The sequence below is a fragment of the Vibrio sp. B4-6 genome (genome assembly GCF_963888245.1).
GTDB lineage: Bacteria > Pseudomonadota > Gammaproteobacteria > Enterobacterales > Vibrionaceae > Vibrio > Vibrio anguillarum.
The window spans coordinates 1-115,343 of the sequence record NZ_CAWPIM010000011.1 but is presented as its reverse complement, the minus strand read 5'-3'; the positions used below and the strand labels follow the sequence as shown (position 1 = coordinate 115,343).

At 45.4% G+C, this 115,343-nt stretch carries 100 protein-coding genes, 1 tRNA gene, 2 rRNA genes and 2 other RNA genes (1 of these 105 running past the window's edge); 33 read left to right on the top strand and 72 right to left on the bottom strand.

The genetic code is table 11. From position 1 onward, the window contains the following. The 6 genes from AACV20_RS03465 to AACV20_RS03440 form a co-directional block, all read left to right on the top strand. On the top strand, positions 1-131 hold the 3' portion of the coding sequence (locus AACV20_RS03465; RefSeq protein ID WP_081244961.1) for a DUF1499 domain-containing protein. 295 nt of this gene lie to the left of the window's left edge; the window shows 131 of its 426 coding nt (coding positions 296-426); the start codon falls outside the window, past its left edge; the stop codon is at positions 129-131. 241 nt (positions 132-372) lie between these two features. Further along, the gene (gene mtnN, locus AACV20_RS03460; protein ID WP_170906887.1) at positions 373-1,074 is read left to right on the top strand and encodes a 5'-methylthioadenosine/S-adenosylhomocysteine nucleosidase; all 702 of its coding nucleotides are present in this window, start codon (positions 373-375) and stop codon (positions 1,072-1,074) included. A 21-nt stretch (positions 1,075-1,095) separates the two neighbouring features. After that, positions 1,096-2,049, top strand: a complete 954-nt coding sequence (locus tag AACV20_RS03455) for a cobalamin biosynthesis family protein (RefSeq protein ID WP_170898872.1) — start codon at positions 1,096-1,098, stop codon at positions 2,047-2,049. Continuing rightward, entirely contained in the window at positions 2,050-2,874 is an 825-nt protein-coding gene (gene btuF / locus AACV20_RS03450; protein WP_017046527.1) for a vitamin B12 ABC transporter substrate-binding protein BtuF, read from the top strand. 74 nt (positions 2,875-2,948) lie between these two features. After that, positions 2,949-3,569 (top strand): TRIC cation channel family protein, encoded by a 621-nt coding sequence (locus tag AACV20_RS03445; RefSeq protein ID WP_013856095.1) that lies wholly within the window; start codon positions 2,949-2,951, stop codon positions 3,567-3,569. A gap of 102 nt (positions 3,570-3,671) precedes the next feature. Continuing rightward, positions 3,672-4,544, top strand: coding sequence for a LysR family transcriptional regulator (locus AACV20_RS03440; RefSeq protein WP_094125844.1), 873 nt, complete (start codon positions 3,672-3,674; stop codon positions 4,542-4,544). Here AACV20_RS03440 and AACV20_RS03435 read toward each other — a convergent pair. The 6 genes from AACV20_RS03435 to secA all read right to left on the bottom strand — a co-directional run bounded on the left by AACV20_RS03435 (position 4,468) and on the right by secA (position 14,520). Next, entirely contained in the window at positions 4,468-5,265 is a 798-nt protein-coding gene (locus AACV20_RS03435) for a TSUP family transporter (protein ID WP_170906886.1), read from the bottom strand. The two genes, AACV20_RS03440 and AACV20_RS03435, sit on opposite strands and share 77 nt — an antisense overlap. Before the next feature lie 243 nt (positions 5,266-5,508). Beyond that, a complete protein-coding gene (carB, locus tag AACV20_RS03430; protein WP_017046523.1) occupies positions 5,509-8,739 on the bottom strand; it encodes a carbamoyl-phosphate synthase large subunit in 3,231 nt (1,076 codons plus the stop codon). 16 nt (positions 8,740-8,755) lie between these two features. Beyond that, on the bottom strand, positions 8,756-9,895 hold the full coding sequence (carA, locus tag AACV20_RS03425; RefSeq protein WP_017047461.1) for a glutamine-hydrolyzing carbamoyl-phosphate synthase small subunit: 1,140 nt from the start codon (positions 9,893-9,895) through the stop codon (positions 8,756-8,758). Between the two features lie 482 nt (positions 9,896-10,377). After that, positions 10,378-11,202 carry a 4-hydroxy-tetrahydrodipicolinate reductase gene (dapB, locus tag AACV20_RS03420; RefSeq protein WP_170906885.1) on the bottom strand — a complete coding sequence of 275 codons (825 nt, stop codon included), beginning with the start codon at positions 11,200-11,202 and terminating at the stop codon, positions 10,378-10,380. A gap of 89 nt (positions 11,203-11,291) precedes the next feature. Continuing rightward, complete coding sequence (gene mutT / locus AACV20_RS03415; protein ID WP_129532729.1) at positions 11,292-11,690, bottom strand: 8-oxo-dGTP diphosphatase MutT; 399 nt, start codon at positions 11,688-11,690, stop codon at positions 11,292-11,294. Positions 11,691-11,793: 103 nt separating this feature from the next. Continuing rightward, positions 11,794-14,520 (bottom strand): preprotein translocase subunit SecA, encoded by a 2,727-nt coding sequence (secA, locus tag AACV20_RS03410; RefSeq protein ID WP_013856087.1) that lies wholly within the window; start codon positions 14,518-14,520, stop codon positions 11,794-11,796. Between the two features lie 324 nt (positions 14,521-14,844). Here secA and AACV20_RS03405 point away from each other — a divergent pair, with 324 nt between their 5' ends. Next, positions 14,845-15,300, top strand: a complete 456-nt coding sequence (locus AACV20_RS03405; protein WP_017046518.1) for a DUF721 domain-containing protein — start codon at positions 14,845-14,847, stop codon at positions 15,298-15,300. Between the two features lie 70 nt (positions 15,301-15,370). On the opposite strand, the gene lpxC is transcribed toward AACV20_RS03405, so the two are convergent. From lpxC to rsmI, 16 genes are all read right to left on the bottom strand, one after another. Continuing rightward, positions 15,371-16,288 carry a UDP-3-O-acyl-N-acetylglucosamine deacetylase gene (lpxC, locus tag AACV20_RS03400; protein ID WP_010317993.1) on the bottom strand — a complete coding sequence of 306 codons (918 nt, stop codon included), beginning with the start codon at positions 16,286-16,288 and terminating at the stop codon, positions 15,371-15,373. A 97-nt stretch (positions 16,289-16,385) separates the two neighbouring features. Then, positions 16,386-17,603, bottom strand: coding sequence for a cell division protein FtsZ (gene ftsZ / locus AACV20_RS03395; RefSeq protein WP_017042647.1), 1,218 nt, complete (start codon positions 17,601-17,603; stop codon positions 16,386-16,388). Between the two features lie 30 nt (positions 17,604-17,633). Continuing rightward, positions 17,634-18,896, bottom strand: a complete 1,263-nt coding sequence (gene ftsA / locus AACV20_RS03390; protein WP_010317995.1) for a cell division protein FtsA — start codon at positions 18,894-18,896, stop codon at positions 17,634-17,636. After that, positions 18,889-19,662 carry a cell division protein FtsQ/DivIB gene (locus AACV20_RS03385; RefSeq protein ID WP_088718004.1) on the bottom strand — a complete coding sequence of 258 codons (774 nt, stop codon included), beginning with the start codon at positions 19,660-19,662 and terminating at the stop codon, positions 18,889-18,891. Before AACV20_RS03385 ends, ftsA begins: the two co-directional genes overlap by 8 nt. Before the next feature lie 188 nt (positions 19,663-19,850). Then, the gene (murC, locus tag AACV20_RS03380) at positions 19,851-21,311 is read right to left on the bottom strand and encodes a UDP-N-acetylmuramate--L-alanine ligase (protein WP_088721279.1); all 1,461 of its coding nucleotides are present in this window, start codon (positions 21,309-21,311) and stop codon (positions 19,851-19,853) included. 13 nt (positions 21,312-21,324) lie between these two features. Beyond that, on the bottom strand, positions 21,325-22,386 hold the full coding sequence (murG, locus tag AACV20_RS03375; protein WP_170906884.1) for an undecaprenyldiphospho-muramoylpentapeptide beta-N-acetylglucosaminyltransferase: 1,062 nt from the start codon (positions 22,384-22,386) through the stop codon (positions 21,325-21,327). Further along, the gene (gene ftsW / locus AACV20_RS03370) at positions 22,373-23,548 is read right to left on the bottom strand and encodes a cell division protein FtsW (protein ID WP_038148764.1); all 1,176 of its coding nucleotides are present in this window, start codon (positions 23,546-23,548) and stop codon (positions 22,373-22,375) included. Before ftsW ends, murG begins: the two co-directional genes overlap by 14 nt. A 42-nt stretch (positions 23,549-23,590) precedes the next feature. Next, complete coding sequence (gene murD / locus AACV20_RS03365) at positions 23,591-24,928, bottom strand: UDP-N-acetylmuramoyl-L-alanine--D-glutamate ligase (protein ID WP_371319553.1); 1,338 nt, start codon at positions 24,926-24,928, stop codon at positions 23,591-23,593. A gap of 15 nt (positions 24,929-24,943) precedes the next feature. Further along, a complete protein-coding gene (gene mraY / locus AACV20_RS03360; protein ID WP_013856079.1) occupies positions 24,944-26,026 on the bottom strand; it encodes a phospho-N-acetylmuramoyl-pentapeptide-transferase in 1,083 nt (360 codons plus the stop codon). Continuing rightward, positions 26,023-27,381 (bottom strand): UDP-N-acetylmuramoyl-tripeptide--D-alanyl-D-alanine ligase, encoded by a 1,359-nt coding sequence (locus AACV20_RS03355; protein WP_170906882.1) that lies wholly within the window; start codon positions 27,379-27,381, stop codon positions 26,023-26,025. The genes mraY and AACV20_RS03355 overlap by 4 nt, the downstream gene beginning before the upstream one ends. Beyond that, positions 27,378-28,865: a UDP-N-acetylmuramoyl-L-alanyl-D-glutamate--2,6-diaminopimelate ligase gene (gene murE, locus AACV20_RS03350; RefSeq protein ID WP_170906881.1), complete on the bottom strand. Its 1,488-nt coding sequence runs from the start codon at positions 28,863-28,865 to the stop codon at positions 27,378-27,380. Before murE ends, AACV20_RS03355 begins: the two co-directional genes overlap by 4 nt. Before the next feature lie 16 nt (positions 28,866-28,881). Further along, positions 28,882-30,612 carry a peptidoglycan glycosyltransferase FtsI gene (locus AACV20_RS03345; RefSeq protein WP_013856076.1) on the bottom strand — a complete coding sequence of 577 codons (1,731 nt, stop codon included), beginning with the start codon at positions 30,610-30,612 and terminating at the stop codon, positions 28,882-28,884. Next, a complete protein-coding gene (gene ftsL, locus AACV20_RS03340; RefSeq protein ID WP_010318013.1) occupies positions 30,609-30,926 on the bottom strand; it encodes a cell division protein FtsL in 318 nt (105 codons plus the stop codon). The genes AACV20_RS03345 and ftsL overlap by 4 nt, the downstream gene beginning before the upstream one ends. A 3-nt stretch (positions 30,927-30,929) precedes the next feature. Continuing rightward, positions 30,930-31,880, bottom strand: coding sequence for a 16S rRNA (cytosine(1402)-N(4))-methyltransferase RsmH (gene rsmH, locus AACV20_RS03335; protein WP_010318016.1), 951 nt, complete (start codon positions 31,878-31,880; stop codon positions 30,930-30,932). Between the two features lie 200 nt (positions 31,881-32,080). Beyond that, an RNA gene (gene rnpB / locus AACV20_RS03330) (RNase P RNA component class A) lies at positions 32,081-32,484 on the bottom strand. Between the two features lie 119 nt (positions 32,485-32,603). Next, positions 32,604-33,470 carry a 16S rRNA (cytidine(1402)-2'-O)-methyltransferase gene (gene rsmI, locus AACV20_RS03325; protein WP_013856074.1) on the bottom strand — a complete coding sequence of 289 codons (867 nt, stop codon included), beginning with the start codon at positions 33,468-33,470 and terminating at the stop codon, positions 32,604-32,606. A gap of 69 nt (positions 33,471-33,539) precedes the next feature. Between rsmI and AACV20_RS03320 the strand changes: the two genes are divergently transcribed. From AACV20_RS03320 to AACV20_RS03305, 4 genes are read left to right on the top strand one after another with little or no spacing between them, the layout of a single operon-like run. Further along, positions 33,540-35,345: a penicillin-binding protein activator gene (locus AACV20_RS03320; protein ID WP_029388462.1), complete on the top strand. Its 1,806-nt coding sequence runs from the start codon at positions 33,540-33,542 to the stop codon at positions 35,343-35,345. After that, entirely contained in the window at positions 35,332-35,700 is a 369-nt protein-coding gene (locus AACV20_RS03315; RefSeq protein ID WP_017046509.1) for a YraN family protein, read from the top strand. Before AACV20_RS03320 ends, AACV20_RS03315 begins: the two co-directional genes overlap by 14 nt. Positions 35,701-35,703: 3 nt before the next feature. Beyond that, positions 35,704-36,294 (top strand): phosphoheptose isomerase, encoded by a 591-nt coding sequence (locus AACV20_RS03310; RefSeq protein ID WP_010318025.1) that lies wholly within the window; start codon positions 35,704-35,706, stop codon positions 36,292-36,294. 3 nt (positions 36,295-36,297) lie between these two features. Further along, the gene (locus AACV20_RS03305; protein ID WP_017042658.1) at positions 36,298-36,867 is read left to right on the top strand and encodes a BON domain-containing protein; all 570 of its coding nucleotides are present in this window, start codon (positions 36,298-36,300) and stop codon (positions 36,865-36,867) included. A gap of 85 nt (positions 36,868-36,952) precedes the next feature. Here AACV20_RS03305 and sspB read toward each other — a convergent pair whose 3' ends face one another. The 8 genes from sspB to zapE form a co-directional block, all read right to left on the bottom strand. Continuing rightward, on the bottom strand, positions 36,953-37,432 hold the full coding sequence (gene sspB / locus AACV20_RS03300; RefSeq protein ID WP_026027949.1) for a ClpXP protease specificity-enhancing factor: 480 nt from the start codon (positions 37,430-37,432) through the stop codon (positions 36,953-36,955). 9 nt (positions 37,433-37,441) lie between these two features. Then, the gene (sspA, locus tag AACV20_RS03295; protein ID WP_026027272.1) at positions 37,442-38,077 is read right to left on the bottom strand and encodes a stringent starvation protein SspA; all 636 of its coding nucleotides are present in this window, start codon (positions 38,075-38,077) and stop codon (positions 37,442-37,444) included. Positions 38,078-38,174: 97 nt separating this feature from the next. Further along, positions 38,175-38,912 carry a cytochrome c1 gene (locus tag AACV20_RS03290; protein WP_094123837.1) on the bottom strand — a complete coding sequence of 246 codons (738 nt, stop codon included), beginning with the start codon at positions 38,910-38,912 and terminating at the stop codon, positions 38,175-38,177. Continuing rightward, positions 38,909-40,174 carry a cytochrome b gene (locus AACV20_RS03285; RefSeq protein WP_013856067.1) on the bottom strand — a complete coding sequence of 422 codons (1,266 nt, stop codon included), beginning with the start codon at positions 40,172-40,174 and terminating at the stop codon, positions 38,909-38,911. Before AACV20_RS03285 ends, AACV20_RS03290 begins: the two co-directional genes overlap by 4 nt. Further along, positions 40,174-40,770 (bottom strand): ubiquinol-cytochrome c reductase iron-sulfur subunit, encoded by a 597-nt coding sequence (gene petA, locus AACV20_RS03280; RefSeq protein WP_010318038.1) that lies wholly within the window; start codon positions 40,768-40,770, stop codon positions 40,174-40,176. The genes AACV20_RS03285 and petA overlap by 1 nt, the downstream gene beginning before the upstream one ends. 326 nt (positions 40,771-41,096) lie before the next feature. Next, positions 41,097-41,489: a 30S ribosomal protein S9 gene (gene rpsI, locus AACV20_RS03275; RefSeq protein WP_010318040.1), complete on the bottom strand. Its 393-nt coding sequence runs from the start codon at positions 41,487-41,489 to the stop codon at positions 41,097-41,099. Between the two features lie 15 nt (positions 41,490-41,504). Beyond that, positions 41,505-41,933, bottom strand: coding sequence for a 50S ribosomal protein L13 (gene rplM / locus AACV20_RS03270; RefSeq protein WP_013856066.1), 429 nt, complete (start codon positions 41,931-41,933; stop codon positions 41,505-41,507). Positions 41,934-42,171: 238 nt separating this feature from the next. After that, complete coding sequence (zapE, locus tag AACV20_RS03265; protein WP_170906880.1) at positions 42,172-43,278, bottom strand: cell division protein ZapE; 1,107 nt, start codon at positions 43,276-43,278, stop codon at positions 42,172-42,174. A 144-nt stretch (positions 43,279-43,422) separates the two neighbouring features. Here zapE and zapG point away from each other — a divergent pair, with 144 nt between their 5' ends. The 3 genes from zapG to degS all read left to right on the top strand — a co-directional run bounded on the left by zapG (position 43,423) and on the right by degS (position 46,554). Continuing rightward, a complete protein-coding gene (zapG, locus tag AACV20_RS03260; RefSeq protein WP_017046504.1) occupies positions 43,423-43,866 on the top strand; it encodes a Z-ring associated protein ZapG in 444 nt (147 codons plus the stop codon). Between the two features lie 116 nt (positions 43,867-43,982). Next, the gene (locus AACV20_RS03255) at positions 43,983-45,347 is read left to right on the top strand and encodes a Do family serine endopeptidase (protein ID WP_026027948.1); all 1,365 of its coding nucleotides are present in this window, start codon (positions 43,983-43,985) and stop codon (positions 45,345-45,347) included. Between the two features lie 142 nt (positions 45,348-45,489). Beyond that, positions 45,490-46,554, top strand: coding sequence for an outer membrane-stress sensor serine endopeptidase DegS (gene degS, locus AACV20_RS03250; protein ID WP_170906879.1), 1,065 nt, complete (start codon positions 45,490-45,492; stop codon positions 46,552-46,554). A 77-nt stretch (positions 46,555-46,631) separates the two neighbouring features. Here degS and parC read toward each other — a convergent pair whose 3' ends face one another. The 6 genes from parC to nudF all read right to left on the bottom strand — a co-directional run bounded on the left by parC (position 46,632) and on the right by nudF (position 53,511). After that, a complete protein-coding gene (gene parC / locus AACV20_RS03245) occupies positions 46,632-48,908 on the bottom strand; it encodes a DNA topoisomerase IV subunit A (protein ID WP_017042665.1) in 2,277 nt (758 codons plus the stop codon). Next, positions 48,909-50,792, bottom strand: coding sequence for a DNA topoisomerase IV subunit B (gene parE / locus AACV20_RS03240; RefSeq protein ID WP_017042666.1), 1,884 nt, complete (start codon positions 50,790-50,792; stop codon positions 48,909-48,911). Positions 50,793-51,004: 212 nt separating this feature from the next. Further along, entirely contained in the window at positions 51,005-51,601 is a 597-nt protein-coding gene (gene yqiA / locus AACV20_RS03235; RefSeq protein ID WP_013856059.1) for an esterase YqiA, read from the bottom strand. Further along, positions 51,591-52,412, bottom strand: a complete 822-nt coding sequence (gene cpdA, locus AACV20_RS03230; RefSeq protein ID WP_170906878.1) for a 3',5'-cyclic-AMP phosphodiesterase — start codon at positions 52,410-52,412, stop codon at positions 51,591-51,593. Before cpdA ends, yqiA begins: the two co-directional genes overlap by 11 nt. A 47-nt stretch (positions 52,413-52,459) precedes the next feature. After that, positions 52,460-52,894 (bottom strand): DUF1249 family protein, encoded by a 435-nt coding sequence (locus AACV20_RS03225; protein WP_170906877.1) that lies wholly within the window; start codon positions 52,892-52,894, stop codon positions 52,460-52,462. Continuing rightward, positions 52,882-53,511: an ADP-ribose diphosphatase gene (nudF, locus tag AACV20_RS03220; RefSeq protein WP_170906876.1), complete on the bottom strand. Its 630-nt coding sequence runs from the start codon at positions 53,509-53,511 to the stop codon at positions 52,882-52,884. The genes AACV20_RS03225 and nudF overlap by 13 nt, the downstream gene beginning before the upstream one ends. A 234-nt stretch (positions 53,512-53,745) precedes the next feature. Here nudF and tolC point away from each other — a divergent pair, with 234 nt between their 5' ends. After that, positions 53,746-55,053 (top strand): outer membrane channel protein TolC, encoded by a 1,308-nt coding sequence (tolC, locus tag AACV20_RS03215; RefSeq protein WP_170906875.1) that lies wholly within the window; start codon positions 53,746-53,748, stop codon positions 55,051-55,053. Positions 55,054-55,138: 85 nt separating this feature from the next. On the opposite strand, the gene hldE is transcribed toward tolC, so the two are convergent. The 4 genes from hldE to AACV20_RS03195 form a co-directional block, all read right to left on the bottom strand. Further along, on the bottom strand, positions 55,139-56,569 hold the full coding sequence (gene hldE / locus AACV20_RS03210; protein ID WP_017042672.1) for a bifunctional D-glycero-beta-D-manno-heptose-7-phosphate kinase/D-glycero-beta-D-manno-heptose 1-phosphate adenylyltransferase HldE: 1,431 nt from the start codon (positions 56,567-56,569) through the stop codon (positions 55,139-55,141). Positions 56,570-56,632: 63 nt separating this feature from the next. Beyond that, complete coding sequence (glnE, locus tag AACV20_RS03205; protein ID WP_170906874.1) at positions 56,633-59,479, bottom strand: bifunctional [glutamate--ammonia ligase]-adenylyl-L-tyrosine phosphorylase/[glutamate--ammonia-ligase] adenylyltransferase; 2,847 nt, start codon at positions 59,477-59,479, stop codon at positions 56,633-56,635. Between the two features lie 126 nt (positions 59,480-59,605). Beyond that, complete coding sequence (locus AACV20_RS03200) at positions 59,606-60,862, bottom strand: methyl-accepting chemotaxis protein (RefSeq protein ID WP_170906873.1); 1,257 nt, start codon at positions 60,860-60,862, stop codon at positions 59,606-59,608. Positions 60,863-61,243: 381 nt separating this feature from the next. Further along, a complete protein-coding gene (locus tag AACV20_RS03195; protein WP_170906872.1) occupies positions 61,244-62,767 on the bottom strand; it encodes a CYTH and CHAD domain-containing protein in 1,524 nt (507 codons plus the stop codon). Positions 62,768-62,971: 204 nt separating this feature from the next. Between AACV20_RS03195 and AACV20_RS03190 the strand changes: the two genes are divergently transcribed. From AACV20_RS03190 to AACV20_RS03180, 3 genes are all read left to right on the top strand, one after another. Then, entirely contained in the window at positions 62,972-63,652 is a 681-nt protein-coding gene (locus AACV20_RS03190) for a TIGR00153 family protein (protein WP_013856047.1), read from the top strand. A gap of 144 nt (positions 63,653-63,796) precedes the next feature. Further along, complete coding sequence (locus tag AACV20_RS03185; RefSeq protein WP_026027278.1) at positions 63,797-65,056, top strand: inorganic phosphate transporter; 1,260 nt, start codon at positions 63,797-63,799, stop codon at positions 65,054-65,056. A gap of 158 nt (positions 65,057-65,214) precedes the next feature. Continuing rightward, the gene (locus tag AACV20_RS03180; RefSeq protein ID WP_094145830.1) at positions 65,215-65,823 is read left to right on the top strand and encodes a TIGR04211 family SH3 domain-containing protein; all 609 of its coding nucleotides are present in this window, start codon (positions 65,215-65,217) and stop codon (positions 65,821-65,823) included. A 61-nt stretch (positions 65,824-65,884) separates the two neighbouring features. Here AACV20_RS03180 and AACV20_RS03175 read toward each other — a convergent pair whose 3' ends face one another. After that, on the bottom strand, positions 65,885-66,655 hold the full coding sequence (locus tag AACV20_RS03175; protein WP_170906871.1) for a general secretion pathway protein GspB: 771 nt from the start codon (positions 66,653-66,655) through the stop codon (positions 65,885-65,887). Further along, complete coding sequence (locus tag AACV20_RS03170; protein ID WP_170906870.1) at positions 66,655-68,253, bottom strand: ExeA family protein; 1,599 nt, start codon at positions 68,251-68,253, stop codon at positions 66,655-66,657. Before AACV20_RS03170 ends, AACV20_RS03175 begins: the two co-directional genes overlap by 1 nt. 88 nt (positions 68,254-68,341) lie before the next feature. Between AACV20_RS03170 and AACV20_RS03165 the strand changes: the two genes are divergently transcribed. Continuing rightward, a complete protein-coding gene (locus AACV20_RS03165) occupies positions 68,342-69,553 on the top strand; it encodes a multifunctional CCA addition/repair protein (RefSeq protein WP_170906869.1) in 1,212 nt (403 codons plus the stop codon). 116 nt (positions 69,554-69,669) lie between these two features. Here the strand turns inward: AACV20_RS03165 and eno are convergent, their stop codons facing one another. The 5 genes from eno to rlmD all read right to left on the bottom strand — a co-directional run bounded on the left by eno (position 69,670) and on the right by rlmD (position 77,455). Beyond that, positions 69,670-70,971 carry a phosphopyruvate hydratase gene (gene eno, locus AACV20_RS03160; RefSeq protein WP_013856041.1) on the bottom strand — a complete coding sequence of 434 codons (1,302 nt, stop codon included), beginning with the start codon at positions 70,969-70,971 and terminating at the stop codon, positions 69,670-69,672. Positions 70,972-71,050: 79 nt separating this feature from the next. Next, positions 71,051-72,691, bottom strand: coding sequence for a CTP synthase (locus AACV20_RS03155; RefSeq protein WP_013856040.1), 1,641 nt, complete (start codon positions 72,689-72,691; stop codon positions 71,051-71,053). A gap of 223 nt (positions 72,692-72,914) precedes the next feature. Next, on the bottom strand, positions 72,915-73,712 hold the full coding sequence (gene mazG, locus AACV20_RS03150; protein WP_017046491.1) for a nucleoside triphosphate pyrophosphohydrolase: 798 nt from the start codon (positions 73,710-73,712) through the stop codon (positions 72,915-72,917). A gap of 134 nt (positions 73,713-73,846) precedes the next feature. Beyond that, positions 73,847-76,069: a GTP diphosphokinase gene (gene relA, locus AACV20_RS03145; protein WP_170906868.1), complete on the bottom strand. Its 2,223-nt coding sequence runs from the start codon at positions 76,067-76,069 to the stop codon at positions 73,847-73,849. Between the two features lie 63 nt (positions 76,070-76,132). Then, positions 76,133-77,455, bottom strand: a complete 1,323-nt coding sequence (rlmD, locus tag AACV20_RS03140) for a 23S rRNA (uracil(1939)-C(5))-methyltransferase RlmD (RefSeq protein WP_170906867.1) — start codon at positions 77,453-77,455, stop codon at positions 76,133-76,135. Positions 77,456-77,638: 183 nt separating this feature from the next. On the opposite strand from rlmD, the gene barA reads away from it, so the two are divergent. Continuing rightward, positions 77,639-80,419 carry a two-component sensor histidine kinase BarA gene (barA, locus tag AACV20_RS03135; RefSeq protein ID WP_094132270.1) on the top strand — a complete coding sequence of 927 codons (2,781 nt, stop codon included), beginning with the start codon at positions 77,639-77,641 and terminating at the stop codon, positions 80,417-80,419. 93 nt (positions 80,420-80,512) lie between these two features. Here the strand turns inward: barA and acpS are convergent, their stop codons facing one another. From acpS to rpoE, 11 genes are all read right to left on the bottom strand, one after another. Further along, positions 80,513-80,893, bottom strand: coding sequence for a holo-ACP synthase (gene acpS, locus AACV20_RS03130; RefSeq protein WP_017047439.1), 381 nt, complete (start codon positions 80,891-80,893; stop codon positions 80,513-80,515). A gap of 9 nt (positions 80,894-80,902) precedes the next feature. Beyond that, positions 80,903-81,634 (bottom strand): pyridoxine 5'-phosphate synthase, encoded by a 732-nt coding sequence (gene pdxJ / locus AACV20_RS03125; protein WP_013856034.1) that lies wholly within the window; start codon positions 81,632-81,634, stop codon positions 80,903-80,905. Then, positions 81,631-82,359 (bottom strand): DNA repair protein RecO, encoded by a 729-nt coding sequence (recO, locus tag AACV20_RS03120; RefSeq protein ID WP_026027280.1) that lies wholly within the window; start codon positions 82,357-82,359, stop codon positions 81,631-81,633. Before recO ends, pdxJ begins: the two co-directional genes overlap by 4 nt. 47 nt (positions 82,360-82,406) lie before the next feature. Then, positions 82,407-83,381, bottom strand: a complete 975-nt coding sequence (era, locus tag AACV20_RS03115; protein WP_010319802.1) for a GTPase Era — start codon at positions 83,379-83,381, stop codon at positions 82,407-82,409. Next, positions 83,374-84,051 (bottom strand): ribonuclease III, encoded by a 678-nt coding sequence (gene rnc / locus AACV20_RS03110; RefSeq protein WP_010319803.1) that lies wholly within the window; start codon positions 84,049-84,051, stop codon positions 83,374-83,376. The genes era and rnc overlap by 8 nt, the downstream gene beginning before the upstream one ends. A 36-nt stretch (positions 84,052-84,087) precedes the next feature. Continuing rightward, positions 84,088-84,984, bottom strand: coding sequence for a signal peptidase I (gene lepB / locus AACV20_RS03105; RefSeq protein WP_013856032.1), 897 nt, complete (start codon positions 84,982-84,984; stop codon positions 84,088-84,090). Between the two features lie 94 nt (positions 84,985-85,078). Further along, positions 85,079-86,872 carry a translation elongation factor 4 gene (gene lepA / locus AACV20_RS03100; RefSeq protein ID WP_026027281.1) on the bottom strand — a complete coding sequence of 598 codons (1,794 nt, stop codon included), beginning with the start codon at positions 86,870-86,872 and terminating at the stop codon, positions 85,079-85,081. A 112-nt stretch (positions 86,873-86,984) separates the two neighbouring features. Then, positions 86,985-87,455 (bottom strand): SoxR reducing system RseC family protein, encoded by a 471-nt coding sequence (locus tag AACV20_RS03095; RefSeq protein ID WP_170906866.1) that lies wholly within the window; start codon positions 87,453-87,455, stop codon positions 86,985-86,987. Beyond that, the gene (rseB, locus tag AACV20_RS03090; RefSeq protein ID WP_017042688.1) at positions 87,452-88,432 is read right to left on the bottom strand and encodes a sigma-E factor regulatory protein RseB; all 981 of its coding nucleotides are present in this window, start codon (positions 88,430-88,432) and stop codon (positions 87,452-87,454) included. Before rseB ends, AACV20_RS03095 begins: the two co-directional genes overlap by 4 nt. Next, entirely contained in the window at positions 88,429-89,052 is a 624-nt protein-coding gene (locus AACV20_RS03085) for a sigma-E factor negative regulatory protein (protein ID WP_170895608.1), read from the bottom strand. The genes rseB and AACV20_RS03085 overlap by 4 nt, the downstream gene beginning before the upstream one ends. A 34-nt stretch (positions 89,053-89,086) precedes the next feature. Continuing rightward, the gene (gene rpoE, locus AACV20_RS03080) at positions 89,087-89,659 is read right to left on the bottom strand and encodes an RNA polymerase sigma factor RpoE (protein WP_026027282.1); all 573 of its coding nucleotides are present in this window, start codon (positions 89,657-89,659) and stop codon (positions 89,087-89,089) included. 405 nt (positions 89,660-90,064) lie between these two features. On the opposite strand from rpoE, the gene nadB reads away from it, so the two are divergent. After that, positions 90,065-91,672 carry an L-aspartate oxidase gene (nadB, locus tag AACV20_RS03075; RefSeq protein WP_017046483.1) on the top strand — a complete coding sequence of 536 codons (1,608 nt, stop codon included), beginning with the start codon at positions 90,065-90,067 and terminating at the stop codon, positions 91,670-91,672. Between the two features lie 54 nt (positions 91,673-91,726). Here the strand turns inward: nadB and AACV20_RS03070 are convergent, their stop codons facing one another. Next, complete coding sequence (locus AACV20_RS03070) at positions 91,727-92,176, bottom strand: protein YgfX (protein ID WP_306685457.1); 450 nt, start codon at positions 92,174-92,176, stop codon at positions 91,727-91,729. Next, a complete protein-coding gene (locus AACV20_RS03065; protein WP_010319812.1) occupies positions 92,124-92,384 on the bottom strand; it encodes an FAD assembly factor SdhE in 261 nt (86 codons plus the stop codon). Before AACV20_RS03065 ends, AACV20_RS03070 begins: the two co-directional genes overlap by 53 nt. A 147-nt stretch (positions 92,385-92,531) precedes the next feature. Between AACV20_RS03065 and ygfZ the strand changes: the two genes are divergently transcribed. Next, on the top strand, positions 92,532-93,503 hold the full coding sequence (ygfZ, locus tag AACV20_RS03060; protein ID WP_017048690.1) for a tRNA-modifying protein YgfZ: 972 nt from the start codon (positions 92,532-92,534) through the stop codon (positions 93,501-93,503). A gap of 639 nt (positions 93,504-94,142) precedes the next feature. Continuing rightward, positions 94,143-94,349, top strand: coding sequence for a DUF1107 domain-containing protein (locus AACV20_RS03055; protein ID WP_010319814.1), 207 nt, complete (start codon positions 94,143-94,145; stop codon positions 94,347-94,349). Positions 94,350-94,423: 74 nt separating this feature from the next. On the opposite strand, the gene AACV20_RS03050 is transcribed toward AACV20_RS03055, so the two are convergent. From AACV20_RS03050 to AACV20_RS03040, 3 genes are read right to left on the bottom strand one after another with little or no spacing between them, the layout of a single operon-like run. Beyond that, positions 94,424-95,653 (bottom strand): FAD-dependent 2-octaprenylphenol hydroxylase, encoded by a 1,230-nt coding sequence (locus AACV20_RS03050; protein WP_017048689.1) that lies wholly within the window; start codon positions 95,651-95,653, stop codon positions 94,424-94,426. A 12-nt stretch (positions 95,654-95,665) separates the two neighbouring features. Continuing rightward, positions 95,666-96,847 carry a 2-octaprenyl-6-methoxyphenyl hydroxylase gene (ubiH, locus tag AACV20_RS03045; RefSeq protein WP_170895604.1) on the bottom strand — a complete coding sequence of 394 codons (1,182 nt, stop codon included), beginning with the start codon at positions 96,845-96,847 and terminating at the stop codon, positions 95,666-95,668. Between the two features lie 12 nt (positions 96,848-96,859). Beyond that, positions 96,860-97,435 carry a YecA/YgfB family protein gene (locus AACV20_RS03040; protein WP_017046479.1) on the bottom strand — a complete coding sequence of 192 codons (576 nt, stop codon included), beginning with the start codon at positions 97,433-97,435 and terminating at the stop codon, positions 96,860-96,862. Positions 97,436-97,678: 243 nt separating this feature from the next. Between AACV20_RS03040 and AACV20_RS03035 the strand changes: the two genes are divergently transcribed. The 5 genes from AACV20_RS03035 to serA all read left to right on the top strand — a co-directional run bounded on the left by AACV20_RS03035 (position 97,679) and on the right by serA (position 100,999). Further along, a complete protein-coding gene (locus tag AACV20_RS03035) occupies positions 97,679-97,987 on the top strand; it encodes a cell division protein ZapA (protein WP_010319818.1) in 309 nt (102 codons plus the stop codon). A gap of 20 nt (positions 97,988-98,007) precedes the next feature. Continuing rightward, positions 98,008-98,192, top strand: a non-coding RNA gene (gene ssrS, locus AACV20_RS03030) — 6S RNA. 2 nt (positions 98,193-98,194) lie between these two features. Next, positions 98,195-98,785 (top strand): 5-formyltetrahydrofolate cyclo-ligase, encoded by a 591-nt coding sequence (locus tag AACV20_RS03025; protein ID WP_026027284.1) that lies wholly within the window; start codon positions 98,195-98,197, stop codon positions 98,783-98,785. A 64-nt stretch (positions 98,786-98,849) separates the two neighbouring features. After that, a complete protein-coding gene (rpiA, locus tag AACV20_RS03020) occupies positions 98,850-99,506 on the top strand; it encodes a ribose-5-phosphate isomerase RpiA (RefSeq protein WP_170906865.1) in 657 nt (218 codons plus the stop codon). Positions 99,507-99,769: 263 nt separating this feature from the next. After that, a complete protein-coding gene (gene serA, locus AACV20_RS03015) occupies positions 99,770-100,999 on the top strand; it encodes a phosphoglycerate dehydrogenase (protein ID WP_026028313.1) in 1,230 nt (409 codons plus the stop codon). 82 nt (positions 101,000-101,081) lie between these two features. On the opposite strand, the gene ilvN is transcribed toward serA, so the two are convergent. The 6 genes from ilvN to AACV20_RS02985 all read right to left on the bottom strand — a co-directional run bounded on the left by ilvN (position 101,082) and on the right by AACV20_RS02985 (position 108,634). After that, a complete protein-coding gene (ilvN, locus tag AACV20_RS03010) occupies positions 101,082-101,576 on the bottom strand; it encodes an acetolactate synthase small subunit (protein ID WP_010319822.1) in 495 nt (164 codons plus the stop codon). A 1-nt stretch (position 101,577) separates the two neighbouring features. After that, entirely contained in the window at positions 101,578-103,317 is a 1,740-nt protein-coding gene (locus tag AACV20_RS03005) for an acetolactate synthase 3 large subunit (RefSeq protein ID WP_170906864.1), read from the bottom strand. A 431-nt stretch (positions 103,318-103,748) separates the two neighbouring features. Beyond that, complete coding sequence (locus AACV20_RS03000) at positions 103,749-105,557, bottom strand: AMP-dependent synthetase/ligase (RefSeq protein ID WP_026028312.1); 1,809 nt, start codon at positions 105,555-105,557, stop codon at positions 103,749-103,751. Between the two features lie 197 nt (positions 105,558-105,754). Further along, positions 105,755-106,714: a transcriptional regulator LeuO gene (leuO, locus tag AACV20_RS02995; RefSeq protein ID WP_026027287.1), complete on the bottom strand. Its 960-nt coding sequence runs from the start codon at positions 106,712-106,714 to the stop codon at positions 105,755-105,757. Between the two features lie 343 nt (positions 106,715-107,057). Then, entirely contained in the window at positions 107,058-108,104 is a 1,047-nt protein-coding gene (locus AACV20_RS02990; RefSeq protein ID WP_170906863.1) for an MJ1255/VC2487 family glycosyltransferase, read from the bottom strand. After that, positions 108,101-108,634 (bottom strand): phosphatase PAP2 family protein, encoded by a 534-nt coding sequence (locus AACV20_RS02985; protein WP_017046472.1) that lies wholly within the window; start codon positions 108,632-108,634, stop codon positions 108,101-108,103. The genes AACV20_RS02990 and AACV20_RS02985 overlap by 4 nt, the downstream gene beginning before the upstream one ends. 459 nt (positions 108,635-109,093) lie before the next feature. On the opposite strand from AACV20_RS02985, the gene leuA reads away from it, so the two are divergent. The 5 genes from leuA to AACV20_RS02960 all read left to right on the top strand — a co-directional run bounded on the left by leuA (position 109,094) and on the right by AACV20_RS02960 (position 114,802). Continuing rightward, a complete protein-coding gene (gene leuA / locus AACV20_RS02980; RefSeq protein ID WP_013856011.1) occupies positions 109,094-110,641 on the top strand; it encodes a 2-isopropylmalate synthase in 1,548 nt (515 codons plus the stop codon). A 73-nt stretch (positions 110,642-110,714) separates the two neighbouring features. Further along, the gene (gene leuB, locus AACV20_RS02975) at positions 110,715-111,806 is read left to right on the top strand and encodes a 3-isopropylmalate dehydrogenase (protein WP_081245355.1); all 1,092 of its coding nucleotides are present in this window, start codon (positions 110,715-110,717) and stop codon (positions 111,804-111,806) included. A gap of 59 nt (positions 111,807-111,865) precedes the next feature. Continuing rightward, a complete protein-coding gene (gene leuC, locus AACV20_RS02970) occupies positions 111,866-113,287 on the top strand; it encodes a 3-isopropylmalate dehydratase large subunit (protein ID WP_094125434.1) in 1,422 nt (473 codons plus the stop codon). Between the two features lie 14 nt (positions 113,288-113,301). Beyond that, positions 113,302-113,904, top strand: coding sequence for a 3-isopropylmalate dehydratase small subunit (gene leuD / locus AACV20_RS02965; RefSeq protein WP_017042706.1), 603 nt, complete (start codon positions 113,302-113,304; stop codon positions 113,902-113,904). Positions 113,905-114,016: 112 nt separating this feature from the next. Next, complete coding sequence (locus AACV20_RS02960) at positions 114,017-114,802, top strand: DUF547 domain-containing protein (protein ID WP_013856007.1); 786 nt, start codon at positions 114,017-114,019, stop codon at positions 114,800-114,802. Between the two features lie 40 nt (positions 114,803-114,842). Here the strand turns inward: AACV20_RS02960 and rrf (AACV20_RS02955) are convergent. The 3 genes from rrf (AACV20_RS02955) to rrf (AACV20_RS02945) form a co-directional block, all read right to left on the bottom strand. Next, a 5S ribosomal RNA gene (gene rrf / locus AACV20_RS02955) occupies positions 114,843-114,958 on the bottom strand. Positions 114,959-114,989: 31 nt separating this feature from the next. Further along, positions 114,990-115,065, bottom strand: a tRNA-Thr gene (locus tag AACV20_RS02950). Positions 115,066-115,132: 67 nt separating this feature from the next. Next, positions 115,133-115,248 (bottom strand): 5S ribosomal RNA (rrf, locus tag AACV20_RS02945). Between the last annotated feature and the right edge of the window lie 95 nt (positions 115,249-115,343).

Genomic DNA, 115,343 nt, shown 5'->3' with positions numbered 1-115,343 from the left:
AACTTAAGATAGAGAACGGGCGTTTAATCGTACGATCTGAATCGCGCATTGGTTATTCAGATATGGGCGTCAATCGTAAGCGAGCAGAAACACTGCGAGAAAACCTCACCAAAGCAGGCTTGATTGAATAGTTGCTCAGTATCGCACTGGCGGAAAGTTTCGTGCTAAACTTCGGCCAATTTTGCTATACCCAAACAACTTGGAGTTGCAGGTAGGCGGCAAGTGAGTGAGTCCCCATGAGCGTAGGCAAACTATGTGATTGGGGTGAACGAACGTAGCCAAACACCACTGCGGCTTCAAGTAGGAAGGGGATATTCACCAGATATTTACTATTAACCGAATATTTACTACTAACCGAATAAGAGAAACCTCATGAAAATCGGCATTATTGGCGCGATGGAGCAAGAAGTCGCGATATTAAAAAACGCAATCGACAATGTTCAACAAGTCAGCAAAGCGGGCTGCACCTATTTTTCAGGTCAAATCCATGGGGTGGATGTGGTGCTGCTACAATCTGGCATTGGTAAAGTCGCTGCAGCCATTGGCACCACTATTTTACTTAATGAATACCAACCAGATGTAGTGATTAACACCGGTTCTGCAGGTGGTTTTGATTCAAGCTTAACCATGGGTGATGTAGTCATTTCAAGCGAAGTTCGTCACCATGATGCCGATGTAACAGCATTTGGCTATGAAATGGGGCAAATGGCAGGTCAACCAGCCGCTTTCAAAGCGGATGATGCATTGATCCGCGTTGCAGAACAAGCACTCACACACATCAAAGATAAGCACGCGGTACGCGGCCTGATTTGTACCGGGGATGCTTTCGTTTGTACCGCTGAGCGTCAAAGCTTTATTCGCCAACACTTCCCAACCGTGATTGCGGTTGAGATGGAAGCTTCAGCAATTGCACAAACTTGCCACCAATTCAAAGTGCCTTTTGTGGTCGTTCGCGCCATTTCAGATGTAGCCGATAAAGCGTCGCCGATGTCCTTTGATGAATTTTTACCGCTTGCCGCACAAAGCTCATCAGAAATGGTGATTAAGATGGTCGAACTGCTTAAGACTGCTTAAGTAAGCAGTGACAGACTCAACATGGACGAGTTAATCACCTACTTGTATGCCAACGGTACGCTCCTCGTGATGTGGGGAGCGGTTGCCTTTCATCTTATTTTACCCATCCCGCGTAACGCTCATCCCGTCACTTTGTGGCGAAAATTTGCGGAAATATTAGCGGATAAAGTCAATACCAGTAGCAGTTATTCACAAAGCCTACTTTCCGGCACACTGGCTTGGCTATTGATGTGCCTACCCGCATGGGTCACCTTAGTCGCGTTAAAACCTTTGGTATGGCAACCTCAACTATTTGATTTAGCGCTACTATTACTCGCATTTGATTGGCGTAGCCAAGAATTATTAGCCAATCAGCTTATCGGCGCACTCAGCAAAGAAGACAAAAAATACGCTCGCAGCGTGCTTGCCCCTTTTGTGAATCGTGAAACCGATAGCTTGTCAGCGCTGGGGTTAGGTAAGGCGGGGGCTGAAACCGTCATTGTTGGCTATGGGCGCAACGTGATTGCAGTGCTATTTTGGTACGCCTGTCTTGGCGGTATTGGCGCGTTGATGTACCGTCTCATCGCTGAACTCGCCAGAGCTTGGGCGCCTTCGCGAGCGGCGTTTCATCCTTTTGGTATTCCATCGGTACGCTTGCTGGCTGTGCTTGACTTTGTGCCACTGCGCCTATTTAGCCTATTGATTATCATTGGTCGCAACGCATCAAACACCTTCTCAGCCATGTTACAACAAAGCCGCTTATGGCCACTCCCGGGGCCTGCATGGCTGTTAACCGCCGTCGGCAATAAACTATCACTGGCCTTAGGTGGCCCAGCTATCTACGGTGATAAAAAAGCCCTGCGCGTAAAAATAGGCGGACGTATCGCCCCATCAGCCTTCCACCTTGCGCAAATCCAAAAACTGTTAGCTTGGCGTATTTTCGCGTGGATAGCATTAGAGAGCGCGATACTGCTGCTCGTCCATCAAGGATTTTAGATGCGTTTACTGTTTCTCAATATTGTCGTCACGCTGTGCGTAGCTTTTCCAGTTCAAGCGCAAGTTAAACGCATCATTAGCTTAGCCCCTCATGCCACGGAATTGGCCTTTTCGGCTGGCCTTGGTGATAAATTGGTGGCCGTCAGCGAGTACAGTGACTACCCAGCACAAGCACTCAAACTCGAAAAAGTGGCCAATTACCAAGGGTTGAATATAGAGCGCATTCTTACCCTAAAACCGGATTTAGTGATTGCTTGGCCTGCGGGCAATCCGGCGAAGGAGCTCGATAAATTAGAGCAGTTAGGGCTGAGGATTTATACGACAAAAACTCAAAAACTCGATGACATTGCCAATAATATTGAAGCACTTAGCCAATTTGCCGATGATCCGAGTATCGGCCAGCAAGCGGCGCGTGATTTTCGTCAATCACTCATCACTCTGAAACAGAGTTATGGCAGCCAAAGTAAAGTTCGTTATTTCTATCAACTCAGTGAAAAACCGATCATCACACTGGCCAAAGGCAGTTGGCCCAGTGAGGTCTTTGAATTTTGTGGCGGCGAAAATATTTTTGCCAACAGCGCATCCCCCTACCCTCAAGTTGGGATTGAGCAAGTGCTGCTGGCTAAACCTGATGTAATTTTCACCTCTGAACATGCGATAAAAAATGGCACGATGTGGCAAAAGTGGCAACAGCAACTACCCGCTGTACAAAACGGGTTTGTGTGGGCACTGACCTCAGATTGGTTAAATCGACCAACGCCCAGAACACTGCAAGCGATAGAAGAAGTGTGTGAGTACTTTTCCGTCGTTCGCCAAAAACGCTAACGCTTGCGTAATAAAATCTCGTACAATTCCTGCCCGAATTTTGTTCCATTAACGACTAAAGAGAACCCAGTAACATGGACTCCATGCTGCTCTATCTTATTGACTTATTTGGTACGGCTATCTTTGCCATTTCTGGCGTATTATTAGCTGGTCGATTAAAAATGGACCCGTTTGGCGTGGTCGTGCTTGCGAGCGTTACTGCAATTGGCGGTGGAACAATTCGTGATATGGCATTGGGTGCGACGCCAGTTTTCTGGATAAAAGACACCACTTATCTTTGGGTCATTTTCATCACTTGTTTACTCACCATGCTGCTGGTTCGCAGGCCTAAACGCGTTGCTTGGTGGATCTTACCCGTTTGTGATGCAATCGGTTTAGCCGTGTTTGTTGGCATTGGTGTTGAAAAGGCGATGAACTATCAAGACTCGGCCATGGTTGCGGTAATCATGGGCGTTATCACGGGCTGTGGCGGCGGTATTATTCGTGATGTACTGGCCCGTGAGATTCCAATGGTGCTACGCAGCGAAGTCTATGCTACAGCTTGTATCATCGGCGGTCTGTTTCATACCACAGCACTAGCGATGGGCTACGATAGCTCAAGCGCCTTTCTGGCCGGAGTCGCCTCAACCTTAATCATTCGACTTGGAGCGATCCGCTGGCACTTATCACTGCCCACTTTTGCACTGAATAAATAAAGCCGATTTCATCAAAACCACAAACAGTAACATGTACAGACGCTATGGGTTATGGTCGCTTTGCGATAAGATGAGCTAATCTATTCCTCATCGTCATTAATTATGTTGCTAGAAGGTATCGAAACTTTGCTGGTGCTGAGCAAAGAAAAAACCATGGGGCGTACGGGCAGCCTACTCTACATTAGCCAGTCCGCCGTTAGTAAGCGGATTGCTAATTTAGAAAAAAGGGTCGGTAAAAAGCTGATTGAGCCTGATGGCCGACAGATTAAATTAACCACAGATGCACAGGCCTTGGTTGAAACTATTGGCCCAAGCTTTAGTGAGTTATGCGGTTTAATTTTCGATCAGCAATCTTTTACGGATGCCACACTGATCAGGATAGACTGCTCAGAAACGTTAGTCGCTGGCTATATTAATACCACCATGGGGCAGTACCTCAAGCACGATAAGTTCATCACCATCACCACGAACCATACGCCGAGGATTGTTCAGCACGTTCAATCAGGCAAAGCGACATTAGGATTTTGCGCAGGCTACTTACCCGTTAATCATGGGCTAATGACGTTTCATCTGGTAGATGAACCCTTTTACATTGTCAGCCAAACACCCTTATCTTCGTTACCTAAACAGCTCGTTACCAATGATTTATCCAACCCAGCGAACGCCTATCAAGTCGATATATTGGCGAAACTCGCCATCACGCCGCAGATGGAAATGGATTCGTATACGGCCGCAGCGCAATTGGCATTAGGAGGCATGACGCCTGCTTTAGTACCACTTTCAGTGATTAAAGCGCTGAACATTGAACCTCGCTATTACTTTGATTTTGATGAACTGCAACCTTTGGTTCGGCCTGTTCATCTCTGTCTGCGCAGCAATAGTTATCGCTCGCCAAGGGTCAAAAGATTGATAACAACCATTGCTGATGCTGTTGCCAAAGAAGTTTTATTGCCATCAACATCGACATCACAATAACTAATGGGCGGATCCATTTCTGCCCTTTAGTCACCACTATCTTTGCGCCCATTCTCGCACCTAAAAAACCACCAACGGCCATCACCAGCCCTATCTTCCAAATCGGCAAGCCAGCAATAACAAAAAAAAGCAGCGCAGCAATGTTTGAAGTGAAGTTGAGAACCTTGGTTCTTGCAGTCGCTTCAATCAACGAAAAATGACCAAATACGACAAAACAGACCGTAAAAATAGACCCGGTGCCCGGACCGAAAAAACCATCATAAAAACCGATACCAAAACCGACCGTAAAAGCAAAAGCCGTTTCAGACAATGGAGCAGGCCCATTGTGGGTTTTGGTCGCGGGTGCAAGTAGAAAATAGAGCGAAATACCGATCAGCAACAGCGGGATTAAGCTGGTCAACAAACTGGCATCCATATGCTGCACAAGTTCAGCCCCACACGCAGCGCCGATAAAAGTACAAGCTATCGCCAACTTCATCTCTTTTAGGTTTACAATGCCATTGCGTACAAAATACCAAGTGGCGGAGAAACTGCCAAATGAGCTTTGCAGCTTATTGGTAGCCAGCGCTTGAGTCGGTGGCACGCCTACTGCCAGCAAAGCCGGCAAAGTAAGCAAACCGCCACCGCCAGCCATCGCATCAATGAACCCTGCAATCCCTGCAATCCCTGCAATCCCTGCAACCAAAAACAACAGGCCTAATACTTCCAGTGAAAGTTCCATTTCTTATCAACGCATTGAACAATAAAAACCAACAATAGCACCACTTAAAAGGTGAAAACAGCGAAAACCAAGACAACAACCCATTCCCATTTTTCATTAATTAAAAAGCTATCCTCTAAGCCAAATCTCTTCTTCATTGGTAAAACGATTCAATTCGGCCGAATAAAAAAAGCCCGCTTAATTCAGCGGGCAATGAGGTTGTCATGTAGGTCTTAGACCTACTGATTTATTATTTTTTAACGCTTATGCTAAGTGTGCTTTCACTTGCGCGTGTAACTCTTGCACTGACGTAACTGATGACTTCGCATCGGCCGTATGAGACATACAGGTTGCAAAGGCAGCATTCAGTGTTGTGGTGTAGTTGACTTTTTGTGCTAATGCTCCACGACGAAGAACTTTAGAATCTTCAATCGCTTGACGCCCCTCGGCTGTATTAATGATGTAGGTGTATTCATTATTCTTAATACGGTCAAGAATATGAGGGCGACCTTCATGCACTTTATTCACCAAACGTGGGTTAATACCGGCTTCACCTAAAATTACAGCTGTACCGTGGGTAGCATCAAGCTGATAACCTAATTTCACCAGTTTCGACGCTAAATCAACCACACGCTGTTTATCACCTTCACGTACAGAGAGCAGAGCTCGGCCGCCTTCAGGATAAACATTACCGCAACCTAATTCCGCTTTTGCATAAGCTTCAGCAAACGTTGCACCCACACCCATCACTTCACCCGTTGAACGCATTTCAGGGCCAAGCAGTGGGTCAACACCAGGGAATTTATTAAATGGCAGAACCACTTCTTTCACTGAGTAATAAGGAGGAATGATCTCTTTAGTAAAGCCTTGTGACTCTAGAGACTGCCCTGCCATCACGCGCGCGGCAATTTTGGCAAGCGGTGCGCCCGTTGCTTTTGACACAAACGGTACAGTACGAGCGGCACGAGGGTTAACTTCAATCAGGTAAACTTGATTATCTTTAACCGCAAACTGTGTGTTCATCAAACCACGAACGCCTAATTCAAACGCCAGCTTCTCAACTTGTTCACGCATCACATCTTGGATTTCTTGGCTTAACGTGTAAGCCGGTAGAGAGCAAGCTGAGTCACCAGAGTGAACACCCGCTTGTTCGATGTGCTCCATGATGCCGCCAATGACGACACGCTCACCATCACAAATCGCATCGATATCGACTTCAATTGCATCATCGAGGAAGCGATCAAGCAGTACTGGTGATTCGTTCGACACACTGACGGCTTCGTTAAAGTAACGACGCAGATCTTGTTCGTCATAGACGATTTCCATCGCGCGGCCACCAAGAACGTAAGACGGGCGTACCACCAGCGGGAAGCCGATGTCTTTCGATTTTTCAATCGCCTGTTCCATTGTGGTCACTGTTGCGTTTTCTGGCTGCAGCAGACCTAAACGATCAACCGCTTGTTGGAAACGCTCACGATCTTCGGCGCGGTCAATCGCATCTGGGCTAGTACCAATGATAGGCACTCCAGCGGCTTCAAGTGCACGAGCCAATTTCAGTGGTGTTTGACCACCGTATTGCACGATGACGCCTTTAGGTTTTTCAACACGAACAATCGCCAATACATCTTCGAGTGTCACTGGTTCAAAATAGAGGCGATCGGAGGTGTCATAATCTGTTGAAACAGTTTCAGGGTTACAGTTAACCATGATGGTTTCATAACCATCTTCGCGTAGCGCGAGTGAGGCGTGAACACAACAGTAATCAAATTCGATACCTTGACCAATACGGTTTGGACCACCGCCGAGCACCATGATTTTGTCTCTATCGGTCGGTTGTGCTTCACATTCGTCATCATAAGAGGAGTACATGTAAGCCGTATCAGACGAAAACTCCGCCGCACAAGTATCGACACGCTTGTAAACCGGATGAATATTATATTGGTCACGCATACGACGAATTTCACTTTCAGCCACGCCAAGCAGTGAAGAGAGACGCGCATCCGCAAAACCTTTGCGCTTCATCTTGCGTAGAACATCCGCATTTAAGCCAGCAAAACCGCCCGCTTTGACTTCTTGTTCCATTTTGACCAGTTCTTCGATTTGTACCAAGAACCAGCGATCAACGTTAGTCAGGTTAAAGACCCCATCCACAGACAAACCAGCGCGGAAAGCATCTGCGATATACCAAATACGCTCAGCACCCGCTTCTTTCAGCTCATGGCGAATTTTAGTCAGTGCATCTGGCGCGTCTAAATCAACCATTTCGTCTAGGCCGTTTACGCCAATTTCCAGCCCACGCAGTGCTTTTTGCAGCGATTCTTGTTGATTACGACCAATCGCCATCACTTCGCCCACCGACTTCATTTGCGTGGTTAAGCGATCGTTAGCACCGGCAAATTTTTCGAAGTTAAAGCGAGGGATTTTCGTCACAACATAATCAATAGTTGGCTCAAACGACGCTGGGGTTGCACCACCAGTAATGTCGTTCATTAACTCATCAAGTGTGAAACCTACCGCCAATTTGGCTGCAACTTTGGCAATAGGGAAGCCCGTCGCTTTCGATGCAAGAGCCGAAGAGCGAGAAACACGTGGGTTCATCTCGATGATCACCATGCGGCCATCTTTCGGGTTGATACCAAACTGTACGTTCGAACCACCCGTTTCCACACCGATTTCACGCAGTACGGCTAGCGATGCGTTACGCATGATCTGATATTCTTTGTCAGTTAGCGTTTGCGCAGGAGCTACCGTGATCGAGTCACCCGTGTGAATACCCATTGGGTCAAAGTTTTCAATCGCACAGACTATGATGCAGTTGTCCGCTTTATCGCGAACCACTTCCATTTCGTACTCTTTCCAACCGATGAGTGATTCATCAATCAACAACTCGTTGGTTGGCGAAAGATCAAGGCCACGGCGGCAAATCTCTTCAAACTCTTCTTTGTTGTAAGCGATACCGCCGCCGGTTCCACCCATGGTAAATGAAGGGCGAATAATGCAAGGGAAGCCCACCATCTCTTGAACGCGGTAAGCTTCTTCCATCGTTTTTGCCGTATCAGCGCGAGGACAAGCTAAGCCGATTGACTTCATCGCTTTATCAAAGCGAGAACGATCTTCCGCTTTATCAATCGCATCAGCCGTTGCGCCAATCATCTCAACGCCAAACTCAGCCAGAACACCATGCTTTTCCAGTTCAAGTGCACAGTTCAATGCAGTTTGGCCACCCATGGTCGGTAATACCGCGTCTGGGCGCTCTTTTTCGATGATTTTACGCACTACTTCCCAATGGATAGGCTCAATATAAGTCGCATCGGCCATCTCTGGGTCAGTCATGATAGTGGCAGGGTTCGAGTTGACCAAAATCACTCGGTAACCCTCTTCACGCAGGGCTTTACATGCTTGAGCGCCAGAGTAGTCAAACTCACAAGCCTGACCGATTACAATCGGGCCAGCACCTAGAATTAGAATACTTTTAATGTCAGTACGTTTTGGCATTGTCTACTACTCCGAATTACGCTGTGTGCTTTTTAATTAGTTCAATAAAATGGTCAAACAAAGGGGCGGCATCGTGCGGGCCAGGACTCGCTTCAGGGTGTCCCTGAAAGCTAAAGGCTGGCTTATCGGTGCGGTGAATTCCTTGTAGTGAACCATCAAATAGCGATTTGTGCGTTGCACGAAGTGTGATAGGCAGCGTTGCCTCATCAGCAGCAAAACCGTGGTTTTGTGCCGTAATCATCACCACATTACGATCCAAATCTTTCACTGGATGGTTCGCGCCATGGTGGCCAAATTTCATTTTTACTGTTTTTGCACCAGACGCCAATGCCAAAATTTGATGTCCTAAACAGATACCAAAAATAGGCAGTCCTTTCTCTAAGAACACTTTGGTTGCTTCAATCGCATAAGTACATGGTTCTGGGTCGCCAGGGCCATTTGATAAAAAGACACCATCAGGTTTCAGCGCTAGAACTTCTTCTGCCGAGGTTTGTGCTGGTACCACAGTTAGGCGGCATCCTCGGTCAACCAACATACGGAGGATATTGCGCTTTGCACCGAAATCGTAGGCAACAACGTGATAGGGCAACTCGCTGTCATCTTTCGCTTCAGGAAGTCCACCTTCGAGCGTCCACGAACCTTGTTTCCATTGGTACGCTTCTTTTGTTGTAACTTCTTTCGCAAGATCCATTCCTTTTAAACCGGGGAACTCTTTGGCTTTTACCAGCGCCAATGCTTCATCTAAATGGTCACCTGCCATAATGCAGCCATTCTGAGCTCCTTTTTCACGCAAAATGCGCGTTAGCTTGCGCGTGTCGATATCGGCAATGCCCACAATATTTTGTGATTTAAGGTAGTCAGAAAGGGAAAGTTCATTACGGAAGTTAGAAGCGATAAGAGGGAGATCGCGAATCACAAGGCCTTGTGCATGGATAGAAGAGGATTCTTCGTCTTCGGAATTGGTTCCGGTATTGCCTATGTGGGGGTAAGTAAGAGTAACGATTTGTTGAGAATAGGAAGGATCAGTGAGGATTTCTTGGTACCCCGTCATCGAGGTATTAAAGACGACTTCACCAACGGATATTCCATCAGCGCCAATGGATACACCGTGGAACACCGTCCCATCTTCTAGGACTAACAGTGCTGACTTACTCAAGACAACCTCCAGAATAAAAATGCAAAAAATATAAATTAAACTGCAAATCCGTCTTCCTTAAGGCCATAGAGTCGCGCCATAGGGTGATTTAGACAAATTGGCGGTATTCTAATGACCACTATGATTACTGTCAACATTTCATAATAAATTAAGGCAACATTTAAAGCGTTAGAGATAAAAAGCGAACCTAAGACAGTAAAAAAATAGGTTTGATGAGTAAAAAAATGAGAATGGAGGAATTAGAATCAGCAAACTGAAACTCTTTGATGCATTTTAAACAATCAACGATAAACAAAATCACGCAAACGTTAATCAAGCAGAGAATAAGTGCAATTTCAGAGATCTAAAACAAAAAGAAAGCAATACCAACTAAAAATACAACAAAAGTAAGTCAGTAAAGTGAAAATAAAGAGAGATAATTAAATCGGTAAAAAGAGGTGTAACAAAGATGCGCCAGCAAACACTGACGCATAATTATGTAATCAAAGATCGTTCAAACCTAACACATCAGCCATGCTATAAAAACCGGCAGGTTTATCAGCAAGCCAAACCGCCGCTCTCACTGCACCGTTGGCAAAAGTCATGCGATCCGTCGCTTTATGGGTAATTTCTACACGTTCGCCAATATCCGCGAACATCGCGGTATGCTCACCCACGATATCGCCGGCACGAATCGTAGCAAAACCAATCTCATTTTTAGTACGCTCACCGGTAATACCTTCTCGCGCATAGACAGCAACGTCACTCAGTTGGTTACCCATGGCATGAGCAATCGCCTCTCCCATACCAATTGCGGTTCCTGACGGAGCATCCACTTTATGACGATGGTGGGCTTCAATGATCTCGATATCACAGTAATCGCCCATCACTCTAGCCGCTTTTTCAAGCAGCTTGAAAACAAGGTTAACCCCAACGCTGTAGTTAGGAGCCATGACAATCGCAACCTGCTGTGCGGCAGCATTGATTTGTGCTTTTTCAGCATCAGAAAAGCCCGTTGTGCCAATCACTAGCTTCTTACCGTGTTTTTTGCATAACTCAATATTGGCTAAGGTGCTCACAGGAGCTGTAAAATCAATGATGACATCGAAGTTCTCTACGGCATTTTCTAGGTTATCCACCAAGGCGATATCAAATCGCCCTTCACCGCATAACTCACCGATATCAACACCAACCAACGAGGACTCAGGACGCTCTGAGCCCGCACCCACTCGAGCATGGTTATTTTGATAAGTGGCTTTCACCAAATTGCGGCCCATTCGACCCGCCGCTCCTGCAATCGCAATTCTCACCATTGCGTTATTCTCCATTGTGACGACATCAGCTTAAGCTTGCATCGTTTCTCTTCGTTCAAGGTGTTTCTGTAAACTATCAACATTTGCTTGTGGTGGCTAGCGACTTAGGCAAACTCTTTCATGACGCGCTCGACGATGGGCGCATTGGCTTCAGGAAATGAATAGTTTGCCAACTCAGAAACCGCTACCCATTCTCCTTGCTGCCCTTCTTTACCATACGGCTGATGATCAAATTGTGTCACGCAAATAAAATCAAAAGTTAAGGACTTGTCTGAATAGTCAAACTCAAGGTATTGGTAAGGAGATTGCTCAGTAACATGAATACCAATCTCTTCATCTAGCTCGCGGCAAATGGCTTGTTCAATCGTTTCTCCCGCTTCAACTTTGCCGCCAGGGAACTCCCAAAAACCGCCTTTGTGAAGATGATCTGGTCGTTTGGTAATGTAAATTTCTGATTTATCGCTATTGAAGATAATAGCCGCAACAATATGAACACGTTTCATAAAGACTCCGATTCGCCGACTTCCCAACCTAGAAAATAAAGATGAGAAATATTGAGTTAAAAAAAGAGTCGCCTAAGCGACTCTTGGGTGATCATCCAAGGGATCAGTTGATCTGTCCGTGGCACTGTTTGTACTTTTTACCGCTACCACAAGGGCAAGGCTCATTACGACCAACTTTACGCTCTTCACGAACCATAGGCTGGTGCCCTTGATCTTCAGAAGCTTCATCTGCAACCGAACTGTCGGCACTTTGGTGCTGGAACTGTTGGCGACGCGCGGCTTCTTCCGCTTGCGCTTGACGCTGTGCTTCCATACGTTCAACTTCTTCTTGCTGTTGTACGCGCACCTTCGACAAGATAGTAATCACATCGGTTTTTAAAGAATTCAATAGTTCTTCAAACAGCTCAAATGACTCACGCTTGTACTCTTGTTTTGGGTTTTTCTGCGCGTAGCCACGTAGGTGGATGCCTTGGCGCAAATGATCCATCGCCGCTAGATGCTCTTTCCACAAGGTATCCAGAGTTTGTAGCATGACCGATTTTTCAAAATTACGCAGAACAGAAGCCCCAACTGCTTTCTCTTTTTCACGATACACACTAACCGCTTGTTCAAGAATACGTTCGCGCAGCGCTTCTTCGTACAATTTATCATCAGCATCTAGCCATTGCTGTAATGGCAGCTCTAAATCAAAATCGTTTTTCAAACGATCTTCCAATCCTTTAACATCCCACATATCCTCAAGTGATTGTGGCGGAATGTATTCGTCAATAACGGAAGTCAGAACATCTTGACGATTCTGCTCAATCATTTCGCTGATATCGTCTGCTTCCATGAGCTCATCACGCAGCTCATAAACTACTTTACGTTGATCGTTAGCAACATCATCGTATTCAAGAAGCTGTTTACGAATATCAAAGTTACGTCCTTCGACTTTACGTTGCGCTTTTTCAATCGAGCGAGAAAGCATCTTACTTTCGATCGCTTCACCTTCATCCATACCACTTTGGATAAGGCTTGCCATACGATCTGAGGTGAAGATACGCAGCAGTGAATCTTCCATCGATAGATAAAAACGTGAAGAACCCGCATCCCCTTGACGACCAGAACGACCACGTAACTGGTTATCGATACGACGAGATTCGTGGCGTTCAGTACCAATAATGTGCAGACCACCAGCGGCTAACACTTGGTTATGAACCTCTTTCCACTTCGCTTTGATCTCATCGATCTGTTCTTGTGTTGGATTCTCTAGCTGCTCAATTTGTGCCTGCCAGCTGCCGCCCAATACAATATCAGTACCACGACCAGCCATGTTAGTCGCAATCGTCACCGCGCCCGGAATACCCGCTTGCGCTACAATTTCTGCTTCTTTTTCATGGAATTTCGCGTTAAGCACGTTATGTTTCACTTTAGCTTGCTTCAACGCATTAGAAAGTAGTTCAGATTTCTCAATCGAAACCGTACCGACTAGCGTTGGCTGACCTTTCGCAACACGCGCTTTGATGTCTTCAATGATCGCCGCAAATTTTTCAGCTTCAGTGCGATACACCACATCAGGCATATCATCACGAACCATAGGTTTATTGGTTGGTATCACCACGGTTTCCAAACCGTAAATCGATTGGAATTCGAACGCTTCGGTATCGGCAGTGCCCGTCATACCAGAAAGTTTTTCGTATAAACGGAAATAGTTTTGGAAGGTGATCGACGCAAGAGTCTGGTTCTCGTTTTGGATTTTAACACCTTCTTTCGCCTCGACAGCTTGGTGTAAACCTTCAGACCAACGACGACCTGGCATAGTGCGGCCAGTGTGCTCATCAACGATGACCACTTCGCCCTCTTCTGTCACGATGTAATCAACGTTTTTCTCAAATAACACATGCGCACGCAATGCGGCATTGACGTGGTGAAGTAAGCTAATGTTCGTGGGTGAATAAAGAGTATCGCCCTCTTCCATCAAACCATTTTTCACCATCAACTCTTCAACAAATTCTTGACCCGTTTCAGTCAAATGAACTTGTTTTGATTTTTCGTCAACCGTGTAGTGACCATCACCACGATACTCTTCAGAATCTTCTTTATCTTGCTTTTGCAGAAGTGGAATGAGGGTATTAATGCGGATGTACAACTCAGAACTATCTTCTGCAGGACCCGAGATGATCAACGGCGTTCGCGCTTCATCAATAAGAATCGAGTCTACTTCATCGACTACGGCAAAGAAACGTTCACGCTGTACACGATCTTCTTTACGGAAAGCCATGTTGTCGCGTAAGTAATCGAAACCAAACTCGTTATTGGTCCCGTAAAGAATATCGGCTTGATAAGAAAGTTTTTTCTCTTGTGGTGGCATATTGGGTACGTTAATACCGACCGTCATGCCTAAAAACTCAAACAGTGGGCGGTTTGTTTCTGCGTCACGTTTAGCAAGATAATCGTTGACAGTAACAATGTGCACGCCTTTGCCAGGCAAGGCATTGAGATACGCAGGTAAAGTCGCGGTTAACGTTTTACCTTCACCAGTGCGCATTTCTGCGATTTGACCCGCGTTGAGAACCATACCGCCGATCAACTGTACGTCGAAGTGACGCATACCATATACGCGCTTGGACGCTTCACGCACGGTGGCAAATGCTTCAGGAAGTAATTGGTCTAAGGTTTCACCTTGCTCTAAACGTTGACGAAACTCAACCGTTTTGGCTTTTAATTCTTCATCAGTTAGTGCTTCAAAAGTAGGCTCGTAGCTGTTGATCTCTTTGACAATTTTTTTAAGGCGGCGCAGCGTTCTGTCATTGCGACTGCCAATAACCTTTGTCAGTAGCTTAGTTATCATGTGTCAGGAATCTCTCTTTATTAGATCGTTTTCGATCTACTCTTAATGCCGTCAGTCTCTACCAGTTTTGAACTAAGGATACTGAGATAAATCATGTATCACAGATATTGTGACGGTGAGGTTTATTTTCAAGGTATTAAATAATTATGTAACGCATAGTGTAAGGAATTTTTGCGGCAACAACCAATAGCAAAACTATTTGTTTGAAGCACACTTAATATTTTTACGCTTTTTGAGCACTGTTTAAGCAATAAAATGGATTTATTACTATACGCATCATAGGCACCACAATAGAATTGAATTGCAACTTAAGAGGGAGACACTATGCGCGATCACCGTCCCACGTTAACGAAAGAGCTGATCAGCGATTCATCTCTAAAGAAAATACAGCAACATGCCACCGAGATCCTCGCTTTAAATAAAGTGCTCAATAAGTTGCTTCCTAAAGGAACGGCCGATCATGTCCGAGCCGCTAATGTGCGCGGTGGTCACTTAATCGTTGAAGTGGCCAGTGCATCAATAAAAATGAAGCTTGATTATGACCGATTACACATTTTGAATCAGTTACGCAACCAAGGATTTGCCAAATTGATCAGCATTGAGCTCAAGATAAACCCAGCGCTCTATCGTAATCGTGGTATGAAAGAAGAAAAAGAAACGGTCGCTCGCCCACCACTATCTGAAAATACGGCCCAGGCATTACTGATGGTGGCGAGTAGCGCTTCCCCTAAAGTCAAAAAACGTTTGGAAAATTTGGCGAAATTGGCTAGGCCCAAATAAGCGTCATCAATGAATTAGTACAAATAAAAAAGCCAGACAACTGTCTGGCCTTTTTATTTAAAAATTGCGATTAAGCGAGAACCATATTTGGTTCAGCAAACGCCACTGGAGAGCCAACTTCTTCTTCAAAAGTAGCCCATTCCCACGCCTCTTGGTCGGCTAAGACCGCACGCAGTAGCTGGTTATTTAAACCATGGCCTGATTTATAAGCACGGAACTCACCCACAATGGAGTGACCACACATGTACAAGTCACCAATGGCATCCAATACTTTATGAGTGACAAACTCATTGGCAAAACGCAAACCTTCTTCATTAAGAATACGGTATTCATCTAATACGATGGCGCAATCAAAGCTACCACCTAAACAGAGGTTTTGCGATTGTAGGTACTCAATGTCACGCATGAAACCAAAAGTACGAGCTCTTGAAATTTCTTTGACGAAACCTTGCGAGGAAAAATCAAACACCATGCGTTGTTCATCAGAATCGATAGCAGGATGTTGAAAGTCAATCTCAAAATCCATACGAAAACCGTTATGGGGTACAAGTTCCGCCCACTTATCACCATCTTCAAATCGAACTGGTTTCTTAATTCTAATAAAACGTTTTGGTGTATTCAGCGTTTGAATGCCCGCTTGTTGTAGCAAGTAAACAAATGGGCTAGCACTACCATCCATAATAGGAATTTCAGGTGCGTCAACTTCGATGATAACGTTGTCGATTCCCATGCCCGCTAATGCTGCATTTAAGTGCTCAACAGTAGAGATACGAATACCTTCATCGTTGACCAAAGCAGTACATAGCATGGTATCGCGAACAGATTCAGGATCCGCAGGGAAGTCTACTGGAGGATTGACATCAGTACGGCGGTAAATGATCCCAGTGTTTGCAGCAGCAGGGCGAAGCGTTAATGTGACTTTACGACCAGAGTGTAAGCCCACCCCAGTTGTTTTCACTATTTCTTTCAGAGTTCGTTGTCTGATCATCTACTTGCCTCTATGTCAGTGCGACAAAACACGGTCGGTAAAGCACCGACCGCGAATGCTACCATAATTTTGAACAGTGTCAAATTATGTCTAATTGTTAATCAGCCTGACGACGTAAAAATGCTGGGATATCAAGATATCCATTTTCCTTATCTGCTTTCGGTGCCGTATTTTGGCTTGCACCGGAAGAAGATGAAACAGTTGACGACGATGCTGATTGCGGTTTCACTTCTGCTCTTTCTTGCAAAGGCTGTGCCGTTTTTTCTTCGATTTTCGCTGCTTGCTGAACCATTTGTGGTTGAACTGCTGGTGCGACTTTGGCTTTACCGCCTGCAACTAAAGTAATGTCTGGCTTTTTCTCATTGCCAATACCCGTTGCAACGACAGTCACGCGAATTTCGTCTGCCATATCAGGATCTAACGAAGTACCGATGACAACTGTCGCATTGTCAGACGCAAACGCCTTAACAGTATTACCGACGGTTTCGAATTCGTCTAGTCGCATATCCAAACCAGCAGTAATATTGACCAACACGCCACGAGCGCCTGCAAGATCAATATCTTCCAAAAGAGGGCTAGAAATTGCCATCTCTGCCGCTTCTTCAGCACGATCTTCGCCGCGAGCTACTCCACTACCCATCATCGCGTGGCCCATTTCTGACATCACAGTACGTACGTCAGCAAAGTCCACGTTAATCATGCCTGGGCGTGTAATTAGCTCTGCAATACCTTGCACTGCATTTTTAAGTACATCATTCGCACTCGCAAATGCTTCAAGTAAGGTAATACCACGACCTAACACTTTCAGTAGTTTTTCATTAGGAATGGTAATCAAAGAGTCAACGTGTTTTGACAACTCTTCAATACCTTGCTCAGCAAATGCCAAACGTTTTTTTCCTTCAAAACTGAAAGGTTTCGTGACAACCGCTACGGTTAAGATACCCAGTTCTTTGGCAACTTCTGCAATAACAGGAGCAGCACCTGTACCTGTACCACCGCCCATACCAGCTGCGATAAACACCATATCGGCACCCATCAGAACTTCTTTAATTCTTTCTCTGTCTTCTAGAGCTGCATCACGTCCAACTTGCGGGTTTGCACCAGCACCCAAACCTTTAGTGATATCACCACCAATTTGAATGACGCTACTTACGCTTGTTTTACGAAGTGCTTGCGCATCGGTATTGACACTGATGAATTCCACGCCTTCGATGGACTCACGCACCATGTGTTCAACAGCGTTACCACCACCACCACCAACTCCAACGACTTTAATTACAGCATCGTCAGACATTTCCATCATCGGTTCAAACATGTGTTATCTCCGTTTTCCCTGCAACTCAGGTTAAAACTCTTTTTGTATCCAGTTACGCAAACGACCAATTAAGCTCGACATGGATTGGCGTTTCGGTTCGCTGTATTCCGTGTCGTCATTAATTTGGCTCTCTTTCGCATAATGAAGTAAACCAACCGCCGTAGAATGATACGGCTCTTTTACGTAATCTGTAAGGCCACTCACCTCTAAAGGCTTGCCTACGCGAACTTGATTGCGGAAAACGCGTTCCGCACACTCAACCAAACCTTCAATTTGCGCAGCGCCGCCAGTTAAAACAACACCAGCCGCTAAATGGTGTTTAATACCATTTTTGCGCAATTTGTCTTGGACAGTATCTATAGTTTGGTTAACTAATCCCATTAATTCAGTGTAGCGAGGTTCAATCACTTCCGACAAGGTTTGTCTTTGCAAACTTCGCGAAGGTCTTCCTCCTACACTTGGGACGTTAACGGTATCATCTTTGCTCACCAATTCACTCAGCGCACAGCCATATTTTACTTTAATCTCTTCAGCATCACTGACTGGTGTGCCAAATGCAAAAGCAATATCACTGGTTACTGCGTTTCCTGCATAAGAAAACACTTCAGTATGTCGTAACGCACCACCGGTCCAGATAGCAACATCCATAGTGCCTGCGCCTATATCAATCACGCACACGCCTAACTCTCGCTCATCTTCCGTAATAACTGCATTACTTGCCGCTAAACCAGAGTAAACCAGTTGTTCAACTTTTAAACCACAGCGTTCTACCGCTTTGATAATATTTCTCGCCATATCATTATGACAAGAAATAAGATGCACGCTCACTTCCATGCGCACACCTGATAAACCAAGCGGGTTTTTAATTCCCTCTTGGTAATCAATCGTAAATTCTTGAGGAATGACATGCAATATTCTTTGCTCTTCCCCAATTTTTATTGATTTGGCGGTATGAATCGCTCGATCCATATCTTCTTGAGAAACTTCTTCATCCGAAATAGTTCCCATGCCTTTTTCAATACGGCTCGCAATATGTCGCCCAGATAGAGAGAGAAACACATTACTAATTTGGCATTCCGCCATTAATTCTGCTTGGTCAACCGCTCTTTGGACAGACTTAACGACCGATTCAAGATCGTTAACTCCCCCTTTATCCATCCCACGGGATGGGCTCGTACCAGCGCCAATAATATTAATTTGACCGTCAGGCAGTATTTCACCGACTAAAGCTGACACGGTGGCAGTGCCTATATCAAGACCAACAATAATGTTGTCATCAGCGGTCTTAGTCATTTTTACTCTCTTGTGCTTCTTGTTCAGGAAACCAACCTACTGCGGCTCCTGTATCATATCTAAGATCGATATAGCTAACTTGTTCAGCTTTATTACCTAAATTCTTATACAGCGAAATAAAACGTGCAACTCGCTCATCTAGTGATTCTTTACCTAACTCTAAGCGAATGCCATTATCTAAAATTATTTGCCACGCTCGACGATCGTTGAGTAACAGTGACGATATATTTAAGTTTAATGATTGAAACTTAGGGTTCGTTTTATTCCAAACATCCAGTACTTCGTGACTGGTTCCTTGCGGGCCATAAAGTTTCACTCTATCGCCGTTCAATTGACCAATATCACCATTAAATACCGTGCCATATCCGTCTAACAAAGCGTTGCCATTCCAAATCGCTACCGCTCTATACTCTGTCAGAAACACTTTTATTGTGTCAGGCCATTGTTTACGAATCGATGCATGGGCCACCCACGGGATGACCTGTACACTCGATTGAAGTACGTTAATATCTTGCGACATGAAAGTACCGATATGATCCAACTGAGCAAAAGCGCGCTGCACATCTAGCGAAGATACGTATTGCAAGTCACCTTGTAGAACAATTTTTGAAAGCGGTAGCCTCTGTTCGTCCCACATCCAACTGAGTGTTGAATAAATGAGTGAACTTATCAGCAACAACACCACAAATAAAAAAATAGCGCCAGCGGCGTGATCTTTTATGAGTGGCGAACGGGACACAGCTCGGCTTTCATCGAACACATTCATTAACAAAGCCTGATGTTCCTGTTTCTAAATCGCAATCGCATGCCCTATTTGGTTCACAATAGAGGTAAAAGCACTGACTTTAACCTCCGGATTATACTGAGGTCGCTGAAAGTATCAAACATTGAAAGTAATAAATCTGGACTGGATACCATGTTATTCAATATTGATACACAAATAAGCCATTTAAATTAAACCTGTTGCATTTTACTGATATTCAGTTCGAGTCCCGCTAAATGTTTCGCTACCTTGCCGATATCCCCAGCACCTTGCGTCAGCACGAGGTCACCATCTTGTAATACATTAGCCAGAATCGAAGGCAGTATGGTACTGTCGGGAACAAAAATAGGATCGATTTTACCGCGACTGCGTATCGTTCGGCACAACGCTCGACCATCGGCTCCCGCAATCGGCTTTTCTCCTGCTGCATAGACATCGAGCATGATCAGCACATCGACTTGCTCCAGTACATTAGCAAAATCATCATACAGATCGCGAGTTCGACTGTAGCGATGGGGTTGGAAAATCATCACTAGCCGTTTTTCTTGCCAACCACTACGCGCCGCCTTAATAGTCACGCCCACCTCGGTCGGATGATGACCATAATCATCAACGAGCATCGCAACCCCATTGCCCGTATCAAACTCGCCCAGATGATCAAAACGACGTCCCGTACCTTGGGTGCTAGCCATCGCTTTTAAAATCGCTTCATCGCTGATGTCGTCTTCCGTTGCCACTGCAATAGCCGCGGAGGCATTAAGCGCATTATGACGACCTGGAATATTAAGCGTGATATCCAAATTGGCTCGTCCCTGTCTGACGACCGTAAACTGGCCTTGTTGCCCCTGCTGATGGTAATTCTCAATCCTGACATCTGCATCATCGGCAAAACCGTAGGTGATCACTTGACGGCTGATACGTGGGATGATTTCACGCACAACAGGATCATCAATACATAATATCGCCTGACCATAAAATGGCAGGTTGTGTAAGAAATCGATGAAGGTCTGTTTGAGCGTTTCAAAATCACCGCCATACGTATCCATGTGATCAGCTTCGATGTTAGTCACGATACTAACCATAGGCTGAAGATGAAGGAATGAAGCATCACTTTCGTCAGCTTCAGCAATCAAAATCCGACTTGAACCCAAACGCGCATTGGTGCCAGCGCTTTTGACTAACCCGCCATTAACAAACGTGGGATCTAAACCAGCCTCAGAATAAATTTGCGTAACCAATGCCGTAGTCGTTGTTTTACCATGCGTACCAGCCACCGCAATGCCATGACGAAAACGCATTAATTCCGCCAACATTTCTGCACGACGAACAATAGGAATGCGTTGCTCACGCGCCGCTTTCAGTTCAGGATTTAGCTCATCGATTGCAGTAGAGACTACCACCACGCTGGCGAGTTCAATATTAGTGGCTTGATGACCGATATAAATGATAGCCCCTTTACTTGCCAATCTTTCAGTCACAGGGTTGGAAGCGAGATCAGAGCCGGTAATTTGGTAGCCTTCATTGAGCAATACTTCTGCAATTCCGCTCATTCCCGCCCCACCAATACCGACAAAGTGAATACACTTGACGCGGCGCATCTCTGGCACCATGGCACGGATTTGAGCTAAATCTTGAGTATGTTTAATGGTCATGAAAAATTTCTCGTTATTGGGTAAGTGCGATGATAGCGTCAGCAACGACTTTATCAGCATCCAGTTGTGCGGCTGCACGCGCTTGTTGCGCCATCAACAGCAGATCATGACGCTCAAGAGAAGCAATCTCTTGCGCTAGTTTTTCTACTGTGAGCTGCGGCTGTTCAATCATTTTGGCCGCACCACAAGCGACTAAGTGATCCGCGTTAAGCGCTTGCTGTCGGTCTTTATGCATAAAAGGGATAAATATAGCGCCAACACCGGCCGCTGCCACTTCAGAAACCGTTAATGCTCCCGAGCGGCACACCAGTAAATCAGCCCACGCATAAGCGCCAGCCACATCCTCAATGAACTCGGTAACGTGTGCATTTTTGATCTGAAGCGCGCGATAAGCTTGCTCAACCGACTGTTGATTATTCTTGCCTGCTTGATGGCAAACTTGGTAATCATCGCCAAGCACAGCTAGTACGTCAGGCAAAGTTCGGTTCAGAATCTGCGCACCTTGGCTGCCGCCCATCACGAGAATGCGGATCGGTTCATTTCGCTCAGCAAAGCGCACTTGCGGTGCGGGTAATGTAGCGACATCTTGACGTACAGGGTTACCTACGACTTGCGCCTCAGTAAAGGCACCGGGGAAGGCTTGAAATACGCGTTTGGCAATTTTCGAAAGCCAACGGTTGGTTAACCCTGCTACGGCATTTTGCTCGTGAAGCACAACGGGAATTCCCATAGACCACGCTGCCACGCCACCAGGGCCACTGACGTATCCGCCCATGCCGAGCACCGCATCAGGTTGCCACTGCTTCAAATAACGACGCGCTTGAAAAATCGCGTTCACAATTTGAAAAGGCGCTTTCAGCAAACACCCTATGCCTTGACCACGTAAACCTTTGACCTGAATAAAGTCGATCTCAATACCATGTTTAGGCACTAATTCTGCTTCCATCCGATCCGCAGTCCCTAGCCAGCGGATCTCCCAACCTTGCTGTTGGAGCTGTTTAGCCACAGCTAGGCCGGGAAAAACATGTCCCCCCGTGCCACCAGCCATAACCATTAAACGTTTATTGTTTATCATTGGATTCTTTTTCTATAGACACTCGATTGCGATCTTTGAGTCGACATTCATGATCAATTCTCAATAAGATCGACACCGCAACCGACATAATAATTAAGCTTGAACCGCCGTAACTGATCAAGGGCAGCGTTAGGCCCTTAGTCGGCACCATACCCGCTGCAGCACCCACATTGACGAGTGTTTGAAATGCAAACCAAATTCCAATACCAAAGGCCAAATAACCACCAAATTGCTGATCATGCTCAAAGGCTTTTTTACCGATAAACACCGCTTTAAGCACCAGACTAAAAATCAGCAGTAGAACCAGTACAACGCCAACAAAACCGAGCTCTTCAGCCAGCACTGCAAATACGAAATCAGTGTGCGCTTCAGGTAAGTACTCTAGCTTTTGAATCGAGTTACCAAGCCCTTGACCAAACCACTCTCCACGACCAAAGGCCATCAAAGATTGAGTCAATTGATAACCGCTGCCAAACGGGTCTTCCCACGGGTCAAGAAATGAAGTCACACGGCGAATACGGTAAGGCTCTGCCGCAATCAGTGCGATTACCGCAACAATTCCAGCCACCATGAGCGCAATAAATTGTGACAGTTTGGCCCCAGCAATAAACAGCATACCAAACAGAGTCACAAGCATCACAACCACGGTTCCCAAATCTGGCTGACCAAGTAGCAAGATAGCCAAGGTTCCAAACACCATAATCGGTTTCATAAAACCACCAAAAAAGGTTTGCCTCACTTCATCTTGTTTACGAACTAAGTAACCAGCCATGAAAATAAACAGTGACAGTTTCGCGACCTCTGCTGGTTGCAGGTTAAATAACCCCAAAGGGATCCAACGCGATGCACCATTGACCGATTTGCCCGCGAGCAAAACCACAATCAGCAGCATAAAAGAGACGCCAAGTAGCACCGAGCTGTATTGCATCCAACGTTTCATTGGCACTTGCAACACCACACTTGATGTTACGATGGCCAGCATCAAGAAAATGGCGTGACGAAACATAAAGTGAAACGGTTGATCCGTTAAACGCGAACTGATAGGAAACGAAGCCGATGTCACCATCACAAGCCCAGTCAGCATCAAACCTAAAGCAATCCATACCAATTGACGATCAAACAAGGCTTCAGGCGCTTGGCTCTGAAACCATTGACGAGTCATTTTGATGAGGCTTGAAAAGGACAAAATGCAATTTCCTGTTGATTAAGCGTAACGCTGTGCAAGCTCGGCAAAGGCGTCACCTCTGGACATAAAGTTTTTAAACTGATCAAAACTGGCACAAGCAGGCGAAAGCATCACCATATCACCACGACGCAGCTGCGGTTTGATCGATACGATAATCTCTTCCATCGATGAATAGAACTGAGCCGATGGATGCAGTGGCATGAATTGCCCACCGTCAACGCCAAAACAGCACAGTTTTACGTTCAATGTTTTTAGTATCGGTGCTAATGGCGAGAAATCAGCGCCCTTGCCAACGCCCCCCACAAGCAGATACAAAGTCCCTTGGCAATTTAACCCCGACAACGCCGCTTGAGTGCTTGCGACATTGGTCGCTTTCGAGTCATTGACCCATTTTACGCCGTGATTATCAGCAACAACCTGACAACGATGTGTCAGCCCGCGGTAAGATTTCAATGCATCAAGCGCAGATGAGTAATCAACACCCGCCAAATCGAGCAGTGCGAGCACAGTGAGCACGTTAGCACTATTGTGTCGTCCCACTAAGCTGAGTTCTTCGCTTGCTAACAATGGCGTGCCTTTCGCCACTAAGAACGATTTGCCATCAATCATTTGCGTGCAATAGTCCGCGTCATGTTCAACGGAAAAACGTGCGATGTGACCTGAAAATGAGGGAGGTTCCGTCTGGCTATCATCGGCGTTCACGACCGCCGCTTGCGCATACTTAAAAATGCGCAATTTAGCTTGGCGATACGATTCCATACCATCGTAGCGATCCATATGATCTTCTGTCAGATTGAGAAAGGCAGCAGAGACGAGTTTTAAACTTGAGGTCGTTTCTAGCTGGAAGCTTGAGAGCTCCAGCACATAAAGATCGGCCTCTTGCTGAAGTAGATCTAAAGCAGGCACACCAATATTGCCGCCAACGGCAACCTTAACCCCAGCAGCTTTAGCAAGTACTCCGGTTAAATCCGTCACTGTGCTCTTGCCGTTGGCTCCTGTGATAGCGATAACAGGCTTATCCACCTGCCAAGCAAAGAGCTCAATATCGCCCACCACGGGAATATGTCGTGCTAACGCCTGTTGAATCTCTGGCGTAGCTAAAGCAATACCCGGATTAGTAACAATCAGGTCAGCGTCAAATAGCCAAGCTTGGTTCCAGCCACCACAATGTAGCTCAACTTGCGAGCTTAAATGCTCTCGACCTGGCGGGTTTTCCCGCGTGTCGATCACCTTAATCATGAGCGAGCGATCTAAGCTCAAAAGGTAGTTAACCACCGAGAGGCCCGTCATACCTAGCCCCACGACCACCACATTATTAACAGTTTGCCAACGATCCATCTTCATTCCATTCAACACCGTTTTGCTCTATCACTAGCGCACTTTTAGTGTAGCCAAACCCACTAACACCAACACAATTGAGATAATCCAAAAACGGACGATCACGCGTGGTTCTGGCCAACCTTTCAATTCATAGTGGTGATGGATAGGGGCCATCCGGAAAATACGTTGACCACGCAATTTGTAGGAACCGACTTGTAAAATCACCGACAAGGTTTCCATCACAAACACGCCGCCCATGATCACTAACACAAACTCTTGACGAACCAACACCGCAATTGTACCGAGTGCACCGCCTAAAGCGAGTGAACCCACATCGCCCATAAAGACTTGCGCAGGATAAGTGTTGAACCACAGAAAACCTAAACCGGCCCCCACAATTGCAGTACACACCACCACCAACTCTGAGGCATAAGGAACATAAGGAATATGCAGATAACTGGCGAAATTGACGTTCCCAGTTGCCCATGCAATCACAGCAAAACCGGCAGCAACCAAAACAGTCGGCATGATGGCTAAACCGTCCAGACCATCGGTTAAGTTCACCGCGTTACTGGTTCCGACGATGACAAAATAGGTCAGCACAATGTAGAGCAAGCCCAGTTGCGGCATCACATCTTTAAAGAAAGGCACCACAAGCTGAGTAGCTGCGGTATCGTTGCCATGTGCATAGAGAGCAAACGCCACTATCAACGCAATGGCCGACTGCCAAAAGTATTTCCAGCGCGCGATCAATCCATCACTGTTTTTACGCACCACTTTGCGATAATCATCCACAAAACCGACGACGCCATAACCAAGCAGCACCGCGAGTACAGCCCACACGTAAGGGTTTGAGAGATCTGTCCACAGCAGTACGGTAGTAATGATAGAGGCGAGGATCATAACACCGCCCATGGTTGGCGTACCGCGCTTACTAAAATGTGATTCTGGACCATCGTTACGCACCACTTGACCAATTTGCAGTAGTTGCAAACGTTTAATCAAACGCGGCCCCATCCATAACGACAGAGCAAGTGCGGTTAAAATACTGACGATGGCCCGAAATGAGAGATATTCGAACAGACGAAAAAAAGAGAAGTATGGCTGGAGTAGATCCGCGAGCCAAATAATCATGAGTATTTCTCCTTGAGAGCAGCCACAATTTTACTCATACCCGCACTGTTTGCACCTTTGACAAGTAAGGTATGAGACTCTTGATCGAATTGTGATAATTGCTGCTCGATATAAGCAATCATGTCCGCATGGCTTTCAAAATGAAGGCCATGGCATAGGTCACTGATCACTTTTGCATCGCGACCGTAAGTAAGGACATAGTCAAACTGGAATGGTGCAGCATGTTCACCGACTTGACGATGAAGTGCAAGGCTTTCATCGCCCAACTCAGCCATATTACCTAAAATTAACCAACGCCTTGCAGAGAAAGTGTTAAGTAGATCAACCGCCGCTTTCATTGCTGGAACACTGGCATTGTAACTGTCATCAATCAGTTTCACAGTCGTGCTCAATTGGGTGACATCAACACGCCCTTTCACCTGAGCTAGATTCGCAAGTCCGTACTGCACCTCTTCAAGATTCGCACCCAACTCAATGGCTAATGCCGCCGCCGCCAAGGCATTGGAAACGTTATGTTCACCCACAATATTGAGCCCAATATCAATATGACCGACGGGTGTGATCATTTCAAACTGGGCTTCACCTTGTTCATTAAGCCTAATACTACGGGCGTAAAAATCTGCCATTTGACGGCTGGAAAAGGTTTTAACGGTTTTGTCCGCTAAAATAGCGCTCCACCGCTCACCACCGTGGCTTTCTAAATTAATAATGGCTGTCGCACCTGAAGCAAGGCCTTGATAAATTTCACCTTTCGCCTGTTTTACGCCCTCAATTGAGCCAAAACCTTCCAGATGCGCCGCGGCAACATTGTTCACCAATGCGACATCCGGCTTCACTAAAGAGGTGGTATAAGCAATTTCACCAATATGGTTCGCCCCTAACTCAATCACCGCATACGCATCATTAAGACCAGAGCGAAGCAGAGTGAGCGGCACGCCGATATCATTATTAAAATTGCCGGCAGTAAAGAGCACGCGGCCTTTGGCTGATAAAATATTTGCCACCATCTCTTTGACTGTGGTTTTACCGCAACTGCCTGTAATCGCAGCGGTCGGTGTTTGACACTGTTGATGAACCCAAGCACCAAGCTGGCCTAACGCCAGTTTGGTGTCGGTGACCACCAGTTGAGGAACCGAAACCGCCAAAGGGCGCTGAACCAATAACGCCTTTGCACCAGACGCAACCGCTTGTGCAGCAAACTCATGAGCATCAAATTTATCACCGACCAAGGCAACAAAGAGCGCACCGGGTTTGATTTGACGCGTGTCGGTCGAGACCTCAGACACGGTGACATCACAACCAACCAATTGTGCATGCAAAACGTGCGTCAATTGCTGTAAAGAGACTTCTATCATGCACTTATCTCCAGTAAGGTTTGCGCCGTTTCGCGATCCGAATAGTGAATAGTTTGATGGGCCATCACTTGATAATCTTCATGCCCTTTACCTGCCAATAAAATGATGTCTTGCTGATCAGCATGTTGCAGGGCGTATTGCACGGCAGCGTAACGATTGTGTTCAACGTGTGCGCGACTTGCAAACTCAAGCCCTGCCACCATATCTTGTACAATGTCTGCCGGTTTTTCGCTACGAGGGTTATCGTCGGCCAAAATGATCTTATCGGCGCAGCGCTCTGCAATTTCGGCCATCATCGGACGTTTGCCTTTATCACGGTCGCCACCACAACCAAAAATCGCCCATAGCTGACCTTGGCAATGAACGCGAAGTGCCAACAGTGCTTTTTCCAAAGCATCAGGCGTGTGTGCATAATCGACGACGATCTTCGCACGATTTGGCGCTTGAAAGAGCTCCATTCGCCCTAAGACTGGCTGCAGTTGAGAGGCCGTTGTCATCAAGGCTTGTTTATCAAAACCTAAAGTCAGCATAGTGGCAAACGCGAGTAGAAGATTGCTGGCGTTAAATTCGCCAATCAACGGCACGCTCAATTCACCTTGACCATAGTAGCCGTCGAAGGTTAATGAAATACCATTATCACTGTAAGAGACCGAGCTCGCCCACAGCGCTTTAGCGCATTGCGGTTGCTGCTTTAAAGAGACGGCAATCGGTGCTTTCAGCTGTGCTAACCAACTCGCACCCACCGCATCGTCGGCATTAATGACAGCGTGTTGGCAGTGATGAGCGGTAAATAAGGAGAGCTTTGCTTTGGCGTACTCTTCCATGGTGCCATGATAATCGAGATGATCGCGACTTAAGTTAGAAAACACGCCCACAGCAAACTTCAATGCTTGAACTCGCCCTTGAACTAATCCGTGCGAAGAGACTTCCAGAGCGGTATAGCGAGCGCCCTGCTGCGCTAATTGATAGAGTGTTTCTTGGACCTCAATGGCATTACCTGTGGTATTGGCGGCAGGCTGTAAATGGTTAAGAAAACCATTCCCCGTCGTACCCAGCACCGCCGCTTTCTCGCCCAACAAGTCAATCCACTGCGCAATTAATTGAGTAATGGTGGTTTTACCGTTGGTTCCCGTAACCCCAATCAACGTGTTAGTCTTCGAACGATAAAGCCGCGATGCCAGTTGAGATAGATGTTGGTTTAGATCAGCAAGGTAAATCACTAACACGCCATTGACGGTAGTCATACTGCCATGCGGATGCTGCCCACACGCTTGAGCCAATACCAGATTCGCCCCAGCTTGAGTGGCGTTATCAATAAACTGCCTTCCGTCGATGGCATGGCCGACCACTGCAATAAAGGTATCATTGGGTGATATTTTACGGCTATCGAGCACTAAACGAGTCACCGACAACGTTGAAATAGAATGGCCATCGAGGTCAAGCCAAGGGGCGATGAGATCTTGTAAACACATACTCGGCGTCATTGTGCTTCTCTCTTAATTATTTTTGGAATCGATTTTCATCAGGAGCGACATTGAGGATCTGCAACGCTCCTTTCATTATTTCGGCAAAGACAGGGCCGGCAACGGAGCCGCCATAATATAAGTCACCTTGAGGTTCATTCACCATCACCACTAACGAGACTCGAGGGTCGCTCACTGGAGCCACTCCTGCCGTGTAAGCAAAATATTCATCACCGTAACCGCCGGCAATCGCTTTGCGCGAAGTGCCTGACTTGGCCGCAATACGATAGCCCGGAACCGCGGCTTGAGTTGCTGTGCCACCGGGTTGGGTAACGGTTTCTAACATTTCCAACACTTTCTTAGCATTAGTTTTATCAACCACTTGGCGTGATAAATCTTGCTGGTTGCTGTCAATAATATGGATTGGTTGGTACTGACCTAAATTGCCTAAAGTGGCATAAGCATGAGCCAACTGAATGGGAGTAATTGACAAACCATAGCCAAATGCCAAGGTGGCAATTTCAAACGGTGACCAACGGCGGCGATTCGGGAAAATACCCAAAGTCTCACCGACGAGGTTTAAACCGGACATTTCACCAAGCCCTACAGAGGTATACATACCTAATAGGGCTTCGAGAGGCATTTCAAGCGCCAGCTTAGCCACTCCGATGTTACTCGATTTTTTCAGAATTAAGGTTAAATCGGCTTTGCCGACTTTTGAGGTATCACGCACTCGACTGCCGCCGATTTGCATGATGCCATTCCCTGTATCAATCACCGTTTTGTCATTCGCAACACCATTTTCAAGCGCGGCCAATACCACAAAAGGTTTGACAGTTGATCCCGGCTCAAAGGCGTCGGTAATCACGCGGTTACGCATTTTAAAACTTTGCCAATCGGAACGGTTATTGGGGTTGTATGAAGGGGCGTTAACCATCGCTAATACTGCACCCGTTTTCACGTCGAGCAAAATGGCCGATGCCGAAGTAGCACGATAGTCCGCCACAGCTTGCTTGACCGCACGAAAGGCGATCGCTTGCAAACGTTGGTCAATGGTCAACGCCAGTGGCTTGCCCTCTTCACGCTCTTCAAGCGAGATATTTTCCACCACTCGGCCATACCGATCTTTGCGGATCACCTGTTTGCCAGCTTCCCCCGTCAGCCATTTATCATAGCTGCGCTCAACCCCTTCTAAACCGTGGCCATCGATGCCCGTCACACCAATTAAGTGCGCACTCGCCTCACCAGCTGGATAGTAACGGCGAGATTCGGCCTTGAGCCCCACACCCGCTAATTTAAGTTCGCGAATATAATTGGCCATTGCAGGGCTCACTTGACGCTGCAAATAGATAAAACGGCGGGTTTGGTTCTCTTCAATTTTTTTCAGCAGCTCACTGCGCTTAATGCCTAACACATCAGCCAGTGCGTACCAACGTTCACGTTCAACTAAGCCGCCGGCTTTAAAAATAGCCACAGGATCAGCCCATACTGCATCGACAGGAACACTGACTGCGAGAGGTTCACCATTACGATCTGAAATGATTCCGCGTGCCGATGGCAAGGTTTTGGCTCGGACAGAGCGCATATCCCCTTCGCGGATCAAATTATCCGGTTCGATAATTTGGATGAAGGCAACGCGCCCAACCAATAAAGCGAAAGCAACGAATACAAAAAATAGGATGAGATAGAATCGCCAACGGATCAAAATAGGAGATGTCGCTTTTTCTTGACGAGGTGCCGCTTGGGCTTTGTCTTTGTTTTTTTTCATTTGAGCGTAATCACCACTTCTTTATCAGAATCAGGTCGCTTCATTTCCAGCTCTTGTTTGGCAAGATTCTGCACGCGGCTATGTTCTGCGAGGGCCGTTTCCTCAAGAATGAGGTTACGCCATTCATTATCGAGCCGCTCGCGCTCAACTAAGGTTTGATCTTTTTCTGAAATCGCCTGCCTAGAATGATGGGTAATAAACACCACTCCCATCGCACTGGCAAAAATTAACATTAACAAAATAAGCGGCACTCGACCCACCGTAAACAGGTCAAGTGCAATCAGTTTGGTTAAGTTAGGCGGCGACTTAGACATGGACTACAGTTTTTCAGCAACTCGTAATACTGAGCTGCGTGAACGGGGATTGAGTTCCACCTCTTCTTTAGTTGGCATAATCGCTTTCCCAACTGGTTTTAAGTTGGCTGAGCCCAATGCCTGAATTTGTATTTCTGTTAACGGCAAACCATGTGGAACCTCTGGGCCTTTACTCTCTTTACGAATAAAGCGTTTGACCATGCGATCTTCAAGCGAATGGAAACTGATCACCGATAAGCGCCCTTGTGGGGCTAAGATCTTAGCTGCGCCTTTTAATGCAGTGTCGATCTCTTCTAATTCACTATTGATATAGATACGAAATGCTTGAAATGAGCGCGTAGCCGGGTGTTTTTTCTCTTTAAAGCTTTTCGGCGCGGCTTCTGAAATCAGTTTGGCCAATTGACTGGTGCGCGTCAGAGGCTCTTTTTCATCGTCTTCACGGTAAGCGACAATCGCTTTGGCAATACGGCGCGCGTGCTTGTCTTCACCAAATTCACGAATCACCCAAGTAATGTCGTCCAAATCGGCTTGCGCAAGCCACTGCGAGACAGGGATCCCTGACGTCGGGTCCATACGCATATCAAGCGGGCCATCTTTCATGAAACTAAAACCGCGCTCGGCATCGTCCAACTGCGGCGAGGAAACGCCTAAATCAAGTAGTACTCCATCCACTTTCCCGACCAGATCGTAGCGCTCAGCGTATTGTGCCATGCCAGAAAATGGGCCATGAATGATAGTAAAACGCGGGTCGTTAATTTTTCCAGCTTCAGCAATCGCTTGTGGATCGCGATCTATGCTGTACAGACGACCATTGTCACCCAACTTAGAGAGAATTGTACGACTATGACCACCACGGCCAAACGTGCCGTCGATATAAATACCATCTGGTTTGATAGCAAGGCCATCAATGGATTCATTCAGTAGTACAGAAATGTGTTGAAAAGGTTCAGTCATCGTTTTCTCATCGGGCTAAAGCTGAAATATAGCAATCGGCTACGGCGCAAGTATTCAGTTTACTGATTTAACGCCGCATCGCTACCACTTGACGTTGGCATCACGTGATATTGCGCTAAGTTTAGTGCTTACGAAATAATTTTCGTCAATAAAAAGCAAAAAACCCATCATAACCGCAAGAGTTATGATGGGTCTGCAATAGGTGGAGTTGACGTATAAGCCGGGTTCTGTTCCGCTTGCGCGGCAGTAGCCATTCGTCTAGGCCAGCAATCACTCACTGGCTCAAGCAACCTACCCGCTTCCTTACGCGAGCAACGCAATGTGGAAGCCTATTTGGTCTTGCTCCGGGTGGAGTTTACCTTGCTACGAACTGTTGCCAGACGCACGGTGCGCTCTTACCGCACCCTTTCACCCTTACCTGTGCCCATTCCGAAGAAATTGGGCCATCGGCGGTCTTCTCTCTGCTGCACTTGTCGTAGGCTTTCGCCCCCCAGGCGTTACCTGGCACCCTGCTCTATGGAGCCCGGACTTTCCTCCCCTCCATCAGTCTCCCCAGCACAAGGCTAAAGGACATCAATGAAGCAGCGACTACCCAGTCAACTCCGAGGGCGGATTGTATAGAGAAAGATAGGTACTGTCTAGGCTCAAACAACTTCTGTGTTTAATTCACGCTTAAGCGTTTAATTATCCATCGATTTAAAACATCAAGATGCCGCTGGCTAATTAAGCAGATAGGTTTTCAAGCCCCCACTTATAAAGGGCATTTTTCTTAAGGTTATAAATTTCAGCCGCCAATGCGGCCGCTTTTTTCAGAGGCAGCTCTTTTGTCAAAATCGCTAAACTGCGCAATGCTTCGTCCGGCAAGCTATCGTCCACGCTTTCTCTGTAACCATGGATCAGTAACACCATTTCACCACGCTTGCGGTTCTCATCTTCATTAATCCAATTAATCAGTTCGCCTAACGGCAAACCTTGAATCGTCTCGAAGGTTTTGGTGAGCTCGCGGGCTAGCACCACGTTACGATCTGGCCCTAAGATAGCTAACATATCTTGCAGTGATTCGCTAATTCGGTGTGGTGACTCATAAAAAATACAGGTGCGTTCAGCCTTAGCGATCTCTAGGAATTTATCTTTACGCCCTTTGCTTTTCGGCGGCAAAAAACCTTCAAAACTGAAACGATCAGAAGGCAAGCCTGATGCACTGAGCGCAGTAATCACAGCACAGGCGCCCGGAAGTGGCACAACTCTCACACCAGCTTGACGACACTGATTGACAAGATGGTACCCTGGATCACTGATCAGTGGCGTTCCTGCATCAGAAACCAACGCAATAGATTGCCCTGATAATAATTTATCGACTAACACTTGTGCTTTTTGCTGTTCGTTGTGATCATGCAAGGCAAAGGTTTTAGTCTGGATATTGAAGTGAGCGAGAAGTCTGCCAGTATGGCGTGTATCTTCCGCAGCGATAACATCAACACTTGAGAGTACTTCAATGGCTCGCTGGGTAATATCACCCAAATTGCCAATTGGCGTAGGAACAATGTAGAGAGTTGGGATCTCTGCTGGCAAGGTTTTGCTATCTGTCATTTGTTTACCATCACTTCAACGATTAATATAGAGACAATTTTACACGGAATAACGAAAGAACTCATGGCTATGAAGAACCATCCGAGACTCAGTGTACCACGCTTATTCACGCCCGTTGCATTAGCAATGGCTTTGGCGGCGTGTTCGTCTTCACCATCGACGCCCACCTCAGTCGATATTACGCAAGATCCCACCAAGTCAGCGCAAACTTACTTGATGCAAGCAGATAGTAGCCAAGGTTCACTGCAAAATGATTGGTTGATCATGGCTCTTAAAGCCGCAATTAACGAAAACAACAGCGAACAAGCGCAACTGTTGATTATGCGCTTAGCCAAACAGTCGCTCTCTGAAGCGCAACAAGCTGAATGGCAAATGGCTAAGGCGCAGTTGTTGAGTAATGCGGAACAGTTTTCACAAGCGCTCTCTCAGCTTAATTTTCAGGCTTGGTGGAAGCTAAGCCCTGAAACATGGGCTCAATACCATCAAATGCGCGCCGATATTTTTACCGCGCTCAGCCGCCCTTTTGATTCAAGTAGGGAGCTTATTGCATTAAGCACTTACGTTGATGATGCAGAGCAAGAAGCGATTGCCGATCAAATTTGGCTCAATTTCAATCACTATAGCGAACGTGAAATTACCCAATTAAATCCAGAGCCTAACGAAAACGTGCTCGATGGCTGGCTACAACTGGCTGTATATATGAAAACGCTCAATAGCAATATTCCGCAGTTGAAGAATACGCTCGAAAAATGGCTTGCGGAAAACAGCAATCACCCAGCGGCTCGTTATACACCTAAAGCGATACAAGATATTTTAGCGCTGGAAATCATCAAACCCACTAACACCGCGTTGTTACTTCCTCTTTCAGGAAAGTTTGCCACGCAAGCTCAACTGATCCGTGATGGCTTTATCATGGCGATGATGAATGACCGTAACCGTGACCTCAATGCTACCTTGACTGTGATTGATACCAATGCCGAAGACGCCGCGCTCATAGACAAGCAATTGATTGAAAAAAACATTGATTTCATTGTTGGGCCACTCATCAAAGAGAACATCGAGAATCTACATAAGCTTCAACAAGCACGCTTAGCTTCTATCCCTACGCTGGCGTTGAATATTCCAGACCAAATTGAAGATCATCCTAACACTTGCTATCTTGCACTTTCGCCAGAGCAAGAGGTTGAACAAGCCGCTAAGTATCTGTTTAGCCAAGGCTATCAATACCCTTTAATACTCGCTCCTCAAGGTAATTACGGCCAGCGTGTAGTAGAAGCGTTTAACGCAGAATGGCAAAAATACAGCAAGAATAAAGTATCGGTGAACCTATTTGGTGATAAGCGTCAATTGCAACGCAACATTAACTCAGTATTTGGTCTACAAGATAGCCAACAAAATATCGCGCAAATGGATGCGTTGATGGGTATTGATTTGCAAAGCCTGCCCCGCAGTCGTCGTGATATCGATTCGGTTTATATCGTGGCTAACAGCGCAGAATTGACTTTAATTAAACCCTTTATCGAGGTCGCAATTAACCCTGACACTAAGCCACCTAAACTGTTCTCAAACTCTCGTAGTAACAGTGGTAACACACAGTATGAAGACCTCTCTGGTGTAACTTATAGCGATATTCCATTACTCATTCATCCCAATTCAATGCTGGATAATGAAATGAACCAATTGTGGCCAAAGAACTCCAATAGCGAGCGACGCTTACAAGCATTAGGTATGGATGCTTATCAGTTAATGATTGAGTTGCCACAAATGAAAGTCGTCGAGGGGTATAGTATCGATGGCAAAACAGGCACATTAAGTATTGATGAGCAATGCGTGGTACAGAGAGAGATCAGTTGGGCGGTGCATGGCGCTCTTTAGTCGCCGAGCAGTTGGTCAACAGTATGAAACCGCAGCCAAACACTATTTATTAGGTTGTGGTTTGGCTTTTATTGAACAAAACTTCAATACCAAAGTCGGTGAAATCGACCTCATTATGCGAGATAAAAACACCTTAGTGTTCGTAGAGGTTAAATACAGAAAAAACCAATGTCATGGGCATGCCGCAGAAATGGTTACTACCGCAAAAATGGCAAAGTTGATGAAAACCGCGAATTTATGGCTACTGAAACATGGCCTATCGCCCTATGACACCGATTTTCGTTTCGATGTGATCGCCATCCACCAAGATGTGCACCACATTGAGTGGATTAAAAACGCAATAACTCAAGGATAAACGATGCTCGACAGCATTAAAGACAGTTTTACCGAAAGCATCCAAATTCAAATTGCGGCTGCTGAAGCACTACCCCATGCGATCACGCATGCTGCACAAGCCATGGTGGCAACGCTACTTAACGGTCATAAAATTCTCTGTTGCGGTAATGGTGGCTCTTCGGCCAATGCCCAGCTTTTTTCTTCTTGCTTACTGAACCGTTTTGAAACTGAACGCCCGAGTTTACCCGCCATTGCATTAACCGCAGACAATACCACGTTAACCGCAGTTGCTAACGACTATCACTACCAAGAAATATTCTCGAAACAGGTACGTGCATTTGGTCAACCTGGTGATGTTTTGTTGGCTATTTCAACCAGTGGTAACAGCAAAAACATCATTAAAGCGATGGAAGCGGCTGTGACTCGCGATATGACGATTATCGCTCTAACAGGCAAAGACGGTGGAGAAATGGCTGGTCTTCTAGGTGAAAATGATGTGGAGATCCGCATCCCCTCGCAGCGGACGGCTCGAATCCATGAAGTTCATATGGTCACCCTACACTGCTTATGTGACTTGATTGATCAAGTCCTTTTCCCTTCTCATGAAGAATAGACAATGAATAGATTAAAACTTTCACTCATTCTACTGTTGAGCTTTGCTGTATCAGGTTGTGCAGGAGTTATCCTTGCTGGCGCGGCAACAACAGCGAGCCTAGTAACAGACCCTCGAACCACTCAAGAAATTTGGAATGATAATAACATCGAATTTGAAGTAGCAGGTATCGCCAATAAAGCCCCCTTTAACGGAAAAACTCGCATTACGGCCAGTTCTTATCAAGGGATTGTCGTGTTGATGGGACAAGCTGAAAACTCCGGATTACTCAATGAGTTTGAAAATAAAGCACGTGAGACAAAAGGGGTCAAAACCATTCATAATCAAGTCAGAATAAAAGCGCCTTTATCAATTGGCGAAATCAGTAACGACAGTTGGATTACGACTAAAGTAAAATCAGCGCTGTTGGCCAATTCTGAACTGAACACAATCAAAATCAAAGTAATCACAGAAAATAGAGAAGTATTTTTACTTGGCTATGTCTCGGCAGAACAGGCTAATCTAGCCAGTGATATTGCCCGAAACATATCAGGCGTAAAACAGGTGATTAAGGCATTTCAATACAGCGAATAACCTCGGTTATCCTTTGTTTTTTTAGAAAAAAAGCAGCGAATATCGCTGCTTTTTCGATCATGACTGCTTAATGTGTGAAAATGAGTTACTTAATAACTCTTAAGCTTGGTTTTCCCTTCGGCCGAGAGGTTTCTTGTGCTCGAGTCTCTAATAATTCCTCATCTTCTTGAGAAGCAACGCTTAACATCGGCTCTTGTTCAGATTCCTCTGTTATGCCCGCTTCTAGATAAGGGATATAGGCCTCTTCAGGTTCAAACATAGTACCTGCACCGTTTTCACGTGCATAGATAGCTTGCACTGCGTACAAAGGCACTATGACCGAATGAGGACGTCCGCCAAAGCGAGCATTGAACGTAATCGCTTCATTGCCAAGCTCAAGATTACCTATCGCTCTTGGGGCAAGATTAAGGATAATTTGTCCATCTTGCACAAACTCCATCGGCACTCGTACACCCGTAAGAGTAGCATCCACAACAACATGAGGAGTCAATTCATTTTCTAATAGCCAATCATAAAATGCTCTAAGCATATAAGGTCGGCGAGGAGTCATTTGAGAGATATCCATCAAACTGCCTTAACGAACTAAACGCATCTCACGTTCAGCTTCTGTTAAAGAAGCCAAGAATGAATCACGCTCAAAAACACGATTCATATATACTTTAAGCTCTTTAGAGCCAGGGCCAATCAGATCAATACCCAAAATAGGTAAGCGCCATAGTAATGGAGCTAAATAACAGTCAATGAGGCTAAACTCTTCACTCATGAAATATTCGTATTCCGCGAACACAGGACCAAGAGTAAGCAGATCATTGCGTAATTTATTACGAGCTGCTTCTGACTCTTCCGCATTACCCTTCACGACTTTCTCAGCCAATGAGTACCAGTTTTTCTCAATACGGTAAATCATCAAACGGCTATTACCACGAGCCACAGGATAAACAGGCATCAGCGGTGGATGAGGGAAACGCTCATCTAGGTATTCCATGATGATCTTTGAGTCATAAAGAGCAAGCTCACGATCAACTAACGTTGGTACTGTCTTATATGGGTTTAGCTCAATAAGGTCAGCTGGCAGATTGGTTTCATCAACTAATTCTACTTCAACACTGACACCTTTTTCCGCTAGAACAATACGTACCTGATGACTATACATATCAGATGCACTCGAAAATAGCGTCATCACAGAACGTTTATTGGCAGCTACAGCCATGGAGCCCTCCAGCACACTTACAGATATAAAAACAATGGAGGCCAAGCCTCCATTGAAGATTCTAAAAATTAGAAATTAACGCCGCATGGTAGCACAATTAATGCACATCACGCCAATATTCTTTCTTCAATAGAACAACCACGATAGTAAATAGCACAAGGAATGCCATTACCCACCAACCTAAAGTTTGACGTTCAAGCTTGACTGGTTCTGCTGAATATTCAAGGAAGTTAACAATGTCACGGACCGCTTGATCATACTCACTTTGGCTCAGCTCACCCGTTCCATCAGACTCGGCACCAATAACAGCCTTGACTTCCTCGCCATTGACAATATGAGTACCATAAACTGGTTGTGGGATCCCTTGTAGCTCTTCAAGCACATGAGGCATACCGACACTTGGGAATACGATGTTGTTTACGCCAAAAGGCCGGCTAGGATCGGCATAAAATGAGCGAAGGTAAGTATACAACCAATCTGTTCCTCGAACACGAGCCACAAGCGTTAAATCTGGTGGTGGTGCACCAAACCATTTCGCTGCCGACTTATCTGGAATCGCATTCTCCATCAGTTGACCAATTTTGGCATTCGGATCAAAAATCAAATTTTCTTTCATCAAATCCGAGGGAATATTCAAATCATTCGCTACACGCTCATAACGCTGGTACTGAGTTGAGTGGCAACCAAAACAGTAGTTCATGAATAGCTTTGCACCATGCTGCAGTGATGCTTGATCTGTTAAATCATTATTTGCTTTATCTAAATGTACATTTGCGCCAGCTGCCAAAGCAAGAGATGGCAGCATTGCAAACAAAATTACAATCCACTTTTTCATTTAAATGTCACCCTCTCTGGTAATGGTTTCGTTGCTTCATTTTTGCTGTAGAAGAACAACAAAACAAAGAACATGAAGTAACCAACGCTAAATATACGTGCAAGCATTGTGTAAGTGGCTGTCGCAGGTAACGCACCTAAAACACCTAACGCAATAAAGCAGATAGTGAACTGAATAATATTGATTAAGTGGAACTTACTACGATAACGGTAAGAACGAACCTTACAACGATCCAGCCATGGCAATAAGAACAACACCACAATCGATGCACCCATCGCAGCCACACCAATTAACTTATCAGGAACGGCACGTAAAATTGCATAGAAAGGCGTGAAATACCAAACAGGTGCGATGTGTGCTGGTGTTTTTAGTGGGTTTGCCGCTTCAAAGTTAGGCGGCTCAAGGAAGTAACCACCCATCTCTGGGTTAAAGAACAACACATAACAGAACAGGATTAAGAAACCAGCTACACCAATAAGATCTTTCACTGTCCCGTAAGGATGGAATGGAATCGAATCAATGATGTCGTATTTCTTGGTGTAGTAGTCATGAAATTTAAACTGCGTTTTATAATCATCGCCCATCGCCCCTTTTGGTACTTTGGTTTCGATACCGTCAGGGTTATTAGAACCGACTTCATGCAGTGCTAATATATGGAGAACAATTAGCAACAATAAAACAATAGGTAAAGCAATTACATGCAGTGCAAAGAAACGGTTCAGAGTGGCACCTGAAATAACGTAGTCACCACGTATCCATAGAGTTAAATCATCACCGATAACGGGGATTGCACCGAACAAAGAGATAATAACTTGCGCTCCCCAATAGGACATTTGTCCCCATGGTAGCAAATATCCCATAAAGGCTTCGGCCATCAACACTAAGAAGATCAGCATGCCAAATAGCCATAGCAGCTCACGAGGCTTCTGATAGGAACCGTAAATTAAGCCACGGAACATATGTAGATAAATCACCACAAAGAAAGCTGAAGCGCCAGTGGAGTGCATATAGCGCAGTAACCAACCATACTCAACATCACGCATTATGTATTCAACAGATGCAAAAGCCCCTTCACCTGATGGCACATAGTTCATGGTTAGCCACACACCAGTGAGCAGTTGGTTAACAAGAACCAACATGGCTAACGATCCAAACAAATACCAAAAGTTAAAGTTTTTCGGCATTGGATATTCAGATAGGTGTTTTTTGTAAGCGTTCATTGCAGGTAAACGCTTTTCTACCCAATCAAGTAAAACTTGCATTATGCAGCCTCCCCGGTCTCATCTAATCCTATGACAATACGAGTATCGCTAAGATACATATATTGAGGGATAACCAAGTTTAGTGGTGCCGGAACACCTTGAAAAACTCGACCCGCCATATCAAATTTCGAACCATGGCAAGGACAGAAAAAACCAGATTTAACCCCTTGAACTTGTTCACTAAAAGAATCAGGCAAATAAGTAGGTGAACAGCCAAGGTGAGTACAAATACCCACAGCAACGAAATATTCAGGTTTAATCGATCGATAAGCATTTTGCGCATAATTAGGCTGCTGCTGCTCATCCGATTGAGGATCTCGAAGTTGGTTTTCGATATCTTTTAGCCCATCGACCACTGATTGAGAACGACGAACAACCCAAACAGGTTTTCCTCGCCACTCAACACGAACCATTTGCCCCTCTTCAAGTTTACCGATTTCAACTTCAACGGGGGCTCCAGCCGCTTTGGCTTTGGCACTTGGGTTCCAAGATTTAATAAAAGGAACGGCGACAGCAGCGGCTCCTAACCCTCCGACAACGGCTGTTGTCGCGGTTAAGAAACGTCTGCGACCGTTATTTAAAGGCGCATTGCTCATCCAAACATTCTCCCATTTGCTCCCTGTGGATTATTATTATTCCGCTTATCAAGAGCATGGCTAACAAAATACGAATCTAGTTGTATTTATTTGATGGCAAATCATAAATAAAACCCTACTTTTTGACAAGATAAAGCTACCTTTTCGTAACATTCGTGAAGTAAATCGCACGTGAGGTCACAAAAGGAAGATTAAAGAGCAACAACCAAATGATGTGATTAAAAAAATGAGTGTTTGCTAACACCAAAAAACAAAAAGCCCGGTATAAATACCGGGCTTTTGAACCACAATCCAGTAACACTGGAAGCGAATCTTTTGAAAAAAGATTAACGCTTAGAGAATTGTGGTTTACGACGTGCTTTACGCAGACCAACTTTCTTACGTTCAACGCAACGAGCGTCGCGAGTAACGTAGCCAGCTGCACGTAGAACAGGACGTAGTGATTCGTCGTATTCCATTAGAGCGCGAGTGATACCGTGACGGATAGCACCAGCTTGACCAGAAATACCACCACCTTTAACAGTGATGTATAGATCTAGTTTCTCAGTTAGTTCAACTAGCTCAAGAGGTTGTTTAACAACCATGCGAGAAGTTGGACGACCAAAGTAAACATCAAGGCTACGCTTGTTGATTACAATGTTGCCGCTGCCTGGTTTAATAAAAACGCGTGCAGCTGAGCTTTTGCGACGGCCAGTGCCGTAGTATTGATTCTCTGCCATTTTCGAAATCCCCAATTAGATGTCTAGTACTTTTGGTTGTTGAGCAGCATGGTTGTGCTCAGCGCCAGCGTAAACTTTCAGCTTACGGTACATAGCACGGCCTAGAGGACCACGTGGTAGCATACCTTTAACCGCTAGCTCAATAACCATCTCTGGCTTACGAATAATCAGCTTGTCGAAAGTGATTGATTTTAAGCCGCCTGGAAATTCAGTGTGACGGTAGTAAGTTTTAGCTGCTGCTTTGTTACCTGTTACAGTAACTTTCTCAGCGTTTACAACGATGATGTAATCACCAGTGTCTACGTGAGGAGTGTATTCAGCTTTATGTTTGCCACGTAGGCGAGATGCAATTTCACTTGCTAGACGACCTAGAGTTTTACCCTCAGCGTCTACGATATACCAGTCGCGTTTTACAGTTTCTGGTTTAGCAACGAAAGTTTTCATGCTAATAATAACCCGTTAAATAAAATTTACACTAAAAGGAGCATTAAAATGCCCCCACTGTCTAAGAGTCCAAAGTTGCCCCTTCGAGCGTTTGGTTTCTCTCGGCCTCTCGTTTCACAGAAACAGGCCTGCAGTAACGGTGGGTCGCAGGATTATAGGGAAGTCAGTAGAAAAAATCACCTCTTTTTGAACAAAATCACGAATTTTTTATTTTGCTTTAAAAAGTGTTCGGATTGAGCTAGGCCAGATGTTCCCTTGATAAATACTCATGACTTTGCATTTCAATTAACCGCGACTGACAACGTTTGAATTCAAACTCCAGTTGCCCATGCAGATACAGATCGTCCAGCGCCACTTCGGCGGAGATAATTACTTTTACATGTCGTTCGTAAAATTCATCAATCAACGCAATAAAACGCCGCGCTGCATCATCGATGGCGCGATCCATTTGCTTCACATCGGCCAGCAGTACTGTGTGGTAAATTTTGGACAACTCAATGTAATCGTTTTGGCTTCTCGCCGTTTGGCATAACTGTTCAAATGTCGCATGTAAAATACCATCACTAGCCTTTACAACAGCGAGGGTGCGATGATTGATTTCAATCTCACTGCGTGCTTCTTTTTTCTCGTCACCAACCAATTGCCGATAGTAATGTTGTAAATTGTGGCTTGCTGCTTCATCCAATGGATAGTGGTAAATTTCCGCTTGCTCTAATGTTCTTAAGCGATAATCAATGCCACTATCGACGTTCAACACATGACAGTGTGCTTCAATCAAAGCAATTGCAGGGAGAAAGTGTGCTCGCTGCAAGCCGTTGCGGTATAAGTCGTGCGGTGGAATGTTCGATGTCGCAACTAAGATAATACCGCGCTTAAACAGTGCTTGAAACAAGGTACCCAAAATCATCGCATCGGTAATATCTGATACAAAAAATTCATCAAAACAGATAATTTCCGTTTCAGACTTAAAAATATCGGCAACCTTTTCTAAGGGCTCTTCAACTCCAGCCAGCGCCTTCAGCTCATCATGAACTCGATACATAAAACGGTGGAAATGCACTCGCATTTTGCGAGTGGTTGGCAGAGCTTCAAAAAACGTATCCATTAGATAGGTTTTTCCTCGCCCGACACCGCCCCAAAAATAGAGCCCTTTAGGTAAGTTAGGCTGTTTAGGTTGGCGGCCAAGCCATTTGGTCCAAAGCGCGGAGGGCTTAACTGGTTGGTTAAGATAATCCTGAAACTGATGGTAGAGTAAATCCAGCGCATCGACGGCGCTTTCTTGAGCAGAGTCTCGTTGAAAACCGAGTTTTTTTACATCGTGTTCATATCGCTGTTTTGGTGTCATGACCGCCTACTGCACTAAAGAAAATGGAAACTGCTATTTCGTGTATTTCGCTTTATTGGCTAGAGCAGTCATAGTAACATGTCCAAGCGACATGTGTAACCAACAGGTAAAAAACATGTTAAATAACAACAATAAGGAGCTGTTATGCCTTGGATATATGCCATTGTAGGCTTGCTAGTAGGGGCCGTGTTGGGAATGGTCATTTCACGATTGACTACGCCTCAATATAAAAACCAAAAGTCTCTACAAAAAGAATTAGATAACGCGAAATTTAGTTTGGAACAACAACGCCAAGAATTGTCGGATCATTTTGCTCAAGCGGCAGAAATACTCGATACACTAGGTAAAGATTATACAAAACTGTATCAACACATGGCCAAAACATCGTCTGAAATTCTGCCGAATATGCCAGAGCAAGATAACCCATTTATCAAAAAAATCGCTCTGCATAATGATACAGAGAAAAGCAACGATGACATTTTGGAACAGCCACCGAAAGATTATGCCAATGGCGCAACAGGGCTTTTTAATACCCCTAAAAAAGAGATCATTCATTCTGCAGACGTGGTTAAGGTGAAAGCCGTTTAATCTGAATTCATGAACTTTATAAAGGTTTTTGAGTCATAAACCTCACGAGAGTGTTGAAGTTTTGTCTTTCGTACAAATATTAAACTTCGAACACAGTTATTCCAAAGGAGCTTATGATGAAAAAACCTTTACTTCTTTTAACCGCTCTATCGTTAAGTTTAAGTTCAATCATCACCCCACTACCCGCAATGGCAGCGCTACCCTTTTCTGTCAGTGGTGAGCCACTGCCGAGCTTAGCACCGATGCTAGAGCAAGTGACACCAGCGGTTGTGAGTATCTCAGTTGAGGGAACTCAAGTCTCCCATCAACGTTTACCCGAGCAGTTTCGATTTTTCTTTGGTCCTGACTTCCCAATCGACCAATCGCAAGAGCGGCCATTTAGAGCATTAGGCTCTGGTGTCATTACTGACGCAGACAAAGGTTATGTTGTGACTAATTATCACGTCATCGATGGCGCTGATAAGATTCGCGTCAAACTATACGACGGCCGAGAATACGATGCGGAGCTCGTCGGTGGCGATAAAATGTCCGATGTCGCGCTGATCAAACTAAAAAAAGCAAAAAATTTAACCCAAATTCGTATCGCGGATTCAGACAAACTGCGTGTAGGTGATTTCACGGTCGCGATCGGGAACCCGTTTGGTCTTGGTCAAACGGTGACTTCCGGCATTGTTTCTGCGCTAGGACGAAGTGGACTTAATCTTGAAAACTTTGAGAACTTTATTCAGACCGATGCCGCGATTAACAGTGGCAACTCTGGTGGTGCCTTAGTCAATCTCAATGGTGAATTGATTGGGATTAATACCGCGATTCTTGGGCCGAATGGTGGCAACGTTGGGATAGGTTTTGCAATACCATCAAATATGATGAAAAACTTGACCGAACAGATCTTAGAATTTGGTGAGGTAAAACGTGGCGTGCTCGGCGTTCAAGGGGGTGAAATAACCTCTGAACTGGCTGAAGCGCTAGGCTATGAGTCAAGTAAGGGGGCGTTTGTTAGCCAAGTTATCAAAGATAGCGCCGCCGATAAAGCAGGGATCAAAGCGGGTGATGTCATCACAGCTATTAATGGAAAAAACGTTTCTACCTTCAACGAATTAAGAGCCAAAGTGGCAACATTAGGTGCAGGTAAAAAAATCACAATCGATGTTATCCGCGATGGTAAAAGCAAGACCTTCGACGTAACCTTGAGTGAAAACAACACCACAACCAAAGCAGAGCAACTGCACTCGGGGTTGACTGGTGCGGCACTGACCAATACGACGGATCAAGACCCAATCGCTGGCGTTAAAGTGACTGCTATAGAGAAAGGGTCAGCGGCAGAAGCGTATCAACTACAAAAAGAGGACATCATCATTGGTGTTAACCGCCAACGAGTGAAAAACCTCGCACAATTACGCGAAATTTTGGAGAAAAAGCCGAGCATACTTGCGCTGAATATCCAACGAGGTGATAGAACCATTTACTTGGTTATTCGCTAATTAGTGAGAATCGCTTGTGGAGCGATCAGGGCAGCATTTGAATGCTGCCCTTTTCTTATTCAATCATGTAGTGCTATTCTTCCTCTCTCAAGCTCAGGTGTAAAATAAGCTGAGTATATAGCGGGTTTTGTTTGGGGAAGATATGCTTAACTTTTTACTTCGTTCAGTGGGGCTTGGGCTTCTCGCTGCTGTTGTTATTTTACTAGCGGTTCCCTCGCTACGTTCAAATGTTCTCCCGCAAATCGCGGCCGAAGAGTCTCCCAATGCGCTCTCTTTGCAAATTTCGTTTAACCAAGCCGTTCGCCGCGCCGCACCTGCTGTAGTCAATATTTACAACCAAAAATACACCGAAAGCGATCGAAGTAAACTGTCGATTCAAGGGTTAGGCTCTGGTGTGATTGTGAGCGAGAAAGGGTACATCATTACTAACTATCACGTAGTAGCCCAAGCCGACCAAATCGTAGCGGCCTTACAAGATGGCCGTCTCGCAGCCGCGCAATTAGTAGGCAAAGATCGACGCACGGATATCGCAATTTTGCGAATCGAAGGAACGAACCTTCCCGTTATTCCACAAAATCCCAATTACTCGGTGAAAGTTGGCGATGTGGTACTGGCCATTGGCAATCCATACAACCTTGGACAAACCACTACTTTTGGTATCATTTCTGCCACTGAACGTTCATCAGTCAGTACCGATGGACGTCAAGCTTTCATCCAAACTGATGCGGCCATTAATGAAGGCAATTCAGGTGGAGCTTTGGTCAACACTCAAGGAGAGCTCGTCGGTATTAACACGGCTTCGTTTCAACAAGCAACTGAAATGAAAACCGATGGTATATCATTCGCGATTCCTTACAAATTAGCCAATACCATTATGGAAAAAATCATTGCTGATGGACGCGTGATTCGCGGCTATATCGGTATTGATGGGCAAGATATTACTCCAGTAACATCTCGCCTACTTGGCAGTGAACATATTGGCGGCATAGTTGTGTTGGGCATTGACCCCAATGGCCCTGCGGAAACGGCTGGTTTTAAAGAGCGGGACATTATTCTAAAAATTGGCGGTAAAAAAATTAATGGTCGCAAGAGTGTGATGGAAATTGTCACTGACTTGCGCCCAGGTACCGTTGTCGATATGCTCATCTTACGTAAGGGTGAAGAGATGACACTTCCCGTGACAATTGTTGAAGACCTACGCGAATAAAACTAAGCCACCAAAAACAAAACAAAGAGACATAAAAAAGCCCCCAACTCACGAAGGGGGCTTTTATTTATAGACTTTTACTCTTGCTCAAGATCTGAATCACTAAGTTCTGATTCAATCTCAATCGCAGTAACACGTTGTAACCCTCTCGGCAGTAAGCTACCTCGACGTCCACGCTCACCACGGAAGTTTTCTAGATCGCTGGCTTTTAAACCAAGTTTGCGTTTGCCGGCATAGAGCGTAATAGCCGCTCCTTGAGGCAAGGAGATTAAGTGTGACACAAACTCTTCACGCTCTTTGGACTTAGCCGCAGGAATATTGATTATTTTGTTGCCTTTGCCTTTGGTTAGCTGTGGTAAATCTTTGATTGGGAATAGCAACATTCGGCCCTGATTCGTGATCGCTAAAATGTCATCAGACTCCAAATTACCGATGGCCTGCGGCGTCATTACCTCTGAGTTCTCAGGCAAATTAACTAAGGCTTTACCACTACGGTTTTTCGACAGCAGTTCACCACCTTTACACACAAAACCATAACCGGCATCCGAGCCCACTAACCAGAGTTGATCCTCTTCTCCCATCACTACTTGGCGAATAGACGAGCCCTCTGTGATGTTGAGACGACCCGTAATCGGTTCACCTTGGCTGCGCGCCGAAGGTAGCGAGTGAGCTTCAAGCGAATAACTTCGACCATCGCTACCCAAGAATACGACCTGTTGATTGCTCTTACCACAAGCATGAGCCAAATACTGGTCGCCGGATTTGTAGCTCAAACTTTGGCAATCCACATCATGCCCTTTGGCATGACGTACCCAGCCTTTTTCCGAAAGCACAACGGTGATCGCTTCACTTGGCACAAGGTCACGCTCAGTCAACGCTTTAGATTCAGCTCGCTCAATCAGTGGTGAACGGCGGTCATCACCGTACTTCTCAGCATCCGCTTTGATCTCTTTCTTCAACAATGTGTTCAAGCGACGCTCAGAACCAAGCAACTGCTCTAATTTTTCCCGCTCTTTGGCAAGCTCATCTTGCTCACCACGAATCTTCATCTCTTCAAGTTTGGCTAAGTGGCGAAGTTTGGTATCTAAAATCGCATCGGCTTGAATAGCACTAATACCAAAACGGGCCATCAGTACCGCTTTAGGTTCATCTTCAGTACGAATGATTTCAATCACTTCATCAATATTCAGATAAGCAATGAGCAAACCTTCCAAGATGTGCAAACGCGCCATGACTTTATCAAGACGGTACTGTAAGCGGCGGCGAACCGTGGTGCGACGAAACTCAATCCACTCAGAAAGAATGGTCACTAAACCTTTCACTTCAGGACGATTGTTTAAGCCAATCATGTTCAAGTTAACACGGAAGCTTTTCTCTAGATCGGTTGATGCGAACAAGTGGCTCATCAACAAATCACAATCTACGCGGTTAGAACGCGGCACAATAACAATACGCGTAGGGTTCTCGTGATCCGATTCATCGCGTAAATCTTCAACCATTGGCAATTTCTTCGCGCGCATTTGGTTAGCGATTTGTTCGAGCAATTTAGCGCCTGAGACTTGATGAGGTAATGCTGTGATCACAACATCACTACCCTCTTTATGCCAAACCGCGCGCATTTTGATACTGCCGCGACCTGAGCGATATATTTTCTCAATTTCAATTCTGGGTGAAATAATTTCCGCTTCGGTCGGATAATCTGGCCCTTGCACGTACTGCATCACATCATGCAGTTGCGCTTCCGGGTTATCGATCAGGTGAATCGTCGCATCGGCAATTTCACGCACATTGTGTGGCGGGATATCGGTCGCCATGCCCACTGCAATTCCCGTGACGCCATTGAGCAAAATATGAGGTAAACGCGCCGGCAGCATTTGTGGTTCTTGCATTGTCCCATCAAAGTTAGGCTGCCAATCAACGTTGCCTTGTCCAAGCTCACCCAGTAAAACTTCAGCGAATTTAGACAGTTTCGCTTCGGTATAACGCATCGCCGCGAAGGATTTTGGATCGTCCGGAGCACCCCAGTTACCTTGACCATCCACCAGTGGATAGCGGTAAGAAAAGGGTTGTGCCATTAATACCATCGCTTCGTAACAGGCCGAATCACCGTGCGGGTGGTATTTACCGAGCACGTCACCAACGGTACGCGCTGATTTTTTGTACTTGGCTGACGCCGAGAGTCCAAGCTCCGACATCGCATAAATAATACGTCGCTGTACCGGTTTTAAACCATCGCCAATATAAGGCAGTGCGCGGTCCATGATGACGTACATCGAATAATTGAGATAGGCGTCTTCAGTGAACTTACGCAGCGGCAGTTTCTCAACACCATCAAAGGTTATTTCAGTTGACATTTATTGCACCTCTGCCATATCGCCATAACGTTGCAACCATGCGCGGCGGTCATCTGCACGCTTTTTACCTAGCAACATGTCCATCATCTCATCCGTTGCTTCAGCATCATCAATGGTCAGTTGAACCAAGCGGCGCGTGTTTGGATCCATCGTTGTTTCACGCAATTGAAGCGGATTCATTTCACCCAAACCTTTAAATCGCTGTACGTTGATTTTGGCTTTTTTCTGGCTAAGTCGCTCTAAAATGCCCTCTTTTTCAGCATCATCGAGTGCATAAAAGACCTCTTTGCCGCAGTCGATCCGATACAAAGGAGGCATCGCAACAAAAATATGACCCGCTTTGACTAATGCTCGGAAATGTTTGGTAAATAAGGCACAAAGCAAGGTGGCAATATGTAAACCATCAGAGTCAGCATCCGCGAGAATGCAGATTTTACCGTAACGCAATCCATCGAGATCGTCGTTATCAGGATCAATCCCAAGCGCAACAGAGATATCATGCACTTCTTGTGAAGCCAGCACTTGGTCTGCCGACACTTCCCACGTATTTAAAATTTTCCCACGCAGTGGCATAACCGCTTGAAATTCACGATCGCGCGCTTGCTTAGCACTGCCGCCTGCTGAATCCCCTTCGACAAAGAAGATTTCCGTGCGGCTCAGGTCTTGCACTGAACAGTCGGTCAATTTACCGGGGAGCGCGGGGCCCGATGCGATTTTTTTCCGTACCACTTTTTTGCTAGCTCGCATGCGGCGATGCGCATTGGCAATGCACACTTCGGCAAGTAATTCAGCGAGTTGTGGTTTTTCATTCAGCCATAAACTGAAGGAGTCTTTTATCACACCTGAAACAAAAGCTGCGGTTTGACGTGAAGAGAGGCGCTCTTTGGTTTGCCCTGCAAACTGTGGGTCTTGCATCTTAACCGACAATACATAAGAACAGCGGTCAAAGACATCTTCACCAGTTAACTTAACGCCACGCGGCAACAGGTTGCGGAATTCACAGAATTCACGCATCGCATCGAGCAACCCTTGGCGTAAGCCGTTAACGTGCGTACCACCTTGTGCGGTAGGGATTAAGTTAACATAGCTTTCAGTGATCATCTCACCACCTTCAGGTAGCCAAATCACTGCCCAGTTGGCCGCTTCAGTTTCAGCGACAAACTCACCCGTAAATGGCTCTTCGGGCAATAAGGTGTAACCCTTTACGCCTTCTGCGAGATAATCTTTTAGGCCGTCTTCGTAGTACCAACGGTGCTCAAGATTGTTAACCTTATCACTAAAGGTGATCTCGAGCCCCGGGCAAAGTACCGCTTTAGCGCGCAAATTATTGATTAGGCGAGTCACTGAAAAGTTAGGCGAATCAAAGTAGCTGGTATCGGGCCAAAAGTGGACACTTGTCCCTTTATTACGACGACCACAGGTGCCAGTTACCGTCAATTCCTCGACTTTATTACCGTGCTCAAACGCCATTTCATATATTTGCCCATCACGGCGAACGGTCACTTCCACACGCTTGGATAGGGCATTCACTACGGAAATACCTACCCCATGTAAACCACCGGAGAACTGGTAGCTTTTGTTTGAAAACTTACCACCCGCATGCAATTTACAGAAGATAAGCTCAACGCCTGATATTTTCTCTTCAGGGTGAATATCAACAGGCATACCACGCCCATCATCGATCACTTCAAGTGATTGATCTGCGTGGAGAATAACTTGTACCTTGGAGGCATATCCGGCTAGCGCTTCATCGACACTGTTATCGATAACTTCTTGGCCTAAATGGTTAGGTCGCGCGGTGTCCGTATACATCCCAGGTCGGCGACGTACTGGTTCTAAGCCATTAAGAACTTCAATGGCCCCAGCATTATATTGTTCAGTCATAATACGGAATGCTTTTATAGATAAATGATTCGTTACTTTTTCGGCAGTTTATCAATGATGTACTTGTGATTAATTAACGACAACAACGCTGATTTTTTCAGCATTACAAACTGCAAAAGTATAGATAGAACATAGTCTGGAAGAGCCTTGCTTATGTCAAGCGAGATAAGTAAGTTACAGGTAAAATTATGACTCCCCCCTCAATGAATCGGTCAGAGATCTAGGAATTCGATGATTTGTCGCGGATATCGCTCAAAGTTCACAAAACTATGATCGCCGCCAAATTCAACCGTCTGTTTTGCTCCCGCCAATTTAGCGACGGCTTGACGGTAATCTAAGACTTCATCACCCATTTGTTGCAACAACCAAAATGACGTGACGTCATTAATTTTAACCTCTAATGCTTTGAGCTCTTCAATATGTTTCGCCTCTAGCCGATAGTGCTCTTGCGTGTAGGGGTTGACTTGTTCGCCTAAAAAATTGACCAATAATTCATACGGTTTGATTGCTGGGTTTATCACCACGGCACGAAAACCAAACAAATGGTTTAACCAAATAGACAAATACCCGCCTAATGAACTCCCCACCAGCGCAATACGATATTGATCTTGATGTTGATGAATAAGATCAAGTAGATATTCCGCAGCTTGCGCGGGAAAACTGGGTAACTTAGGCACCATCACTTTGATATCAGGACGCTGCATTTGGCAATACTTCACCATCACTTGTGCTTTGTGCGACAGCGGCGAGCTATTAAAGCCGTGAATATAAAGCAGCATAGGTTGACGAGTAGGCATCTCAGTATCCATTAGCGTTAAAATCCGGTTGGAATGCGCCGTTAGCTAAACGTTTGACTTGAGTTTCTATTTGACCATCAGCAGATAGCGTCAATTCACGCCATCCTGGGGAAGTGCGATCCAAAGCAAAATCATCTGAATTGGGCTTAAATTGTACACAGGTCGAGGGAGTGGCCATCACTCGGACACCGTGATGGAGTTTATCCATATTTTGATGAACATGACCACATAGGACGGCTTTCACATTGCGATGTTGCGTGACGATATTCCAAAAAGCATCGCTGTCTTTAAGGCTATGTTGATCGAGCCAGGCGCTCCCCACCAATAGAGGATGATGATGCAGCACAATCAAGGTGTGTCGCTGATGGTGCGTCGATAATTTTTCGTCAAGTAAAGCCAATTGTTGATCGCTCAGCCGTCCATGCGGTACGCCCACAACTTGAGAATCGAGCATCACCATCTGCCAGTGTTCACCGAGTAATACATGCTCCGACTGTTGAATCTGCTCTGACGGGAATACGGCGCCCATATTGGGTTTAAAGTCGTGATTACCGGGAAGCCAAAAACAAGTTTTTTCTAATGAAGAAATACCACGAGAGAAACGAAGATAAGACTCAGCACTATGATCTTGCGAGATGTCGCCCGTGGCTAGAATTGCATCAAATTCAACACGTTGCGTGCAGATCTCTGCCACAACAGCATGAAAGCTATCTACCGTATTAACACTCAACAGGCTGCCATCATCCGGCGCAAACAGATGCGTATCGGTAATTTGTAGCAGCTTGATGCTGTCTGAATTGTCTAGAGTTGGCGACACGTTCAAAATTTATTAATCCAAATTGAATGACTAATTTTCATCTATGACGAAGACTAAATTGGAGCTCGGCTAATCCCGTGCTTTAAACAGAAAGTAAGCCAATCGCCTAAAAAGCGATTGATTTGCGCTTTCTCATCTTTTTGCATCATTTGTTCATTCGGGTAATCATAGCGAGCTTTGATCTGATTTATCCGCGCACTTGCACACACTTCGGAAACACGTGCATCGTGGTAAAGCCTGACAGACATCGACGGTAATGGAAATACTGAAACGTCATCACTCTGACAAATCTCCACTAAAGTTGTGTACTTTGTGACCTCTAGCACTTGTAATTGATAGGTCATTTGAGCAGCCTGATAACAGCGTAAGTCACCCACGCTCGGCTGACTTGGTAACAAAGCGTTCAATTTCGCGTAGTTAGTTTCGTACACACGCATTAGTTCCGATAAATCAACGTGATACGTTTTTTTCAATGCTAATTCTGCCATTGCAATTGTAACTGTTGATAGTTTAGCTCTAACCATTGTAAAGCGATAATTGAGGCACCATTCTCAATTTGGCCGTTTTTCACTAAGCGGTAAGCCTCTTCACGGCTCATGACATGAACTTTGATGTCTTCACCTTCATAGTCAAGCCCATGTACGCCTTTAGCTTGCGTTGCATCGATTTCACCAACAAAGACGTCGAGTAATTCAGAGCATCCACCAGATGATGGATAATAAGAGCTAATTTTTTCGATTCGGTTCACTTCAATTCCCGCCTCTTCCATCGCCTCTCGACGGATAACCTGCTCGGACGTTTCATTAGGGTCGATGACTCCAGCAATAATCTCCAGTTGCCAAGGATGGGCGTGCTCTAGTGCTCCAACTCGAATTTGCTCTATAATCACGACTTCATCACGCACAGGATCATAAGGAAGCATAGCCGCAGCATGACCTCTTTCAAACATTTCTCTTTCAATCTCCTCACTCCATCCACCTTCAAACAACTTGTGTTTAAAGCGGTATTTCACCATGCGGAAAAAACCTTGGAACAGTGTTTCTTTTGAAATGACGTCCACATCTTGGGGCGTAAAAATGTTGTACCGTTTGTCAGACTGCTGCATTTGAAACCTCGCTCAGTGAATCTCATAGTTTAATCATGGAATTCATCCATCACCAAGGATATTGCTCAACTTTTTATATAAATTTTATATTTATTTTTAAACGAGCATCGAATTTTATTGCACAGATGGACAGTTATGTGTAAAAAAGTGCAAAGTTTCGAGTGAATTACCACCAATTTAAGTTAAACTCCTTAAAAGTAACCTTCTTACATATTAAGGCAGGGAATAGGACCAATGAAAAAACTGCTTCCACTATTCATCAGCGCAGCATTAGGCAGCCTGAGTTCTTCAGTATGGGCGGATACTCTTACTGAAATCTATAATCAAGCCAAAGAAAATGATCCTCAGTTACTGAGCTCTGCAGCTCAACGTGATGCTGCATTTGAAGCGGTCACATCTAGCCGTGGCGATCTGTTACCACAAATCAACCTGACCGCTGGTTACAATATCAACCGCAGTGATATTGATGCACGCGAAAGTGATAAGCTCACAGCAGGCATCAGTTTCTCTCAGCAGCTTTATCAACGTTCAAGTTGGGTTTCTTTAGACACGGCAGAAAAGAATGCACGCAAAGCGGATTCTGCCTATGCGGCCACCCAGCAAGGTCTGATTTTACGCGTTGCACAAGCCTATTTTGAAGTGCTTCGCGCCAAAGATAACTTGGCATTTGTCCGTGCAGAAAAAGCGGCAGTGGCTCGTCAATTAGAGCAAACGAAACAACGTTTTGAAGTCGGTCTTTCTGCAATTACTGACGTGCATGACGCACAAGCGCAATACGATGGTGTACTTGCTGATGAAGTTTTGGCAAAAAATAGCCTCACTAATAGTTATGAAACCTTGCGTGAAATTACCGGCCAAGAACATTCTGATTTAAGTGTGTTGGATACTAATCGTTTTTCAGCCAGCAAAACAACACAGCCGATTGATGCTCTGCTTGAAGAGGCCCAACAGAAAAATCTCTCTTTGCTGACCGCTCGTATTTCTCAAGATGTCGCGAAAGATAATATTTCATTAGCAAGTTCAGGGCACTTACCCTCACTGACTCTTGATGGCGGCTACAAGTACGGCGATGAAAGTAATAATAACAGCGGCTCTAAAGGGGATTATAACGATTTTAATGTCGGTATAAACCTTGCGGTGCCATTGTACACTGGTGGAAAAACCACTTCGCAAACCAAACAAGCTGAATTTGCGTACGTTGCTGCAAGCCAAGATTTAGAAAAAACGTATCGCAGCGTTGTGAAAGATGTACGCGCATTTAACAACAACATCAATGCCTCTATTGGCGCTTTACGTGCTTATGAACAGTCAGTTATTTCAGCGAAATCAGCACTGGAAGCGACCGAAGCAGGGTTTGATGTAGGTACGCGAACTATTGTTGATGTACTTGATTCAACGCGCCGTCTATACGATGCGAATAAAAATCTCTCTAACGCACGTTATGACTATGTGCTGAGCGTACTGCAATTACGTCAAGCAGTAGGCACATTGAGCGAGCAAGATATTTTAGATATCAACGCTGGCTTAAAAGCAGACAGCTAAAAAAGTAAAAGCCGCTGAATTTTCAGCGGCTTTTTTGTAGCGATTGGCTCATTTTATACAAAATGCCAAAGGATACGGCGCGATGTTAGCCTCTGCCGCCTTTAATCGCTTCAATAATTTCTGTGGTTGAGCAACCATCTTCAAAGTTCAACACTTTGACTTCTCCACCCGCCGCAATCACTTCTTCACCACCGGCGATATCTTCAGGTTTATAGTCACCACCTTTCACCAATAAGTTAGGTAGTACAGCTGCAATCAAACGCTGTGGCGTATCTTCAGAAAAAGGAACCACCCAATCGACAGCGCCCAATGCAGCCAGTACCGCCATGCGGCGATCCGTTGTATTGACTGGGCGACCTGGGCCTTTCAAACGCTTAACCGACTCATCCGTGTTAACGGCAACAATCAGGCGATCGCCCAATTTGGCTGCGTGGTTAAGATAAGAAACATGTCCTGCATGCAAAATATCAAAGCAACCATTGGTCATCACCACCTTTTCGCCCTGAGCTTGAGCCACTTTTACCGCATCAATTAAGGCTTGTTCACTGATGACACCATAATCAGTATCTTTGCTACCGTGAACCGCTTCCGCTAGTTCAATGGTTGAAACGGTTGACGTGCCCAGTTTACCAACCACAACACCCGCCGCCGCATTGGCCAATGCGCACGCTTCATCAAGTGGTTTACCTGCCGCAACTGATGCTGCAAGCACTGAAATCACCGTATCTCCCGCGCCCGTTACGTCATACACTTCTTTGGCTAATGTTGGTAAATGGAATGGCTTCTGATTGCGTTGTAACAGTGTCATGCCATGTTCGCTGCGAGTCACCAACAGTGCGCCAAGATCAAACTGTTCAATCAAGGCAAAGCCTTTTTCTACTAGCTCTTGCTCTGTTTTTACTTTGCCTACGACCTGTTCAAATTCAGACATGTTAGGTGTGAGCAATGTTGCGCCACGATAACGTTCGAAATCGGCTCCTTTAGGATCGATAAAAACGGGAACGTTGGCTGCACGTGCTTTTTGGATCAATTGCTGCACATGCTCTAATGCGCCTTTGGCGTAATCGGACAAGATCACCGCTTTTACTTTCGGTAACGCCAGCTCCATGCGAGATAAAATCAGTTCTGGATCGGTGTTCTCAAACTTATCTTCGAAATCCAAACGGATCAGTTGCTGGCCTCGGCTTAGCACGCGTAATTTTGTAATGGTTGGATAATTTGGCAGAGCAACAAAATCACAACTCACTTTCAACGCTGTTAACGTTTCAGTCAGAACGTTAGCTGGCTCATCCACGCCAGTTAAACCAACAATATGCGCATGACCGCCCAGCGAAGCAATGTTCATTGCAACGTTTGCCGCGCCGCCTGGACGTTCTTCGCTATTCTCTACTTTTACTACAGGAACGGGGGCTTCTGGTGAGATGCGACCGGTTGGACCATACCAGTAGCGATCAAGCATCACATCGCCAATAATCAATACACCTGCATCATTGTAGTCAGGTAGGATTGGTTTCATTGTGGATCTCCAATTTTTGTTATTGCGCTGAGTGTAACACAGCTCATTGAGTCTCTAAAACACTCAACCTAGCCACTGCTGCCAAGCGTTTGTGACTCGTCTTCTCAGGTCAACAAACTTACTTTCGTCAACATCCGCATCCAAGTTAAGCAAGTTTCGATGATGGATCTGATTGCGCATCGAAGTATAGGCATCGGTGAGAGCCAGCGCTTGTTCTTCCTCCATAACACCTTGGTTCAGCAGTGACTCAAAAATGCGTACGTTGTCTGACCAAAACGTCAATTTTGGCTTTTCATGGCTAAAACGCAGCACTAGATATTGAGCTAAAAACTCAATATCAGTGATGCCACCAGCATCTTGTTTAAGCATAAAACGGCCACTTTTCTTTCCCCCCAAATGATCGCGCATTTTTATCCGCATCGCGACTACATCCTGCTTGAGCTTGGTTTCATCTCTTGCCAATGACAAAATCTCATGGCGGGTGCGATGGAAAGCCTGTTGCAGTGGCTCATCACCATAAATCATTCGGGCACGAACTAAGGCTTGGTGTTCCCACGTCCACGCTTCATTGCGCTGGTATTCATCAAACGCTTCAGCGGGGCTAACTAACAAACCGGACGCTCCAGACGGGCGCAAACGAGTATCAACTTCATACAAAATACCAGAAGCGGTACGAGTGGCAAAAATGTGGATCACGCGCTGGGCTAAGCGCAAATAAAACTGACGGCCATCAATCTCTTTTGCGCCATCGGTGTAACAATCCACTGGGCAGTCATGGAGAAACACGATATCAAGATCAGAATTGTAGCCCAACTCCCAGCCCCCCACTTTGCCATAGCCAACGACTGCAAACCCTTTACCATCCCTCTCTTTTAAATGAGTGGGTTGGCCGTATTTTGCACTGACTTGCTGCCAAGCTTGGTTGATCACAGCTTCAACGATGGCTTCAGCAAGGTAGGTTAAGTGATCGCTCACTTTCATCACAGGCAAAGCACCGGCAATATCAGCAGCAGCAATACGCAAAATGCAGATCTGCTTAAATTGGCGTAATCCTTCCATTTGCTGCTCCATATCCTCTTCGGGAATACGAGCAAGAAAATCACGCAGTTCAGTTTTATAAGCAGACAACGCCATTGGATTATAGAGATGCTGCGGGTCGATAAGTTCATCGAGTAAAATGGGGTAACGACTAAGCTGTTCCGAAATCATCGGGCTTGCGGTACATAAACGCACCAGCTGCGTCAATGCCGCAGGGTGTTCATCTAGCAGCTCAAGGTAAGTGGTTCGAGTCACAATTTTGTACATCAAATGCAGCACACGAGGTAAGCCAAACTGCGCATCTGGGGGCATGAAAATCGCTTGGAACAGTTTTGGCATCAACCGGTTTAATACATCCCGTCCGCGTGGGCCCAGCGTTTTTTTCGCCAAATCCTCTTTAAATTGGATCAATACATGCGCCATGCCAGCAGGATCATCACAGGTAAGCTCTTGTTGAAAAATCGTTTCAAGCACATCTGGCTTGTGCGCCATATCCCACAGCTCGTGAAAATGTTTAGCAACGCACTGGTCATCTTCTTCTTCATCATCGCCAATCAGAGTTGCAAATACTTGATGTACTTTGGTCATGTGTTGATGCGTTTCGTGAAGCAGCGTTACCCAGTCAGTGCATTGCATTGCAACGGCTAAGCGAAGTTGATCCAGTTCATTGTCTGGCAAGGTTTGCGTCTGCTTGTCGGCCATCGCTTGCAATAGGTTTTCAAGGCGACGTAAAAACAGATAAGCTTGTCGTAAATCGGCCACTTCTTGCGGTTTGAGCAGGGCAAGTTCTGCTATTGCAACCAGTGTTTCTAATAGTCCACGCTGACGTAAACTGGGTTCTCGTCCACCACGAATTAACTGAAATACTTGTGCGATGAATTCAATTTCGCGGATCCCGCCCGCGCCTAATTTGATGTTGTTATGCAGCCCTCGACGTCTCACTTCGCTGCTGATCATCGATTTCATACGGCGCAGAGATTGAATGGCGCTAAAATCGATGTAGCGGCGGAACACAAATGGTCGCAGCATTTGGCGCAGCTCTTGGTACTGCGGATACATTTCCCGCCCCATTACTCGAGCTTTGATCATCGCATAACGCTCCCAATCACGCCCTTGCTCTTGGTAATAATCTTCGAGCGCCGCATAGCTCATCACCAGTGGGCCACTCTCACCAAAAGGACGCAAACGCATATCAACTCGGTAGCAAAAACCGTCAAAGGTATGTTGATCCAACGCTTTAATGATTCGCTGGCCTAAACGGGTAAAAAATTGCGCATTCGCGATACTGCGGCGAGCGCCTTGTGTTTCACCGTTTTCAGGATAAGTAAAAATGAGGTCGATATCCGACGAGAAGTTCAACTCACCGCCACCTAATTTGCCCATACCGATGATCAGCATAGGTTGTGCTTCACCTTGGTCGTTAGTTGGCGTTCCCCACTCGAAGCAGCAAACAGCGTACTGCCACTGGTAAGTCTCAAAAATGAGTGCTTCCGCCAGTGCTGAAAGATGTGCAAGGCTCTCTTCTAACGTCCAACTGGCGGTAAAATCTCGCCAAGCGATGTACACCATTTCCCGGTTACGAAACTGACGCAAAATACGATGCCCTGACATTTCATCTTTGCACTCTTCTAGCTGTATAGCGAGATCGTCTCGGTAATGCTCTAGCCTTGACTCTCCCGCCAACATTTCCGGTAATTGCATACACAACCATTCATCTCGCAATAATGCTTCATTGATAAACTGGCTCATCCCGACCACATACAACAGCTGTTTTTTCAATGGCTCGGACCACTGTGCAATGCTCGGTTGTTGCTCTAGCAAATGTTGATAGGTTGTGTGCGCAAAAGCGTGAAGTGATGAAGGCAGTAACATGAGACATCCTTGTGAATTGAGACCAATGCAGTCGCTAGAAGGCTATTTATAGCAAACTTATATCAATAAAAAACGCCCAACAACAAGAATTGTGGGCGTTGATTGAAGGATCGAATTTCTACAGAGTTAGACTTTGAACATCGTAATTTTCCGATCTAACTCTTCGGCGTTGCTTTGCATGATCTCTGATGTTTCAAGCAACTCACCAACCACTGTTACTGAGGCTTCAACGAGCTCCCTCACATTGGTTAGATTTTGGTCCATTTCCTGAGCCACGCTAGTTTGCTGCCCAGCGGCTGTTGCGATTTGGATATTCATGTCATTGATCCGTTGCACTTGATTCACAATACCATCTAATTCAGTGCCCGCATTCGTAACCAGCTCAACTCCTTCAGCCGCTTCAACTACACTTTTTTCCATTAAATCAACAGCTGAATTGGCACTATTTTGTAATTGAGAAATCATCTCCTGGATCTCAATCGTCGCTTTTTGGGTGCGCTGCGCTAAGTTACGCACTTCATCGGCTACCACCGCAAAACCACGCCCAGCGTCACCAGCCCGAGCCGCTTCAATAGCTGCATTGAGCGCGAGTAGGTTGGTTTGTTCGGAAATACTTTGGATGGTTCCAACAACACTGCCAATCGCAACCACTCGTTCTTCAACTTGGTTGACGGCTTGCGCTGATGCCGCGATATCCTTCGATAGCTCACTCATCTTAGTGATGGTGCCTTTAACAAAACGCTGACCAGTTTCTGCTTGACCTGACGCTTGCTCGGTTAGTGCTGATGCATTTTGTGCATGCTCTGCGACCGTTTGCACCGTGGATGTCATTTCACTCATGGCGGTGGCCAATTGGTCAATTTCGTTAAACTCTTCTTGAGCCGAATCTTTGGTTTCTGACATGCTGATGGTCATGACTTCAGTAAGTGACGAAAGCTCTTGTGAGGCATCCACTTGCATCTTAATGACGTCTTGCAACTGGCGGCGGGTTTTCTCAAGCTCTCGCGCAACGTCGCCGTACTCATCTTTACATTCCATATTAATCGGTGTGGAAAGATCACGACTTGCCATCAACTTAATTGAATCACTTAAATATTGTGTTTGGCGCAGCATGACTTTGGCTGCGGCGAGTAAAAGCACAACAAAAACGATGATCATGAATGCCGTTTGCCATACTACTTGAGTCAAATAAGCATCATAGTGTTGCTGAGCGATTTCGGTATTCTGAGTTGCTGCAAGCAGTGATTCGTAAAAAGTACGAGCATCCCAAAGCTGCTTTGCGATGATCAATACTGTACTAAACACCATCAGCATAACCATTTTAGGAACGAGACGAATATCAGTAATCAAACGTTCCCATGGCTTAAATGCCATTGTTGCCATTGTCAGTTCTCCACTATGTCTTATATGTTGAAATTTCGGTAAGTAAGCAAACTCAAAAACTAAAAAGCTATTTATTTTGAGCTTCGTATGAAAAAAGATGATATCAAAGATGAGACAAATCCAATGTGTTTATTGTTGCTGATCCACTCACTCATGGCATTATTTGTGATCTCAGGCTTGTTGTTCATCCCTGTCAATCATGATACCTGTTAGGTTTCTATCGACCCTGATTTTTTGAACTGTAGTCGTTTCGTTGTGCAACCTGTTGGAGATTTGATCTCATCCACAAATCAATTGCAATTAATGAAACTAAATGAGCAGAGATATAAAAAAAGAGACACCGCAGTATCTCTTTTTCATTTTGGCTGTGAGCCATGTTGATTAGCGACTTTTACGCCAATAAGGCTCGGCTTCAATGCCAATTTGTCGCGTCTGCTCCATCGCATGAACAATGGAGTTTTGTTGGCGAATCAACCATCGCTTGAGTTGTTCTTGTTCGTCTTCTTGCAACTTGTCGATCAAATTCTCTAGCGGCTTGAGCATTAATAAATCATCTATTCCTTGCAGTAAATCAGCCCAAGGGAGACGGAAGTTTTTGCGTTCTTCAATATCATAAAGGCTCGCAAAACCAATGCCAGTGTAGAGATTACGCATTAAATGATACTGCTGATCAATATACTCTTGAGGGCTTAGCTCAACTTTAGGAGGAAAAGCTTCCATTAACTCGGCCCATGTGCGATCCAACTGCTTCACCGAAAACGAACCGACGTTACGCGCCATTTTTTCTCTGGCTTTATCGTCCAAGAAGGGTTGCCATCCACGGCTCAAAATCCAACGACTGAGATCAAGCAGTAACCCAGTATAACGCGCCGAACTGAGCAGCTTTAAGTTTTCTTCCCGAGTGGGTAGTGCCTCTTGCTGCTCTTTTAACTCGGCGATGATAAATTTACGAGCGTCCAGTTTACGCAGTGCGTGGCCTTTATCTTCAAGCAGGTTTGTTAGGTAGTCATGAGTTTTTAACCACGATAACTCTTGCTCCAACCATTTCAATTCCTGACGTAAAATAGCGCTGGCGCGACGTGGCACAATGCCGCCATAAATGCTCAAGATCTGACGTAAAAAACTAGTGGCGTGGCTTATCTCATGTAACGCCGGAATTGAATCGCGCTCGGTGTAGATCTGTTCATGGTGATGCCAATGGGATAATGCATGCTCTAGCGAGTGAATAAAACACTCTTCCACGCTGTCAGTACTGACTGTATTGACCAAGGTTAAGGCGTGAACTTCATCACCTTGATAACCAGACGCAAGACGATAGCCTCGCGCCGCTTTACTCAAGTTACCCAGACGCATACCACCGTGCTCACAAAACTGGCGAGCTAACGTAAACAAGGCATCCGTTTGCCCCGATTTCAACTCCAGCTCCACTTCGCAGATAGGTTCTTGTTTTTCACCTGCAACAACAAAACCTTGATCGAAAGCCACTTCAACTTGGCTGCCATCGGCCATGCCAATCAGCCACTGCTCGCGTGTGAAGTTGGTCGAAAATAGAGGCATCAGTTCAGATTGTAAGGTCGTAATATCTTTACCTTGTGGCCAGATATCTTCCGGATGAAGCGTCAAGTTCGGTTCATTGCTGTTGTGCTCAGCATTGTATTCTGGTCTTTGGTGCAACCCTGCAACGACTCGACCCGCCGTTTTAACAGTTTGAACATACACATCATCAAAGCGACGAATACGAAGCCCTGTGTCGTGTTGACGCAACCAGTTGTCAGGTGTATCGAAGTAAGTGTTCCCTAACGCTCGACAACTGTGCTGAAGTACTTTGATTTCAGAGATCTTGTAACGCAAAATTTCCGAAAATTCTGGTGAAACAAAAAACTTCAGTTCTATCTCGGTTTCCATAACTAACCCTTTCAAAGCAGATAGCGAAAGAATATGGCCTAATGCACAGTGGGGCAAGTAACAAATATCACTGGAATGATGATCTAAAACAGTTTTAATGAGAGATTTAATGGGTTAACATGCGCGCCTTTATAGCCATCGCTCAACATTTCGCCATGAATGGTGTATGTTATTTTAAGGTTATATTTTTTAGGTTGAACGACCATGCCAGTAAATACAATTATGGGGTTATTTGCAAAGTCCCCTATAAAGCCTTTGCAGCGCCACGTTGTGTGTGTGAATGAATGTTGCTCTCACTTAGTCAATTTCTTTGAAGTTTGTTCAAAGGGTGACTGGGAGAAAGCAGGTGAAATTCGAGCCCAAATTTCTCATTTAGAGAAAGAAGCGGACGTACTCAAGCGTGAAATTCGTCTTAAACTACCACGCGGTTTATTTATGCCTGTCGATCGTACTGACATGCTAGAGCTGTTAACTCAGCAAGATAAACTAGCCAACCTTGCAAAAGATATTGCAGGCCGTGTCTACGGTCGTCAATTGATCATCCCAGAGCCTCTTCAAGAAAACTTCATTGCCTACGTAAAACGCTGCCTTGATGCAGCAAATCAAGCGCAAAAAGTGATCAATGAGCTCGATGAGTTATTGGAAACAGGATTTAAAGGTCGTGAAGTCACACTGGTGGCGGAAATGATCAATCAACTGGATGTGATTGAAGATGACACCGATGCGATGCAGGTTCGACTCCGCCAACAATTAATGGCTATTGAGTCGAAAATGAATCCGATCGATGTAATGTTCTTGTACAAAATTCTAGAATGGGTGGGCGGCATTGCCGATCAAGCTCAGCGCGTTGGCGCTCGTCTTGAACTAATGCTTTCTCGCTCTTAAATCAGTAAGTTAACCAAATAACGAAGAGCAAAACTTGATCCATCAGCTTAGGCGTTGATTATTTTCTCCGCTGATGGTTTTGACTCGCTTCGAGAAAATGAGTCCAGTTATGCTCCGCTTGTTATCAAAAGACTAGGTATTACGATGGATATCCTTGCGAACTACGGCACTGTCCTGATTCTTGTTGCAGCCGCTTTTGGCTTCATGATGGCGATTGGTATTGGTGCAAATGATGTTGCTAATGCAATGGGAACTTCAGTAGGCTCAAAAGCGCTAACCGTAAAACAAGCTATTATCATTGCGATGATTTTTGAATTCGCTGGTGCATATTTAGCGGGTGGTGAAGTAACCGAAACCATTCGTAACAGCGTCATCGAACCCGCACTTTTCGCTCACCAACCCGACGTTCTTGTTTATGGCATGATGTCTGCGCTTCTCGCCGCCGGAACATGGTTATTGCTGGCTTCATACATGGGTTGGCCTGTATCAACGACTCACTCTATCATCGGCGCCATTATCGGATTTGCCTGCATATCTGTCGGCCCAGAAGCGGTTGATTGGGCCTCAGTAAAAGGCATAGTAGGCAGTTGGATTGTCACCCCAGTCATTTCTGGTTTGTTCGCCTACTTAATCTTCGTCAGTGCTCAACGATTGATTTTCGATACTGAAAATCCACTGATGAATGCCAAACGCTTTGTTCCTATTTATATGTTCATCACCACTATGGTGATCGCACTGGTTACCATCAAAAAAGGCCTTAAACATATAGGCTTACACCTGAGCACCGGTGAAGCATGGTTATGTTCTGCGGCGTTATCAGGCCTTGTTATGGTCGGTGGTTACTACTACATCAAGAGAAAATTTGCCAACCGCGAAGAAGACCATGGGTTTTCCGGTGTTGAGAGCATCTTTAGCGTATTGATGGTGATCACTGCGTGTGCAATGGCTTTTGCGCATGGTTCAAATGATGTAGCTAACGCGATTGGTCCTCTGTCTGCGGTGGTTTCAACTGTTGAAAGCTTGGGGGCTGTTAGTGCTAAAAGCTCAATTGCTTGGTGGATTTTGCCACTGGGTGGTTTTGGTATTGTGGTTGGCCTAGCTACCCTTGGTCACAAAGTGATGGCGACGGTCGGTACGGGTATCACTGAACTGACGCCAAGCCGTGGCTTTGCCGCTCAGTTGGCAACAGCGTCAACGGTCGTATTGGCATCAGGTACTGGCCTTCCAATCTCAACCACACAAACACTTGTTGGTGCGGTATTAGGGGTTGGTTTTGCTCGTGGAATTGCGGCATTGAATCTAGGTGTGGTGCGTAATATCGTTGCTTCATGGATTGTCACCTTGCCAGCAGGCGCTTTACTTGCGGTCATTTTCTTCTATGCCCTGCAAGCAATATTTGGCTAATACAATAAGTCAATAGATTGTAAGTGCAATGTCATTAATTGACTCAAACGCACAGAAAGGGAGGCTTAGCCTCCCTTCTTTGTTGCACCAATCAACGAAACTTCTTAATATTTGTCGAAAGCATTTTAATACCTCATTTGATAGCTAAAGGACTTATCGTGAAAAAACTGATCTGCATGGTTTTACTGACCATGTTGGCTGCGCCAACGTTTGCGCAAGACCGCTATATTGCGGACAAACTCTTTACTTATATGCATTCAGGTCCAAGTAACCAATTTCGCATTCTCGGCAGCATCGATGCAGGAGACAAAGTAAAGCTGCTTGATGTTAATAACGATACTGGTTATAGCCAAATTGCCGATGAGAAAGGCCGCACGGGTTGGGTTGAAAGCCGTTTTGTCACTCGCCAAGAAAGCATGGCGATGCGTTTGCCGAAATTGGAGAGTGAGCTGGCCGAAGTGAAAAGTAAATTGGCCAATGCAAAGCAAAATGCAGACAGTGAAAAAGCCGGATTGGCCAATTCATTAGAGGCTCGCAATCAACAAATTTCAGAGTTAGAACAAAACTACAGTGATATCAGCAAGCAGCTCACTGATTCACAAACTGAAATTCGCGAACTGCGCGCTAAGCTGGATACTCAGAAAGAGGATCTACTGCTTAAATACTTTACTTACGGGGGCGGCGTAGCGGGTATTGGTCTGTTACTTGGACTAATTTTGCCACACATTATCCCACGCCGTAAGAAACACCCTTCTGGTTGGGCATAGTCTCCCTAACTGACTGGATCTATCACTTGAAAAACGGTCACCAGAGAAAGGTGACCGTTTTTTATCCTTTCCAATCATAAAGAGCTGGGATTTCAATCAATTCACCATCGAAACGTATCAAGGTTGATTGCGGATTGATCTCGACTAATTGCACACCATTCACCACATCATCACCTACCTTTCGCTCTACGCCATTAATTTTTACCCATCGTTTATCTGTACGACTTGAATAAACGTGAGTCTGGAAATTCAGCGCTGGGATACGACCTGAAAAGGTATCAAGATGTTCTGTGAGCAGAAGATGATCTTTTGATGTGTCTCCTACAAGTACGACTTGATCTTTGCCTTGAATCGCCAACTCAACTCGTTGTACCAATTCCGGGGATAATTGACTTAAGTCGAGATCATTAAGGCCAAACTCCTGATCTGCGTTTTTATCTCGCCGCGGCTCACTAGTCGTCAACTGGGTACCATGTAAAGGAGTAAATGGCGGCGTAGAGCTTGTCTCGGTAAGTGTTTTTACTCGTGGTGTATTGGTTTGTAACTCACCAAAGTCAGGGTATTCCAGAACTTGGTAAGCCCCCTCTTGTTGCACAACTTGTGGCGCATTGCGCTTCAATTGTTCTAGCTCATCGATTCGAGCTTGGTATGAATGATAAATAAGATAACCGCAGCAGAGTAACGATGGAGCAAACAACACGGTAAGCGATGATTTCGAGCACCATGAAGATGGCAAGGATTGATTAAACACTGCCACATGAGAAGAGTACGGCAAGCTTTTGCTCTGGTGGCTCAGCTCTGATTGCTCTAATGCTTTAAGCACTTGCGACATTATCCTTGCTCCTTAGTAATGAGAAGACGAGGTGCGTTGTGTTGAGTCAATAGCTCAAGCCGACTTATAGTGCGAGCCCCAGCAATACCATCGCTGTCCATTTTTTGCCAGCGTTGGAAAAAAGCTACTTTGCGCTTTACCTCACCATCAAATTGTTGATGCCCTGTGGCTTGCTCTCCAAGTAACTGAGACAATTTTTGGTCAAGCAGTTCAACATCATCTCCTTGCATGCCCTGTTTCAACGTTCGGAGTAAATCGTGCTGCCAAATGTAGTGATATTCTCCTGTCCATACGTCACTGAGCTGACTTTGGTTAATTTGCACATGCTTTCCTGCCATTAACAATTGCACCTGTTCAGCATTGATCTGGTACAGCACCGCATAAGCTTGTGTTTGCTCCGCAGCTAAAGTAAGCACCACTGGCAAATTTAACTGCTTTAATTGGTTGAAATCACCCTGCATACGCTGACATTGAAAGCGTCCTTGTGCTTGAGCATCACAAAAACTATCGGCCAAAGATGCGCTGTAACCCCACACTTTATAAAGATCGCTAATAGCCGCTTCCAATGCCTTCGAGCGTTCTAGATCTTGTTCCAATTGAGCACTGATCACCACTTGAGTGATCGGTTTAGGTAATTCAGGGGAAGGCAACGCAAAGCGCATCATGCGATCAATCCATGGCGGGCTAAACCACGCAATGAACACAGCTAACACTAAGCCCGCAATGAGAGGAGAGCGATACGATATTGAAGACGGTACGAGGCGAGCATGAGGCGACTGATAGACCGAAGACTGAAAATTCATGACCTCTTGACCCGCGGTACGCACTAATTCAAATGAGAGCGCTTTCACGCCCTGCTGATAGGCTAACTTGAAACTCGCATCGCACACTAAGTTAATTAAACGCGGAATACCGTGGGTCTGTTCCGCTATCCATTTGATACTTTTCTGATCAAACCAATCCTTGTGACCGCCGGCTAACGCTAAACGAAAGTGGATGTACTGCTCTGTCTCTTGAACATTGAGAGGCAGCAAGTGATAACGACCGGTAATACGTTGCGCAAGTTGGCGTAACTGAGGTAATTGCAATTTTTGTTGTAACTCAGGCTGACCAATCAGTAAAACCTTAAGCAACTTACGGCTCTCCGTTTCAAGGTTAGTCAGTAGTCGCAACTGTTCCAGTACATCGGCGGCCAGATGCTGCGCTTCATCTATCACTAATAGCGTCTGTTTCCCTTGCGCGTGGTTATGCAGTAAATGATGATAAATTACTTGGCTAAGCGCTTTTAAACTCCCTGAAGGTGGGTAAGACAGCGCAAACTCATCACAAATCGCTTCAAGCAACTCGATGTTCGAAAAAGTTGGATTTAAAATAAACCCCGCCAGAGTACTATCATCGAGTGCCGCAAGCATCGCTCTTGCGATGGTTGTTTTGCCAGTCCCCACTTCGCCAGTTAATAGCGCAAAACCACCACCATCACCCAGCCCTGCTTGTAAATGTTGCATCGCTTCACGATGACGATGGCTCAAAAATAGGTAACGAGAGCTCGGTACAATTGAAAATGGCGGCTCGGTAAATCCAAAAAATTCCTTATACATTCTCTCGTCTCTATCATTTCACTGTGATGAAAAGTACCATTACTAACATCAATCGCCAATGGCGTTTCAGCATATTTAAGGTAATCCGGTGCAAGTATACTTAGTTGGGGGCGCGGTACGCGATCAGTTGCTCCATATTGATATCTATGACAAAGATTGGGTTGTAGTAGGCAGCAGCCCAGAGCAAATGCTGGCCACTGGTTTTACTCCTGTAGGAAAAGATTTTCCCGTATTTCTTCACCCGAAAACGAAACAAGAGTATGCCCTTGCTCGCACTGAGCGCAAAACTGGCGCTGGCTACACAGGCTTTGCCTGCTACTACGCACCCGATGTGACTTTGGAAGAGGATCTCGCCCGCCGCGATCTGACCATTAACGCCATCGCACAAGATAACGCTGGTAAGCTTATTGACCCCTATGGCGGCCAGCGCGATCTGCACAATCGCCTACTGCGCCATGTTTCTGATGCCTTTATCGAAGATCCACTACGCGTCCTTCGCGTGGCTCGTTTTGCGGCCAAATTCGCACATTTAGATTTTACCATTGCCGATGAAACCATGGCACTGATGAAACAAATAACGCAATCAGGTGAGTTGCAACACTTAACCGCCGAGCGCGTATGGCAAGAGTGGCAGAAATCACTGGCCACTCAGCATCCAGAAATATTTCTTTCTGTTTTATATGAATGCGGTGCACTTAAAGTGGTATTACCCGAACTGAATCGCCTGTTTGGTGTTCCTCAACCGGAAAAATGGCATCCTGAAATTGATACCGGAGTACACACCTTGATGGTTGCAGCGCAAGCGGCGAAGCTCTCTTCATCGATAGCGGTTCGTTTTGCAGCGCAAGTGCATGACTTAGGCAAAGGAGTCACACCTAAAAGCGAATGGCCCAGCCATAAAATGCACTGTCACACAGGAATTAACATCATTAAAGCCTTGTGCGAGCGGGTGCGTATTCCAAATGAGTGTAAAGAGTTGGCACTACTCGTCTGCGAGCAGCATTCCAATATTCATCGAGCGGCAGAATTAAAACCCAGCACCAAACTCAAAATACTCGATAAACTCGATGCATGGCGCAAGCCTGAGCGCTTGCTGGACGTTTTACTTTGTTGTCAGGCCGATCATGCGGGTCGATTAGGTTGCGAAGAGACCCCTTATCCGCAACGCGATATTTTTCTCAAAGCTTATCAAGCGGCACTGAGTATCGATGTACAACAGGTGATCCGTGATGGTTTTCAAGGGAAAGCGATCAAAGAAGAACTGGATAAACGACGGATCGCAGCGATTAGCGCGGTGTAAATCTTTCCCTTCTTAACTCGCAATTCAAAATGCGAGTTGCGATAGCAGAAAAAACAAAACGCCCTGCATTGCAGGGCGTTCTTTAAAGTAATGATGCTAAGCTGTATCCAGTGGGATTAAGCTTGGCCTTTCACTTCTTTAAGACCGTTGAAAGGAGCACGACCAGCTAGCGCTTCTTCAATACGGATTAGTTGGTTGTACTTAGCAACACGGTCAGAACGGCTCATAGAACCCGTTTTGATTTGACCTGCAGCTGTACCTACCGCTAGATCAGCGATAGTTGCATCTTCAGTTTCGCCAGAACGGTGAGAGATTACCGCTGTGTAACCTGCGTCTTTAGCCATCTTAATTGCAGCTAGAGTCTCAGTTAGAGAACCGATTTGGTTGAACTTGATAAGGATTGAGTTAACGATACCTTTCTCAATACCTTCTTTAAGGATCTTAGTGTTAGTAACGAATAGATCGTCACCCACTAGCTGAATTTTGTCGCCTAGAAGTTCAGTTTGGTGTTTGAAACCAGTCCAATCAGACTCGTCCAAACCGTCTTCGATAGAAACGATTGGGAATTGCTCAACAAGGCCCGCTAGGTAGTGGTTGAACTCTTCTGAAGTGAACGTTTTGCCTTCACCTTTCATGTTGTAGATGCCAGCGTCTTTGTCGAAGAACTCAGATGCTGCACAGTCCATCGCTAGAGTGATGTCTTTGCCTAGCACGTAGCCAGCCGCTGCAACTGCTTCTGCAATAACTTCTAGCGCTTCAGCGTTAGATTTTAGGTTAGGAGCGAAACCACCTTCGTCACCAACGGCAGTGTTGTAGCCTTTAGACTTCAGAACTTTAGCTAGGTTATGGAATACTTCTGCACCCATACGTACTGCTTCTTTAAGAGTTTTTGCGCCAACAGGTTGGATCATAAACTCTTGGATGTCTACGTTGTTATCTGCGTGCTCGCCACCGTTGATGATGTTCATCATTGGTAGAGGCATAGAGAATTGGCCAGCAGTACCATTTAGCTCAGCAATGTGCTCGTACAGAGGCATGCCTTTCGCAGCCGCAGCCGCTTTTGCGTTCGCTAGAGAAACCGCTAGGATTGCGTTCGCACCGAAGTTAGATTTGTTTTCAGTACCATCAAGGTCGATCATCACTTGGTCGATAGCTGCTTGATCTTTAGCATCTTTACCAACTAGAGCATCAGCAATTGGGCCGTTTACAGCTGCAATCGCTTTAAGAACACCTTTACCTAGGAAACGTGATTTGTCACCGTCACGTAGCTCAAGAGCTTCGCGAGAACCAGTAGATGCACCAGATGGCGCAGCTGCCATACCTACGAAACCGCCTTCTAGGTGAACTTCAGCTTCTACTGTTGGGTTACCACGTGAGTCGATGATTTCGCGACCTAGAACTTTAACGATCTTAGACATTAATGTTTCCTCTCGTTGAATTTAAATGTCAAAACTATAAAGGGCAGCAGCACAACAATTGCAACTGCCCGTATCCTTGTTACTTCTCTGATTCACCGCGTTGGAACTCACCTGCCGCTTTAATAAAGCCTGCAAATAGTGGGTGACCATCACGAGGGGTTGACGTGAATTCTGGGTGGAACTGAGCTGCTACAAACCATGGGTGAGCAGGGTTCTCAATCACTTCAACTAGCTTCTTATCAGCAGACAGACCTGATACTTTCAAGCCAGCTTTTTCGATCTGCGGACGAAGTTTATTATTAACTTCATAACGGTGACGATGACGTTCATGAATGGTTGCACTACCGTAAAGCTCATACGCTTTGGTGCCTTTCTCTAAGTGGCATAGCTGCGAACCAAGGCGCATAGTACCACCAAGATCAGACTTTTCAGTACGCTCTTCTACGTTACCTTCGTCATCTACCCATTCGGTGATCAAGCCTACCACAGGGTATTGAGTCTCTTTGTTAAATTCTGTTGAATGCGCACCTTTCATACCCGCAACGTTACGTGCGTATTCGATCAGCGCCACTTGCATACCTAAACAAATCCCTAAGTAAGGAACTTTGTTTTCGCGGGCATATTGCGCAGCAAGAATTTTGCCTTCGATACCGCGATCACCAAAACCGCCAGGTACGAGGATTGCGTCCAAACCAGTCAGCACTTCCGCACCTTTGGTTTCAACGTCTTGAGAATCGATGTATTTGATTTTCACGCTCAAACGGTTTTTCAAACCTGCGTGTTTCAGTGCTTCGTTAACCGATTTGTAAGCATCAGGCAATTCAATGTATTTACCGACCATCCCGATCACCACTTCAGCGGTTGGGTTAGCCTCTTCGTAAATCACTTGTTCCCATTCAGAAAGATCCGCTTCCGGTGCTTTAATACCAAAACGGTTACAAACGATGTCATCCAAACCTTGAGCTTTGATCAGTTGAGGGATCTTGTAGATAGAATCAACATCTTTCATCGAGATAACGGCTTTTTCAGGCACGTTACAGAACAAAGCAATTTTCTTACGTTCGTTCGCTGGGATAACGCGATCGCTACGACAAACCAAAATATCAGGCTGAATGCCGATAGAAAGCAGCTCTTTAACTGAATGTTGAGTCGGTTTGGTTTTCACTTCACCAGCAGCGGCAAGGTAAGGAACTAAAGTCAGGTGCATAAACATCGCGTGTTCACGGCCCACTTCAATCGCAAGCTGACGAATCGCTTCCATAAATGGCAATGACTCGATATCACCAACGGTTCCGCCCACTTCAACGATAGCGACATCGTGACCTTCAGAGCCTGCGATAACGCGATCTTTAATCGCATTAGTGATGTGTGGAATAACCTGAATCGTTGCACCTAGGTAGTCACCGCGGCGCTCTTTACGCAATACATCGGCATAAACACGACCAGCAGTAAAGTTATTGCGCTTGGTCATTTTGGTACGAATAAAACGTTCGTAGTGACCAAGGTCAAGGTCAGTTTCAGCGCCATCTTCCGTGACAAACACTTCACCATGTTGAGTTGGGCTCATTGTGCCTGGGTCAACGTTGATGTAAGGGTCAAGCTTCATCATAGTCACTTTAAGACCACGAGCTTCTAAAATCGCCGCAAGAGATGCTGCCGCAATACCTTTACCTAGAGAGGATACAACCCCGCCAGTAACAAAAATGTAATTTGTCGTCATGTTTAACCTGAAATTGGTTGAATGAGGGAAATGGATTTCTTCTGGACGGGATAAAAATATACCAGAAGCCCTTATTCGCTACAACGTGAAATCTATCACACTGTCATTTTTTATTTTTTGCTTCAAATCAAAGAGCACCGCTTGATATGGCTTATCACACCACTCAAATGAGTCAAATTTGTCTCAATGGGTGGGTTTTATTGTGGATTGCCAACACAGGGTATTACTTCGACTCCAAGCGCTTCACTTCATTCCACATCGCATCCAATTCTTCGAGAGAAAAATCGGTCAAGGTTTTGTGCTGACGTGCCACCAGCATTTCAATACCTTTAAATCGACGTGAAAACTTTCGATTTGCTTTATTTAACGCCACTTCTGGATCAATTTTTAAGTGCCGAGCAAAGTTAACGGTGGCAAATAATAGATCGCCCATTTCATCCTCTACTCGAACCGGATCAGGGTTAATTTGCAACGCCTCTTCCATGACTTCTTCGATCTCTTCTTGGACTTTATCAACCACTGGGCCGATAGAATCCCAATCAAAGCCATATTGGGCACACTTTTTTTGAATCTTTGTAGCACGTAAAAGAGACGGAAAAGCGTGTGGTATTGAGTCTAGAATACTTTGATCTTTTTTTCCTGCTTGTACCTTTTCTTTGGCTTTTTCAGCTTCCCAATTGGCGTTGATTTGCGCTTCATCCTCAAACTTGGCACCCGCAAAAACATGAGGATGGCGGCGCGTAAGTTTTTCATTCACCGTTTCAACAACTTGCGAGAAATCAAACAACCCTTGCTCTTTCGCCATTTGACTATAAAAAATAACTTGAAACAGCAAGTCACCTAATTCTTCTTTGAGATTAGGCCAATCTTGGTTGTGGATCGCTTCCACCACTTCATAGGTCTCTTCGATTGTGTAAGGAACAACCGTGTCAAAAGTTTGCTTGATATCCCAAGGACAACCTGTTTTTGGGTCACGCAACTGTGCCATGATCTGTTCCAGTTGTTCGATTGGGTGGCTCATTTATCCGCTCCTTACATCAATATTTAAAATAAAAAAGCGAGCAGTCATTGCCACTCGCCTTTGAAAACCCAAGGCGCTTGCGTCGCGATTTAATTGCGATTCACGCCAATAAGAGTGTTACTGTGATATGAAATTTAGCCTAGGCGTTTCACCAACATGACATCTTTGATCTGCTCTACTCGCATTGATACTCGTGACAGCGCTTCGATGTTGCTCACTTCAAGATCAAAATCCATGATGATCAACTGTCTTTTGTAGTCGCTACGACTTTTCATGCTGATGACTTTCACTTTCTCATTCGCAAGCAGGGTGGTGATGTCTTTGAGTAACCCACCTCGCTCCATCGCTTCAACGCGCAAAGTCAAAATATAGGTTCCAACAAACCCGCGCCCCCAAACGGTATCAATGATGCGTTCAGGTGCGTGATGGCTCAGCTCTTCTAGCTGTTCACAGTCACTGCGATGGACTGAAATACCACGCCCTTGAGTAATGTAACCTTTGATCTCATCACCTGGGATAGGTTGGCAACAGCGCGCTAGGTGTGTCATGAGGTTATCTACCCCTTCCACTACAACGGCATCTTTGTGCGCTCGATGTGGCTGAGCTGGACGAGTTTGCGCATCTTGCAATTTTTGCAGTGCTTGTTGATCTTCTTGCTCAGCGGTCGGCTTATTCACCAACGCATTGATGTGATTAACAATTTGGTTGATTCGCAGATCACCACTGCCAATGCCGACGTACAGCTCGTCAGGCGTATTGACGTTAAAACGTTTGAGCGCATATTTATCGGCATCTTTTAACGTGGCACCGATTTTGGCTAATTCTGATTCGAGGATCTCTCGTCCGGCTTCAAGGTTTTTCTCGCGGCCTTGTTTACGGAACCAGGCGTTAATCTTGGCGCGCGCACGGCCTGAATGAACAAACCCCGTTGCTGGATTTAGCCAATCACGCGACGGATTCGGCTCTTTCTGAGTGATGATTTCGACTTGATCACCCATAGATAATTTATGAGTAAATGGAACAATACGACCCGCGACTTTGGCACCGATGCAGCGATGCCCCACTTCAGAGTGAATATGGTAGGCAAAATCGAGCGGCGTGGCTCCCATGGGTAAATCAACCACATCACCACGAGGTGTAAAGGCGTAAACGCGATCATCAAACACCTGGCTACGCAGCTCGTCGATCATCTCACCCGAATCAGACATCTCTTCTTGCCAATCAAGAAGCTTACGCAACCAACTAATTTTCTCATCGTAACCGCTACGGGCAACCGTTGCGCCCTCTTTATATTTCCAGTGTGCAGCAACCCCAAGTTCAGACTCTTCATGCATCTGCTTAGTACGAATTTGAATTTCGATGGTTTTGCCTTCTGGCCCTAAAATCACCGTATGAATGGATTGATAGCCATTCGGTTTCGGATTAGCAACGTAATCATCAAATTCGCTAGGCAGGTGTTTGTATTTGGTATGAACGACGCCCAAGGCGGCGTAACAGTCTTGCAGTTGATCAGCAATAATGCGAACTGCACGCACATCAAACAGTTCATCGAAAGCCAACCCTTTCTTCTGCATTTTGCGCCAGATGCTATAGATGTGTTTCGGACGGCCACTCACTTCGGCATTGATATGAGAAAGCTTCATCTCGGCGCGCAAATCTTCGACAAAATCGTGAATATATTGTTCACGCACGATGCGGCGCTCGGAAAGCTGCTTAGCAATTTGTTTGTAGGTATCGGACTGCTGGTAGCGAAATGCGTAATCTTCAATTTCCCATTTGAGCTGACCAATGCCCAAGCGGTTTGCTAAAGGGGCATAGATATTGGCGCACTCTTTAGCCGCTACACGGCGAATTTCGTCAGGTTCATCTTTTACTTCACGTAAATTACAAATGCGCTCCGCTAATTTGATCACCACGCAACGAAAATCATCTACCATCGCAAGCAGCATGCGGCGAACGTTATCCACCTGCTCTGAAGCTTCACTGCCTTGCAAGGTAACGTTTAACTGACCAAGTGCCGCCATCTCTTCGACACCATCAATCAGCTTCACTATGCCTTTACCATAGGTCTCTTCTAATACTTCACGGTCAAAAAGCCCACTACTGACGATAGGAAAGAGCTGAGCCGCGACTAAAGTGGCGCGATCCATCGATAAGGTAATCAGGATTTCGATCATTTCACGGCCGCGCCACAGTAGTAGCGGTCCTTTGGCATGACCTTCTAATAACGTTTCACACTGACGATATACGTCCGTCAGTTTAGAAGCTGTGCTTTTATCTTGATGTAAACTCGCAATCCATTTATCTAGCTCAAACTGTTCGTCTGGATTCAAGTGTGCGCTTCGTACCGCAACCATCTGATTCGTCCTAGTTTTATAGTTTGTGGTATTCGACTAACTTCGACTGAGTTAGTTCTCTGTCTACCGACTTTTTACAAATAGCGCCATCGATTCTAAATGACTGGTGTGTGGAAACATATCCAACATGCCAAGTTTTACCAACTTATAACCTTGGCTGAGTAAACTTTGACTGTCTCTTGCCAGTGTTGCCGGGTTACAAGAAACGTACACCACTCGCTGAGCGCCGAGCTTAGCCAATTGGTCGACAATGCCTGCCGCCCCGTCTCGCGCTGGGTCGAGTAGTACTTTAGCAAATTTTTGCTTTGCCCACGCTTGCGTTGACATATCTTGTTCCAAATTTGCTTGGTAGAACGTGATATTGTCGATTTGATTGCGCTGCGCGTTTTGTGTCGCTTGCTCAACCATCTCATCCACACCTTCAATGCCCACCACCGATTGAGCGTATTGGGCCATCGGCAAACTAAAGTTCCCTACACCACAAAATAGGTCCAACACTCGGTCATCATCAGTCAAAGCTAACCATTCCAATGCTTGAGCCACCATTTTTTGGTTTATTTGGCGATTGACTTGAATAAAGTTGGAGGGCAAAAATTCGATAACTGATCCGGTTTCACGGTAGCTTGCCATCTCTCCGTGAAGACGTTCGAGCTGATCGCTTTCTGGCATCACATACAAAGTGAGATGATGCTGCTGAGCAAATGCCAGCAACGCCGCGTGATCTTCACTTGGCAGCGGCTGAAGATGGCGCAACACCATCACCGCGCCTTGATCACCCAGCACCAATTCAACATGGCCAATCGCTTGCTGAGATTTAAATTGCGTTAACAGCGCTTGGATAGGTGTAAGTAGCGTGTTGAGTTGTGGTTCTAGCACTGGGCAGTCCGTCACGTTAACGATTTGCTTGCTCTGCTTTTTGCGAAAGCCAAATTGCAGCTGTTGCTGCTTTTTGTCCCACAACACGCTGATGCGGGCGCGGCGGCGATAGCCTTTATCGGCGCAACTTATTGCGGGGCTCAATGCCAACGTTTGTCCGGCGAATTTACTCATCAATTGCGAGAGTGTTTGCTCTTTGTGCGCCACTTGCGCACTGTGCTCTAAATGCTGCAGATCGCAACCACCACATTGACCGTAATGGCGACAAAATGGCGTCACGCGTTGTTCACTGGCCGTTAAGACTTTAATCAACTGACCGCGAGAGTATTTACTTTTGCTTTCAGTTAGCTGCATCAGCACTTGCTCACCGGGCAGCGCGCCATCAACAAAAAGCAGTTTATTGTGTTGATAAGCGATACCAGAACCTTGATGATCAAGACGTTCAATCAATACCGTTTGATGTTTTGTTTCTAATTGCGCTTTCTTTTTCGGTTGGAAAAAACGTGCCATGCTCTGTGCCTAAGTAAAATTAAATCGATGTTTTTTGCCCTAGCGTCACTATTTAGTGCGGGGATGATTGTCGAACTTACTCGACTTGATTAAGCTAGCCGTCAATTAAACGATTTTCGTACAGGCTTGCTCATCAAATTGCGGGCTATTTTCCCATATCCACACCACGATGTTTAGACAATAATGACCAGATATGGCTTACGCGCGCGCGTTATTACTTTAACCTTAGCTCCAACCTTAATTATCGGCTTGTTGCTCAGTGCTTTTTTCTCATTCAATCGCTACCATGATCTGGAAAAACAGGTGATCAATGCGGGGGCAAGCATCATCGAGCCCTTGGCCATTGCTAGTGAAGACGCCTTAAAAAACCAAAGCCGTGAGTCGGTACGCCGCATTATCAGCTACGCGCATCGGAAGAACTCTAAATTTGTCCGCAGTATTGCGGTGTTTGACGCCAACCACGAACTGTTTGTCACCTCGAATTTTCACCCTAACTTTGAAAGCTTAACTTATCCAAAAGATAAGCCCATTCCGATTTTAAGCAGCTCAAATCTCACCGAGAACACTTTAATACTGCGCACGCCAATTTTGGCTGAAAACCGTCTAACCGAAGGCATAAATGCCAATACATCAACGCCTGCGCTCGGCTATATCGCGATAGAGTTGGATCTCTCTTCATTGCGTTTACAACAGTATCAAGAGGTCTTTTCCGCCTTTTTAGTGCTTGCGCTTGGGCTCGGTTTATCAGGGATGTTCGCATTCCGACTCCTGCACGATGTGACTCGCCCTATCTCACACATGAAAAACATGGTGGATAGAATTCGTCGCGGCCACCTTGATGTGCGGATCGAAGGCAAAATGCACGGTGAGTTAGATTCGCTCAAAAAAGGGATCAACGCGATGGCGGTATCGCTATCGGAATATCACGTCGAAATGCAGCACAGTATCGACCAAGCCACCTCGGATTTGCGAGAAACCTTAGAGCAGTTGGAAATCCAAAACGTTGAATTGGACATTGCCAAAAAACGCGCCCAAGAAGCCGCGCGCATAAAATCAGAATTTCTTGCTAACATGTCCCATGAGTTGCGCACGCCACTTAACGGTGTCATTGGCTTCACCCGCCAAATGCTCAAAACCCAGTTGACGAATAGCCAAGCAGATTACTTACAAACCATTGAAAAATCGGCTAATAACTTATTGAACATCATCAATGACATTTTGGATTTCTCCAAGCTAGAAGCCGGTAAGTTAGCACTGGAAAATATTCCGTTCGAGTTTCAAGAGAGTTTGGAAGAGGTGGTTAACCTCCAAGCGACCAGTGCTCATGAAAAAGGATTGGAAATCACTCTTAAAGTGGATCAAAAAATCCCAGCAGGCTTGGTAGGTGACCCACTTCGTATCCAACAAGTGTTGACCAACCTTGTCGGTAACTCGATTAAGTTCACCGAACGTGGCAACATCGACATCAGTGTTGAATTGCGCTCACAACGCGACAATGTGGTTGAGCTGCAATTTATGGTGCGCGACACCGGCATTGGTATTTCAGAGCGCCAACAAGCACAGCTGTTCCAAGCCTTTAGCCAAGCCGATGCCAGTATTTCTCGTCGCTACGGCGGCACTGGACTTGGTTTGGTTATTACTCAGAAATTGGTCAGCCACATGGGCGGCGAAATTAGCCTCACCAGCCGCCTTCACCAAGGTTCCACCTTCTGGTTTACGCTGCGTCTTAATACCACTGAAATGCCGATGAGCGACTGGCTTGATCCACATATTTTGAGCAATAAACAGTTGTTGCTCGTTGAACCCAATATGCAAGCCGCCTCCATCATTCAGCAAATGTTGGTGCAGGCAGGGTTAACCGTCACATATCGAGCGGTGATGCCAGAAGAGACGGATCGCTTCGATTATGTATTACTCAATTTAGCCCCAAGTAGAGAGACTGATTTAGATTTGGTTGAGCAGTGGGTCACAAAGGCTATTCAGCTTGCCGACAACGTGATTATCGGTACACCAAGTACCGAGCTCGCCCTATCCGATTATTTAATGCAGCATCATCCAGTGCAGTGCATTACCAAGCCACTGTCGCGTAAAAAATTGCTGCAACTGTTAATCGCGCACCAACCGGTACAGCCTGCCATTCAAGATCTACCGATCACACTCGATACACTGCCCCTGAAAGTAATGGCGGTGGATGATAACCCTGCCAACCTCAAACTGATCATGGCCCTGCTGCAAGAACGTGTTGAAACCGTCATCGCTTGTACGAATGGCCAAGAAGCGGTCGAACAAGCAAGCCGCCAGAAATTTGATATGATTTTGATGGACATCCAAATGCCACAGATGGATGGGGTCACCGCTTGCCAGGAAATTAAGAAAACGGTACTCAATCACCAAACGCCCGTGATTGCGGTAACGGCTCATGCAATGATCGGAGAGCGCGATCGTCTGCTGAAAGAAGGAATGGATGATTACCTCACTAAGCCGATTGAAGAGCACATCTTGCAGCAAGTGTTAGCACACTGGAACCCCTACGCCAACCGTAAACAGTTGGAGAAATTACAACTCACAGAACAAGTTATACCGTCGCCGTCACAGGAAGCTGAGCAGCCTAATCACACCATTATCATTGACTGGCAAAATGCACTCAAACAATCAGCCAACAAGGAAGATTTGGCCAAAGAGCTGCTACAGATGCTAGTTGATTCGATTCCACAGGTGAGCCAAGTCGTCAGTATGGCGTTGGAAGATGATGAATACTCTACTCAAGATCTACTGCACCATATTCATAAACTGCACGGCAGTTGCTCATACAGTGGCGTCCCCCGCTTGAAAAAAGTGTGCGCGGCGCTCGAACAGGCATTGCGCTCAGGCAAATCCATCAGCGATGTCGAACCAGAGTTATTTGAATTACAAGATGAGATGGACAAAGTAATCGCCACCGCTAAACCGTATTTAAGCGAATGAGCAATTTAACCCAAGAGACAATTTAACCGAATGAAAAAAGGGGCTTGCCGCTCAGCAGTATTTGCTTGTCAGCAAGCAGAGAAGATTGACAGATTAAGACTCTAAAATCACCGTCGCCACCGCATAATGACGCTCATCAGAAATGGTTAGGTGAATGTGATTCACACTGGCTGTGGCAGCCAACTGCTTAGCCTTACCTGATAGTATTAGCACGGGTTTTCCGTTGGCGTCGTTGGTGACGGTAAAATCCTGAAAGCTAACGCCATGCGCAATACCCGTACCAAGCGCTTTAGATGCCGCTTCTTTAGCGGCAAAACGTTTCGCTAAATAGCGCCCTTTTTTCTTGAGCGAATGGAACACCGCCAATTCATCTTGGGTTAGCACCCGCTCGGCAAAAGCATCGCCACTGCGTGACAATGCTTTTTCTATGCGTTCAATTTCCGCAATATCAGTCCCTAAGCCGATAATCGCCATCGGTAGACCTTATTTGCGAGCCGCTTGCATGATGGCTTTCATATCGGCGACCGATTTTTCCAAACCATCAAATACAGCACGCCCGATAATCGAGTGACCAATGTTGAGTTCGTAAATCTCAGGCAATGCAGCAATGGCAGCTACGTTGTGGTAAGTCAAGCCGTGACCAGCGTTCACCGTAATACCCAAATCACTCGCATAGCTCGCAGCCGCCGCAATTTTCTTTAACTCATCTTGCTGATCCGCTTCGGTTGTTGCATCGGCGTAATGACCAGTATGCAATTCAATAAACGGTGCACCGCAAGTTTTAGCCGCGTTAATCTGCTCACGATCAGCATCAATAAACAGAGAGACTTTGATGCCTGCAGCGGTCAGTTTTTCGGTTGCCGCTTTCACTTTGTCAAGCTGTCCTAATACGTCCAGCCCACCTTCCGTCGTTAGTTCTTCACGCTTTTCAGGCACTAAACACACAAATTCAGGTTGGGTTTGCAGAGCAATATCAATCATTTCGTCGGTAACGGCCATCTCGAGGTTCATTCGAGTTTGCAACGTCTCGCGTAAAATACGCACATCGCGATCCTTGATATGGCGTCGGTCTTCACGTAGGTGAATGGTAATGCCATCAGCTCCGGCACGCTCTGCCATTTCAGCAGCATGCACGGGATCTGGGTATTTAGTACCGCGGGCATTTCGTAACGTGGCGATGTGATCGATATTAACGCCTAAGTAAATTGCGCTCATTTTCCTATACTCCGTACTCTGGAAAAACTAGACATGGGCAGGAAAAGCTCCCTGCTTTTTAAAGGTTTGCCGCCAAGATACGGCTTTAACGCTATGCGTGTAAAGCGTTTTGCCGCTTGAAGCTGCTCTTTACTGACAAAGCGCCGCTCACTAATGGCAATCAACTCATCGCCCATAAACGTGAGGTTATCGCGCCTGACAGAAGCGATAAAACCTTTTTGCTCACGATAGCGATAAGTCATGCGAGGATCGATGGCTTCTCCCGTTCCGGCGCAATGCAAGAAATCAACGCCATAACCCATTGAAGCTAGCAACGCGAGTTCAAAACGGCGCAGTGCTGGTTCTGGATTTTCACACTGAGCTAACTCGGTGAGTGCATGCAGATAATCATGGAACAGACCTGGGCAAGGCACTTCTTGCGCAAGCACGCGGCCAATCAGCTCATTGACGTACATGGCAGAATAGAGATGAATACCACTGAGTGGTAAGCCAAGGCTAATCGGTTCAGCTTGGCGTAAGGTTTTCATTGAACCGTTGCCTGACCATTTGAGCAATAAGGGGGTAAAAGGTTGCAGTGCACCTTTTAAGTTCGATCGTTTACTGCGTGCGCCTTTGGACATTAAGGTGACGCGGCCATACTCCTCGCTAAACACATCAAGGATTAGGCTCGACTCGCTATAAGGACGTCGATGAAGGACAAAACAGCGCTGTAAACCGTCTGACATATCAGCACTCAAAGGTGAGCGATGTTCTCACCCACCTCGAATAGAGGTTATAGATCGTCAATATAACCAAGGCTACGAAGGGCACGTTCATCATCTGCCCACCCGGATTTCACTTTCACCCAAGTTTCTAGGTAAACCTTGCGACCAAACAGCTCTTCCATATCTAAACGCGCTTCACGGCCGATGGTTTTGATTTTTTCACCACCTTTGCCGATCACCATTTTTTTCTGACCGCTGCGTTCAACGAGGATCAACGCGTTAATATGAAAACCATCGGTTTCAGGGTTATAGTCAAAACGTTCAATTTCAACGGTTACTGAATACGGCAGCTCTTCACCAGTAAAGCGCATCAGTTTTTCACGCACAATCTCGGAAGCCATGAAGCGCTGTGAACGATCAGTCACATACTCTTCAGGGAAGTGATGCGTGGCTTGAGGTAAATGCTCACGCACATGTTTGCGCAATACATCGACGTTTTTGCCATGTTTTGCCGCAATCGGCACGACATCAACAAATTCCATCTTCTTCGATAGCTCTAGCATATGCATCATTACATCGTTACGATCTTTCACGTTATCGACTTTATTGACACACAACACTACAGGGAAATTAGCATTGCGTAACTTGTTGAGCACCATTTCATCATCGGCGGTCCACTGAGTGCCATCGACTAAAAACAGCACTAAGTTAACATCACTGAGTGAACTACTTGCCGCACGGTTCATCAAGCGGTTAATCGCACGTTTTTCTTCAATGTGTAACCCCGGAGTATCAACGTAAATCGCTTGGTACGGCCCCTCTGTATCGACACCCATAATGCGGTGACGAGTGGTTTGAGGCTTGCGCGATGTGATGGATATCTTTTGTCCCAGTAAGTTATTCAGCAGGGTTGATTTCCCGACATTGGGGCGACCCACAATGGCGATAAAACCACAGTGCTGCTCACCACTTTCCGGAGTTGCTTCATTGCTGTTGGTGTTTGATGCGAAGTACGCATCCAAATCAAATTCGTTATCAGCCATTTGTCAGTTGCTCTAGTGCAATTTCAGCCGCCGATTGTTCAGCTTTACGACGACTGGTGCCTTTACCAATTACAGGCGTTCCCATTCCTGCTACATCACACGATACCGTAAATTCTTGGTTGTGTGCTTCACCTTTAATATTAGTCACTGTGTAGATAGGCAGTTGCTTTCTTCTACCTTGCAGAAACTCTTGTAGGCGAGTTTTTGGGTCTTTTTGCGATACGCCCGGCTCAATGGCGTCAAGGCGCTCTTGATACCAGCTCAAAATAATACGTCGTACTACTTCGGTATCGCTGTCTAAATAAATCGCACCAATGATGGCTTCTACGGCATCAGCAAGGATTGAATCACGGCGGAAACCACCACTTTTCAACTCACCTGGACCTAATTTTAAGTAATCTCCTAGGCAAAATTCTCTGCCCAGTTCAGCCAATGTGTGACCACGCACAAGCGTAGCGCGCATACGACTCATATCCCCTTCGTTAATTTTAGGGAAACGGTGGTACAGCTCATCAGCGATGACAAAACTTAAAATTGAATCGCCCAGAAACTCAAGACGTTCATTGTGCTTACCATTTGCACTGCGATGTGTCAGTGCTAAGGAAATAAACTCGGGATCATTAAATGAATAACCGAGTTTAGTTTCTAATTTACTAATTGGAGAATTCATGCTCTCTCGATGTAGTGATGGCTAGCCAAAGCTAGCCTAGTTAATGCCACCAATGCGGTTAAAACGCACACCAGTTGGGATCCACGAAGGTAAAACGCTATCGGCACCACGTTCAAATTCAAAACTTATCCAAATACCGACCGCTTTACCGACTAAGTTTGCTTCTGGAACAAAGCCCCAGTAACGGCTATCAGCACTGTTGTCACGGTTATCACCCATCACAAAATACTGACCTTGAGGAACAACCCATTCATTAACGCCATGGCGTGGCTGATAAGCATCAACACGATCACGACGCAATGGATTGATCAAAATCTGGTGTTCAACCTGACCTAACTTTTCATTCACTTGAATTAAAGGGATGCCATTTTGGTTGAACTCACTCTCTTCAACATTGGACAGTTTGACCTGTTTACACTCTGTTGAACCTTGAGCTTGAATACAAATCTCTTTGTTGCTGCTATAACGAACTGTGTCGCCCGGCATGCCGACCACGCGCTTGATGTAGTCAATGCTTGGTTGCGGCGGGTATTTAAAGACCACGACATCACCACGCTCTGGTTTACCAGTTTCGACCAGTTGAGTACGCCATACGGGGTCTTTCAAACCGTAAGCGTATTTCTCAACTAAGATGAAGTCGCCCACCAGCAACGTTGGCATCATTGAGCCAGATGGAATCTGAAAAGGTTCGTACACAAAAGAGCGTAGCACCAGCACAAAAGCAATCACAGGGAAGATGGAAACACTGTTTTCAATCCACCAAGGTTGCGCGGAAATTTTGGCGCTGAGTTTGTCATCCAAGCCGTTGGTTTGCGCTTCAATAGCGGCCATCTTCTGTTGACGTTTTTTCGCCCACACCAACTTCTCCAGCACCCAAACTATGCCAGTCACTAATGTGACGATCACCAAGATGAGTGAAAATGTATTCGCCATGGAGTTCCCTTATCTAAAAATACGAAAGTGAAAGAGCCGAAACTCTTTCACTTAAATGGTGACTGCTGCATGCATAAGAAAGCCAAAGCAATGCTTAATCTTTACCTACGTGCAAAATGGCAAGGAAAGCTTCTTGTGGCAACTCAACATTACCAATTTGCTTCATGCGCTTCTTACCTTCTTTCTGCTTCTTAAGCAGTTTTTTCTTACGGCTAATATCACCACCGTAACATTTCGCCAGTACGTTTTTACGCAGCTGCTTCACGGTTGAACGAGCAATAATGTGGTTACCGATCGCCGCTTGAATCGCGATATCAAACATTTGGCGAGGGATAAACTCTTTCATTTTCTCAACCACTTGACGACCACGCGTTTGCGAATTGTCTTTGTGAGTGATGATGGCTAACGCATCCACTTTGTCACCATTCAACAAGATATCCACACGGACCATGCTTGAAGCTTCAAAGCGTTGGAAACCATAATCAAGTGATGCATAACCACGAGAAGTTGACTTCAAGCGGTCAAAGAAATCAAGTACCACTTCGGCCATCGGCACATCATAAGTCAAGGCTACTTGGTTACCGTGATAGACCATATCAACCTGCACGCCACGTTTTTCAACGCACAACATAATGACGTTACCCAAATATTCAGAAGGGGTCAAAATGTTACAACGCGCAATCGGTTCACGAATCTCTTCAATGTCGTTCACCGCAGGCAATTTAGCAGGGCTATCAACATAAAGCATCGTGCCATCGGTCTTCTTAACTTCATAGACTACCGTTGGCGCAGTGGTGATAAGGTCAAGATCGTATTCGCGCTCTAAACGCTCTTGAATAATCTCCATGTGGAGCATACCCAAGAAACCACAACGGAAACCAAAACCAAGGGCGGCCGAACTTTCTGGCTCATAGAATAACGAGGCATCGTTTAGGCTCAGTTTACCTAACGCATCACGAAAGTTTTCGTAATCATCAGAAGAGACAGGGAAAAGCCCCGCATACACCTGCGGTTTCACTTTTTTAAAGCCTGGCAATGCTTTTTCACACGGATCTTTCGCGCTGGTCAGTGTATCACCCACAGGAGCGCCGAGAATGTCTTTAATACCACAAACCACCCAGCCCACTTCACCAGTGTTCAACATGGTTTTGTCGACTTGTTTTGGCGTAAAAATACCTAAACGGTCAATACCCCAAGTTTGGCCTGTGCTCATCACTTTAATCTTGTCATTTTTCTTCAGCGCACCATTTTTCACTCGCACTAAAGAGACAACACCTAAGTAGTTATCAAACCAAGAATCGATGATTAACGCTTGCAGCGGCGCAGCAGGATCGCCCTCAGGAGCCGGAATACCAGAAACGATTTTTTCTAGCACTTCATCCACGCCAAGGCCTGTTTTCGCAGAGCAGCGCACTGCGTCAATAGCATCAATGCCGACGATATCTTCAATTTCTTCCGCTACGCGTTCAGGCTCTGCGGCTGGCAAATCAATCTTATTTAGGATTGGGACAACTTCAAGGTCCATTTCAATGGCGGTATAACAGTTAGCCAATGTTTGCGCTTCAACGCCTTGACCAGCATCCACTACCAATAGAGCACCTTCACAGGCGGCTAAAGAACGGGAAACTTCATAAGAAAAGTCAACGTGTCCAGGAGTATCGATAAAGTTGAGCTGGTATGTCTCGCCATCGTTTGCTTTGTAATCGAGCGTCACACTCTGTGCTTTGATGGTGATGCCACGCTCACGCTCAAGGTCCATAGAGTCTAGAACTTGAGATTCCATTTCACGATCACTTAATCCACCACAAACTTGGATCAAACGGTCAGATAGGGTCGACTTACCATGGTCGATGTGGGCGATAATCGAAAAGTTACGAATGTGCTTCATAGATTTGGGATGACTAAACTCTTGAAAAAAGGGACATAAGAAAGCCACATCAAGCGGCGTTTCCATAAAGTTGGCCGATTCTACCCAATTTCGGTAGGGTTCGCATCATAAATTAGGCGATAGGTTCACCAAGGACTCGGACCAAAACCACCTCTTGCTGCGATCGTTTTTCAAGAACCACAGAACAACGTTTGGCAATTCCGATCCCCAGCGCGATAAAAACAGCGGCCGTGATGATCACGATGCCCTCACCTAAACCGAGCCAAGGGGCCAAGAGGCTCTCACCCAGCCAAGCGCCAAACATCATCATAAAAAGCGGCACCAAATACACTAAGGCTGCCGATTGAAGCAAGCTTTTTTCGGGGAAACCGATTTCAACCGTCTGGCCTTGCTTCACTGGTTTTTTCGTATCGAGTTGCCATAACAGCGCTTTGTTACCAATCGCTTTCGATAAGATCCCAGTACCACAACTTTTGGAGGACGAACAACTGCTGCAACTGGTCTGCTGCTGACAACTGAGTTCAACGTGAAACCCTTTAGCATCAGGTTGAACAGCGGTGACTGTTGCTAACGCCGTCATCATGGTTTGGTTGCCTCTGTTGAGGGCGCCGCAGGCTGGACAAACGTCACCGATTGAGCAATGCGCTGCGCCGTTGCCGGTGGAATATCACCGACCACTGAGATTTCATTGTTTCCTTTCACCACACTATGCAGGGTACGGCGACCTTGACGAACCAGTTGGCCTTTCAGCGAATGGTTGTCGCTATCGGAAATATAGACAGAAAAACTAAATAGCCCATCACTGAACATCTGGCTCTCTACCAAACGCTCAGTAATCGCCATACGATAACGGTTAAGCTCTTTGGGTTCAAAGCCTTCAGGTTTCCAACTCACTTGCCAAAAACTTTCCGTAAGGTTGCCTTTCGGTAACGTTAATACCTCGGGTAACTCAACGTCATTTAGCCCTTGCATCGCCTGCGCTAGTTTGTCGCTAATGGCATAAGAGATAGTGCGATATTGCTCAAGCACCTCGCCGTCGCGATCGACTAAATCAGCTCGCAATGGCAAGTTACTGGTTTCATCTACCCACAAAATATAGGAATAGCGTAAGCCATCTTTCGGCACCACTCGCACCACTTGGCAAGCCGTACCCGCTTCACGTGCACGGCCAACTTTGACGAAATCGTAGTAACGGCCTAATTCAGTGACATTGCTGGTTAGCATCGGAATCGTCGGCGCAACCATAGTGCTTGACTCAATGGTGAACGGTTCTACCCCAGGTTCAATGTAACTCACTTCATTACCACGGCGAATTACTTCACGGATCGGGCCGCTGAGATAAACGAGATGCGCAAATTGCTGATCGCCTTGACTTGCATGACGATACAGCAGTGGATCGATGCTGTTTTTCTTAATCAGAATGTAAGACAGCTCATAATTTAAATGCTGACTGGCCTCGTTCATTTGAAGCAACAAAGCCTCTGCAGGTTGGTCTTCTGCAAAGGCTAATGTAGAGTTCAAACTGAACAGCGCCAGTGCACTGATCAGGAATTTATTCATTCAACTACCGATTCAAGTACATCGTTATTTGGGCTTGCACTTTCACTGTTCAGGCGAAGTTGCAGCTCGTAGTCTTGCAATAATGCGTTTACGCGGCGACGTTGTTCTTGCACGCGGCTTTCGCTGGTTTGGCGCTCTACTGAATCACGCGTTAAGCTCACTGGCTCTGCGCTGCCAGCCAACGGAATGGTTTGCAGTACGGGTAATTGGTCGTTTTGATTCACTCCTGAATCACGGCCACCGTATTGTTGAACACCTAAAATCACCACAAACGACACACACGCAGCAACCGCAACCTGGCCAAATTGGGAAAGCCAAGCCGGTAACTGCCGACGAGCTTGAGCTGGCGTCGGCTGAGACTCACGGCTTGTATCACGAAAATCAATAACCGAAGCAGATTGTAAACGACTGTGTGCGGGTTCGTCATCCAATGCTAACGCGACGCTCTGTGCAATATCCCACTCAGCTCGGACTGGGGCATCTCCACGCATCACATCACCAACCAAATGGTAATTTTTCCACGTTTGCAAACTTTCTTGGTCGAGCTCTAATTCTTGAATGAGCGCTTTATCGACCATTTCCCCATCCATGAGTGCTGAAAGTCTTTCTTTGTCAGCCATTATTTATTCACCATTTTCGTTACCGGTTTGAGCGCTATAAAAGAGGTTTAATCTTCTTTTCTACCGCTTCACGAGCACGGAAGATGCGAGAACGCACCGTTCCTACAGGACAATCCATGACTTCTGCTATTTCCTCGTAACTTAAACCATCCAGTTCACGCAAGGTCATCGCAGTTTTCAAATCTTCAGGCAACGCTTCTATCGCACCAAAAACGACCCGCTGCAATTCTTTCGACAACGTAATGTTCTCAGGGTTCGATATTTCTTTTAATGCGTTGCCACTTTCGTAATATTCAGCATCTTCAGCATCAACATCGCTAGCGGGCGGTCTACGACTTTGGGCTACAATGTGATTCTTAGCGGTATTAACAGCAATACGGTATAGCCAAGTGTAAAAGGCACTCTCTCCGCGAAAACTTGGGATAGCCCGATACGCTTTGATGAACGCTTCTTGTGCGACATCGGCTACATCTCCGGAATTGCTCACATACCGAGAAATAAGGTTGCAGACTTTATTTTGGTACCTTAAAACCAAAAGGTTAAACGCTTGCTTATCTCCACTCTGAACTCGCTCAATCAATACTTGATCGGTCAGTTGCTCGTTCATTCGAGCCTGTACTCCTATTGTTATTCCCCTTACCTTCTCAGATATGGGCATTCATTATGCAAAATGTAGTATTGACACCACCGCTTACATGAGCACTATTGTGACTCAAGGGAGAATAGAAAGTTCCATTCTGTCTAAAAATATTTGCCAAGCATTATTCAATAAATGTGATCTAATTTCACTATAGGGGATCCCCAATATAGTGAGGGTCGATAAGACGAAAGACAATGGCATTTACAAAGTATTGCATCAAATCTTTCTCTACTGCTATTGGCTTGAAGCCATAGCGATACCGTTAGTGGATAAACCTTGCGGCTGAATCACTTCAAGAGTATAGATACATGCAATGCATATTTAAAATGAGAGTTGGACAACTCTACTCTAGTTCGGGAATTTAAAAGTTTTATGAACGCAAACCGTGAACATCTATGCGATGTATTAGTCGTAGGCAGTGGCGCAGCGGGTTTATCGCTCGCACTACGCGTAGCAAAACACAGTAAAGTCATTGTACTGAGTAAGGGACCACGCAGTGAAGGTGCCACTTATTACGCTCAGGGAGGTATTGCCGCTGTTTTTGACGAATCAGACAGTATTGAGTCACACGTCGAAGACACTCAAATTGCGGGCGCAGGGATCTGTGAAGAGGATACTGTCCGTTTCATCGCCGAGCATGCTAAAGAGTGTGTTCAGTGGCTTATCGATGGCGGCGTTCCTTTTGACAGAGAAGAGAATGACAGTGATGAAGCACCTCGCTATCACTTAACTCGTGAAGGCGGCCATAGTCATCGCCGCATCTTGCACGCGGCTGACGCCACTGGCATGGCAATGCAAACCTCCTTGCAAGACAATGTTCATAATCACCCAAACATTACTATCCTTGAACGTCACAATGCGCTGGATTTAATCACCGAAGATAAAATCGGTGGTGATAAAAAAAGAGTGGTTGGCGCTTATATTTGGAACCGCAATGAGGAACACGTTGAAACGATCCGCGCTAAGTTTGTCGTTTTAGCCACGGGCGGCGCCTCAAAAGTGTATCAATATACCTCTAACCCTGATGTTTCCTCAGGTGATGGTATCGCAATGGCGTGGCGTGCAGGATGCCGAGTGGCGAACCTTGAGTTCAATCAATTCCATCCAACTTGTCTTTTCCACCCTGAAGCACGTAATTTCCTACTGACAGAAGCACTACGTGGCGAAGGCGCTTTTTTAAGACGCCCAGACGGTTCACGATTCATGCTCGATTTTGATGAACGTGCCGAACTGGCTCCTCGTGATATCGTGGCTCGCGCCATCGACTATGAGATGAAGCGTTTAGGTGCTGATTGTATGTATCTGGACATCAGCCACAAACCGGCCGATTTTATTGAAAAACATTTCCCAACCATTTATACACGCTTGATGGATTTGGGCATTGATATGACCAAAGAGCCGATTCCGATTGTTCCTGCGGCGCACTACACTTGTGGTGGCGTTATTGTCAATAAACAAGGTAAAACGGATCTGCATAACCTGTATGCGATCGGCGAAGTTAGCTACACCGGTTTGCACGGTGCTAACCGAATGGCGTCGAACTCTCTATTAGAATGCGTCGTTTATGCTTGGTCAGCGGCAAAGGATATTTTAAAAGGATTACCAACAGCTCAGCTCCCACCAAGCTTACCCGGTTGGGATGAAAGTAAGGTCAATAACTCTGATGAAGAGGTCGTAATCCAACATAACTGGCATGAACTGCGCCTATTTATGTGGGATTACATGGGGATTGTCCGCACAGATAAGCGCTTAGAGCGAGCACTACGCCGCATTCAATTACTGCAACAAGAAACCCACGAATACTATAGTCATTTCCGCGTTTCAAATAACCTGCTTGAGCTGCGTAACTTACTGCAAGTGGCAGAGTTGATGGTGCGTTGTGCTATGCAACGTAAAGAGAGCCGCGGTTTGCACTACACGCTCGATTATCCAGAGTTAGCCGAAAATAGTGGCCCAACGATCCTAACGCCAGACGAGTAACCTCGCCAACGATCATCTGTTAGCGTCAAGTTGACCGAATGAATAAAGGAGCGTTTATCGCTCCTTTATTGTTGGTGATTGGTTATGGGTAACCTGCCGAAGCTGCACCAATAAACGGCGATAATCCGCTTCCACACAACTGTCGCGCCACACTAGATAGCGCTTACCTTGTTGTGCATAAATGATCAACACCATAAACGCAAACTGTGTAGAAACCTTTTCAATGGACAAGTTCTGGTCGGCACATTGCCACTCACCGTGACTCGTGAGCTTGAATTGGCCGATTAAGCTAGGGACTAACAGTGAGGTACTCTTTTGCGCCGTGATAAGAGGTGCGTAAAAGAAGGGGAGCGTTACGAGTGGAATCGGCGATATCAATAATGCCCACACGGCTATCATCAAAAAAATGAAGTTAGTAATGCGGGCAAAATGGGAAGGAAATAATACGAAATTAACGCACTTTGCTGAGGTTGTGGGCAACAATTTTATCCACCATTGCCGCATGCCCAAGATTTTCGCTACGACCATGCCCCATAATCCAAGTAAATAGATCAGGGTCGTCAGACTCAAGTAGGGAAACGAAATCTCGTTGCTCATTTTCATTCAGAGAATCAAAGCACTCTTCAAAGAACGGCATCACAACCACATCGAGCTCTAACATTCCACGACGGCATGCCCACTTGATTCTTGCTTTTTCTTCAGTGGTGTACATCGGTTTTCCTCACCTTATGTTTATTTGCGTTGAGTGTATCAACTGGATGAAGATACAACTAGTAGATGAGTCACAGTCCCTGTTCAAGCTGACAAAAAAAAATTTCCGGATTAACATGGGGCTCAAGATTCTCTTTAGGTAACGACTATGGACTGGCAAAACACATTGACACCTCTCGCAGTAACCGCCAATGGCTCACTTCCACCACTGATGCTGACTCATCTTGCATCCTGGGGCGCTATCATCATTTCAGGCAATGATAAAAAAGCCTATTTGCAAGGCCAAGTGACCTGTAATGTCGTCACTCTTGAACCAACACAGTCAACCTTAGGTGCCCATTGTGATGCGAAAGGCAAAGTGTGGTCGGTCTTTCGCCTGTTCCACCATCACGATGGTTATGCGATGTTCCAGCCTTTATCAGCAATAGAAGCTGAATTAAGAGAGCTGAAAAAATACGCTATTTTTTCTAAGGTCAATATCAGCCAGAGCCAAGACGTCGCACTGGGTGTTATGGGCGAACAAGCTGAGCAATATATCAACACATTAACGGCAGATGAAGGTGAGGTGCGTTTGATTGACGGTGGTAGCGCCATCAAAATTTCATCCCAACGTTGGCTATTACTTGTTTCAGAGCAAACCGCGCAACAGCTCATGACGCAAAGTGAAGCACTGAAAGTCACCGAGGAAACGTGGACTCGCTTTGATATCGAAGAAGCAGTCCCCGTCCTTGGTCAAGCGGATCAAAATGAGCACATACCGCAAGCCGTTAATCTTCAGGCCTTTAATGGTATCAGCTTTAATAAAGGGTGTTATACAGGTCAAGAAACCGTCGCTCGTGCTAAATATCGAGGTATTAATAAACGTGCAATGTACATCCTTCAAGGCAATATTGAGCAACCGCTAAGTAATGATCAACCAATCATGATCGAACGCTCAGTTGGAGAAAACTGGCGTAGTGCTGGGCAATTAATGGTTCACTACACGTTTGCTGATAATACCGCTATCGGTTTAGTAGTCTTACCAAACAATCTCGAGCCAGAAACTGAGTTTCGTCTTGCAAGCCAACCAAACACTCGTTGGTTTATGCAAGCTCTCCCCTACTCTCTTACTGACGAATAAGCTTCTTCCTCATATTGACCATGCGCCTCTTTACGAGGCGTATGCTTTCTAACACTCGCCTATCTCGAATAAATTTCAGGAAAAAGAATGCAATAATGTAATCCATTACATTGGCACGTGATCGCTCTCTAAATCACACAACATCAGAGATGAATTTTTAGTCACTCTTGAAACATAAATAGTCACAAGGTTTATTTTGACGTACTCTTAACAATGCTGGTCAGGACAAACGAAAAGTTGTCCTGACCAACAAAAAAGTGAATCCACTGATTGTTTCAGGACATCCACTTTTTGTGTAATGCATCTGTGACTATTCGCCCGCCTATTATTTAAGCGGGCTTTTTTTTAGGCTATTCTTAACCAAAATTTAACACTTTCCATAAACAGCAGCTATTCTTTAAAGTGTAATATTTGTCGTGCTTAATATGCACCAAGTGAATGGTGCACTGAGCATTTTTTGTTAGCACTATTTTGAGGAGATAATCACGCAAACATGGGTATTTATCCAACATTTTGCCTACGGCAGCACAAATATCCAAAAGAGTCACCAATAACTGCATATTCCTCTATGGCAATCACACTATTAGAGGCGCAATTTATTTATAATTTGCAGTGTTAGAATAACAGAAGGATCGAAGTATGAGACTGTTTAAGCGCTATACGCCAGGTATGATAGCTAAACACGTAAGTCGGCTTTTTAAAGGAAGAATCTATATTTACGGGGTTGGAAAATTTGAATTCGATAATGGCAAACTGATCTTGCCAGAGCGCGCAGACAAGCGCCACTTTCAGACGGTGAAGGAAGTGAATCAGGAAATCATGAGACTACGCTGCGCCTACGCATAATACGAGTTTCATTAAAGAATTTTAAAAGGGTTGGCCATAAGCCAGCCCTTTTGCCATCATTAGGTTAATCACTGTTAGGGCTCAAGCAGCACCATTTTACTCTTGGCAAGATCAGGTAAATCACCTTTTAAACCCAGTGCTCTTTTCATAATCTCATCTTTGGCTCCAGGAAGTTGTCCAGCCAACTGCATGCCAATGCCACGGATCAGTTTCTTCGCCGGGTTATCACCTTCAAAAAGGTCTTTGAAACCTTGCATCGCGGCAATCATTTTGGCGGCTTCTGTTTTTCGCCAACGTTCATAACCTCGCAAATTTTTGAGCAAACCAATATCTTCACCTTGATGCCACAACGCGAGTAGTTCTTGAGCTAAGCTTGCAGCATCAAGTAAACCTAAATTAACACCTTGCCCGGCTAGCGGGTGGATGGTGTGCGCCGCATCACCAACGAGTGCGATTCGTTGTAAAGCAAAATCTCGGGCATAACGCATTTTAAGTGGGAAAGCAGCACGTTCACCGACCACCTCACACAAACCTAAACGATGATCAAACTCAGCGGTCAGTATCTTATTGAATTCGAGCTCAGACAAGCTGAGCAAGCGCTGCGCTCGGTTGGGCTCTGTAGACCAAACGATTGAGCTCATATGAGGATCAGACATAGGTAAAAAGGCCAGCGGACCTTGTGGTGTAAACACTTGCCTTGCCGTCGATTGATGTGGTTCCACCGTGCGGACATTTGCCACCAGCGCACTGTGTCCATAATCCCAATGGGTTAATGGAATGTCTTGCTGCTGACGAACCCAAGAGTTTGCGCCATCGGCTCCTACTATCAATTTTGCGGTGAGTGATTGACCGTTATCGAGCGTTAGCCACGCTTCACTTTCACCGACAGCCAGCGATTGGCATTGAGCGGGCATAAAGAGTGTCACATTCGCTTGCTTTTGTACTTGTTCGAGTAAGGCTAATTGAATGACGCGGTTCTCAACAATGTGTCCCAGATCCGGCTGAGTCATCTGATTGGCACTAAATTCGATCCGCGCAAAACTATCGCGTTCCCACACTTCCATCGCCGAATAAGGCGCAGCGCGACGAGAAGTAATACCTTGCCATGCACCAAGGTTTCGCAACATGATTTCACTGGAACGACTTAAGGCGGAGACTCGCACATCCGGCAGCTCTGCAAGTTCAAGGCTGGGTACTCGGCCCTCAATCACGGCGATGCGCAGTTCGCTATGCTTTAATGCTGCGGCCAGTGCAAGGCCAACCATTCCGCCACCCACAATGACAATATCGACACTTTGCATCATATACAGACCCTTTTATCTATTCACTACGCCAAGCGTTCGGCGCAGTAGCGGCATTTTCAGCCACGGTAAATTATCCATCACCATGAGGCCTACATTGCGACCAATACGAGTGGTTAACCAATCATTGGAAAAGAGATGCACCAGGGATGATGTCAGCTTAATGGTGGCATCACGATCCGCTTCTCGGCGTTGGGAAAAAGCTTGTAAACCGCGATAGCAGCCAACATCGGCTTGCTGCTTGATAAGCTCATCCGCCAAGCTTGCCACATCTCGAATACCTAAGTTAAAACCTTGTCCCGCAATCGGATGTAATGTCTGAGCGGCATTGCCCACAATGGCAAAACGATGTGAAATGTTCTGCTCTCGATAACGCAGTTGTAATGGATAGCAGGCACGAGTGCCCACTTTATTCATTCGCCCTAAACGCCAACCAAACGCATCTTGAAGCTGTGCTAAAAAACCCTCATCACTGAGTGAAAAAACTCGCTCGGCTTTCGCGGGAGGTAAACACCAAACTAAAGAGAGTCGATTATCACTCATTGGTAATAACGCGACAGGACCATCGGCGGTAAATCGTTCAAACGCTCGTCCTTGGTGAGCTTTTGAGCTCACAACATTAGCAATAACCGCGACCTGTTCAAAATCATGCTCTTGTTGGATGAGGCCGATTTGCTCGCAGCAGGTCGATATCGCCCCATCAGCTGCGACCAATAACTTAGCTTGGATCGTTCGTTGATCGTTAAGGGTGACAGTGACCTTATCCATACTGCGTTCCACTTGCTGAACCGCGCTTGGGCAAAATAACTCAATATGCGGGCTCTGCTGCATTTTTTGCGCGTAAATCTGCCCAACATCGGCTAATTCAACCACGTAACCTAATGCTTCTAAATCGAGTTGCTGACAAGTGATATCGGTCATCCCAATATGAGACCGATCCGACACATGAATATGTGTAATTGGGGTGGCGACCTCTTGCAGCGACTGCCACAAGGAGAGATTTTGCAAAATTTGTACGCTACCGTAGGATAAAGCAATTGAACGCGAATCAAAGCCGGGATGGGCGAGCTTATCATCCAGCGGATGCGCTTCGACCACAGCAATCGCAAGCTTTCCTTGAGAAAGCGTATCTAAGGCCAACGCCAGTGTTGCACCGGCCATCGCCCCACCAGCGATAATCACATCAAATTGCTTCACAGTCATCTCTCTTTAATGCACGGTCGGCTGAGTTTCTTGTAGAGGTTTGATACCAAATTCAGCATGAATTGTTAACACACAAGCTTTTATATGCTCGATGACGTGTTCCAAAAGTTGAGCTTGCTCATCCAAGTCATCCTCTTCATCGATACCGAGCTTGGCAATTTCTTCTAGATCAGCCAAGGCCTCTTTAGTCTCTGCGGACGCTTTTTTCAAAACAACCCCAATCAAGCCAAGCCCAGAAATAAAGTGATTTACCCAGTCGGCTACGCCATCAGCCAAATCAAATACACTGGCACTCGCCTCTTCATCTGGCAACAGTAGTGACAACTCCATCCCGCTACCAGTGAGCTCTTCGATTGTAAAGGTGAGTACTTGTTCAGCCAATGTCAACGGACGATCTGGCCAACCCATACCTTCGTTAGTGTAATCAAAAATAAGTGGCTGCCAGCTCTTATCATTTAAGCCCAGACCACCGGCCAGCATGCCCGTTAGCAACCCATGCAACTCAGCAGGGTTAACCGCAAGTGCTGCAGATTGAAGGGCAGTGGCAAGAGAAAGATAATCCGGTAGTTTTTTTTCGCTCATGGGAAGCTCGTAATAAAATCAAATAAGCGCGATCCTACCACTTAGCTTCCAATGCGAAAATGCTCAAAGCGTTAATTGTGGGTAGCTTTTACTCAATTTGCCTAATAACTGTGTTTTTAGTCCCTCATTTTTTACTGCTCGCTTTGAAAAGCTTGAATCTTAGGGCCGCTTTACCTATAGTTTCCACCTCGATGGGCATGTGAGTGGCACCATCTTAGACAGCGCGATAAGAGTTCATCCATCATGAGTAATCAAGCGGTAGACGTAGAAATTTTAGGAAAATTGACTCGTGTGAATTGCCCTGCGGGACAAGAGCAGTCTTTAATCCAAGCGGCGCAAGATCTTGATAACCGATTGAAAGAGATGGCAGAGCGTACTAAAGTTACCAATGAGGTAAAGCTACTCACGATTGCTGCGCTCAACATTTGTTATGAATTGCAAACCAAAAACAATGAGAGCCTAGGCCAACAAAATCAATTAACCGAGCGCATGGAACAGCTCGCTGCATCTCTTGAAGATGCCATCAGTAAAGTGAAGCTAGGACAGCAGTAGTCTTTACCAGCGTAACCAAATTTACCCTAGAGTGTTTGTCAGCCGGATTTAAGTCCCTGAGCCGATAAGCAACACCAAAGGGTTAGTACTTGGTAGCTATTGAGCAAGCTCGGCTCGTACCGAGAAGCCTGCGGTTACCATTGCTGATCCGCCTTGAACCAGCTGGTTCAAGGGCCAAAATCCGCAACGGCACTCTGGGGTATCCTTATGCAAAACACTCGACACACACTTCGTCAAGTCATCCGCCAGCGGCGTAAACAGCTATCACCTACGCAGCAAAAACACGCTTCAATTGAACTTGTCTCTCGTTTTTCAACACTGCCTGAAGTTTTAACGAGTCAGCACATTGCCCTCTACTTGGCAACCGATGGTGAGCTAGAAACACAACCGCTCATAGCGTGGTTATGGCAACAAGGCAAACAGACCTATCTTCCCGTTTTACACCCCTTCTCGAGTGGGAATTTATTGTTCTTGCGCTATGATGCTCAAACCATAATGACGCGAAATAAATACGGCATTGCCGAACCCAAGCTCAATCAAACATTGATCAAACCAGTAAATGAGCTAGATATCATCTGCACACCATTGGTGGCATTTGATCAAACAGGGCAAAGGCTCGGGATGGGCGGCGGCTATTATGATCGTACGTTAGAAGCTTGGTTTAAAACGGGTAAAGGTGCCCTACCCATAGGCTTAGCTCATGATTGCCAACAAGTGACTCATCTGCCGAGCGAAGCATGGGATATACCTTTACCTCAAATAGTGACTCCAAGCCAAATCTGGCAATGGGAATCATAAATTATTGAGGCTATAATCGCCCCGCAACATTACCGTCACTATAAATCGATATCAGGAGATTGGCATGACTCAAGATGAAATGAAAAAAGCCGCCGGCTGGGCCGCACTCAAATATGTAGAAAAAGGCAGCATCGTTGGTGTGGGTACGGGTTCAACGGTGAATCACTTCATTGATGCACTGGGTTCGATTAAAGATGATATTAAAGGTGCGGTTTCAAGTTCTATCGCCTCAACAGAGAAGCTAAAAGGCCTAGGTATTGAAGTGTTCGACTGCAATGATGTTGATCAACTCGATATTTATGTTGATGGCGCAGATGAAATCAACCCTGCGCGCGATATGATCAAAGGCGGCGGCGCTGCGCTCACTCGAGAAAAAATCGTTGCCGCGATTGCGGATAAATTCATTTGTATCGTTGATGGTACAAAAGCGGTCGATGTTCTAGGTCAATTCCCACTTCCAGTTGAAGTGATCCCAATGGCGCGCTCTTATGTGGCACGTCAACTGGTTAAACTTGGTGGTGATCCAGCCTATCGCCATGGCGTAATAACGGATAACGGTAACGTTATCTTGGATGTGCACGGATTAAAAATTACTGATGCTAAAGCGTTAGAAGATAAAATTAATGGGATTGTCGGCGTAGTAACCGTCGGTTTATTCGCTCACCGAGGTGCTGATGTCGTCATCACTGGCACGGAAGATGGTGCCAAAATCGAAGAGTAAGTCACAAAATAAGGCTACTTTCCGTTATTTCATTACAAACGGCACCCATGGGTGCCGTTTTTCTTCGCTATGCCCTAGAAAATCATGCCTTATTTCGTAATTTTCTTACCCAAAACAAAAAAAGTTTGTTACTTTATTGGTCAGAAGACGCACAAGGAAAACGTTTGTCTTCCAACAAAATGGTTAATCTTCCTCTTTACATTAGCCCTTTTGCTTTATGTGCGCCGTGTTTGCCCACCTTCCCATTTTTAAGGACGAGAATAATGGCCAAAGTTTCACTCGAAAAAGACAAAATCAAAATCTTACTCCTCGAAGGGCTACACCCTTCAACGGTTGAAGTACTGCAATCTGCCGGTTACAGCAATATTGAGTATCACAAAGGCTCTCTGGGTGATGAACAACTGCTCGAAGCGGTGAAAGATGCTCACTTCATCGGAATTCGTTCGCGCACTAATTTGACCGAAGCGGTAATCAACGCGGCAGAGAAGTTGGTTGCTATCGGCTGCTTCTGCATTGGCACCAACCAAGTTGACCTGAATGCAGCCGCAAAACGCGGTATTCCTGTCTTTAATGCACCATTTTCGAATACTCGCAGTGTTGCTGAACTCGTTTTAGGCCAAACACTGCTACTACTGCGTGGGATTCCTGAAAAAAATGCATTGGCACATCGTGGTATTTGGAAAAAAAGTGCTGATAACTCTTATGAGGCACGCGGTAAACGCTTAGGTATTATTGGCTATGGCCACATTGGTACCCAGCTCGGTATCATTGCCGAAAACCTCGGTATGCAAGTCTATTTCTATGACATAGAAAACAAACTCTCACTCGGTAATGCAACGCAAATACATACCATGAGTGAACTACTGAATAAATGTGATGTCATTTCTCTGCATGTGCCTGAAACTCCAGATACTAAAAATATGATGGGTAAAGAAGAGTTTGCACGCATGAAGCCTGGCTCTATCTTTATCAACGCAGCACGCGGAACGGTAGTCGACATTCCCGCACTCTGCGATGCATTGGCATCAAACCATCTAGCTGGCGCGGCAATAGATGTATTTCCAGAAGAACCCGCCACAAACTCTGAACCTTTTGAATCCCCACTGATGCATTTTGATAATGTCATTCTGACACCGCACATTGGTGGCTCAACTCAAGAAGCACAAGAAAATATCGGTATTGAAGTAGCCGGTAAGTTGGCAAAATATTCAGATAACGGCTCAACCTTATCAAGCGTGAACTTCCCTGAAGTATCGCTGCCAATTCACCGTGATAGTTCGCGTTTACTGCATATTCACGAAAACCGTCCGGGTATTCTGACACAAATCAACACCATCTTCGCCGAAGAAGGGATCAATATCGCCGCTCAATATTTACAAACGTCAGCGGATATCGGTTATGTAGTGATTGACGTAGAAACTGCTCGCTCTGCGGAAGCTCTTACTAAGCTGAAAAGCATCAGCGGCACCATTCGTGCGCGTATTCTTCACTAAGCACTTCTCTAGTAAAAGCACCAAACGACAAAAAGGCCACATAAAATGTGGCCTTCCTTATTTCGATAGGGAGCTAGGTAAATTAAGCTTTAAGCGCTCGCTCCCCGCGAGCAATACCTACCACGCCACTTCGCGCGACTTCGATTACTTCAGTGACTTCCGACAACGCTTGAATAAAGGCATCGAGTTTTTCGCTGGTTCCGGCAAGCTGCACAGTATATTGCGCCGCAGTGACATCCACGATCTGCCCACGGAAAATATCAGCCGTACGTTTCACTTCGGCACGCGCAAAACCGCTGGCTTTGACTTTCACCATCATCAGCTCACGTTCAATGTGTTCGCACTCTGACACTTCTTGCACTTTAAGCACATCAATCAACTTATGCAGTTGCTTTTGAATTTGTTCAAGTTGCATTTCATCGGTCTTAGTAGTGATGTTTAAGCGTGATAATGTTGCATCATCGGTTGGTGAAACCGTTAGTGATTCAATGTTATAACCACGTTGAGAAAATAGACCAACAACGCGAGACAAAGCACCCGATTGGTTTTCCATTAATATTGAAATAATGTGTCTCATATTATGTTCTCTCCGTTTTACTTAACCACATTTTGTCCATCCCTTCGCCTTTAATTTGCATTGGGTAGACGTGCTCCGTTTCATCCACATTAATATCAACAAAAACCAATCGATCTTTCATATCGAGTGCTTTTTTAAGCCCGGCTTCAAGTTCATCAGGCTGTGAGATACGGATGCCAACGTGGCCATAAGCTTCTGCAATTGCTGCAAAATCGGGAACAGAACTCATATAAGAATTAGAGTGACGTCCTTGGTAAATAATATCTTGCCACTGTTTTACCATGCCAAGAAAACGGTTGTTTAAGTTAATAATTTTCACTGGAATATCATATTGCAACGCGGTGGAAAGCTCTTGGATATTCATTTGAATACTGCCATCCCCAGTGACAATCACTACCTCTTCTTCTGGCATGGCAAATTTAACCCCCATTCCAGCGGGTAAACCAAACCCCATGGTGCCCAAACCGCCAGAGTTGATCCAACGACGAGGCTTATTGAATGGATAATAAAGTGCGGCGAACATTTGGTGCTGACCAACATCGGAGGCCACATATGCGTCTCCATTAGTCAGTTTATGTAAAGTTTCAATCACTTGCTGCGGCTTAATGCGTTCGCTGGATTTCTCATAAGCTAGGCATTGGCGGTCGCGCCAGCTTTGGATATCTTGCCACCATAGTTCAAGCGCCTGCGAATCATTACAGCCACCTTGCTCAGAGAGCAATTGCAGCATAGTTTCCAGTACTTGTTCAGCTGATCCCACTATCGGCAGATCGACTGGCACATTTTTAGAGATCGACGAAGGATCAATGTCAATGTGCATGATCTTAGCGTTCGGGCAATACTTTTCTAGATTATTGGTCGTACGGTCATCAAAACGCACGCCAATACCGAAAATTAAATCCGCATTGTGCATCGCCATATTGGCTTCATACATGCCATGCATTCCAAGCATGCCTAACGCATTTTTATGAGTTCCAGGGAAAGCACCAAGCCCCATTAACGTGCTGACTACGGGTAAATTGAGCGTTTCAGCCAGTTGTAAAATGTGCTGATCTGCGCCTGAAATAACAGCGCCACCACCAATGTACAATACGGGTTTTTGGGCTTCTAACAACGCTTTTAGCGCCTTTTTAATTTGCCCTTTATGACCAGAAGTAGTTGGGTTGTATGAGCGCAGTTTGATCGACTCAGGATACGTGTAAGGGAGTTTGATCTGAGGATTCATCACATCTTTAGGCAGATCGATCACGACCGGCCCCGGGCGCCCTGTTGAGGCAATATAAAAGGCTTTCTTAATGGTTTCAGGAATATCTTCAGCTTTTTTTATAAGAAAGCTGTGTTTGACGATCGGACGAGAAACCCCAACGATGTCACATTCTTGAAACGCATCGTTACCAATGAGGTTATTTGGCACGTTGCCTGAAATAACAATCATTGGAATTGAGTCCATGTAAGCGGTAGCAATCCCTGTGACGGTATTCGTCGCCCCTGGGCCAGAACAAACAAGTACCACACCCGTTTTTCCGGTTGCTCGAGCATAGCCATCTGCCATGTGCGTGGCCGCTTGCTCGTGGCGAACAAGGACATGTTTAATTTGGTCGGTTTTTGCGTGCAGCGCATCGTAAATATCAAGAACGGAACCACCTGGGTATCCAAATATTTGCTCTACACCTTCTTCGATCAGAGATTGAACCACCATCTCTGCGCCAGATAACATCTGTTGATTGGATTGCGTTGCCATTTTTTCTCCTTACCAGTACCCAACACATGGTCAGTCAATGGGCCTGGTTTTACATAGTTTAGGGCTTATTTGTAGCCTAATTCGAAAACTTTCCACTTTCGGCTATGTCTTGCTTTTGTCATAACAAAAAACAAGGTAACGCAACAACTGTAACTCTTTCTTATCATCGGGTCGAACGCCAAATAGCGCACACTTTGGCAAATATTTGGTTAAATGGAATTTTATTAGGTAACTATCGTAAAACCGGCATTAAAAACAGCTCAATCCATGAGTAATTAGCAAAAATAAAGCAAAAAATATTACCATGCAGCAATGTGGCGTTATGAGGAAGCGAGGTTTAACTTCCGTCGTAATATAAAAAATCCCCCACGCTTTATCTGAAAAGCAAGTGGAGGATTTTTAAACAATGAAAAAACTATCTTAAGATAATCTTACTCACCTTTAGTCTTTTCTTTGTACATTTCCTCGATTTCATCTTGGTAACGATCACTAATGACTTTTCTACGTAGTTTCTGAGTCGGCGTCAGCTCACCTTTGTCCATTGAAAAAGCCTTAGGTAATAATTTAAACTTTTTCACCTGCTCAAATTTGGCTAGCTCTTTTTGCAAATCATTGACTCGTTTTTCCAGCATCTCAACCACTTGGTTGTTCTTGATAAGATCTAATCTGTCATGATATTTGATGTTGAGCTCCTTGGCGTAAACCTCCAAGCTGTCATAACAAGGTACAATTAAAGCCGATACAAATTTACGTGTGTCAGCAATCACCGCAATCTGTTCAATAAAGTGATCTTTACCAATCGCTCCCTCAATAACTTGTGGCGCAATGTATTTACCACCGGAGGTTTTCATCAGCTCTTTGATACGATCAGTGATGAAAACATTACCTTGCTCATCAATGTGTCCAGCATCCCCTGTTTTGAGAAAACCTTGTTCATCGAATGCTAACGCCGTTTCTTCTGCCATTTTATAGTAGCCGCGCATAACCATTGGTCCGCGAACAAGAATTTCATTGTTGTCACCGATTTTGACCTGAGCTCCTGGCATCGACATGCCTATTGAATCAGGATTAAAACACCGGTCATCCCAACAAGAAACCGTTGCTGTGGTTTCCGTCATGCCGTAGCCCAACTTCACGTTAATGCCAATGGCATGGAAAAATCGGCCGATGGTTTCATCTAATTTCGCGCCACCGCAAGGCATGAAATTAATCCGCCCACCAAGCAATGCACGCAATTTAGACAACACGATTTTATCCGCTAACGCGTAACTCTTTTTCAGCATGAAGGATGGTTGGCGCTTTTCTTGGTGACAAAGAGCCATCTTAGCCCCCATATTGACCGCCCAAGTAAACAGCACTTTTCGATGCAACGGCGCTTTCGAGACTTTTTCGTGAATAGCGGAGAAAATTTTCTCGTAGAAGCGAGGGACGGCACACATTACCGTTGGCTTTAGCTCACTCAATGCATCACGTACTTGCATCGTATCCTGCAAATAACAGTTAGTTGCACCGCTGTAAAGAATGTAAAAAGTCCACGCCCGTTCAAACACGTGTGACAATGGTAAAAAACAGAGTGACACATCATCCTTAGAGATGTTTAACCGCTCATCATGCCCTTCAAGCTGAGCGCCAATATTACGGTAATCAAGCATCACGCCTTTAGGTTGACCTGTGGTGCCAGAGGTATAGATGAGCGTCAGCAGATCATCCATATTCGCCTGTTCAAGGCGAGACTCTAATTCCGCTTGCTGGCCATCTGTATTTTGTTCAATAAAAGTCTGCCAATGGATGCCATGTTGAAAACTTTTTAGATCAATGCCATCACTCATGGCGACAATTAATTCAAGCTGTTCGCACTCATCAAAAAAATCCAGTGCCGCATCGTATTGTGCCTGTTCACCGACCAAGAGCACTTTGACATCAGCATCTTGAATAATATAACTGGCCTGCGCTGGCGTATTAGTTGGATAAATAGGTACCGTAACGGCTCTTAACTGCAAAGTAGCCAAGTCAGCTATTGTCCACTGCGGCATGTTATTCGAAAAAATCCCGACTTTATCTTGGATTTTTATACCTTGCGTTAAAAGTGCAAGTGACATCGCATCGATACGTTGACCAAATTGCTTCCAGCTGATCCCATGCCACTCTTTCTCTATTTTGTGTTTTAGAGCAATGCACTCGCCACCTTTGACAATCTGTTCACGAATTCTTTTTACGATATGGAAATTTAAATTGGGCATCTTTTTTACCTGTAGCTTACACATGTAAGCTTTTTGAGCGCACAAGTGTACATTTAGAAGCAAAAAAGGCAACTGACGGATGTCAAAGTTATCAATTAATTCTACAGACAAAAAAGCCCTGAATGGATATAACCAATTCAAGGCTCAAAGAGGAGTATCACTAAGTTTAGATCACCGTACAAATTAACGGGTACACGTTAGTTTAATGCAACAACTTCGCCGCAAATCATCATTAACTGATCACGCAGCCAAATATGGCCTTTGTCTTTTTCACTAGACTCATGCCAACTGAGATAACCACTGATTTGACCATTTGCAAATGGGAAATCGAGGATTTGTAACTGATCTCGGTTAGCCGCATTCTCAACCATCCAACGAGGTGCAATCGTCACCAACTCAGATTGTCCGACCACATAAAGCACATTGCTCAAACTGGTCCCTTCATAATAAGGAACACAGTCTAATTCGCGGTATGCTTGCTCAGAAAAGCTACGTTGCCCATGGATGCGAGATAACTTCGCATGCTTTTCAGCTGTTAGGCTATCAGCGTTAACAGAGCCATTGATACGTGGATGAGACTTAGATGCCACCACCACTAATTCATCTTGGAAAATTTCCGTACTGGAGAATCCTTGTTCATCAAAACGCGCGTAATCAATCACAAAATCGATCTCTTGGTAACGCATACGCTCGGCTAACAAACGGTTAAATTCCGCATCAAGATGAAGTTGGACCAAAGGCGCTTGTTCATGAACTGATGACATAATTTTCGGCGCGAAACGCATATCACAAGGACTGCAAATCGCTAATTTAAATAAGCGTGTTGATGTTTCAGGAGAAAACACCGAACTTGGCAGTTCATTACGGATTAATTGCAGTGCTTGACGCATCGGACCGAACAGTTGACGTGCACGTTGAGTAGGTTGAATACCTCGCCCTTGTCGCATAAACAGTTCATCATTAAACATTACCTTCAAACGCGCTACAGCATTGCTGACTGCTGGCTGAGACATACCCAAATTATGAGCGGCACGGGTAATATTTTGCTCTTGCATTACTGCATCAAAAACCGTCAGCAGGTTTAAATCTACACCACGTAATGTGCTTTCCATGCGGTAACTAGCAATAGCGCTCATTGCATCTTTTTTATCTAACATTTTTGGGACGCCTCTTGTTGTTATCGTCAATACCGTAAAAGTAATTTTTTAGAATAGATAACCTGCCATTTATTATATTTACCCAGACACAACTGGGTGGAGGCTACTATCTGCTAAGCATTTATCGATTGGCAACAAGATTGATAAAATATCAGTTTTTTTTATCCAAACAAAAAGATTGTCCTTATTTATCAGTACGATGTATTTTTATAAAAAACCATAAAACAGAAAAATTTATGCATTTTATTCAAAACATTGAATCAAGTGATGAATAACAAGCCTTCACCTTGATACATTCACCAAATAAATTAATTACGTCAAAATTCAAAGCATTTCGTCAATATTAGCTAAATGACACATAACTAGGGAAATCAACCTGTCGCCATAAAGACTGGCTCAGCTCTTTATGATTATCCCATTTGCCATTTTGTACCCATTCAACCAAGGCTTTCGCTACATTAGGATAGACAACGCGCTCGACATGTTTTTCATCCAACCAACGGCGTAACTCCGACGGGTCCAAAAACTCCATAGATGCAGCAAGTCCGAGATTCTCAAGAGTGGCAACGTTACTTTGCTGCTCAAATTGACCTGATAGTGGCTTAAGTAGCAGCTTTTTACCCAATGAAAGTGCTTCTGATGGTAATTCAAAGCCACCATTAGCAATCACGCCATCGCAGCGATGCAAGTGATATTGAAAATAGGTATGACATAAGGGACGCAACTCAACATTTTCAACGGATTGCGCTTCCATTAAGGAAGGGTGATAACAAATAAATGCTTGATTTGAAAAACGAAAAAGCAACTCAAGAATCTCATCAACATGCTCAAATGGAAGATAGACCAAAATGAAATGCTCACTAGACGTATGCTGCTCTGAACGATAGATAATCGGAGGAAGGATCGGTTGATCAAAATGATACCAATGTAAACCGACGTGGTAATTGGCAGGCGCAAACTGTTGAATAATCTGTTTATCCAGCCAACTTGCCCCTTTCAAAGGCACATTATAACGAAATGCATTTTGATGACTTATCCCAATACACGGAATACCTTGCTGTTTAGCCGCCCATGCCGATACTGGTTCAAAGTCATTAATGACCAAATCATACGGAGACAAATCGAGGTTTTTTGTCTCACTCACGAAAGTCAGCAAATTATTATTCAGCGCCGTTTTAACGTAATTTACGTGTCCCTGTTCAGTTTCAAAAGTAAAACCGCGCCGAGTTTGGTAATCACCGAAACTTTCCATCGAAAAGTATTTCTCTTTTTCACGTCCAGAAAAGAGAAATTGCACATCAATTTTGGCCTCTTTCAACGCTTCACTCATCACTCGTGAACGAGCAATATGGCCATTTCCGGTGCCTTGGACACCATACAGAATTTTCAAAAGCCTCTCTCCACCAACCACAAAGCAAATCTTGCGCTGCTTACACCAAGCAGCGCGCCAATCACGATATCCGTCAAGAAGTGAACCCCAAGTAGGATGCGAGATACGCCAATTAAGCCAGCCCAAACCAAGACAAAAGCATCGCTATGAGGATAGAAGTGGCCAATTAATGTCGCCATAACAAACCCTGCAGCCGTATGACCAGAGGGCAAACTGTAGCGATCCGAAGGGGTAATAAAGGCAATGAATGAAGGAGAAAACTCTTCAGGGCGACGACGCTGAAAGCTATTTTTCAATCCCCAATAAATAGGGAGTTCAATCGCGAAAGCGGCCAGTCCAGCTATTAAGAATAGGTGGCCATTAAGCGGGTCTAAATACCAAGCTAAAGCACCAATCAACGCGTACAAATGCCCATCCCCAGTATGGGAAATAGCTTTGCTGATCTGCGCTACAGGCTGATTAAAACGATGCTGTAAACAAAATAGCGAAAACGCTACGTCAAACTTAACAATTTGTCCGATGGCACGCATGAGCGACTCCTGTCATTCCATAAACCTCTTACGCTCTAAACGTAGAAGTTTAAAATGACAAATACGTGACTGTTTGTTGGAGAATGAATGAATTTAACCGATGACAAACGTTCTTGCGTGAAAACATTCCGCGCTACAAAAAGTGATCCTCTCTACCAATTCTGCTCATTTTTACCGCTTTTGACTAAAACTGATCCGATATGAATAAAAAAACAACTTAATGGTTGACGAGTTAAGTCGAGTACGGTACTAATTTGTTAACTTAATCTTGTGGAATGTTACGAATGACTATCCGTTTTTCTATCCTGCTGGGCCTGCTCCTTATCGTGAACCATTCGCGCGGGTAGGTTGTGGAAGAAAAACACCACACAAGATGACAAGAGCCCGCACTGAGATGCGGGTTTTTTTATAACTATATTTAGGAAGTAAACGATTAACCATCGGTGCAAGGGAGCAAACATGAATAATCAAGTCATTATATTCGACACCACATTACGTGATGGCGAACAAGCTTTGTCAGCAAGCTTAACCGTTAAAGAAAAACTGCAGATTGCTTACGCATTAGAGCGCCTTGGTGTTGATGTTATTGAAGCAGGTTTTCCAGTTTCCTCCCCTGGTGATTTTGAATCGGTCAAAACGATTGCCAAACACATTAAAAACAGCCGCGTCTGCGCGCTTTCTCGCGCGGTAGCAAAAGATATTGATGCAGCGGCCGAAGCTCTGAAAGTCGCTGATGCTTTTCGTATCCATACGTTTATTTCAACCTCAACCATTCATGTGCAAGATAAATTGCGCCGCAGTTATGATGATGTGCTCGAGATGGCAGTCAGTGCGGTGAAACACGCCCGTAACTACACTGATGACGTCGAATTTTCCTGTGAAGATGCGGGCCGAACACCCATTGATAATCTCTGTAGAATGGTCGAAGCCGCAATTAATGCCGGAGCTAAGACCATCAATATTCCAGACACGGTCGGTTATACTGTTCCTAGCGAATTTGGTGGCATTATTCAGATGCTGTTTGAGCGAGTCCCTAACATAGATAAAGCCATTATTTCCGTTCATTGCCACGATGACTTGGGAATGTCAGTCGCAAACTCGATTGCCGCTGTACAGGCTGGCGCAAGGCAAATAGAAGGCACCATCAACGGTATTGGTGAGCGCGCTGGTAACTGTTCACTGGAAGAGATCGCGATGATCATCAAAACTCGTCAAGAATTCCTCGGCGTACATACTGGCTTAAAGCATGATGAGATCCACCGCACCAGTAAGTTGGTTAGCCAACTGTGCAATATGCCGATTCAAAGTAACAAAGCGATTGTCGGTGCCAACGCATTTAGCCACTCGTCAGGCATTCATCAAGATGGCATGTTGAAAAACAAAAACACTTACGAAATCATGACTCCAGAGTCAATTGGCCTAAAAAACCAAGCGCTGAACTTAACGAGCCGCAGTGGCCGCGCCGCAGTAAAAAGCCATATGGATAGCATGGGTTACAATGAAAACGAATACAACCTCAATGCCTTGTATGAAGATTTCTTAAAATTAGCAGATCGTAAAGGCCAAGTGTTTGACTATGACTTAGAAGCTTTAATGCACTTTTCAAATCTGCGTGATGAAGACGATTTCTACAAATTGAACTATTTGAGTGTTCAATCAGGCAGTGTTATGGCGACCACCAGTATAAAATTACTTTGTGGTGATGAAGAAAAGTGTGAAGCTGCCGTTGGTAATGGCCCTGTCGATGCGCTTTACCAATGTATTTACCGTCTAACTGGCTATGAGATCGTATTGGATAAATTTGACCTTACCGCCAAGGGCGAAGGTGAAGATGGACTCGGGCAAGCCGATATTATTGCCAACTACAAAGGGCGAAAATATCACGGTACAGGCGTCTCTACGGATATTGTCGAAGCATCAGGACAAGCCTTGTTGCACGTAATCAATAGCATTCATCGTGCCGATCAAATTGCAGAAATTAAACAAAAGAAAGTGGCAACCGTTTAACGTACCTAGATTAGAGCTTTTAGTCTTTAGAGCTCACTGGGGCAAGCAAATATAAAAATAGTAAAGGACTAACATGACAGACAAAACATACAAAATTGCCGTTCTTGCAGGTGATGGTATCGGCCCAGAAGTAATGCAACAAGCACACAAGGTATTGGATGCGATTGAAAAAAAACATGCTATCCGGTTTGCCAGAGAAGAACATGATGTCGGCGGGATTGCGATTGATAACCACGGTTGCCCGCTGCCTGAAAGCACCATTAAAGGATGTGAAGAAGCAGACGCCGTATTGTTTGGTTCCGTAGGCGGCCCTAAATGGGAGCATTTACCACCCAACGACCAACCAGAACGCGGCGCACTCCTACCGCTTCGCAAACATTTTCAACTGTTTTGTAACTTGCGTCCTGCTCAAATTCACTCCGGCTTAGAAAGCTTTTCTCCTTTACGATCCGATATCTCCGATCGTGGCTTCGATATTGTGGTTGTTCGGGAATTGACTGGTGGTATTTATTTTGGCCAACCCAAAGGACGAGAAGGCGAAGGGGCAAATGAAAAAGCATTTGATACCGAAGTTTACCACCGCTACGAAATCGAACGCATTGCAAAAATAGCGTTTGAGTCCGCACAATTACGTCGTAAAAAAGTATGCTCAGTCGATAAAGCGAACGTATTACAAAGCTCTATCTTATGGCGTGAGGTCGTGGAAGAGATCGCAAAAGATTATCCGGACGTCGAGCTTTCACACATTTATATCGATAATGCCACTATGCAGCTCATTAAAGATCCCTCTCAATTTGATGTCATGCTGTGCTCTAATATTTTTGGTGACATCATTTCCGATGAATGCGCCATGATCACAGGCTCAATGGGCATGCTACCTTCCGCTAGCCTTAATGAAAGCAATTTCGGTCTCTATGAGCCAGCAGGTGGCTCTGCACCTGATATCGCAGGAAAGAACATTGCTAACCCAGTTGCACAAATTCTTTCCGCCGCTTTAATGCTACGTTATAGCTTGGGCGAAGAAAGTGCCGCTCAAGCTATCGAAAATGCCGTATCAAAGGCGCTTACCGCAGGCGAACTCACCGCAGATCTTGCCAGTGGTAAATCGGCACTTTCAACCTCTGAAATGGGCGATAAAATTGCCAGCTATATTTTAAACTCATAATTAGTAGGACTAGGCTCGCCTAGTCCTTTATAAAGCTCAAAGAGCTCAAGGAAGAAGCAATGTCGCAAGCAAAAACCTTATACGAAAAAATTTATGATGCCCACATTGCGGTATCAGCTGAAGGGGAAACCCCCATCCTTTATATCGATCGTCATCTCGTTCATGAAGTGACATCACCGCAAGCATTTGATGGTTTACGCGAAAAGGGACGTAAAGTTCGTCAGACGAGTAAAACATTCGCTACCATGGACCATAACGTTTCAACCACCACAAAAGACATTAATGCCTCGGGTGAGATGGCTCGAATCCAAATGGAAACATTGTCCAAGAACTGTGCTGAGTTTGGCGTAACACTCTACGACTTAAATCATAAATACCAAGGCATCGTTCATGTCATGGGGCCAGAATTAGGTATTACTCTTCCCGGTATGACCATTGTCTGCGGTGACTCACACACAGCAACACATGGCGCATTTGGCTCGTTAGCGTTTGGCATCGGTACATCAGAAGTTGAGCACGTACTTGCAACCCAAACATTGAAACAAGCTCGCGCGAAAACGATGAAAATTGAGGTGACAGGCAAAGTCGCTCCAGGCATCACCGCTAAAGATATCGTGCTAGCCATTATAGGTAAAACAACGGCGGCCGGTGGTACAGGCTATGTCGTTGAATTTTGTGGTGAAGCGATTACCGATCTTTCAATGGAAGGTCGTATGACGGTGTGCAATATGGCGATTGAGCTTGGAGCAAAAGCCGGTCTTATCGCCCCTGATCAGACTACTTTCGACTACATTAAAGGTCGCAAGTTTTCTCCTCAAGGAAACGATTTAGAAGCTGCCATTGAGTACTGGGCAACGCTAAAAACCGATGATAATGCCAAATTCGATGCAGTCGTTACCCTAAATGCCGCGGACATCAAACCACAAGTAACGTGGGGCACAAACCCAGGCCAAGTAATTGCTGTCGATGAAACCATTCCATCTCCCGATAGCTTTAGTGATCCTGTCGAAAAAGCATCAGCAGAAAAAGCATTAGCGTATATGGGACTGGAAGCGGGTAAATCCTTATCAGACTACAAAGTGGATAAAGTTTTTGTCGGTTCTTGCACAAACTCTCGCATTGAAGATATGCGAGCAGCAGCTCAAGTCGCGAAAGGTAAAAAAGTCGCACCACACGTTCAAGCATTGATTGTTCCAGGTTCAGAGCAAGTTAAAGCGCAAGCGGAAGCGGAAGGCTTGGATAAAATATTTATTGAAGCGGGTTTTGAATGGCGCTTGCCGGGCTGTTCAATGTGCTTGGCTATGAACAATGACAGGCTCGGTGCAGGTGAACGCTGTGCATCAACATCCAACCGCAATTTTGAAGGCCGCCAAGGTCGAGATGGCCGCACACATTTAGTCAGTCCTGCAATGGCCGCCGCCGCCGCCATCGCTGGACACTTTGTCGATATCCGTAATATTCATTCTTCAACACTCAACTAAACAGGGGATCACCAATGTCAGGTTTTAAACAGCACACAGGTTTGGTCGTTCCTCTTGATGCAGCGAACGTCGATACAGATGCCATTATCCCTAAGCAATTTTTACAGAAAGTAAATCGCACTGGTTTTGGCAAACACCTTTTTCATGATTGGCGTTTTCTAGATGATGCAGGTCAACAACCTAATCCAAATTTTGTCATGAATAAACCTCGCTATGAAGGAGCGAGCATTCTACTTGCTCGTGAAAACTTTGGATGTGGTTCTTCACGAGAACATGCCCCTTGGGCTTTAGCGGATTACGGCATCAAAGCCATGATTGCACCCAGTTTTGCGGATATTTTTTATGGTAACTCAATCAATAACCAAATGGTTCCAGTCCGCCTTACAGAGCAAGAAGTTGATGAAATATTCCAATTTGTTGAAGGAAATGAAGGTGCTCAACTAACTGTAGATCTTGAACGAATGGAAGTTAAAGCCAATGGAAAAACATACTCATTTGAAATTGATGAATTTCGTCGCCATTGCTTACTTAATGGATTAGACAATATCGGTTTGACGCTACAGCACGAAGATAAAATCGCTGATTATGAAACAAAAATTCCTAGCTTTTTGAAATAGCGAGTATCGATTTAATTTCCAGAGGTTGGTGTAGATGCACCAACCTTTTATTTTATCTGAAATTTATCAATCCCTACCTAGGTCATATAACCTATGAGATGAGAGGTAAACGATGAAATATCTATTAACGCTATGTTTGACACTCGGGTCAACGAATGTATTTTCTGCTCCTAAATCACAACTATGGGATTATTGGAACTCTAGTAATGAAGAAAATACACAAGCCATTTCACATCAAATTTGGCAGACAACACTTGATACTTATCTAATCCAAGAAAATCACAACAACCTCTTCGATTATCAAAGGGTCAACTCAAAAGATAAAGAGCAATTAGAGCTCTATATTTCACAATTATCAGCCCTTGATCCAAGAGAGTATGCAAAGCTGGAACAATATGCTTACTGGGTCAACTTATATAATGCCTTAACAGTTAACTTAATCGTCGATCATTATCCAATACCATCCATCACTAAACTGGGAGGATTTTTCTCATTTGGCCCTTGGGAACAAAAGATCATTACCATCAATCAAAAAGAGCTGACTCTCAATGATATTGAACATCGAATTTTAAGACCCATTTGGAAAGATCCTCGAACCCATTATGCGGTCAACTGCGCAAGCCTTGGCTGCCCAAACTTACAAAAGCAGGCTTTCACAGCAGAAAATACTGAATTATTACTGGAGAAATCAGCCACTGAGTTTATCAATAGCGAAAAAGGAGTAAAGGTCACCAATGATAAATGGGTTCTGTCTTCTATTTATGACTGGTTTGCTGAAGATTTTGGAACGAAACAGCAATTATTTGAGCACTTAGTGCAGTACAACAAGGCACTAAAAAGCGAGAAAAAGAGTATCAGCTATCACTATGATTGGACATTGAATGATACGAATAGATAGAAAAAAACCTCAGCATTTCTGCTGAGGTTTCGTAATTCAGACCTGGCGATGTCCTACTCTCACATGGGGAGACCCCACACTACCATCGGCGCTGTTGTGTTTCACTTCTGAGTTCGGCATGGGTTCAGGTGGGTCCACAACGCTATGGTCGCCAAGCAAATTCTTTTAGCTTACAGAGCTATAAAACTGGTGCTGATACCCAGAATCGAACTGGGGACCTCATCCTTACCAAGGATGCGCTCTACCGACTGAGCCATATCAGCACACTGTATCTTGTGTCACAAGTGACTAAAAAGCCCGCTCTTACAAACGGGCTCTTATAAATTCAAAGCCTGGCGATGTCCTACTCTCACATGGGGAGACCCCACACTACCATCGGCGCTGTTGTGTTTCACTTCTGAGTTCGGCATGGAATCAGGTGGGTCCACAACGCTATGGTCGCCAAGCAAATTTCTTAATTCGGAAAGCTGCTTCGTTCTCATTCACACATTCAATGTTCTTCCATTGAGTCCACAAAACCCCTTCGGTGTTGTATGGTTAA

Bases quoted from the DNA above. Each gene is read 5' to 3' on its own strand.
- mtnN (WP_170906887.1), top strand. From the start codon at position 373: ATGAAAATCGGCATTATTGGCGCGATGGAGCAAGAAGTCGCGATATTA.
- AACV20_RS03455 (WP_170898872.1), top strand. From the start codon at position 1,096: ATGGACGAGTTAATCACCTACTTGTATGCCAACGGTACGCTCCTCGTG.
- btuF (WP_017046527.1), top strand. From the start codon at position 2,050: ATGCGTTTACTGTTTCTCAATATTGTCGTCACGCTGTGCGTAGCTTTT.
- AACV20_RS03445 (WP_013856095.1), top strand. From the start codon at position 2,949: ATGGACTCCATGCTGCTCTATCTTATTGACTTATTTGGTACGGCTATC.
- AACV20_RS03440 (WP_094125844.1), top strand. From the start codon at position 3,672: ATGTTGCTAGAAGGTATCGAAACTTTGCTGGTGCTGAGCAAAGAAAAA.
- AACV20_RS03435 (WP_170906886.1), bottom strand. From the start codon at position 5,265: ATGGAACTTTCACTGGAAGTATTAGGCCTGTTGTTTTTGGTTGCAGGG.
- carB (WP_017046523.1), bottom strand. From the start codon at position 8,739: ATGCCAAAACGTACTGACATTAAAAGTATTCTAATTCTAGGTGCTGGC.
- dapB (WP_170906885.1), bottom strand. From the start codon at position 11,202: ATGGAGAATAACGCAATGGTGAGAATTGCGATTGCAGGAGCGGCGGGT.
- mutT (WP_129532729.1), bottom strand. From the start codon at position 11,690: ATGAAACGTGTTCATATTGTTGCGGCTATTATCTTCAATAGCGATAAA.
- secA (WP_013856087.1), bottom strand. From the start codon at position 14,520: ATGATAACTAAGCTACTGACAAAGGTTATTGGCAGTCGCAATGACAGA.
- AACV20_RS03405 (WP_017046518.1), top strand. From the start codon at position 14,845: ATGCGCGATCACCGTCCCACGTTAACGAAAGAGCTGATCAGCGATTCA.
- lpxC (WP_010317993.1), bottom strand. From the start codon at position 16,288: ATGATCAGACAACGAACTCTGAAAGAAATAGTGAAAACAACTGGGGTG.
- ftsZ (WP_017042647.1), bottom strand. From the start codon at position 17,603: ATGTTTGAACCGATGATGGAAATGTCTGACGATGCTGTAATTAAAGTC.
- ftsA (WP_010317995.1), bottom strand. From the start codon at position 18,896: ATGACTAAGACCGCTGATGACAACATTATTGTTGGTCTTGATATAGGC.
- AACV20_RS03385 (WP_088718004.1), bottom strand. From the start codon at position 19,662: ATGAATGTGTTCGATGAAAGCCGAGCTGTGTCCCGTTCGCCACTCATA.
- murC (WP_088721279.1), bottom strand. From the start codon at position 21,311: ATGACCATTAAACATACTCAAGATTTAGCTCAAATCCGTGCCATGGTG.
- murG (WP_170906884.1), bottom strand. From the start codon at position 22,386: ATGATAAACAATAAACGTTTAATGGTTATGGCTGGTGGCACGGGGGGA.
- ftsW (WP_038148764.1), bottom strand. From the start codon at position 23,548: ATGACTCGTCAATGGTTTCAGAGCCAAGCGCCTGAAGCCTTGTTTGAT.
- mraY (WP_013856079.1), bottom strand. From the start codon at position 26,026: ATGATTATTTGGCTCGCGGATCTACTCCAGCCATACTTCTCTTTTTTT.
- AACV20_RS03355 (WP_170906882.1), bottom strand. From the start codon at position 27,381: ATGATAGAAGTCTCTTTACAGCAATTGACGCACGTTTTGCATGCACAA.
- murE (WP_170906881.1), bottom strand. From the start codon at position 28,865: ATGACGCCGAGTATGTGTTTACAAGATCTCATCGCCCCTTGGCTTGAC.
- AACV20_RS03345 (WP_013856076.1), bottom strand. From the start codon at position 30,612: ATGAAAAAAAACAAAGACAAAGCCCAAGCGGCACCTCGTCAAGAAAAA.
- ftsL (WP_010318013.1), bottom strand. From the start codon at position 30,926: ATGTCTAAGTCGCCGCCTAACTTAACCAAACTGATTGCACTTGACCTG.
- rsmH (WP_010318016.1), bottom strand. From the start codon at position 31,880: ATGACTGAACCTTTTCAACACATTTCTGTACTACTGAATGAATCCATT.
- rsmI (WP_013856074.1), bottom strand. From the start codon at position 33,470: ATGACAGATAGCAAAACCTTGCCAGCAGAGATCCCAACTCTCTACATT.
- AACV20_RS03320 (WP_029388462.1), top strand. From the start codon at position 33,540: ATGAAGAACCATCCGAGACTCAGTGTACCACGCTTATTCACGCCCGTT.
- AACV20_RS03315 (WP_017046509.1), top strand. From the start codon at position 35,332: ATGGCGCTCTTTAGTCGCCGAGCAGTTGGTCAACAGTATGAAACCGCA.
- AACV20_RS03310 (WP_010318025.1), top strand. From the start codon at position 35,704: ATGCTCGACAGCATTAAAGACAGTTTTACCGAAAGCATCCAAATTCAA.
- AACV20_RS03305 (WP_017042658.1), top strand. From the start codon at position 36,298: ATGAATAGATTAAAACTTTCACTCATTCTACTGTTGAGCTTTGCTGTA.
- sspB (WP_026027949.1), bottom strand. From the start codon at position 37,432: ATGGATATCTCTCAAATGACTCCTCGCCGACCTTATATGCTTAGAGCA.
- sspA (WP_026027272.1), bottom strand. From the start codon at position 38,077: ATGGCTGTAGCTGCCAATAAACGTTCTGTGATGACGCTATTTTCGAGT.
- AACV20_RS03290 (WP_094123837.1), bottom strand. From the start codon at position 38,912: ATGAAAAAGTGGATTGTAATTTTGTTTGCAATGCTGCCATCTCTTGCT.
- AACV20_RS03285 (WP_013856067.1), bottom strand. From the start codon at position 40,174: ATGCAAGTTTTACTTGATTGGGTAGAAAAGCGTTTACCTGCAATGAAC.
- petA (WP_010318038.1), bottom strand. From the start codon at position 40,770: ATGAGCAATGCGCCTTTAAATAACGGTCGCAGACGTTTCTTAACCGCG.
- rpsI (WP_010318040.1), bottom strand. From the start codon at position 41,489: ATGGCAGAGAATCAATACTACGGCACTGGCCGTCGCAAAAGCTCAGCT.
- rplM (WP_013856066.1), bottom strand. From the start codon at position 41,933: ATGAAAACTTTCGTTGCTAAACCAGAAACTGTAAAACGCGACTGGTAT.
- zapE (WP_170906880.1), bottom strand. From the start codon at position 43,278: ATGACACCAAAACAGCGATATGAACACGATGTAAAAAAACTCGGTTTT.
- zapG (WP_017046504.1), top strand. From the start codon at position 43,423: ATGCCTTGGATATATGCCATTGTAGGCTTGCTAGTAGGGGCCGTGTTG.
- AACV20_RS03255 (WP_026027948.1), top strand. From the start codon at position 43,983: ATGAAAAAACCTTTACTTCTTTTAACCGCTCTATCGTTAAGTTTAAGT.
- degS (WP_170906879.1), top strand. From the start codon at position 45,490: ATGCTTAACTTTTTACTTCGTTCAGTGGGGCTTGGGCTTCTCGCTGCT.
- parC (WP_017042665.1), bottom strand. From the start codon at position 48,908: ATGTCAACTGAAATAACCTTTGATGGTGTTGAGAAACTGCCGCTGCGT.
- parE (WP_017042666.1), bottom strand. From the start codon at position 50,792: ATGACTGAACAATATAATGCTGGGGCCATTGAAGTTCTTAATGGCTTA.
- yqiA (WP_013856059.1), bottom strand. From the start codon at position 51,601: ATGGATACTGAGATGCCTACTCGTCAACCTATGCTGCTTTATATTCAC.
- AACV20_RS03225 (WP_170906877.1), bottom strand. From the start codon at position 52,894: ATGGCAGAATTAGCATTGAAAAAAACGTATCACGTTGATTTATCGGAA.
- nudF (WP_170906876.1), bottom strand. From the start codon at position 53,511: ATGCAGCAGTCTGACAAACGGTACAACATTTTTACGCCCCAAGATGTG.
- tolC (WP_170906875.1), top strand. From the start codon at position 53,746: ATGAAAAAACTGCTTCCACTATTCATCAGCGCAGCATTAGGCAGCCTG.
- hldE (WP_017042672.1), bottom strand. From the start codon at position 56,569: ATGAAACCAATCCTACCTGACTACAATGATGCAGGTGTATTGATTATT.
- glnE (WP_170906874.1), bottom strand. From the start codon at position 59,479: ATGTTACTGCCTTCATCACTTCACGCTTTTGCGCACACAACCTATCAA.
- AACV20_RS03200 (WP_170906873.1), bottom strand. From the start codon at position 60,862: ATGGCAACAATGGCATTTAAGCCATGGGAACGTTTGATTACTGATATT.
- AACV20_RS03195 (WP_170906872.1), bottom strand. From the start codon at position 62,767: ATGGAAACCGAGATAGAACTGAAGTTTTTTGTTTCACCAGAATTTTCG.
- AACV20_RS03190 (WP_013856047.1), top strand. From the start codon at position 62,972: ATGCCAGTAAATACAATTATGGGGTTATTTGCAAAGTCCCCTATAAAG.
- AACV20_RS03185 (WP_026027278.1), top strand. From the start codon at position 63,797: ATGGATATCCTTGCGAACTACGGCACTGTCCTGATTCTTGTTGCAGCC.
- AACV20_RS03175 (WP_170906871.1), bottom strand. From the start codon at position 66,655: ATGTCGCAAGTGCTTAAAGCATTAGAGCAATCAGAGCTGAGCCACCAG.
- AACV20_RS03170 (WP_170906870.1), bottom strand. From the start codon at position 68,253: ATGTATAAGGAATTTTTTGGATTTACCGAGCCGCCATTTTCAATTGTA.
- eno (WP_013856041.1), bottom strand. From the start codon at position 70,971: ATGTCTAAGATCGTTAAAGTTCTAGGTCGCGAAATCATCGACTCACGT.
- AACV20_RS03155 (WP_013856040.1), bottom strand. From the start codon at position 72,691: ATGACGACAAATTACATTTTTGTTACTGGCGGGGTTGTATCCTCTCTA.
- mazG (WP_017046491.1), bottom strand. From the start codon at position 73,712: ATGAGCCACCCAATCGAACAACTGGAACAGATCATGGCACAGTTGCGT.
- relA (WP_170906868.1), bottom strand. From the start codon at position 76,069: ATGGTTGCGGTACGAAGCGCACACTTGAATCCAGACGAACAGTTTGAG.
- rlmD (WP_170906867.1), bottom strand. From the start codon at position 77,455: ATGGCACGTTTTTTCCAACCGAAAAAGAAAGCGCAATTAGAAACAAAA.
- barA (WP_094132270.1), top strand. From the start codon at position 77,639: ATGACCAGATATGGCTTACGCGCGCGCGTTATTACTTTAACCTTAGCT.
- acpS (WP_017047439.1), bottom strand. From the start codon at position 80,893: ATGGCGATTATCGGCTTAGGGACTGATATTGCGGAAATTGAACGCATA.
- pdxJ (WP_013856034.1), bottom strand. From the start codon at position 81,634: ATGAGCGCAATTTACTTAGGCGTTAATATCGATCACATCGCCACGTTA.
- recO (WP_026027280.1), bottom strand. From the start codon at position 82,359: ATGTCAGACGGTTTACAGCGCTGTTTTGTCCTTCATCGACGTCCTTAT.
- era (WP_010319802.1), bottom strand. From the start codon at position 83,381: ATGGCTGATAACGAATTTGATTTGGATGCGTACTTCGCATCAAACACC.
- rnc (WP_010319803.1), bottom strand. From the start codon at position 84,051: ATGAATTCTCCAATTAGTAAATTAGAAACTAAACTCGGTTATTCATTT.
- lepB (WP_013856032.1), bottom strand. From the start codon at position 84,984: ATGGCGAATACATTTTCACTCATCTTGGTGATCGTCACATTAGTGACT.
- lepA (WP_026027281.1), bottom strand. From the start codon at position 86,872: ATGAAGCACATTCGTAACTTTTCGATTATCGCCCACATCGACCATGGT.
- AACV20_RS03095 (WP_170906866.1), bottom strand. From the start codon at position 87,455: ATGATGACGGCGTTAGCAACAGTCACCGCTGTTCAACCTGATGCTAAA.
- rseB (WP_017042688.1), bottom strand. From the start codon at position 88,432: ATGAATAAATTCCTGATCAGTGCACTGGCGCTGTTCAGTTTGAACTCT.
- AACV20_RS03085 (WP_170895608.1), bottom strand. From the start codon at position 89,052: ATGGCTGACAAAGAAAGACTTTCAGCACTCATGGATGGGGAAATGGTC.
- rpoE (WP_026027282.1), bottom strand. From the start codon at position 89,659: ATGAACGAGCAACTGACCGATCAAGTATTGATTGAGCGAGTTCAGAGT.
- nadB (WP_017046483.1), top strand. From the start codon at position 90,065: ATGAACGCAAACCGTGAACATCTATGCGATGTATTAGTCGTAGGCAGT.
- AACV20_RS03070 (WP_306685457.1), bottom strand. From the start codon at position 92,176: ATGCGGCAATGGTGGATAAAATTGTTGCCCACAACCTCAGCAAAGTGC.
- AACV20_RS03065 (WP_010319812.1), bottom strand. From the start codon at position 92,384: ATGTACACCACTGAAGAAAAAGCAAGAATCAAGTGGGCATGCCGTCGT.
- ygfZ (WP_017048690.1), top strand. From the start codon at position 92,532: ATGGACTGGCAAAACACATTGACACCTCTCGCAGTAACCGCCAATGGC.
- AACV20_RS03055 (WP_010319814.1), top strand. From the start codon at position 94,143: ATGAGACTGTTTAAGCGCTATACGCCAGGTATGATAGCTAAACACGTA.
- AACV20_RS03050 (WP_017048689.1), bottom strand. From the start codon at position 95,653: ATGATGCAAAGTGTCGATATTGTCATTGTGGGTGGCGGAATGGTTGGC.
- AACV20_RS03040 (WP_017046479.1), bottom strand. From the start codon at position 97,435: ATGAGCGAAAAAAAACTACCGGATTATCTTTCTCTTGCCACTGCCCTT.
- AACV20_RS03035 (WP_010319818.1), top strand. From the start codon at position 97,679: ATGAGTAATCAAGCGGTAGACGTAGAAATTTTAGGAAAATTGACTCGT.
- AACV20_RS03025 (WP_026027284.1), top strand. From the start codon at position 98,195: ATGCAAAACACTCGACACACACTTCGTCAAGTCATCCGCCAGCGGCGT.
- rpiA (WP_170906865.1), top strand. From the start codon at position 98,850: ATGACTCAAGATGAAATGAAAAAAGCCGCCGGCTGGGCCGCACTCAAA.
- serA (WP_026028313.1), top strand. From the start codon at position 99,770: ATGGCCAAAGTTTCACTCGAAAAAGACAAAATCAAAATCTTACTCCTC.
- ilvN (WP_010319822.1), bottom strand. From the start codon at position 101,576: ATGAGACACATTATTTCAATATTAATGGAAAACCAATCGGGTGCTTTG.
- AACV20_RS03005 (WP_170906864.1), bottom strand. From the start codon at position 103,317: ATGGCAACGCAATCCAATCAACAGATGTTATCTGGCGCAGAGATGGTG.
- AACV20_RS03000 (WP_026028312.1), bottom strand. From the start codon at position 105,557: ATGCCCAATTTAAATTTCCATATCGTAAAAAGAATTCGTGAACAGATT.
- leuO (WP_026027287.1), bottom strand. From the start codon at position 106,714: ATGTTAGATAAAAAAGATGCAATGAGCGCTATTGCTAGTTACCGCATG.
- AACV20_RS02985 (WP_017046472.1), bottom strand. From the start codon at position 108,634: ATGCGTGCCATCGGACAAATTGTTAAGTTTGACGTAGCGTTTTCGCTA.
- leuA (WP_013856011.1), top strand. From the start codon at position 109,094: ATGAATAATCAAGTCATTATATTCGACACCACATTACGTGATGGCGAA.
- leuB (WP_081245355.1), top strand. From the start codon at position 110,715: ATGACAGACAAAACATACAAAATTGCCGTTCTTGCAGGTGATGGTATC.
- leuC (WP_094125434.1), top strand. From the start codon at position 111,866: ATGTCGCAAGCAAAAACCTTATACGAAAAAATTTATGATGCCCACATT.
- leuD (WP_017042706.1), top strand. From the start codon at position 113,302: ATGTCAGGTTTTAAACAGCACACAGGTTTGGTCGTTCCTCTTGATGCA.
- AACV20_RS02960 (WP_013856007.1), top strand. From the start codon at position 114,017: ATGAAATATCTATTAACGCTATGTTTGACACTCGGGTCAACGAATGTA.